Below are 112,157 nucleotides of genomic sequence, written 5' to 3'. Positions count from 1 at the left end.
GCGCTGTCGCTCGCCCTTGCCGCCGCCGTTCCCGTCGCGCTGACGCTCGCGTCGACCACCGCGCACGCGCAAACCGCGAACCCGCACTTTCCGGAGCCGGCAGGCGTGCTGTCGCTGTCGTCGCAGGCCAGCGCCGACGTGCCGCAGGACATCATCCACATCACGCTGTTCTACGAGCAGCAAGCCAAGGATCCGGGCAGCCTCACCGCGCAGTTGAACCAGCGCGCCGACGCAGCGCTGTCGCAGGCGAAGGGCGTATCGGGCGTCACCGCACACACGGGCGCATTCTCCGTGTACCCGAGCACCGATCGCGACGGCAAGATTTCCGCGTGGCGCGGCCGCACCGAAGTCGCACTCGAATCGCGCGATTTCGCTGCAGCGTCGAAGCTCGCGGGCCAGCTGTCGAACCTGATGCAGGTCGCGAACGTCGAGTTCTCGCTGTCCCCCGAAGCGCAGCGCGCGGCCGAACAGAAGCTGACGACCGAGGCGATCAAGTCGTTCCGCGCCCGCGCGGACGAAGCCGCGAAGGCATTCGGTTACAGCAGCTACACGATCCGCGACGTGAACGTCGGCGGTGGCCGCAACGTGCAGCCGTACCCGCGCATGATGGCGATGGCCGCCGCGCCGATGGACAGCGCAAAGATGAGCGCACCGATCGCGGTCGAAGGCGGCAAGGCCACCGTATCGGTCACCGTCAACGGCTCCGTGCAGATGAAGTAACGCGCAGCACACGGCAGTCCGAAATGAAAAACGCCGGCCCTCGGGCCGGCGTTTTTCATTTGCGCGCGTGTTGTCGATGCACGCGCCGATCGCACGTGCATCGGCATCGCATCATGCAGCGGCATGCGCCGCGCGACGGCGATACGCCCAGACCATCAGTGCGACGCCCCCGAGGATCATCGGCAGCGACAGCCACTGCCCCATCGACAGGCCGAGCGCAAGCAGGCCGAGGAAGTCGTCGGGCTCGCGAGCGAACTCGACCGTGAAGCGTGCGAGCCCGTAGCCGATCAGGAACAGCGCGGACACGGCGCCCATCGGCCGCGACTTGCGCGAGAAGAAGAACAGCGCGAAGAACAGCGCGATGCCTTCGAGCGCAATTTCATAGAGCTGCGAAGGATGTCGCGGCAGCATCTGGTACTGCATGAACACGTCGGCGAGATGCCATTTCTCGACGAGTTCCGGATGCTTCGGCAACCATGCCGCATCGTCGCGCATCGCACCCGGGAACAGCATCGCCCACGGTGCGGAAGGATCGGTCACGCGGCCCCACAGTTCGCCGTTGATGAAGTTGCCGAGCCGCCCGGCCGCGAGCCCGGTCGGCACCATCGGCGCGACGAAATCGGTGACCTGCAACCAGTGGCGCTTGCGCTGCCACGCGAACAGCATCATCGCGAGCGTCACGCCGAGGAAGCCGCCGTGAAACGACATGCCGCCTTCCCACACCTTGAACACGTCGAGCGGATGCGAGAAATAGAAATCGGCCTTGTAGAACAGCACATAGCCGAGCCGGCCGCCGAGCACGGTGCCGAGCACGCCGTAGAACATCATGTCGTCGATGTCCTTCGCGGTCCAGCCTTGTGCCGCGACGTGCGGCAACTTCAGCCGGATCCGGCCGACGACGATCGCCGCGATGAAGCCGACGAGATACATGAGCCCGTACCAGCGCACGGCCAGCGGCCCGAGATGGATCGCAACGGGGTCGAAATTCGGGTGAATGATCATGGGTTAGCGAAGAAGTTTTCGAATGCGGTACGGCCGTCGCAAACGCGCGGCGCCGCGCTTTGGACGGCACCGGCGCGCCATCGTTCACGTCACGTGACGAGGGCGTGCGCGCGCACGACGTCGATGAAGCCGGCCAGCACGGGGCTCACGTCGCCGGTGCGCCACACGAGGCCCGTCTCGACGACCGGCGCGTGACCGGCGAGCGGCCGGTAGACCACGCCGGTGCGCCGCAGGTTACGCAGCGATTGCGGCACCAGTGCGACGCCCATGCCGGCCGACACGAGGCTGACGATCGTCTGCATCTGGATCGCCTCCTGGCCGATGTGCGGAGTTTCCCCCGCCGCGCCGTAGCAGCCCGTAATGATGTCATAAAAGCCGGGCGCCAAACGACGCGGAAAGATCACGAGCGGCAACGCGGCGATCTCGGCGAGACGGACGGGCTCGTCTTCCGGCGCATCGCTCGCCGCGGCCGGCATCGCCACCACCAACGGCTCGCGCACGACGGGCAGGTACGACAGCCCGGCCGCGTGGCGTGGCGGCACGGGCGGAATGACGAGCCCCGCGTCGATGTGGCCCGCGACGAGTTCGTCGATCTGCACGTCGCTCGTCGCCTCCGCGAGTTGCAGCCGCACCTGCGGATAGCGCGCGCCGAATGCGCGCAGCAGCGCAGGCAGCAGCCCGTAATCGGCGGTCGACACGAACGCGAGCGACAGCGAGCCGGCCTCGCCGCGCGCGAGCCGTCGCGCAAGCGGCGGCAACGCATCGGCCGATGCAAGCAGCCGGCGCACGTCGGGCAGCAGCGCCGCCCCGACCGCGGTCAGCGCCACCGAGCGCTTGGTGCGCGCGAACAGCGCGACGCCGAGCGCATCCTCGAGCGCACGGATCGCCTGTGACAGCGGCGGCTGCGTCATCGACAGGCGTTCGGCCGCGCGGCCGAAATGACGCTCGTCGGCGACGGTCACGAAATAGCGCCACTGGCGCAGGTCGGGCGTCGGATCAGCCATGCGTTATTCATTCGGAAAACAACTTAGTAAGCGACAAATAATATATTGGACATCCCAATCCGGAAACTCCATTCTTGATTGATCCGAACCGGCGCGCCGCTCACCGGCATCGCCCAGACAACGATGGAGTCCCCCATGGCTTACAACCGTCGCTCGAAGCACATCACGCAAGGCGTGGCCCGATCGCCGAACCGCTCGATGTATTACGCACTCGGCTACCAGAAGGACGATTTCGACAAGCCGATGATCGGCATCGCGAACGGCCATTCGACGATCACGCCGTGCAATTCCGGCCTGCAGCGCCTGTCGGACGCGGCCGTCGCGGCCGTGAAGGCCGCCGACGCGAACCCGCAGATCTTCGGCACGCCGACGATTTCGGACGGCATGTCGATGGGTACCGAAGGCATGAAGTACTCGCTCGTGTCGCGCGAGGTAATCGCCGACTGCATCGAGACCTGCGTGCAGGGCCAATGGATGGACGGCGTGGTCGTCGTCGGCGGCTGCGACAAGAACATGCCGGGCGGCATGATCGCGCTCGCGCGCCTGAACGTGCCGGGCATCTACGTGTACGGCGGCACGATCCGCCCCGGCAACTGGAAAGGCCGGGACCTGACGATCGTGTCGTCGTTCGAGGCCGTCGGCGAGTTCACCGCGGGCCGGATGTCGCAGGAGGATTTCGAAGGCGTCGAGCAGAACGCATGCCCGACGTCGGGGTCGTGCGGCGGGATGTACACCGCGAACACGATGAGTTCGTCGTTCGAGGCGCTCGGGATGTCGCTGCTGTACTCGTCGACGATGGCGAACCCCGACCAGGAGAAGGTCGATTCGGCCGCCGAATCGGCACGCGTGCTCGTCGAGGCCGTGAAGCGCGACCTGAAGCCGCGCGACATCATCACGAAGGCGTCGATCGAGAACGCGGTGTCGGTGATCATGGCGACGGGCGGCTCGACCAACGCGGTGCTGCACTACCTCGCGATCGCGCACGCGGCCGAGGTCGACTGGACGATCGAGGACTTCGAGCGCATCCGCAAGCGCGTGCCCGTGATCTGCGACCTGAAGCCGTCGGGGAAGTACGTCGCGACCGACCTGCACCGGGCCGGCGGGATTCCGCAGGTGCTGAAGATCCTGCTCGACGCGGGGCTGCTGCACGGCGACTGCATGACGATCACCGGCCGCACGATCGCCGACGAACTGAAGGACGTGCCGAGCGTGCCGCGCGCGGACCAGGACGTGATCTTCCCGATCGACCGCGCGCTGTACAAGGAAGGCCACCTTGCCATCCTGAAAGGCAATCTCGCGGAAGACGGCGCGGTCGCGAAGATCACCGGCCTGAAGAACCCGGTGATCACGGGCCCGGCACGGGTGTTCGACGACGAGCAGAGCGCGATGGATGCGATTCTCGGCGACCGGATCCGTGCCGGAGACATCCTCGTGCTGCGCTACCTCGGCCCGAAGGGCGGCCCCGGCATGCCGGAAATGCTCGCGCCGACGTCGGCGATCATCGGCAAGGGGCTCGGCGAATCGGTCGGCTTCATCACGGACGGCCGCTTCTCGGGCGGAACCTGGGGCATGGTGGTCGGCCACGTCGCGCCCGAGGCGTTCGTCGGCGGCACGATCGCGCTCGTGCAGGAAGGCGACTCGATCACGATCGATGCGCACCGGCTGCTGCTGCAGTTGAACGTCGACGATGCCGAGCTCGCGCGCCGTCGCGCCGCGTGGAAACAGCCGGCGCCGCGCTATACGCGTGGCGTGCTCGCGAAATTCGCGGCCCTCGCCCGGCCCGCGAACCAGGGCGCCGTCACGGGTTGATACGGGTGCATCAAAAAATGTGACCCCAATAAACATGGCCGCCCGGGAACGCGCAAAACGCGCCTTCCCTTTGCTTTTATAATGCGCGGACCATGTAGCCGGCCGCTCCCGCCGGCGGAGAACCGCATGAAACACTCGATATTGCGCGTCCTGCTCGCCACGCTGACGATCGGCAGCGCGGCGGCGGCGCGCGCCGACCAGGTCGACGGGCTCGCGCTTGCCCAGCGCAAGAACTGCATGGCCTGCCACGCGATCGGCAAGCCGCTGATGGGGCCGTCGTTCCGCGACATCGCCGGCAAGTACACGGCGCGCGGCGACGCCGTCGATTACCTTGCCCAGTCGATCGTGAAAGGCAGCGTCGGCGTATGGGGCAGCGTGCCGATGCCCGCCAATACGCAATTGACGAACACGGAAGCCCACACGCTCGCGCAATGGGTGCTGTCGGTGCGCTGAACCGGACGGCCCGGGCGGAATAGCCGACCTGCCGGATTCCGCCACCTGCCGGGCACGCCCCGGCTACCCGTGAAGTGTCGCCAGTCGCTTCATCGGCTTTGACTGAAATCGCACCCTGTTTTCCACAGGGACGTCCGTGCGCTTAGCCGGAATGACCGGTGCGGCGGCGTGCGATCTCTTCGTCGACCGCGTCGCGGACCCAGTCCATCACCTCGGTTTCCAGCGCAAGTGCCACTTCGCGCGTGATCTGGCCGACCAGCCAGGCCGAATGCTCATGCAACGCGTCGCGACAGCGGGCTTCGATGGCATCGCGCCCTTCCCCCGTCAGATAGTTCGTCAGGCGATTGCGCAGGCGCTCGGCGATGTGCTGGGCATCTTCCGGCGTCAGCCCGGCTGCGGCCTGCGTATCCGGCTGCGCCGCAGCGGCCGGTACGACGGCTTCGGGCATGTGTGCTGCACGCGCGTGCCCCACCGCCTCGTGCGCCACCGCCTCATGCGGCACCGCGGCGAACACGGGTTGCGGCACGTCATTTCCGGCCAGCGACGATTGCAGCGGCGCACTCATTGCCGCCGAATCTTCGGCGACCACATGCTCCGCGGCGCCGGGTTCGGCCGGCGCATCGGTTTCACCCATCGCCGCGGCGGTTCTCGTCACGTCGCCCGGCAGTTCGACCGCCGGCACGTGCGGCGTCGGCACGCGTTCGACCACGACGGAATCGGGATCACGTTCACTTTGCGAGGCATCGGCCAGTGCCGCTGCGTGCGGCGCGACCGCGTCGGTGAGCACCGGAATCGCCGCGCTGGCGGGCGGCCGCGGTGCGTCGGGCGCGGGCACGCGCGCCGGCACCGGCTTGCCCGGCACCAGCACGTCGGTCAGCGTCGGGATCGAGGATGAATCGACTTCTGTCACGGGAACACTCCGTTGACGGTTGCGGCTAGCTGCCCTGCTTGTAGTTGTTCAGCGCGTATCCGCGGTCGCGATAGAACCGGTAGCGGTCGCGGCCCGCGGCCAGCTCGTCCGGCGCATTGCCGACCACCTCGAGCAGGCGCTCGAAGCGGGCGAACTGCGCGGGCACGGTCGCACCGAGGTTCAGCAGCACGTGATGATGCGGCGCGCGGTCGAGATCCGCGGCCAGCACGATCGGCGTGCCGGCTGCGTGCTCGCTGTCGACACCGCAATGCGGGATGAAATCGAGCGGCGAGAACGTCCAGAGCCGCTCGTCGAGCGCGCGCAGGCGCGCGGGCTCGGCGAGCACGACGACCGGCTGCCCGGCCAGGTAGGCCTTGCGCAGCAGCCGGCACGCGTACGCGAGCGAATCGCCGACGTTCGAGTGGAAATCGATCCGCGTCATTGCCCGCGTACCCGCAGCGTCGTCAACACCGCCATCACTGGCCGGCGCGGTCGATCAGGAACTGCGCGAGCAGCGGCACTGGACGGCCCGTCGCGCCCTTCGCCGCCCCCCCCTTCCACGCGGTGCCCGCGATGTCGAGGTGGGCCCACGGATAGCTCTCGGTGAAGCGCGACAGGAAGCACGCGGCCGTCACGGCGCCGGCCGGGCGCCCGCCGATGTTCGCGAGATCCGCGAAATTCGACTTCAGCTGATCCTGGTACTCGTCGTCGAGCGGCATGCGCCACGCCGGGTCGTTCGCTTCGCGCGACGCGTCGAGCAGTTCGCCCGCGAGCGCGTCGTCCGTCGAGAACAGGCCGCTGTTGTGGCCGCCCAGCGCGATCACGCATGCGCCCGTCAGCGTGGCAACGTCGATCACGGCGGCCGGCTTGAAGCGCTCGGCATACGTGAGCGCGTCGCACAGGATCAGACGGCCTTCGGCGTCGGTGTTCAGCACCTCGATCGTCAGGCCCTTCATGCTCGTGACGATGTCGCCCGGCTTCGTCGCGTTGCCGCCCGGCATGTTCTCGCAGGTCGGCACGATCGCGACGACGTTGATCTTCAGGCCCATCTCGGCGACCGCACGCATCGTGCCGAGCACCGAGCCGGCGCCGCACATGTCGTACTTCATCTCGTCCATGCCCTCGCCCGGCTTCAGCGAGATGCCGCCCGTGTCGAACGTGATGCCCTTGCCGACCAGCACGACCGGCGCGGCCTTCGCGGCGGCGCCCTGGTAGTGCAGCACGATGAACTGCGGCGGCTCGACCGATGCGCGCGCGACCGACAGGAACGAGCCCATCTTCAGCGCCTGGATCTGCTTGAGCCCGAGCACCTCTGCCTTCAGGCCCCAATCCTTCGCGATCTTCTTCGCGGTATTGCCGAGGTAGGTCGGCGTGCAGACGTTGCCCGGCAGGTTGCCGAGGTCGCGGGTGAGATCCATCCCGTTCGCGAGCGCGACGGCCTGCTTGACCGCGACCTTCGCGGCCTTTTCGTCGGACGGATCGACGCTGAACACGACGCGCTTGAGCGTGTGCGACGCCGGTTCCGGCTTGCTCTTCATCTGCGTGAAGCGGTAGGTCTCGTTGCGCAGCGCGAGAATCGCCGCGCGCACGCCCCAGTCGGAGCTGCGCTCGTCGACCGGCAGTTGCGCGAGCGTGAACGTGACCTGGACGACCTTGGTCGCCAGCAGCGCGCGCCATGCGGCCGTCGCGGCATCGTTATAGGCTTTCTGGTTGAAAGCATCCTGCTTGCCGAGGCCGACGAGCAGCACACGCGACGCGCCGATACCCGACACTTCGTGCAGGAACAACGTCTTGCCGCGCTTGCCGTCCATGTCGCCGGCCTTCACCACGCGCGAGATCAGCCCCTTGGTGGCCGTGTCGATGTCGAGCGCCGCGCCCGAAAGGGTCTGCGCCTCGAAGATGCCGAGCACGATGCAGTCGGACTTCCCGGTCAGGAACCCCTTCGCCTCGCCTTTGCTCCAATCACAGCCTTTTATGCTAAAGTCCATCGCGCTTGTCCTCGGATAAAATCTGGGCTAAGGATGAAAGCCGCAATTATCCGCTATTTTTCCCGTGGCGGCGCGAGCGCTCCACCACGCGTGCGCAGCCTCCCGCCCTCTTCTCATCAAGAATGATCTTCGAACGCTCCCTCCAGCGCGAGCTTGCGTATACGGCTGGCGCCGTGTTCATGGTGCTGCTCACGATCATGCTCACGACGATGATGATCCGCATCGTCGGCTACGCCGCGTCCGGTGAAATCGATCCGCGGGACGTCCTCGTGCTGATCGGCCTCACCGTGATCGGCTACCTCGCCGTGATGCTCGTCGTCACGCTGTTCGTGTCGATCCTGTTCGTGCTGACCCGGTGGTACCGGGACTCCGAAATGGTCGTGTGGCTCGCGTCGGGCGTGAGCCTCACGCGCCTCATCAAGCCGATCGGCGTATTCGCCACGCCGATCATCCTGCTGATCGCCTTCTTCGCGTTCGTCGGCTGGCCGTGGTCGAACCAGCAAAGCAAGATGATCAAGGCACGCTTCCAGCAGCGCGACGAGATCTCGCTGCTCGCGCCGGGCCAGTTCCGCGAGTCGGCCGCGAACCACCGCGTGTTCTTCATCGAGAAGATGACGCCCGACCAGAGCAAGGTGCAGAACGTATTCGTGACCTCGACCGAGAACGGCAAGGTCAACGTGGTCGTGTCGCAGACGGGGCACACGGAAACACGCGACGGCAGCCGCTTCGTCGTCCTGGAGGACGGCCGCCGCTACGACGGCACGCCCGGCCAGCCGAACTTCAAGATCATGGAGTTCGAGCGCTATGGCGTGAAGATCACGAGCACGCCGGTCACCAACGTGCCGACCACCAACAGCACACCGACGCCGGACCTGCTGCGCAACCCGACGCGCGACAATCTCGCGGAATTCGCGTGGCGCGCGGGGCTGCCGCTGATCGCGATCAACCTGATGGTGCTCGGCATCCCGCTGTCGTACCAGAACCCGCGCCGCAGCCGCACGATCAACCTCGTGATGGCCGTGCTGATCTACCTGACGTACTCGAACCTGCTGAACGTCGTGCAGGCGCAGATCGAGCAGGGCAAGCTGTCGTTCGGCGTCGGGCTCGTTGGCCTGCATCTGGTCGTCGCGGCAATCGTCGCGTTCATCTTCTGGTTGCGCGTGCGCAATCGTCCGCTGTTCACACGCGCGCTGTTCGGCCGCTCGGGAGCATGATCGATGCGGCTCTATGAAAAGTACTTCGCGCGGCAGATCTACGTCACGTTCGTCTTCATCCTGTTCGCGTTCTCGGGCCTGTTCTTCTTCTTCGACCTGATCAGCGAACTGAACTCGGTCGGGCACGGCAACTACAAGTTCGGCTACGCGGTGTTGCGTGTCGCGCTGCAGACACCGTCGCGCTTCTACGAAATCATCCCGGTCGCCGCGCTGATCAGTGCGATCTACGTGTTCGCGCAGATGGCCGCGAACTCGGAATTCACGATCTTCCGCGTGTCGGGCCTCGCGACCAACCAGGCGCTGCGCTCGCTCCTGAAGATCGGCGTGCCGCTCGTGATCGTCACCTACCTGATCGGCGAGTTCGTCGGCCCGTACGCCGACCAGCTGTCCGAGCGCGTGCGGCTGCAGGCGCTCGGCGCATCGGTGTCGTCGAATTTCCAGTCGGGCGTGTGGGTGAAGGACACGCTCGCGGCCCGTGAAAACGGCGAGCAGGTCACGCGCTTCGTCAACGTCGGCAGCCTGTCGCCCGATTCGACGATCACCAACGTGCGCATCTACGAATTCGATTCGAAATTCCAGCTGCGCAACGTGCGGATCGCGCAGACGGGCCGCTACGAGCCGCCCGGCCACTGGCTGTTGAAAGGCGTCAGCGAGACCGAGCTGACGCCGATCAAGCCGATCAGCGGCCAGCCGGCCGACGCGCTGAACCCCGTTTACCGGTCGCAGCAAGTATCGCTGCCCGAATACCGGTTGCGCTCGGACCTCACTCCGCAGATCCTGTCGGTGCTGCTCGTGTCGCCGGAGCGCATGTCGATCATCAACCTGTTCCGCTACATCCAGCACTTGCGCGAGAACCAGCAGGACACGCAGCGCTACGACATCGCGCTGTGGCGCAAGTTGCTGTATCCGTTCGCGGTGTTCGTGATGCTCGTGCTGTCGCTGCCGTTCGCGTACCTGCACACGCGTGCGGGCGTGGTCGGCGTGAAGGTGTTCGGCGGCATCATGCTCGGCATGAGCTTCCAGCTCCTCAATACGCTGTTCTCGCACATCGGCACGCTGAACACGTGGCCCGCGCCGCTCACCGCGGCGACGCCGGGCCTGATCTATCTCGCGCTCGGCCTGTTCGCACTCAAGTGGGTCGATCGGCACTGAGCGCCGCGTCACGACGGAGGCTTCGACATGAGTTCGCACGGCATCGTCCTGTTCGGCCACGGCGCCCGCGACCCGCGGTGGGCCGAGCCGTTCGAGCGGCTCGCCGCGCGGCTGCGCGGCGCCCCCTCCCCTGCTGCACACGTGTCGCTCGCGTTCCTCGAACTGATGACGCCGTCGCTCGGTGACGCGGTTGCCGCGCAGGTCGCGGCCGGCTGCTCGCACATCACCGTGGTGCCCGTGTTCTTCGGCCAGGGCGGCCATGTCCGCCGCGACCTGCCGCAGCTCGTCGACGCATGCCGCGTCGCGCATCCCGGTGTCGAGATCCGTTGCGCCACGGCCGTCGGCGAGGACGACGGCGTGCTCGACGCGATCGCGCGCTACTGCATCGACCAGATCGGCGACGGCGCGTAAGCCACGCATTCACGGCCCACAAAGAAAAAGCGCTGGCTTCCGCCAGCGCTTTTTTCGTTTGGGACTCCAGCCGGATTCCGCTCAGGCGGCATTCCGCAGTGGATCGCCGGCTTTTGCCTGCTCGGCGCGCTCGGCGAACGCATCGCCGATCATCAGCAGGCTCGGTTCCGAGGGATCGAGCCACGCCTGCGCGTCGCCCGCCGCCATCTGCGCGAGCGTCAGCGTCAGCGTGCGCTCGCGCGCGGTGCTGCACGCCTCGACGATCGCCACGGGCGTCGCCGGCGCACGGCCTGCGTCGATCAGCTCCTGCGCGATGCCGGGCGCGCTGTCGCGGCCCATGTAGTAGACGATCGAATCGGCGCGCGCGGCTTCGCGAATCTCGTCGCTGCCCGGCGCGCGGCTGTGCGTCGCGAACGCGACGCTGCGCGACACGCCGCGCAACGTCAGCGAACGCTTCAACGTCGCCGCCCCGGCCAGCGCCGCGGTGATGCCCGGCACGACCTCGTAGTCGATACCGGCCGCTTCCAGCGCGCGCATCTCCTCTTCGGCGCGACCGAACAGCATCGGGTCGCCGCCCTTCAACCGCACGACGCACGCATGCTCGCGTGCCGCATCGACGATCTGCTTGTTGATGAAGTGCTGCGCGGTCGAGCGCTGCCCGCAGCGCTTGCCGACCGCGATCTTGCGCGCATTCGGCGCGTAGTCGAGCATCGCGGGCTCGACGAGCGCGTCGTGCAGCACGACGTCCGCCTGCTCGAGCAGCCGCGCGCCGCGCACCGTGATGAGGTCGGCCGCGCCCGGCCCTGCTCCGATCAGATACACCTTGCCCATGTTTGTCGCTTCACCTTCCAGCAGGCGTCGGCTCCGGCCCGCGCCGCCGCAAAGCGGCGCGGTTGCCCGGTTACGCCGAGAACGCCCGGATCATCCCTGCGGCAACCGTGTGATGCGTCGCCTCGTCGATCAGCACGAACGCGCCGGTACCCGGATGCGCGTCGTACGTGTCGCAAACGATCGGCTTCTGCAGCGTCAGCGCGACGCGGCCGATGTCGTTCATCTTCAGCTCGTGACGGTCGGTCGCGTGCGACAGCGTATGCACGTCGAGCACCTGCTTGACCCCGCCGATCTTCGCGAACACCGTGCTGGTGGTCTGCTTCAGCAGGTACTTGCGCTGCGGCGACAACGGCGTCTCGTCGAACCAGCACAAATCGGCTTCGAGCTTCTTGGCCGGCTCGACCGGCTCGGCGGTCGTGACGAACATGTCGCCGCGCGACACGTCGACATCCTGTTCGAGACGGATCGTCACCGTCTGGCCTGCGAACGCTTGCGGGACGGACGCAGTGCCGCCCGGCACCGGCGCGACGATCTCGGCGATCGTCGCCGTGCGGTTCGACGGCAGCACGACGATCTCGTCGCCGACCTTCACTTCACCCGACTCGATACGGCCCATGTAGCCGCGGAAATCGTCGGCCGAGCTGCCGTCCTGGCGCGCGACCCATTGCACCGGGAAGCGCAGCGCGTCGTGCGCCTGCGTCTCGACCGGCAGCGATTCGAGCACGTCGAGCAGCGGCTCGCCCGCGTACCACGGCATGCGCTCGCTCGCGCCGACGATGTTGTCGCCCTTCAGCGCCGACACCGGCACGAAGCGCACGTCGGCGAGGCCGAGCTGCTTCGCGAGCGTGACGTACGCATCGCGGATCTCGTTGAAGCGCGCTTCGCTGTAGTCGACGAGATCCATCTTGTTGATCGCGACGATCACGTGCTGCAGCGCGAGCAGCTTGACGATCGCGCTGTGGCGCTTGGTCTGCGGCAGCAGGTCGGCCACGCCGTTCTCGACCGTCACGCGCGTCGCGTCGACCAGGATGATCGCCGCGTGCGCGGTCGATGCACCCGTCACCATGTTGCGCGTGTACTGCTCGTGGCCGGGCGTATCGGCGATGATGAACTTGCGCTTCGCGGTCGCGAAGTAGCGGTACGCGACGTCGATCGTGATGCCCTGCTCGCGCTCGGCTTCGAGACCGTCGGTCAGCAGCGCGAGGTCGAGCTCGTCGCCGACCGTGCGCTTGTTCTTCGCACGCGACAGCGCGGACAGCTGGTCGGACAGCACGGCCTTGCTGTCGTACAGCAGGCGGCCGATCAGCGTGCTCTTGCCGTCGTCGACGCTGCCCGCGGTAATGAAGCGCAGCACGCCGAGGTCTTCGTGATTTTCGATGATGCTCATGATGTGAATGTCCTCGTGTGCTTCAGAAATAACCTTGCTTCTTGCGCTGTTCCATCGCGGCTTCGGAGGTCTGGTCGTCCATCCGCGTTGCGCCGCGCTCGGTGATCTCGGTCACCGCCGTCTCGGCGATGATCTTCTCGACGTCGTCCGCGTCGCTCTCGACCGGGCACGTGCAGGAAATGTCGCCGACGGTGCGGAAGCGCACCTGGGCAACCTCGCTCGTCTCGCCGTCACGCATCGGCGTGAGCGGCGTGACGGGCACGAGCAGCCCGTTGCGGCGCACGATCTCGCGCTCGTGCGCGTAATAGATCGACGGCAGCTCGAGGTTCTCGCGCGCGATGTACTGCCACACGTCGAGCTCGGTCCAGTTCGAGATCGGGAACACGCGCAGGTGCTCGCCCTTGTGCAGGCGGGCGTTGTACAGGCTCCACAGTTCCGGGCGCTGTGCCTTCGGGTCCCACTGGCCGAATTCGTCGCGGAACGAGAAGATGCGCTCCTTCGCACGCGCCTTCTCTTCGTCGCGGCGCGCGCCGCCGATCAGCGCGGTGTAGCCGTGCTGCTCGATCGTCTCGAGCAGCGTGACGGCCTGCGCGGCATTGCGCGAATCGGTTTCGCGGCGCAGCACGACCGTGCCGCGCTTGATCGAATCCTCGACGTGGCCGACAACCAGCTCGGCGCCGAGTTCTTTCGCGCGGCGATCGCGGAAGTCGATCACTTCTTCGTAGTTGTGGCCCGTGTCGATGTGCACGAGCGGGAACGGCAGCGTCGTCTTGCGGTTCGCGCCGAGGCCGAATGCTTTCAGTGCCAGATGCAGCACGACGACCGAATCCTTGCCGCCCGAGAACAACAGCGCCGGCTTGCTGCATTCGGCGACCAGTTCGCGCAGGATGTGGATCGACTCGGCTTCGAGCCAGTCGAGGTGGCCCATGCGGCTGTCGGCACCGGCGGGCGGGGCAAAGGCGGATTGCTCGAGCGTCGTGCTCATGATTTCAGTCCTTCTCTTCTGGGTTCGTGCCGCCCGCTGTCGCAGGCGGCGCAATATTCAGTTTCTTGTCAGGCTTTCAGTGCGTGGCGCCGGCTTCCGCGGGAATCGGCGTGATCGTCGTGATGTGCAGCCCGCATTCCTTTGTATCGCGGGACTCCCACCACCAGCGGCCCGCGCGGCTGTCCTCGCCGGGACGGATCGCCCGCGTACACGGCTCGCAGCCGATGCTCGGGTAGCCGCGCGCATGCAGCGGGTTCACCGGCACGTCAAACGCTTTAAGGTACGCCCACACATCGCTCTCGGTCCAGTCAGCGAGCGGATTGTACTTCGCGATCCCGCGCGCTTCGTCCTGTTCTTCCTCGTGCAGCTCGGCACGCGTGACCGACTGCTCGCGGCGCTGGCCCGTGACCCATGCGCCGACGTCCGCGAGCGCGCGATTCAGCAGCTCGACCTTGCGGATGTGGCAGCACGACTTGCGCAGTTCGACGCTCTCGTAGAACGCGTTCAGGCCATGCTCCGCAACATACTGGTCAACCGCATCCTGCTGCGGATGGAACTGCTCGATCTCGTAGCCGTAGCGCTCGCGCACGCGGTCGATCATGCCGAGCGTTTCCGCGTGCAGGCGGCCCGTGTTCAGCGAGAAGATGCCGATTCGCACGCCCTTCGACAGGATCGCATGCGTGAGCAGCATGTCTTCCGCGGCAAGGCTGCTCGCGAATTTCACCTTCTCGTGACGTGCGCCGATCTGCGCGAGCAGCGCGTCGAGGCGCTCGACCTTCGCGGCGAGTTCCGGCGTCAGCGTGGTAGCGGTCGCGGCGCTCATGCGTTCACCTCGGCGTCGGCCGCGGCAGCGCGGCGGCGAAACAGCGGCGCCGGCTCGTCGAACGCGCCCTGGTAGCGCTGCGTGAATTCCGTGAACGCATTCAGCGCGTCGTGGATGTCCTTGTCGGCGCGCACCGCGAATGCGTCGAAGCCGCAGCGCGACATGTACAGCAACTGGTCGCGCAGCACGTCGCCGATCGCGCGCAGCTCGCCCGTCCAGCCGTGGCGCTCGCGCAGCAGGCGCGCGATGCTGTAGCCGCGGCCGTCCGCGAAGCGCGGGAAGTCGACGGCAACCAGCGAAATCGCGCCGAAATCGGCCGCGAGATCGGCCGGCTCGCTGTCCGGTGCGAGCCACACGCCGAGCTCGTCCTGCGTCTTCGCGGCGACGAGCTCGGCGCGCTCGGCCTGCCACAATGCGAGCGGCACCAGCACCTTGCCGGCCGGCAACGCGTCGACCGCGGGCAGTGCGCCGTCTTCCGCCGCGCGCACGACCTGCCATGCATCGTCGATCACTGCACGGTTCTTGATAATCGAAGCCATCTGCTAATTCCTTCTACCCGGTTGGTTACGCGTTCACTGCCTGACGCGCCGCATACACGCGCTCCTTGAACGGCGTGATGCCGATGCGGTCGTACGTCTCGACGAAGCGCTCGCCGTCGATGCGCGATTCGACGAACGTGTCGATCAGCTTCGCGATCACGTCGGGCACTTCTTCCGCCGAGAACGACGGCCCGATCACGCGGCCGAGGCGCGCGCCGTTCCGGCCCGTGCCCTGCTCGCCGCCGAGCGACACCTGGTACCACTCGGCGCCGTCCTTGTCGACGCCGAGGATGCCGATGTTGCCGACGTGGTGGTGACCGCACGAGTTCATGCAACCGGAAATGTTCAGCGACAGGTCGCCGAGGTCGTACACATAGTCGAGATCGTCGAATCGCTGCTGGATCGCCAGCGCGATCGGGATCGACTTCGCGTTCGCGAGCGAGCAGAAGTCGCCGCCCGGGCACGCGATGATGTCGGTCAGCAGGCCGATGTTCGGCGTCGCGAAGCCGGCTGCCTTCGCCTTTTCCCACAGCGCGAACAGGTCGCGCTTCTTCACGTTCGCGAGAATCAGGTTCTGCTCGTGCGACACGCGCAACTCGCCGAACGAGTACGCGTCGGCCCAGTCGGCCACCAGATCCATCTGCTGGTCGGTCGCATCGCCCGGCGCGACACGGTGATCCTTCAGCGACAGCGTGACGGCTGCATAGCCGGCCACCTTGTGCGGTGCGACGTTACGCTCGACCCAGCGCGCGAACGCCTTGTTCTCGAGCAGGTGCTGTTCGAACGATGCGTCGGTGTCGGCCAGCTTCTCGTAGACGGGCGGCTGGAAGTACTGCGACACGCGATCGACTTCCGCCTGCGTGAGCGTCGACGGGCCGTCCTTCAGGTGCTGCCACTCTTCCTCGACCTGCTGCGCGAACTTCGCGGGCGACAGCGCCTTCACGAGGATCTTGATGCGCGCCTTGTACAGGTTGTCGCGGCGGCCGTAGCGGTTGTACACGCGCAGCACGGCTTCGCAGTACGTGAGCAGGTGCTGCCACGGCAGGTCTTCCTTGATCACCGCGCCGATGATCGGCGTACGGCCGAGGCCGCCGCCCGCGAGGATGCTCGCGACCACCTCGCCCTGCGCGTTCTTCTTCAGGTACACGCCGAGGTCGTGGATCTGCACGGCCGCGCGATCGTGCGTCGAGCCCGACACCGCGATCTTGAACTTGCGCGGCAGCCACGCGAATTCGGGATGGAACGTCGACCACTGGCGCAGGATTTCCGACCACGGACGCGGATCGATCTCCTCGTCCTGCGCGACGCCCGCGAACTGGTCCGCCGTGATGTTGCGGATGCAGTTGCCCGAGGTCTGGATGCCGTGCATCTGCACCGACGCGAGCTTCGCGAGGATCTCGGGCGTGTCTTCGAGCTGAATCCAGTTGAACTGGATGTTCGAGCGGGTCGAGAAATGGCCGTAGCCGCGGTCGTGTTCGCGGGCGATGCGCGCCAGCATCCGGAGCTGGTCGCTGCGCAGGTTGCCGTACGGAATCGCGATGCGGTGCATGTACGCGTGGCGTTGCATGTACAGGCCGTTCTGCAGACGCAGCGGACGGAACTCGTCTTCGCTCAGCTCGCCCGACAGGCGGCGGCGCACCTGATCGCGGTACTGCGCGACACGCTCGTCGACGATCGTCTGGTCGTATTGGTCGTACTGATACATTCGGGGACCCCAGGGGTTTTCGTGGTGACCGCGCGACGTCCTAGCCACGTCGCGCCCGAATCTCCGTTCCGCCGTCACTGCCGCCATCCGCTGCCGGGTGGATTGCTAATGACGAAAACAGATATCCATATTTGAAAAACTCCGGTGAATCGTAATAAACTCGCCTTATATTTCAAACGACTAAAAAATTCTGTTGATATGCGGAAGGGTTATAAATGAACCTGCACCAATTTCGCTTCGTGCGCGAGGCCGTCCGGCAGAATTTCAACCTCACCGAGGCCGCCAAGGCGCTCTACACGTCGCAACCGGGGGTATCGAAAGCGATCATCGAGCTCGAGGACGAGCTCGGCGTGGAGATCTTCACGCGGCACGGCAAGCGCGTGCGCTCGCTCACCGAGCCGGGCAGGATCATCCTTGCGTCGGTCGAGCGGATTCTCCAGGAGGTTGAAAGCCTAAAAAGGGTCGGAAAAGATTATGCAGCGCAGGATCAGGGCAACCTGACCATCGCCGCGACCCACACGCAGGCCCGCTATTCGCTGCCGGCCGCGATCGCCGAGTTCAAGAAGCGCTTCCCGAAGGTGCACCTGTCGATCCTGCAAGGCAGCCCGACGCAGGTGGCCGAGATGGTGATCCACGACCAGGCCGATCTCGCGATCGCGACCGAGGCGATCTCCGACTACAAGGAACTCGTGTCGCTGCCCTGCTTCCAGTGGCACCACGCGGCCGTCGTGCCGGCCGACCATCCGCTGCTCGAACGCAAGCCGGTCACGCTCGACGATCTCGCGCAGTACCCGCTGATCACGTACGACGATGCGTTCGCGGGCCGCAAGAAGATCAACCATGCGTTCGCGCTGCGCGGACTGTCGCCGGACATCGTGCTGGAGGCGATCGACGCCGACGTGATCAAGACCTACGTCGAACTCGGCCTCGGCGTCGGCATCATGGCGGACATCGCGTTCAATCCCGAGCGCGACCGCAACCTGCGGCTGATCCCGGTCGGCCACCTGTTCGGCAGTAATGTGACGCGCGTCGCGCTCAAGCAGGGCGCCTACCTGCGCAGCTATGTGTATACGCTCGTCGAACTGCTGTCGCCGACGCTGAACCGCAAGCTGATCGAGCAGGCGCTCAAGGGCGAATCCGAATCGTACGAACTCTGAGCGGCGTGTATAAACACGGGGGCGCACATCGCGCCCCTTTTTGCTGTCCGACGGAGAATTCCGCATGACGCTTACCGCCCTGTTGCGCCGCGCCACGGCCGGCGCCCTCGTATTGGCCTGCGCCACCGCGCATGCCGACCTGAAGGTCGGCGTCGACCTGTCGTCGACCGGCCCGGCCGCCGCAATCGGCATCACGAGCAAGAACGCAATCCTGATGTGGCCGAAGACGATCGCCGGGCAGCCCGTCCAGGTGACGGTGCTCGACGATGCGTCCGACCCGGGCACCGCGGTGCGCAACATCCGCAAGCTGGTCGACGAGGATCATGTCGACGTCGTGGTCGGGCCGAACATCACGCCGGCCGCGCTCGCGGCGCTCGATGCGGTGGCCGCCGGGCAGACGCCGATGATTACGCTGGTCGGCTCCGGCGCGATCGTCGAGCCGCAGGAAGGCGCGCGGACCTGGGCATTCAAGATGGCGCAGAGCGACCGGGCGATGGCCGACGTGATGACGCGCTACATGGCCAACCACGGCGTGAAGACGGTCGGCTTCATCGGCTTCGCGGACAGCTATGGCGACAGTTGGCTGAACGAGTTCACGCGCTTCGCGGACCTGCGCAAGATCCGCGTCGTCGCGACCGAGCGTTTCAACCGCACCGACGCGAGCGTCACGGGCCAGGCGCTGAAGCTGATCGCGGCGAAGCCCGACGCGATCCTGGTCGCGGGCTCCGGCACGCCGGCCGTACTGCCGCAACGCACGCTGATCGAACGCGGCTACAAGGGCCCGGTCTACCAGACCCACGGGATCGCGACGCCCGAATTCATCAAGCTTGGCGGCAAGGACGTCGACGGGACGCTGTTCCCGACCCAGCCGGTGGTCGTCGCGCGCACGCTGCCGGCCGATCATCCGGCCCGCAAGGCCGCACTCGCGTTCGTCGACGCATACGAGGCGAAGTACGGCGTCGGCACGGTCACGCAGTTCGCGGGAGACGCGGCGGGGGTCTACCCGCGCCTCGCCGACGCGGTCGGCCGCGCGTTGAAGTCCGCGCAGCCCGGCACGCCCGCGTTCCGCGCGGCACTGCGGCGCGAGCTGGAACGCGCGCACGAGCTCGTCGTGCCGAACGGCGTCGTCAACACGAGCGACAAGGATCATGTGGGGCTCGACCAGCGCGCGAGCGTGATGGGAATCGTCAAACAGGGCCGGTTCGTCTACCTGAGCCAGTGACGTATGTGCCGGGCAACCGGGTTGCTTGCCCGGCGTCGGAATTTCGGACATAATCCGCGCTTCGCCGCGCACGATCACATGCGCGGTCAGGATCAAGCCCAGGTGGTGAAATTGGTAGACGCAGGGGACTCAAAATCCCCCGCCGCAAGGCGTGCCGGTTCGATTCCGGCCCTGGGCACCAGCACTCTCGCAGCGTGACGCGCTGCGCCTCCCGAAACCCGCGCAAGCTCGCCGCTTCGCGGGTTTTTTGTTTTTGCCGTGCGCGCCGCAACGCGTGCCCCCGCTCAACGGTCTCAAGCATCATGAGGATGCGCGACACGGAGGCACGCTATGTCCATGCGCACGATTTCATCTTCGCTCTGCCGCCGCGCGCTCGCCGGGGCGTTGGCGCTCATGCTGGCCGGGTGCGACGTACTGACCGCGCCGCCGGTGCCCGACTGGCCGAGCCCGCACGCGCCCTATCCGTTCCCGGACAGCATTCCGCATCGCACCGAATGAACGCGCGGGACCGCCCCGCGCCTGCCCACTCAGGCCATCAGCGCCCGCACGAAGTCGAGAAACACGCGCACTTTCGCGGAAACGAGATTGGACGGGGGGATACGCATAGAGCGGAAACGTCTCGTCCGCCCATTCCGGCAGCAGCGCCAGCCACTCGTGCGGCGAGGATGTCGCGCGCATAGAATTCCAGCAACTGCGCGATCCCCGCGCCGCAGAGCCACGCGCCAAGCAGCAAGCCCGTACCGTTGACCATCAGCCGGCAAGCGCCCGTACCGTGTGTTCGTCGATCCGGCGCAGGACGGCGCGGAGGAGGTGTTCCGCGTCGGCGCGGCATTGATCGACGCCGTGCGGGAAACCGGGCGAAGCCGGCGGTTCGCGGCGCTGGCAGACTGAAACAAGCGCGTCGGTATGCGGCGCACGCCAACCGACCCGATCAGTCGCCTTCCGCGCCCTTCCCGGCCGCTGCCCCGGTCAACGCGTCCGCCATCAGCTCCCCGAACCAATCGACGAATGCATTGAGCCGGCGCGACCGGTGCCGCCGGTGCGGATACACGGCCGACACGTCCATCGGCTCGGCGCGGTGGCCGGGCATCACGTCGACGAGCGCGCCGCTGTCGAGCAGATGCTCCACGTCGAAGCGCGGAATCTGGATCAGCCCCATCCCGGCGATACAGCTGGCGATATAGGTTTCGGCGTTGTTGACGATCACGCGGCTCGGCAGTGTCAGCGTGTGCCGCTCGCCGTCCACCCAGTATTCCCACCCGAGCTCGCGCCCGGTCGTCGGCGACGCATAGCCGATCGCCCAGTGCCCGTGCGCGAGCGCATCGGGATGCTCGGGCACGCCGCATTCGCGCAGGTAGTCGGGGCTCGCGCAGTTGATCAGCGTGAACTGCCCGAGCGGCCGCACGACGAGGCTGCTGTCCGCAAGCCGCCCCACACGGATCGCGCAGTCGACGCCTTCCTGCACGAGATCGATCGAACGATCCGTCGAACCAAGCGACAGTTGCAGCTTCGGGTACCGGTGAAACAGCGACGGCAGCGCGGGCGCGACCACGCGGCGCGCGATCCGGCTCGGCACGTCGACGTTCAGCCGGCCGATCACGTCGCGGTCGCGGCGGCGGAACAGGCGGTCGAGTTCGTCGGCCTCCGAGAGCAGGCGCCGGCCGCGTTCGAGCAACAGCGCGCCGTCGGCGGTCAATTGCACCTGGCGTGTCGTGCGATGCAAGAGACGTGTACCGAGCCCCATCTCGAGCTGCTGGACAGCCGCCGACACGGTCGCGCGCGGCACGTCGAGCGCATGCGCGGCCTTGATGAAGCTGCCCATCTCGGCAACCTGCAGGAAGATTCTGACCTGATCCAGCTTGTCCATCGGCAGGGAACGTAGATTCGGACGAACGCCGCCGCCAGCCGTCGCGGGTCGCGGCGAGGTCCGGCGGCACAGAGCAAACGGGCGCGCAGCCGCGAGGCCATGCGCCCGTCCATTGTCCACGCAAACGCGCCATTGCGGTGCGCCGCGCGGCCCGTTGCCGGGTCGGTTACTTGGTCGTATAGCCGCCGTTGATCAGGATCGTCTGGCCCGTGATCCACCAGCCGTCCGTGACGAGATGGCGGATGAACGGCACGACGTCCTCGATGTCGGTCAGGCCCGTCTTGCTGAACGGCGACAGTGCGGCCGCCGTCTTGTGATACGCGACCGCATCGGCGCCTTCGGCCGGGTAGAAGAACGGCGTGTCCATCGGGCCCGGCCCGACGGCCGTCACCGAGATTCCGCGCGCGCCGTATTCCTTCGACGCCGCGCGCGTGAAATGCTCGACCGGCGCCTTCGACCCTTCGTACGCCGCATAGAACGGCGTGAACGCGCCGAGCAGCGACGTCACGAGCGTGACGAGCTTGCCGTGATCCTCGAGGTGCCGCCCCGCTTCCTTGATGAAGAAGAACGCCGACTTGCTGTTGACCGCGAACATGTCGTCGTACTCGGCCTCGCTGATCTCGGTGAACGGCTTCTTCAGCACCTTGCCGACCGTGTTGATCGCGATGTCGATCTTGCCGAAGCGCTGCTTCGCGTCGTCGAACAGTTTCTCGACCGCGGCGGCCGTCGTCAGGTCGCCCTGGAACGTTGCCGCTTCCGCGCCGGCCGCACGCACCGCGGCGGCCGTCTCCTCGGCCTGCGCCTGCGATGCGGCACTGTTGTAGTGAATCGCCACGGCCTTCGCGCCGTGGCTCGCGAGATCCCGCGCGATCAGGCCGCCGAGATTCTTTGCACCGCCTGCGATCAGGACGACCTTACCTGCGAGCGTATGAGTTGCCACGGTTGACTCCTTTTCTCGTTGAACGAAGCTTGGAGTGTAGGCACGCGCGACGCACCGGTCAGCCGGTCGCGACTGGATGGATTATCCAGAAAAACGATCCAATCGAAGCGCGGCTGTGCGGCCTGCCGCACCGACAACCGCGCCGGAATCTGCGATCGATGGATTGCGCCAATGCCGGCCGGCTCAGCGCGCGTACAGCGTCGCGTCGATCTTGCCGAGCAGCCATTGCATGCCGGCCAGATGCTGCTGGTCGTGGCTGCACAGGTAGTGGACGAGCCCGCGCACGGTCAGCGAACCGTAGCCGTCGAACACCCCGGTACGCGCGAGCTGTTCGGGCGTGAGGCGCGACACGAGGTCCAGCGTCTCGCGCCGCGCTTCGCGGATCGCCGCGAGCACGTCGGACGCATACGCGTCGTTGTAGCGGCGCTCGATCGCGAGCGCGTCGCCATCGATCGACGCGAGCAGCGGCCGGTCTTCGTCGAGCATCCGCCGCAGCCGCACGTGATAACCGTCGATCTCGATGTCGCGCACGTGGCAGAGCTGCCCGAGCGGCGAAAAGTGCTCGCTCGGAATCCCGGCCCAGTCGTCGGGCGTCCAGCGCGCGTAGCCGTCGGGTACGGCCGCGAAATGAGCTTCGAGCTGACGGGGGAAATCGGCGAGTGCGTCGAGCGTCGTCGGATTCATGCGGAACTCCCTGTCGGATAGGAGCGGCGGCAGCCCTGGCACGGGCCTGCCGCCGCCGTTGCGTCACTTCACGCTGAAGCCGTACGCGCCCTGCGTGCGGTGCCCGTCGGTCGCGACGGCCACCCATTTCACCGTATAGGCACCCGCGCCGACCGCCTTGAGCGGCACCGTCATCTGCTTGCGGTTCGACGCGTCGATGCGCGCGCGGCCGTCCGACACCGTCTTGCCGTCGCCGTCGACGACGACGATCGAGCTGAACGCCGGCTCCAGCGGCTCGGTGAAGTCGATCGTGACGGCGGCCGGTGCGGCCGCCACCGCCGCGCCCGCCGCCGGATCGCTCTTCGCGAGGTGCGCGTGCGCGAACGCGGCCGACGATACGGTCGCGGCAACGATGACGGCGGCGGCCTTGCGGCCGAACGGGAACGAAGCAAAGGGCATGGACTTTCCGTGAAGAATGAACGGGCGCCGCGCGCCGCGCGGCGTACCGGCAGCTTACCAGCGCATGCGCGTTCATGCCGGTCGCGCGCCGTCGCTTGATAGAATGCGCGCGCTATGGATCTCGAAAGCATTCTCTACACCCAGGGCTTCGGCTCGCGCCGCCAGTGCCGCGGCCTGATCGAAGCGGGCCGCGTCACCGTGGCGGGCGCCAGCACGACCGACCCCGACGCCGGGTTCGATACCGACGGCCTCGTGTTCTCGGTCGACGATACGGCGTGGCCGTTCCACGCGCACGCGTATCTCGCGCTCAACAAGCCGGCCGGCTACGAGTGTTCGCGCGATCCGCAACACCACGCGAGCGTGTTCAGCCTGCTGCCAGCGCCGCTCGTCGCGCGCGGCGTGCAGTGCGTCGGTCGTCTCGACCAGGACACGACGGGCCTGCTGCTGTTGTCCGACGACGGCCAGTTCGTGCACGCGTACACGTCGCCGAAGCGCAAGGTGCCGAAGACCTACGTGGCAACCGTGCGCCACCCGCTCGACGACACGCAACTGAACATGCTGCGCACCGGCGTGCAGCTGCACGGCGAGCCGAAGCCGATCGCGGCGGTCGCCGCCGACGCGCGCGACACGCACGCACTCGTGCTGACCGTCCTCGAAGGCAAGTATCACCAGGTCAAGCGCATGGTCGCGGCGGCGAGCAATCGCGTCGAAGCGCTGCATCGCGAAAGCATCGGCGGCTTTGCGCTGCCGGGCGATCTCGCACCGGGTGCGTGGCGCTGGCTCGATGGCGCCGACCTTTCAGCGCTGCGCAATCCCGTCAAAACCCTGTAAGGGAAAATCCGCACGACCGTTCGACGCCCGGCCGCATCTCGGCCGTATGTTCCCCCGCTATACTCGAATCACAAGCTGTACGAGCAGCGATGCAGGGGAGACATCATGAACATCAACCATTCTTTTGAACTGTCGTCCGTGACGATCGCGTTCGCGGTCGTCGGTGTCATCGTGATCGGCGGGCTGCTGGCCGCGATGCACCTGAAGCACAAATATCATCCGAACCTGATTGGCGCGCTGATCGGCGCGCTGTTGTGCTTCCTGCTGATCGAGGCGTTACCGGCGCTGACCTGACGCGCTGCCCGGCGCGAGCGTTTGAAGGAAATCGTCTACGGTCGGATAGCGCAACGTCACGCACAATTCGGCCTTCAGCCGTGCGTTGGACAGGCGCCGCGACTCGCGCATGAACGACAGCAGTGTCGGTTCGAGTTGACGCTCGGCGTCCGCGCGGCTGACGCGTGGCGGCCTCGGCAGGCCGAGCACCTGCGCGACCCGGTCGAAATACTCCCCCATCCGCAGTTCGCTGTCGTCCGACGCATGCACGGCGCGCGCCGGCTTGCCCCGCTCGGCCGCACGGCGCAGGATCGCCGCGAGATCGTCCGCGTGGATGTGGTTCGTGTAGACGTCGTCGGCCGGTTCGAGCGCCGGCGTGCCGCGCTCGAGCCGTGCGACCGGCAGACGGTTTGCCGCGTAGATGCCCGGAATGCGCACGATGCGTGCGGACAGCACGCCGCGCACCGTCGCCGCACGCAGTTGCCGCTCGGCCGACACGCGCCGGAACGCGCGCGGATTCGCGGGGCGCAGCGGATGCGTCTCGTCGATGCGCGCGCCACCGCAGTCGCCGTAAACGCCCGTCGTACTGGCGTAGACGAGCCTCGGCGCATAAGGGCCGTCGGGTACAATACGCGCTGCCCGAACGGGCGCGCCGGCCTGTCGGGCAGCGATGCGCAGCGTTCGGAGCCGGCCGACCGCCGGAGCCGGCGGCACCGGTGGCCGTCGTGCAGGCACGGTCGTTGCGGCGATCAGCGCACGTGTGCGCCGGTCGTCGCGGCCATCGGACTGCGGCGGTGCGAGATGCAGGATCGTGCGGGCCAGCCCCGCGAGGCGGCCGAGCGTCGCCCGGCGATCGAGATCGCCGACGATCGGTGTCGCGCCCGCGGCGCGCAGTTCGTCGCGGCGGGCCGGATGGCTCGTCAGCGCGAAGACCCGCAGGTTGCGGCGCGTGTCGCGCCATTGCGCGACGCAGCGCATGCCGACGTCGCCACAGCCGACGATCAGTGCGCGCGGCCGGCGCAGGATTCGAGTCGCGATCATGTTGGTTGCGAAATCAGTAGCCACCGTTGCGCGACGCGCAACGGGTTTGCATTGTAGCTGCCGTGCTCGACATGCACGGTCCCCACATTTTGTTCTAGTTTGGTTCTATGGCATTCAACGTCACTCTCAAGCAAAGCGGCCGGCAATTCCAGGTCGAGTCGGACGAAACCGTGCTGGCCGCTGCGCTGCGCCAGAACGTCCACCTGCCGTACGGCTGCAAGAACGGCGCGTGCGGCTCCTGCAAGGGCCAGATCGTGTCGGGCCAGATCGAACAGGGCCCCCACGCCGCGTCGGCACTGTCCAACGACGAGCGCACGCGCGGCCTCGCGCTGCTGTGCTGCTCGAAGGCGCAGTGCGATCTCGAGATCGACGTGCGCGAAATCGCCGGCGTCGACGGCGTGCAGGTCAAGAAGCTGCCGTGCCGGATCGCCGCACTCGAGCGCAAGGCCGACGACGTGATGGTCGTGAAGCTCCAGTTGCCCGCCAACGAACGCCTGCAGTATCTCGCCGGCCAGTACGTCGAGTTCATCCTGAAGGACGGCTCGCGCCGCAGCTACTCGATGGCGAACGCGCCGCACGAGGAAGGCCCGATCGAGCTGCACATCCGCCACATGCCGGGCGGCAAGTTCACCGACCACGTGTTCGGCGCGATGAAGGAGCGCGACATCCTGCGCTTCGAAGGCCCGCTCGGCACGTTCTTCCTGCGCGAGGATTCCGACAAGCCGATCGTGCTGCTCGCATCGGGCACGGGCTTCGCGCCGATCAAGGCGATCATCGAGCACGTGAAGCACACGGGCATCACACGCCCGATGACCCTCTACTGGGGCGCACGCCGCAAGAAGGACATCTACCTCGGCGAGCTCGCCGAGCAGTGGGCGCGCGAGATCCCGAACTTCAAGTACGTGCCGGTGCTCTCCGAGCCGGACGCCGGCGACCAGTGGACGGGCCGCACCGGCTTCGTCCATCGCGCGGTGATCGAGGACCTGCCCGATCTGTCGGGCCACCAGGTGTATGCATGCGGCGCGCCGGTGATGGTCGAATCCGCGCAGCGCGATTTCACGCAACACCACGCGCTGCCCGCCGACGAGTTCTACGCGGACTCGTTTACGAGCGCCGCCGATCTCGCCCATCCGGTCTAAGGTCCGCCCATCCGCGTACGGCACTGCGCGCCGCGATGTCACATCCGTGGCATCGCGGCGGTTTACAGTGAGGCGCGGGATGCCTTATGCTTGCGCACATGAACTGCTTCCTGTCCGCCCTTCGACGTCGCCGCTCGCCGCTCCGCCCGGATGCCGCAGGCTCGTCACGGACTCGCGCGTAACCCCCACACTGCTTCATCGGTTACGCACAAGCTGTTCGACCCACCAGCCACGGCCTTCCGTGGCTTTTTTATTGCCCGTTTCCGTCCACCCTCCGCTGGAGTCTGCCGCCATGCCCCTGAACGATTATCCGATCGACTCGCTGATGTACATCACGAACCGCCCCGACATCGTGTTTACGCACGGAAAGGGTTCGTGGCTCTACGATCACACGGGCAAGCGCTATCTGGACTTCATCCAGGGCTGGGCCGTCAACAGCCTCGGCCACTGCAACGAAGGCATCGTCGAAGCGCTGAAGACGCAGGCGGAAAAGCTGCTGAACCCGTCGCCCGCGTTCTACAACGAACCGATGGCGAAGCTCGCGGGCCTGCTCACGCAGCACAGCGTGTTCGACAAGGTGTTCTTCACGAACAGCGGCGCGGAAGCGAACGAAGGCGCGATCAAGCTCGCACGCAAGTGGGGCCGCAAGTTCAAGAACGGCGCGTACGAGATCATCACGTTCGACCACAGCTTCCACGGCCGCACGCTCGCGACGATGTCGGCCAGCGGCAAGCCGGGCTGGGACACGATCTACGCACCCCAGGTGCCGGGCTTCCCGAAGGCCGAGCTGAACGACATCAACTCGGTCGAGAAGTTGATCACCGACAAGACCGTCGCGGTGATGCTCGAGCCGATCCAGGGTGAAGGGGGCGTGATTCCCGCCACGCGTGAATTCATGCAGGCGCTGCGCGCACTGACGAAGCAGCACAACCTGCTGCTGATCGTCGACGAAGTGCAAAGCGGCTGCGGCCGGGCGGGCACGCTGTTCGCGTACGAGCTGTCCGGCATCGAGCCGGACGTCATGACGCTCGCGAAAGGCATCGGCGGCGGCGCCCCGCTCGGCGCGCTTCTGTCGAAGGCCGAGGTCGCGGTGTTCGAGGCCGGCGACCAGGGCGGCACGTACAACGGCAACCCGCTGATGACGGCGGTCGGCTATTCGGTGATCTCGCAGCTCGTCGCACCGGGCTTCCTCGAAGGTGTGCGTGCGCGCAGCGAATACCTGAAACGCAAGCTGCTCGAGCTGTCGGAAGAGCGTGGCTTCGAAGGCGAACGCGGCGAAGGCCTGCTGCGCGCGCTGCTGCTCGGCAAGGACATCGGCCCGCAGATCGTCGAGAAGGCGCGCGACATGCAGCCCGACGGCCTGCTGCTGAACGCCGCGCGGCCGAACCTGCTGCGCTTCATGCCCGCACTGAACGTGACGACCGAGGAAATCGACCAGATGATGGCGATGCTGCGGTCGGTCCTCGACACGCTCTAAGGAGAGCCCGCCGATGCATGCCGCCGCCGATGCTGTCGCCATCCGCCCGTTCGAACGCGCCGACACCGATGCCGTGCTCGCGGTATGGCGCGACGCGTTCCCGCAGTACGAAGACGCCGACGCGCCACCGCACCGCAATCCGCTGCGATCCATCGAGCTGAAGCTCGCGACGCAGCCGGAACTGTTCTTCGTCGCGACCAGCGGCGCACGCGTGGTCGGCACGCTGATGGCGGGTTTCGACGGGCATCGCGGCTGGCTCTACTCGTTCGGCGTATCGAACGACGCGCGGCGGCTCGGCATCGGCCGCGCACTGATCGCGCATGCGGAACGCGCGCTCGCCGCGCGCGGCTGCCTGAAGATCAATCTTCAGGTGCTGCCCGGCAACGACGATGCGTGCCGCTTCTACGCGGCGCTCGGCTATCGAGTCGAGGAACGCATCTCGTTCGGCAAGGCGCTGCCGGCCGCATGAAGCGAAGGCCGGCAGCCCGCCACTTCAGCGGGTAATCGGCCCCGCGCCCGGCAGCGGATTGCCGAGCGCGTCGGTCGGCACGGCCTGCTGCTCGAACGCGGCGAAATACGCGGCCCACTGCGTGTCGCTCACGCGCACGATCAGCGCGCCATCCTGCCAGATGTCGTTGTGGTCGTTGTGGTCGTCGCCTGCGCGATGCAGGTAGTTCGAACCGGTCGAACCCTGGTTCATGTGCGTGTCGTGGATGCCGTTGCCTTCGCTATACGAGCGGCCGAACACGACGACGTCGAGCCCTTGCGACTGCGCGGCGTTCACCAGCCGCAGCAGCGACGGGATCGGCTCCTGATTCTCCGTGCCGTCCATCACGGCGCTCGGGCGCCACGCGCCCGTTTCGTTCAGGATGTCGCTGCGCAGGTAGTCGAGCGCGGGCAGCGCGGCCTGCCCCGTCAGGTCCGTATAGCCTTCGGCCGCGGCCGCGAGGGTCTGCGTGATCGGGTGGTGGAAATCGTAGACGAGCTTGTAGTTCAGCAGGTCGTCCGCGTCGTTGGTGCCGACGTTGATCGCGACGTCCCAGTCGCCGCCGGGCAGCGCCAGCGTCAGGTGGACGTGATACTGGATCTCGCTGCCGTGCGGCGAGCCCTTCAGCTTCGCCACCGATGTCACCTTCGCCTTCACGAAACCGTAGTCCAGACTCATGCGTGCTCTCCGTGTCGCGATGGGCTGTCGATGCTGCACGGCCCGTGTGTCGGTTTGCGGGCGACCGGCAACGGGCCGCCGCCCGATCGTTCCCGCGCCGCGTGCGCGGCGCGCCAGTCGAATGGAGTCGCGCTCGCGCGCACAAGTTCGACCCGAATCGCATGACACGAAAAAAAAGGCTGTCACGGCATCCCGTGACAGCCTTTCGAAAGCCCGTGTGCGGCGCGCCCGGCACCTGCCGTCGCACGCCACCGGGCCCGCTCATTCACTCACTCATTCACCCAGGTACGCGGCACGCACCTTCGGATCGTCGAGCATCTGCTTCGCATCACCTTCCATCGTGACCGTGCCCGAATCCATCACGTAGCCGCGGTCGGCCGCCTGCAGCGCGAGGCGCGCGTTCTGCTCGACCAGCAGCACCGTGATGCCCTCCTTCGAGATTTCACGCACCACTTCGAAGATCTTCTCGACCATGATCGGCGACAGGCCCATCGACGGCTCGTCGAGCAGCAGCAGCTTCGGCTTCGAGAGGATCGCGCGCGACATCGCCAGCATCTGCTGCTCGCCGCCCGACAGCGTGCCCGCGAGCTGCGTCGCACGCTCCTTCAGGCGCGGGAAGAAGCCGAACATGCGGTCGACGTCCTTCTTGATCTGCTCGGTGTCGTTGCGCAGGTACGCGCCCATCTGCATGTTCTCGATGATCGACATCCGCGCGAAGATCCCGCGACCTTCCGGCACCATCGCGAGGCCCCGCTTGAGCAGCTCGTGCGTCGGAATGCCCCTGATCGACTTGCCGTCGTACTCGATGTCGCCCGCCGAATACGCCTTGAGACCCGTGATCGCCTTCATCGTCGTGGTCTTGCCTGCGCCGTTCGCGCCGATCAGCGTCACGAGCTCGCCCTGACGAACTTCCATGTCAACGCCCTTGACGGCCTGGATGCCGCCGTAGTTGACCTGCAAGCCCTTGATTTTCAACATTGCCGCTGCCATCAGTGCACCCCTGCGCCGAGATATGCCTCAATCACCTTCGGATTCTTCTGCACGTCCTGCGGCAGACCCTCGGCGATCACCTTGCCGTAATCGAGCACCGTCATCCGGTTGCACAGCCCCATCACGAGCTTCACGTCGTGCTCGATCAGGAGAATCGTGCGGCCGTCCGAGCGGATCTTGTCGAGCAGGCGCGTGAGTTCGACTTTCTCGGTCGCGTTCATCCCGGCCGCCGGCTCGTCGAGCGCGAGCAGCTTCGGATCGGTTGCCAGCGCGCGCGCGATCTCGAGACGGCGCTGGTGGCCATACGACAGGTTGCGCGACGTGTAGTCCGCGTACTGCAGCACGCCGACGTATTCGAGCAGCTCGATCGCGCGTTCCTTGATCTCGCGCTCTTCCTGGCGTTCGGCCGGCGTCTGGAACACCGCGCCGAGCAGCCCGTGCTTGGTGCGCACGTGGCGGCCCACCATCACGTTCTCGAGGGCCGTCATCCCGCCGAACAGGCGGATGTTCTGGAACGTGCGCGCGATACCCGTCTTCGCGACCTGATGCACCGCGGTCGGCTTGTATTCCGTGCCGTCGAGCTTGAACTCGCCGGAGTCCGGCGTGTAGAGGCCCGTGATCACGTTGAAGAACGTCGTCTTGCCGGCGCCGTTCGGGCCGATCAGCCCGTAAATCTCGCCTTCCTTGATCTCGAGGCCGACGTCGGACAGCGCCTGCAGGCCACCGAAGCGCTTGTTCACGCCTTTGACGGACAGTCGGATTTGTTTGTCGCTCATGTGTGTATCCCCAGTGTCCGTAGGTTAAGCGCGCACCGGCTTCTTGCTGTTGCGCTTCGCCAGTTTCGCGATCCTGTCCTCATGCTTCGGCGCGGGCCACAGGCCTTCCGAGCGGTACAGCATGATGACCACCATCGCGAGGCCGTACAGCGCCTGACGGATCACTTCCGTATCGACGACGTCGTGGCCGAACAGCGCGTGCTGCAGCGGGCTCATCGTCGAGCGCAGGAATTCCGGGAAGATCGCGAGCAGCACCGCACCCAGGATCACGCCCGGGATGTGGCCCATGCCGCCGAGCACCACGCAGGCCAGCACGACGATCGATTCCCAGAACGTGAACGATTCCGGCGACACGAAGCCCTGGAACGAACCGAACATCGCACCCGACAGGCCGCCGAACGACGCGCCCATCGCGAATGCGAGCAGCTTCACGTTGCGGGTGTTGATGCCCATCGCCTTCGCCGCGATCTCGTCTTCGCGGATCGCCGCCCATGCGCGGCCGATACGCGAGTGCTGCAGGCGCGTACACACCCAGATCACCAGCAGCGAGCACAGCACGAACAGGTAGTAATACATGTAGACCGACGGCAACTGGATCCCGAACAGCGAGTGCGTCTGCGCGAGGCTGAAGTCGCCGATGTGCACCGGATCGATGCCCGTGATCCCCTTCGGGCCGTTGGTGATGTTCACCGGACGGTCGAGGTTGTTCATGAAGATCCGGACGATTTCACCGAAGCCGAGCGTCACGATCGCCAGGTAGTCGCCGCGCAGGCGCAGGGTCGGCGCGCCGAGCAGGATCCCGAAGGTCGCCGCCAGTGCCATCGCGATCGGCACGATGATCAGGAACGGGATGTGCAGGCCGTTCGGCGCGAGCGCCGCGATCCACTCGAATTGCGAGGTCAGGTGCGGCGAACTCAGCAGCGCCGCCGTGTAAGCGCCCACCGCGTAGAACGCGATGTAGCCGAGGTCGAGCAAGCCGGCGAAGCCGACCACCACGTTCAGGCCCAGCGCGAGCATCACGTACAGCATCGCGAAATCGAGCACGCGGACCCAGTAGTTGCCGCCGGCCGAGCCGATGATGATCGGCGCCGCGATCACGAGGACCGCGGTCAGGAGGCCGATGATGACGGTCTTGGCGGTGTTGCGCTCTTCGACGAGCGACGTCGAGGATTCGATCGGTTGAATGGATGTCATGTTGTTTGCTCCCTTCCGTTACGCGCGATCCGCGACACGTTCGCCCAGCAGGCCGGACGGACGGAACACCAGCACGATGATCAGCACGATGAAGGCGAACACGTCCTGGTAGTTACTGCCGAATACGCCACCCGTGAGGTTGCCGATGTAGCCGGCCCCAAGCTGCTCGATCAGGCCGAGCAGCACGCCGCCGACCATCGCACCGCCGAGGTTGCCGATCCCGCCCAGCACCGCGGCCGTGAATGCCTTCATGCCGGGGATGAAGCCCATGTAGAAGTGCACGTTGCCGTATTCGGACGCGATCATCACGCCGGCCAGCGCGGCGAGCGCGGAGCCGATCATGAACGTCGCGGAGATCACGAAGTTCGGGTTCACGCCCATCAGGCTCGCGGTGTTCGGGCTTTCGGCGATCGCGCGCATCGCACGGCCGAGCTTGGTCTTGTGCACGAGCAGCAGCAGGCCGGCCATCACGATGAACGCCACCGCGATGATCACGATTTCAGTCACCGAGATCACGGCGCCGGGCGTCGTGTCGGTCGCCTTGATCACGTTGATCGGATCGGTCGGCAGCAATTGCGGGAACGGCAGCGGGTTGCGCGACCAGATGATCATCGCGGCGGTCTGCAGCAGGATCGACACGCCGATGGCGGTGATCAGCGGCGCGAGGCGCGGTGCGCGACGCAGCGGCCGGTATGCGACCCGTTCGATCGTGAAGCCGACGAATGCACAGACGACTGCGGCGATGCCCAGGCCGATCGTCAGCGTCGCGACGTTGCCGAGTCCGGGGAAATGGTTCTGCAGCACGGTGATGGCAGACAGGGCGACCATCGCGCCGATCATCAGCACGTCGCCATGCGCGAAGTTGATGATGCCGAGAATGCCGTACACCATCGTATAGCCCAACGCGATGATGGCGTACACACTGCCGAGCACCAGCCCGTTGAGAACCTGCTGGACGAAAATATCCATTTAAAGCTCCTTGGCCCGTGCTGCCGGAGGACGTTGCGCCCCGCGGGTAAGCGAGGAATCGCGCCTTCTCGGCGACACTGCGGGTACTAAATCGATACCGGTAAGGGTGGATCGTCCCGGCGCGCGCCGCCCGGCCTGTACGGCCGGACCTGCCGCCGGAGCGGATACAAAAACGGCACCGCACTGTTCCGGTGCCGTCATGAGTCCCGTCGCTAAATCGTCACGACATCGAGGACGGTGTTCGTGGCCTCCTTGAAGTCGTAGGGCAGCATGCCGAGACGGCCATCGTCCGGTTGCCCGGCATCCGTGCCTTTTTCCGTCCGGTGCGAGGCAAGCCCCGCACGCGGGCAGATCGGATTCCGAGCCGCGCTACCTTGCAAGGCACCGCGAACGCCGCGCCCGACATTCGTCAGGACTACGTCGGAATCCATCGTACGAACCAGACCGCGTGCCGCGACATCATTGCTCGCGGCAACGCGCCGTTTCGTCGAATCGAAATGAAAAGGGGCCGGCGACATCGGCACGCGGCCCGCAGCGCCGGGCGCCATGGCCGGCCTGCGTCGAGCGGCGCGGGCAGTCGCTGTCAAGCGACGACCGGCGGCCTGCGGTGCTGCAACCTGCGTGCCCGTAACCTGACCGTTCGCCAGGCCAAGCGCGTTGATATCCTCGATCGCCAAACGTGCCCCGTTTTCCCTGTCCTTGCCCAATTGCGCGATGCAGCACGCGAACGGTGCCGCACGACCGGTTCCGGCGACGCGCACGCCGCAGGTCGGCGGTGCCGCGAACACCGCAGCCGCCCTCCCCGCCCCGTCGTCGCTCTTTTTGCTGCAGCCGGCACGCATTGCAACCGGCGCGGCGACGGACACGGCGTAAGCCAACTTCACATGCATTGAGTGGTCTCCCGCGCCTTGCCAAAACCCGATTTCAAGGCCATTCCGGCCTGAAAACGGGCGCATTGTAACTCCATTTATAGGACGCCAATAATCCTGATTCGATGGGGTTTTCCTGCATTGCAACCAATTTTGAGAGACGCTTGGAAACACTCAGAGCAACCCGGTTGCACCATTAATCCGAATATTGGTTGCGATCGTCATTTCGACAGGCAAAAAAAAGCGCGCCGTAAGGCGCGCTTCGGTGTTCCGCAGGTGCAATGCGTCAATCAGGCAGCGGGCGGCAGGTTCAACCCGCGCGGCAGCGGAAACGACACGTTTTCCTCGATGCCGTCGAGCGCGCGCACATTGCGCACACCGAGCTCGCGCAGCCGCGCGATCACGGCCTGGGCGAGCACTTCGGGGGCCGACGCGCCGGCCGTCACGCCGATACGACGCTTGCCTGCGACCCATGCCGGATCGATCTGGTCGGGCGCATCGACCATGTACGCGTCCACGCCGCGCTTCTCGGCCACTTCACGCAGGCGGCTCGAATTCGAGCTGTTCGGGCTGCCGACGACGATCACGACATCGCACTGCGGCGCCATGAACTTCACGGCGTCCTGGCGGTTCTGCGTCGCATAGCAGATGTCCTGCTTCTTCGGCTCGCGGATCTTCGGATACTTGGCCTTCAACGCCCCGATGATCTCGGCTGCGTCGTCGACGGACAGCGTCGTCTGCGTGACGAGCGCGATGCGCTCGGGATCGGCGAGCTCGAGCTTCTGCACGTCCTCGACGCTCTCGACGAGATGCATGCCGCGCTCGACCTGCCCCATCGTGCCCTCGACTTCCGGATGGCCCTTGTGCCCGATCATGACGATGTCGACGCCGTCCTGGCGCATCTTCGCCACTTCGACGTGCACCTTCGTGACGAGCGGGCAGGTTGCGTCGTAAATGCGCAACCCGCGCACGTCGGCCTCGTCGCGCACGGCTTTCGACACGCCGTGCGCGCTGAAGATCACGGTATTGCCGGCCGGCACTTCCTCGAGTTCCTCGACGAAGATCGCGCCTTTCTTCTTCAGATCCTCGACCACGTACTTGTTGTGGACGATCTCGTGACGAACGTAGATCGGCGCACCGTGCATCGCGATGGCGCGCTCGACGATCTCGATCGCACGATCGACGCCCGCGCAAAAACCGCGCGGCTGGGCCAGCAGGATTTCGGCATCGGCGGCGACGGTCTGCCCGGACAGCGTATCGGTGGTGCTCATGATTACAGGATTCCGATGATTTTCACTTCGAACGTGAGCGCTTGGCCCGCGAGCGGATGATTGAAGTCGAACAGTGCCGAGGTTTCGCTGACTTCCTTCAGCACCCCCGCGTATCGGCCGCCGTCCGGCGCGTTGAACTCGATCAGTTCGCCCGGCGTGAAATCGTCGCCGACCATCCCGTTCTCGCGCAGCGTCGACAGCGTGACGCGCTGGAGCATGTCGGGATTGCGGGGACCGAACCCCTGTTCGGGCGATAGCTGAAAAGTCGAATGGTCGCCGATCCTGAGGCCGATCAGAATCTGTTCCAGCGACGGCGCCAGTTGCCCCGCACCCAGCAGCAGCGTGGCCGGCTTGTCGGTGAAGGTGTTGACGATATCGGCGCCGTCGGCCAGTGCCAGCCGGTAATGCAACGTGACGTGGGAACCGGGCTTCACTTCGGATAGATCGATGAGGCTCATGAATTACTCGTTCAGTCGGCGCCCGATACGGCCGAAAGGCCCGGCGCAAAGCCAATATTGTAAGTCACCTGAGCGCGCAAGGCGGAAAGTGCGACGACGTCGCGCAGACTGCCCCCCGCCAACGGAGTTTCAAGCATGTTGTCACCCTGCCCAGCCCTGCCGCCCGTCGAATGCCGCGACAGCGCCGACCAGCCGGCCGATCCGCCCGGCCGTGTCCTCCCGATCCACCGCCGCAAGCGCCGCATGCGCGGCTGGCGGCCAGAGCTGCCGCGCGAGCGATTGCTGGAGCGCGGGCCGGCCGCGCTGACCGACGACGAACTGATCGCACTGCTGCTCGGCACGGGCAAGCCCGGGCACGATGTGTTCGTCACTGCCCGCGCACTGGTCACGCAGTTCAAGTCGTTGCACGGGCTGCTCGAGGCGACCGCCGACGATTTCGAGGCACACCCCGGCATCGGCCCCGCGCGCTCCGCTCGGCTGGTTGCGGTCACCGAGATCGCGCGGCGCATGCTGAGGGAGAAAGCGCACGAGAAGAGGCAGATCGATTCGCCAGGTGCGGTCGAGGACTACCTGCGGCTGAAGATCGGCACGCGCCCGTACGAAGTATTCGCCGCGGTATACCTTGACGCGCGCCACGGCCTGATCGACATGGAGGAAATCACGCGCGGCTCGCTGACGCGCATGGCCGTCTACCCGCGCGAGATCGTGCGCCGCGCGATGGTGCACAATGCCGCGGCGCTGATCGTCGCGCACAACCATCCGTCGGGCGCGGTGCAGCCGAGCGCGGAAGATCGCCGCCTGACCCGCGTGCTGCACGACGCGCTCGCGCTCGTCGATGTCAGGCTGCTCGACCACGTCGTGATCGGCACCAGTGATACTTTTTCGTTCGCACGGGCCGGTTGGCTGTAGACTGTGCGGTTGCGGCCCACCCAAGGGCGCCGCAACGGCGATGCGAAATTAGGTTTGATTTTTCTGAACTTTTTCTGCTAGAATCGCCGTCTGTCTTTTTTCCAACCAGTTCTAGCCATCGAAGGGCCTTGTCTGTATGGGCTTCGGCGTTCTGAGTGCAGCCATGGATCACGTGGCGGTACGATGGAACCTTCATCGGCGATCGAACCCCGAATTTAGCGTATTAGGAGTGCTCTCATGGCACGCGTATGCCAAGTAACTGGGAAAGCGCCGATGAGCGGCAACAACGTTTCCCACGCAAACAACAAGACGAAGCGCCGCTTCCTGCCGAACCTGCAAAACCGCCGGTTCTGGGTAGAGAGCGAAAACCGGTGGGTGCGCCTGCGCGTATCGAACGCCGGCCTGCGCCTGATCGACAAGAACGGCATCGATTCCGTGCTCGCTGACCTGCGCGCACGCGGCGAAGCCTAAGCCCAAGGAGCACAATCATGGCAAAAGGCGCACGCGACAAGATCAAGCTCGAGTCGACCGCTGGTACGGGTCACTTCTACACGACCACGAAGAACAAGCGCAACATGCCGGAAAAGATGGCGATCAAGAAGTTCGATCCCGTCGTCCGCAAGCATGTGGAATACAAAGAAACCAAGATCAAGTAATCTCCGGTTTCTGCCAGCCTGACGGCGACCGAAAAGCCCCGCACATGCGGGGCTTTTTGTTTTGCGCGCACGCTCGGGCCCGACGCGGTATGCTCTCCCCTTTCCGCGGCCACGGCCGCCGGAACGCACAAGATCAAAAGCGTAACGATGGAGATGCAGCATGAAATTCGACGTGGCGATCGTCGGCAGCGGCCTGGCAGGGCTGTCGGTCGCACTCAATCTGGCCAGCACGCGACGTGTCGCGCTGATCGCGAAACGTTCGATGATGGAGGGCGCAAGCGATAACGCGCAGGGCGGCATCGCGGCAGTCCTCGATTCGGCAGACAGTATCGAGAACCACGTCGACGACACGCTGGTCGCCGGTGGCGGCCTGTGCGACGAAGGCGCGACGCGCTATATCGTCGAGCACGGACGCGAAGCGATCGAATGGCTGATCTCGCAGGGCGTGCCGTTCACGAAGGACGACGCGGCCGAGCTCGGCTTCCACCTCACACGCGAAGGCGGCCACAGCCACCGCCGGATCATTCACGCGGCCGACGCGACCGGCCATGCGGTGCTCGCAACGCTGTCGGCGCGTGCGCGCCAGCATCCGAACATCACGTTCTTCGAAAACCACCACGCGATCGACCTGATCACGTCGGACCGGCTCGGCCTGCCCGGCCGCCGCTGTCACGGCCTGTACGTGCTCGACGTCGACAACGACCGCACGATCACGATCGAGGCGCCGCATACGGTGCTCGCGACGGGCGGCGCCGGCAAGGTCTACCTGTACACGACGAATCCCGACACCGCGACCGGCGATGGCATCGCGATGGCGTGGCGCGCGGGCTGCCGCGTGTCGAACATGGAGTTCATCCAGTTCCATCCGACCTGCCTGTTCCATCCGTACGCGAAATCATTCCTGATTTCGGAAGCCGTACGCGGCGAAGGCGGCCTGTTGAAGCTGCCCGACGGCACGCGCTTCATGCCCGCGCACGATCCGCGCGCCGAACTCGCGCCACGCGACATCGTCGCGCGCGCGATCGACTTCGAGATCAAGAAGCGCGGGATCGACTGTGTGTATCTCGACATCAGCCACCAGCCGGAAGCGTTCCTGCGCGAACACTTCCCGACGATCCACGCGCGCTGCCTCGAATTCGGCATCGACATCGCGAAAGAGCCGATTCCCGTCGTGCCGGCCGCGCACTACACGTGCGGCGGCGTGGTCACCGACCTCGCCGGGCGCACCGATCTCGCGGGCCTGTATGCGGTCGGAGAAACGTCGTACACGGGGCTCCACGGCGCGAACCGCCTCGCCAGCAACTCGCTGCTCGAATGCCTCGTGATCGGCCGCGCAGCGGCCGAGGCGATCGAGGCAGCCGGCTTCGATACCGAAACGCCGGCCACGCTGCCCGCTTGGGATGAAAGCCGCGTGTCGGATGCGGACGAGGAAGTCGTCGTTGCGCACAACTGGGACGAGTTGCGCCGCCTGATGTGGAACTACGTCGGCATCGTGCGCACCGACAAGCGCCTCGAGCGCGCAAAGCACCGGCTGTCGCTGCTGCGCGACGAGATCCAGGAGTACTACGCGAACTTCCGCGTGACGCGCGACTTGCTCGAACTGCGCAACCTCGTCGACGTGGCGACGCTGATCGTGAAGAGCGCGCACTCGCGCCGCGAAAGCCGCGGGCTGCACTACAGCCGCGACTGGCCCAACTCGCTGCCGAAGGCGCTGCCGAGCGTGCTCACGCCGCGCGCGCGTCGCTGAGCGGTACGCTCTCCCCGGCCGTGGCCGCACAAAAAAAGCCGTTGGCGTTTGAGCGCCAACGGCTTTTTTGTCTGATCGACGGGGCTCGGTCAGTCGACGATCCGCATCGAATAGTCGGTCGCGCGCACGTCCTTCGTCAGCGCGCCGATCGAGATACGGTCGACACCCGTCTCCGCGAACGCACGCACCGTATCCAAATTGACGCCGCCCGACACTTCGAGCACGGCCTTGCCGTTCGCCACGCGCACCGCTTCACGCATCATGTCGAGCGTGAAGTTGTCGAGCAGCACCGACTGCGCGCGATGCGCGAGCGCCGTATCGAGTTGCGCAAGCGTCTCGACTTCGACCTGCACGGGCACGCCCGAATCCAGCGCGAACGCCGCGTCGAGCGCCTCGCCGACCCCGCCTGCCGCCGCGATGTGGTTCTCCTTGATCAGGATGCCGTCATACAGCGCGAGACGCTGGTTCTCGCCGCCGCCGACGCGCACCGCGTACTTCTGCGCGAGCCGCAGGCCCGGCAGCGTCTTGCGCGTATCGAGGATCTTCGTGCGCGTGCCTTCGACACGATCGACGTAACGACGCGTGGCGGTCGCAACGCCCGACAGCAGTTGCAGGAAATTCAGCCCGTTGCGCTCGGCCGTCAGCAGCGCGCGCGCCGGCCCTTCAAGTTCGCAGACGGTCGAATCGGGCGCCATCCGGTCGCCTTCGCGATAGCGCCATTGCACGGCGATCGCCGGATCGATCCGGGCGATCACGGCCTCGAACCACGGCACGCCGCACAGCACGGCTTCCTCGCGCACGATGATGCGAGCACGGCGACGCTCGCCGGCCGGCACGAGCCGCCCGGTCTGGTCGCCGGTGCCGACGTCTTCCGCGATCGCATCGGCCACGTTGCGCGCGATCGCGTCGTCGAATGCCGCGCCGTATTGCTCGCGGACGAGGTTGAACAGCGGGGATACGGCCGAACTCGTCATGCAGCCCCCACGTTCGCAAACAGTTGCTGATCGCGTTGCAGATCGCCGCTCGCCTGTACGCGCTTCTTGTGCGCGGCTGCGAAATCGAGCATCCGGTCGATCGGCAGGCGTGCACGCTCGCCGATCGCGGGATCGACGAAAATCTCGTTGTGACCGCGTTCGAGCACGTCGGCAAGGTTCGCGAGGCCGTTCATCGCCATCCACGGGCAGTGCGCGCAGCTCTTGCAGGTGGCGCTGTTGCCGGCCGTCGGCGCGGCGATGAAGGTCTTGCCGGGCGCCGCAAGCTGCATCTTGTGCAGGATGCCGAGATCGGTCGCGACGATGAAATACGTCGCGTCGAACTTGACCGCCGCGTCGATCAGCTGCGTGGTCGAGCCGACCACATCGGCCTGCGCGACGACGTTTTCCGGCGATTCGGGGTGGACGAGCACCTTCGCGTCCGGATACTCGGCGCGCAGCAGGTCGAGCTCGATGCCCTTGAACTCGTCGTGAACGAGGCACGAGCCTTGCCACAGCAGCATGTCCGCGCCGGTTTTCTTCTGGATGTAGCTACCGAGATGGCGATCGGGTGCCCAGATGATCTTCTCGCCGCGCGCGTGCAGGTCGGCCACGATCTCGAGGCCGATCGACGACGTGACCATCCAGTCCGCGCGCGCCTTCACGGCGGCACTCGTATTCGCGTAGACGACGACGGTGCGGTCCGGATGCGCATCGCAGAACGCCGAGAATTCGTCGACCGGGCAGCCGAGGTCGAGCGAGCAGGTCGCGTCGAGATCGGGCATCAGGATTCGTTTGTTGGGGCTCAGGATCTTCGCAGTTTCGCCCATGAAGCGCACGCCGGCGACGATCAGCGTCTGCGCGTCGTGGTCACGGCCGAAGCGGGCCATTTCAAGCGAATCGGCGACACAACCGCCCGTTTCGTCGGCGAGCTCCTGCAACTCTGCGTCGACGTAGTAATGCGCGACCAGCACGGCCTTTTCACGCACGAGCAATGCCTTGATGCGCTCCTTGAGCGCAGCCCGCTCTTCGGCGGACGGTGCCTCGGGCACCTTGGCCCATGCCTGCCCCACGCCGCACACGGTCCCTGCTGCAACGGGCCGGTCATACTCGACGGGTTTGATCGTCGATTGCATCTCCATATCTCCTGTCGATCAGCGTTAGCGCTTTAGCGCTTACTCTGATCCCATGCTTCGCGGTCGATCAGAGTTCGCGCTTTAGTGCTTACTCTGATCCAATGCTTCGCGGTCGATCCGAGTCAGCGCCTTAGCGCCAACTCTGATCCCATCCCCTGATCTCGCCCCGGAACAACACTTCCACGCTGCCCCAAGCCTCATACCAATCCGGCCCTGCCGATCACCCTTCAATAACCGGCCGACCAAATAAAAAAAACCCCGCCAACGCGGGGTTTTTGACGTCCTTAGATTCTAATCGATTTCGAATCAGGCGTAGCGGCGCAGGCGCGTCGCAAATTCCTGCAGCGCCTTGATGCCGCTTTGTTCTGCGCGATGGCACCAATCCTGCAATTGTGCGAGAAGCTGTTCGCGCGATGCGGTCGAACGATCCCAGATCGCGGCGAGATCCTGGCGCAGCTGGAAGTACGTATGCAGCTTCTGGCTGTTCGCGAAGATTTCCGGCAGCAGCTTCTTCTGCGGCTCGTCGAGGCCGTCGGCGTCCTTGTGGAACCACTTGCGCGCGCCACGCATCATCTGGTACTTCTCGCCGCCGATTTCCTTCAGGTGGGCGAGCTCCTGACGGTACGCACGCTTCACGGCCTTGCCGTAGCGCGCCATCACTTCGTAGCGGTTCGACAGCACGGCCTGCAGCGTTTCCTGGTCGAGCACCGTCTTCGGCTTGTTCAGGCGCGGCGTCGGCGCGACCTTCTTCACCTTCGCAAGACCGAACGCCGACATGATGCGGATGTACATCCAGCCGATGTCGAACTCGTACCACTTGTTCGACAGCTTCGCCGACGTCGCGAACGTGTGGTGGTTGTTGTGCAGCTCTTCGCCGCCGATCACGATGCCCCACGGGAACAGGTTCGTGCTCGCGTCGGCCGAGTTGAAGTTGCGATAGCCCCAGAAGTGACCGAAGCCGTTGACGACGCCAGCCGCCCAGAACGGAATCCAGACCATCTGCACGGCCCACACGGTGAGGCCGAGCACGCCGAACAGCGCGACGTCGATCACCATCATCAGGCTCACGCCGAGGATCGGGTACTTCGAGTAGATATTGCGCTCGATCCAGTCGTTCGGCGTGCCGTGGCTGAACTTGCGCATCGTCTCTTCGTTCTTCGCTTCCGCGCGATACAGCTCCGCGCCTTCGAGGAACACCTTCCAGATGCCGCGCGTCTGCGGGCTGTGCGGATCTTCCTCGGTCTCGCACTTCGCGTGGTGCTTGCGGTGAATCGCGGCCCACTGACCGGTCAGCATGCCGGTCGTCATCCACAGCCAGAGCCGGAAGAAGTGGCTCGCGATCGGATGCAGTTCAAGCGCGCGGTGCGCCTGGCAGCGGTGCAGGTAGACCGTCACGCCGATGATCGTGACGTGCGTGACGGCAAGCGCGAACAGCGCGACCTGCCACCACGAAAAATGCAGGAGCCCGTGGGAAAGAAAATCGAGCAGGGAATTCAACAAGGCAGTTACCCGTGATGAGAGCGACGCCGGCCCGCGCCAGACGTCAGAAAAATGAAAGCATACCGCGTGTAGACCAGAATTTTACTTCAACCGTTCCAAGTCTTTGTAAAAAATGAACATTTTCTTGCCCTGACGCAACAAACCCAGTCCATGGGCGGACTTGGAAAGGCCCGCGATCCGGTTCCGGCCGCGGGGTCGATACGATTGGCGACCGGCGCGCGTCATGCAGCCGGTGCGTGCCCGTTCACGGTGCCGTTGCCGGCCGCCGCGCCCGCGGCGGACAAGCCGTCGGGCAACCCGACGACGCGCACTTCGCGCTGCGGGAACGGAATCGAAATCCCGTGCTCGCTGAACAGGCGCCAAATGTTGCGGTTCACGGTCGAACGCACGCCGGACGTGCCTTTCGCCGAATCCTCGATCCAGAAACCGAGCTCCAGGTCGATCCCGTCCGCACCGAAACCCACCAGATACGGGGTCGGAGCGGGCTCCGCCAGCACGCGCGGCACGCCCTTGGCTGCATCGGCGAGCAGCGTGAGCGCGTGCTCGACATCGCTCGTGTATGCGACCTGCACCGCGACCTTCGCGTAGCCGCGCGTCAGGTACGACGACTGGTTCTGCACGACGTCGGTGATCAGCTTTTCGTTCGGGATCAGCGTCTCGTTGCCATCGAGGCCGCGCACGACCGTGTAGCGCGTGCGGATCTGCGTGACGACGCCCTGCAGCCCGCCGACGCTGATCGCGTCGCCGAGCCGCAGCGAGCGGTCGAGCAGGATGATGAAGCCCGACACGTAGTTGCTGGCGATCTTCTGCAGCCCGAAACCGAGGCCGACACCCACCGCGCCGCCGAACACGCCGAGCACCGTCACGTCGATGCCGACCAGCGACAGCCCGATCAGGATCGCCGCGAACACGAGCAGCGCGCGGCCGACCCGCGACAGCACGACCTTCAGGTTCGCGTCGAGCGTGGTCGCGCGCGTAAGACGATCCTCGAGCACCGAGCCGAGCCACATCGCGACCATCAGCGTCACGCACACCCACAGCGCGCCGGAAATCACCGACAGCAGCGTGAGGTGCGCATTGGCGACCCGGAACTGCACGCTGTCGAGCCAGCCGAGCACGTCGCGCTGGATGCCGAGCACGGTCAGCACCATCGCGGCCCACACGACGGTCGATACGATCTTCTCGACGATCGACAGCCACGCATGCGTGTGGCCATCGCGCGCGAACACGCGCCGCGCAAAGAAGAACAGCACGTAGATCAGCCCGATGCCGAACAGCGGCACGAGCGCGAGCGACAGCAGCGACGTCGACATGAACGGGTCGAACGCAAGCTGCGCGCCGCCCACGAACACGCTGCCGAACAACGGGAACAACGCGCGCTTCAGGCTTTGCGCGCCCGCGCCGGGCGCACGTCCGGCCGCCCGGCGGCGCGCGTCGATCCGGCCGTGCACGAAGCGCGCGGCCACCCATGCGAAGCACAGCGCGCCGATGAGGATCGCCGCCTGCCAGATCATCACCGGCTGGTGGAAATCGCGGATGACCGATGCCAGCCGGTGCGACAGCAGGCGGCTCTGCAGATTCTCCATCGTCCGTCCGGCCCGCCGTTATTGCGCCGCGCGCCGTTCGAGCACCGCGGCGAAGAAGCCGTCGGTCGCGTGACGGTGCGGCCACAGCGACAGGTAGTCGCCCGTCTCCAGCTCGATGCGCTGGTCTTCCAGCACCTTCTGCGCCGGCACCAGCACGAACTCGGGATGATCGGCCAGGAACTGTTCGACGATGCGCTCGTTCTCCGCGTCGAGCACGCTGCAGGTCGCGTAGACGAGCCGGCCGCCCTTCTTCACCAAGCGCGCGGCGCTCGCGAGGATCGACGCCTGCTTCGGCGTCAGCTCGTCGATTGCCGTGCGCGTCTGGCGCCACTTCAGATCCGGGTTGCGGCGCAGCGTGCCAAGGCCGCTGCACGGCGCATCGACCAGCACGCGGTCGATCTTGCCGGCGAGCCGCTTGATCTTCGCGTCATGCTCGCTGTCGATCAGCACGGGGTTCACGTTCGACAAGCCGCTGCGCGCGAGGCGCGGCTTCAGCTTTGCCAAGCGCTTTTCCGACACGTCGAACGCATAGAGGCGCCCGGTCGAGCGCATCATCGCGCCCAGCGCGAGCGTCTTGCCGCCCGCACCGGCGCAGAAATCGACGATCATCTCCCCGCGGCGCGGCGCGACCAGCGAGCACAGCAGCTGGCTGCCTTCGTCCTGCACCTCGATCGCGCCTTCCTCGAACAGCTTCAGGCGCGTCAGCGCCGGCTTGCCGACCACGCGCACGCCGAACGGCGCGAACGGCGTCGCGCCCGCATCGATGCCGCTCACGCGCAGCGCTTCGATCACCTGGTCGCGCGTCGCCTTCTGCGCGTTTGCGCGCAGGTCGAGCGGCGCCGGGTAGTTCAGCGCGGCGGCAAGCTGCGCGAGCTCCTCGCCGTCGAAACGGGCCGACAGCGCCTGGTAAATCCAGTCGGGCAGGTTCGTGCGAATGCGCACGGGCAGGCTCGCCGGGTCGATTTTCGACACGTGTTCGAGCCACGCGGACTCGGTGTCCGACAGGAACGGCCTCAGCGCATTGCGGCCGACCGTCTGCATCAGGCCGAGCAGCGTGAGGCGCCGCGCGGGCGTGCCGGTACCGCTCTCGGCGAGGTGCGAAAACTCCATCTTCCGGCGCAGCACCGCGAACACGGCCTCGGCGATCACGCCGCGCTCGGCATGCCCGAGCTTCGGATGCGCGCGGAAGAACCGGCTCGTCGTCGCATCGGCGGGGCCGGCAAACTTCAGCACCTCGGCCAGCAAAGTCTCGGTCTGGCCGATCAGGAATCCGTGCAGTTTCATACGCCCTCACTCGTTTCGGTATGCGGTTGATCCGCGAAAATCCAGCGCGCCTCCTCCGGCGCGACCACTGCACGGCCGTTCTCGAGGCGCAGACGGCCTTCGATGAACCAGCGCACCGCGCGCGGATACAGCACATGCTCGACCGTCAGCACACGCTGCGCGAGCGCGGCCGCGTCGTCGCCCGCGCGCACGGGCACCGCGCCCTGCGCGACGATCGCGCCGCTGTCGAGCTCGGGAATCACGAAATGCACGCTCGCGCCATGCAGCGCGACACCCGCGTCGAGCGCCTGCTGGTGCGTGTGGATGCCCTTGAAGCTCGGCAACAGTGACGGGTGGATGTTCAGCAGCCGGCCTTCGTATCGTCTGACGAATGCGGGCGTGAGGATGCGCATGAAGCCGGCGAGGACAACGAGATCGGGTGCGAATCGGTCGATCTCCGCGGCGAGCGCCGCGTCGAAGCTGTCGCGGCCGTCGAACGACCGGTGGTCGACCACCGCCGTCGCCACCCCGTGCGACGCGGCAAAAGCCAGGCCGGCCGCATCGGGCCGGTTGGCGATCACGGCCGCAACCTCGGCCGGCCAGCGTTCCTGCGCGCACGCGCGGACGATGGCCTCCATGTTGCTGCCGCGACCGGAAATCAGGATCACGAGTTTTTTCATCCGCGAATTTTACCATTCGCCCCCGCGTTTCCCGCCTTCTCGGCCCCGGGCCCGCCCGAACGTTTATAATCTTCTGCTTTGCGGCACCCCACCGCCCATTCCCCGACGCTGCATCCGCTATCGTGAAAGTCTTCCGCGGCCTGCCCAACGCCGAGAGCCGCGCCCCGTGCGCGCTGACGATCGGCAACTTCGACGGTGTCCATCGCGGCCACCAGGCCCTGCTCGCGCGTGTGCGCGCGGCAGCGGACGCGCGCGGCCTGCCGGTGTGCGTGATGACGTTCGAGCCGCACCCGCGCGAATTCTTCAACCCGGCCGGTGCGCCGCCGCGCATCGCGATGCTGCGCGACAAGCTCGAGGCGCTGCGCGATCACGGTGTCGACCGCGTGGTCGTCGAGCACTTCAACCATACGTTCGCGAGCCAGTCGCCGCAGGCGTTCGTCGAACGCACGCTGGTGAACGGGTTGCACACGCGCTGGATGATGGTCGGCGACGATTTCTGCTACGGCGCGAAGCGCGCGGGCACCTTCGACACGCTGAAGGCGGCCGGCGAGCAATACGGCTTCGAGGTCGAGCAGATGGGCACGGTGGCCGGCAGCGACGGCACGCGCATCTCGAGCTCGGGCGTGCGCGCCGCGCTCGCGGCCGGCGATCTCGATGCGGCCGCGCAGGCGCTCGGCCACGGCTATGCGATCAGCGGCCACGTCGCGCACGGGCTGAAGCTCGGCCGCGACCTCGGCTTCCCGACGCTGAACCTGCCGATCGCACACAAGCGGCCGGCGCTCGCGGGCATCTTCGTCGTGCAGGTGCACGGCCTCGGCCCCGCCCCGCTGCCGGGCGTCGCAAGCCTCGGCCTGCGCCCGACCGTCGACGATTCGGGCCGCGTGCTGCTCGAAGTCCACCTGCTCGACTGGCACGGCGACGCGTACGGCAAGCTCATCCGCGTCGAATTCCTGAAGAAGCTGCGCGACGAAGCCAAATTCGACGATCTCGAGGCGCTGTCGCGCGCGATCGCGCTGGACGTCGCGAATGCGCGCGCGTATTTCATCGAGCGCGACCGTGCGCCGGGCAGCCGCGCCACGGGCTTCTCGACGTCGGCCACCGACCGAATTAGCTGATCCGGATGGCGGCGCCTTCGCGCCGCACCCTCGCGCCGCTCACTCGCGCGCATACCCGATTCACGACGCTCGCGCGTCCCCCGAGATTTAGATAGCGATCCCATCATGAGCAACAAGAAAGCCGATTCGAAACCGCAGGCCAAGTATCCGGTCAACCTGCTCGACACGCCGTTCCCGATGCGCGGCGACCTGCCCAAGCGCGAGCCGCAGTGGGTCAAGGAATGGGAAGAGCGCGGCATCTACGAGAAGATCCGCGCGGCCAGTGCCGGCCGTCCGAAGTTCATCCTGCATGACGGCCCGCCGTATGCGAACGGTGACATCCACCTCGGCCACGCCGTCAACAAGATCCTGAAGGACATCGTCGTCAAGTCGCGCAACATGGCCGGCTTCGACGCACCGTACGTGCCTGGCTGGGATTGCCACGGGATGCCGATCGAGATCCAGATCGAGAAGCAGTTCGGCAAGTCGCTGCCGGCGGCCGAAGTGATGAGCAAGGCGCGCGCGTACGCGACCGAGCAGATCGAGAAGCAGAAGGTCGGCTTCAAGCGTCTGGGCGTACTCGGCGACTGGGCCAACCCGTACAAGACGATGAACTTCGTCAACGAGGCGGAAGAGATTCGCGCGCTCGGCAAGATCATCGAGAAGGGCTACGTGTATCGCGGGCTGAAGCCGGTGAACTGGTGCTTCGACTGCGGCTCGGCGCTCGCAGAGGCGGAAGTCGAGTACAAGGACCGCACCGACCCGACGATCGACGTGATGTTCGCGTTCGCGGAACCGGAAAAGACCGCGCAGGCGTTCGGCCTGCCGGCCCTGCCGCGCGCCGAGGGCGGCATCGTGATCTGGACCACCACGCCGTGGACGATTCCCGCCAACCAGGCGCTGAACCTCCATCCGGAAATCGTCTACGCGCTGGTCGACACCGAGCGCGGGCTGCTGATCATCGCGCAAGAGCGCGTCGAAGCATGCATGGCCGACTTCAAGCTGACCGGCCGCGTCGTTGCGACCACGCCGGGCGTGAAGCTCGCGAACCTGCGCTTCCACCACCCGCTCGCATCGGCCCACCCCGGCTACAAGCGCACCGCGCCCGTCTACCTCGGCGACTACGTGACGACCGACACCGGCACCGGCGTCGTGCACTCGTCGCCCGCATACGGCATCGAGGACTTCATGTCCTGCAAGGCGCACGGGATGACCGACTCGGACTTCATCAACCCGGTGATGGGCGACGGCCGCTATATCGAATCGCTGCCGTTGTTCGGCGGCCTGTCGATCTGGGACGCGAACCCGAAGATCGTCGACGCGCTGAACGCGGCCGGCTCGCTGCTGCGCAGCGAGAAGTACACGCACAGCTACATGCACTGCTGGCGCCACAAGACGCCGATCATCTACCGTGCGACGTCGCAGTGGTTCGCCGGCATGGACGTCACGCCGCGCGACGGCGGCAAGACGCTGCGCGAAACGGCGCTCGAAGGCGTCGACGCGACCGCGTTCTACCCGTCGTGGGGCAAGCAGCGCCTGTTCAGCATGATCGCGAACCGTCCCGACTGGACGCTGTCGCGCCAACGCCAATGGGGCGTGCCGATGGCGTTCTTCGTGCACAAGGAAACCGGCGAGCTGCATCCGCGCACGCTCGAGCTGCTCGAGGAAGTCGCGAAGCGCGTCGAGCAGTCGGGCATCGAGGCGTGGCAGACGCTCGACCCGCGCGAGCTGATCGGCGACGACGCGAACCTGTACGAAAAGAATCGCGACACGCTCGACGTGTGGTTCGACTCGGGCACGACGCACTGGCACGTGCTGCGCGGCTCGCACAAGGATCAGCTGCAGTTCCCGGCCGACTTGTACCTCGAAGGCTCGGACCAGCACCGCGGCTGGTTCCACTCGTCGCTGCTCACGGCATCGATGATCGACGGCCGCGCGCCGTACAAGGGCCTGCTCACGCACGGCTTCACGGTCGACGGCGAAGGCCGCAAGATGAGCAAGTCGCTCGGCAACGGCATCGACCCGCATGAAGTCGCGAACCGCCTCGGTGCGGAAATCATCCGCCTGTGGATCGCGTCGACCGACTATTCGGGCGAGCTCGCGATCTCCGAGGAAATCCTGAAGCGCGTGACCGAAGGCTATCGCCGCATCCGCAACACGCTGCGCTTCCTGCTCGCGAACCTGTCGGACTTCGACTTCGCGCAGCACGCGGTGCCGGTTGAGGAATGGCTCGAGATCGACCGCTATGCGGTCGCGTTCTCGCAGCAACTGCAGACGGAACTGCTCGGCCACTACGAGAAGTACGAATTCCACCCGGTCGTCGCGAAACTGCAGACGTACTGCTCGGAAGATCTCGGCGGCTTCTACCTCGACGTGCTGAAAGACCGCCTGTACACGAGCGCGGCCGATTCGCGCGCACGCCGCTCCGCACAGACGGCGCTGTACCACCTGACGCACGGCCTGCTGCGCGTGCTCGCGCCGTTCCTGTCGTTCACGGCAGAAGAAGCGTGGAAGGTGTTCCAGCCCGCCAGCGACACGATCTTCACGGAAACCTACTACGCGTATCCGGAAGTCGACGGCTCGGCCGCGCTGATCGAGAAGTGGGCGCTGCTGCGTGATGTGCGCGGCAACGTGACGAAGGCGCTCGAGGAAGCGCGCACCGCGAACCGCATCGGTTCGTCGCTGCAGGCCGAAGTCACCGTGCATGCGAGCGGCGCACGCTACGACGCGCTCACGAGCCTCGGCGAGGATCTCAAGTTCGTGCTGATCACGTCGGCGGCGACGGTCATCAAGGTCGACGACGAAGCGCAGGAAAGCGTCGACGTGGCCGCGTCGAAGTACCAGAAATGTGAACGCTGCTGGCACTACCGTGAAGATGTCGGCGCGCACGCCGATCATCCGACGCTGTGCGGCCGCTGCTTCTCCAACCTGTTCGAAAACGGCGAAATCCGGAGCGCTGCTTAAATATGGCGAAAACCCTGTCGAAACCGGCCAGCGGCGCACTTGCGCCCTGGCTCGGCATTTCGCTGATCGTGATCCTGTTCGATCAACTGTCGAAGATCGCGATCCTGAAAACGTTCGTGTACGGCGCGCAGCACGAGCTGACGTCGTTCTTCAACCTCGTGCTGGTGTACAACCGCGGCGCTGCGTTCGGCTTCCTGTCGACCGCAGGCGGCTGGCAACGCTGGGCGTTCACCGCGCTCGGCATCGGCGCGACGCTCGTGATCTGCTTCCTGCTGAAGCGTCATGGCCAGCAGCGGCTGTTCAGCCTGTCGCTCGCCATGATCCTCGGCGGCGCCCTCGGCAACGTGATCGACCGGCTCGTCTACGGCCACGTGATCGACTTCCTCGATTTCCATCTCGGCGCCTGGCATTTCCCGGCGTTCAACCTCGCCGATTCCGCGATCACGGTCGGCGCTGTGCTGCTGATCTACGACGAACTGCGTCGCGTGCGCGGCTCGCGCTAAGCGCGCATACTCGGCGTCGACGGCCGGCTTCGCGCCGGCCGTTCCGTTCGACCCTTGGAGGCCTGAGTTGGCACACGCAGAACTCGCAGGAAAACACCTCGTTCTCGGCCTGACGGGCGGCATCGCCTGCTACAAGATCGCCGAGCTCACCCGGCTGCTCACGAAGGCCGGCGCGACCGTACAGGTCGCGATGACCGAAGCCGCCACCCAGTTCATCACGCCCGTCACGATGCAGGCGCTGTCGGGCCGGCCCGTCTACACGAGCCAGTGGGACGCGCGCATCGACAACAACATGGCGCACATCGACCTGTCGCGCGAAGCCGATGCGATCGTCATCGCGCCCGCTTCGACGGACTTCCTCGCCAAGCTCGCGCACGGATTCGCGGACGACCTGCTGTCGACGCTGTGCGTCGCGCGCGATTGCCCGCTGCTCGTCGTTCCCGCGATGAACCGCCAGATGTGGCAGAACCCGGCCACGCAGCGCAACGCCGCGCAACTGCGCGCGGACGGTGTGTCGGTGCTCGGCCCGGATTCGGGCGCGCAGGCGTGCGGTGAGGTCGGCGACGGCCGCATGCTCGAACCCGAGGCGATCTATGAAGCGATAGTCGCGCACTTCGCGCCGAAGGTGCTCGCGCACCGGCGCGTGCTGATCACGGCCGGCCCGACATTCGAACCGCTCGACCCGGTGCGCGGCCTCACGAACCGCTCGAGCGGCAAGATGGGCTTCGCGCTCGCGCGGGCCGCGCAGCAGGCCGGCGCCGACGTGCATCTCGTCGCGGGGCCGGTGGCGCTCGACACGCCGTGGGGCGTCTACCGCCAGGACGTGCAGACGGCCCAGCAGATGTATGACGCGGTCATGCACGCTGTCGCCGACGCCGACATCTTCATCGCGGTGGCCGCCGTCGCCGACTGGCGCGTCGCCCAGCCGGCCGAGCACAAGATGAAGAAGACGGCCGACCACAAGGTGCCCGCACTCGCGTTCGTCGAGAATCCCGACATCCTCGCGTCGGTCGCGGCACTGCCCGATCCGCCGTTCTGCGTCGGGTTCGCGGCCGAAAGCGGCGATCTTGACGTGCACGGCGACGAGAAGCGCAAACGCAAGAACGTGCCGCTACTCGTCGGCAACCTCGGCCCGCTGACGTTCGGTCGCGACGACAACGAAGTCGTGCTGTTCGAGGCCGCCGGCCTCACGCGCCTGCCGCGTGCACCGAAGGACGAACTCGCGCACACGCTCGTCGCGGAAATCGCGAAGCGCGTGCCCGACAACCGCCTGATCTGATCTCCCGCGCGGCGGCGTTGCTGCCGCGCCCTTCCCGCCCCATCCGACGACCGCATGAAACTCGACCTGAAGATTCTCGACGCGCGCATGCGCGACTACCTGCCCGCCTACGCGACTACCGGCAGCGCGGGCCTCGACCTGCGTGCGTGCCTCGATGCGCCGCTGACGCTCAAGCCGGGTGAAACGACGCTCGTGCCGACCGGCCTCGCGATCCACCTCGCCGATCCCGGCTACGCGGCGCTGATCCTGCCGCGCTCGGGCCTCGGCCACAAGCACGGCATCGTGCTCGGCAACCTCGTCGGCCTGATCGATTCCGACTACCAGGGCCAGCTGATGATCTCGACGTGGAACCGCGGCCAGACCGAGTTCGTGCTGAATCCGTTCGAGCGGCTCGCCCAGCTCGTGATCGTGCCGGTCGTGCAGGCGCAGTTCAACATCGTCGACGATTTCGCGCAAAGCGATCGTGGCGAGGGTGGGTTCGGCAGCACTGGCCGCCACTGAGGTACACAACGAAAAAAGGGCCTCACGGCCCTTTTTTCTTCGCCCATCATTCCTCGACGGGTTGCGCGATCCGTGCGGGAGTCAGGTCGCGCTGCCTCGATTGAGTCGCGATCGCGTAGATCACCATCGCGACCAGCACGCCCAGTAGCACGGCCGACGAACCGATCGTGCCGAGCGCGAGGCCGCCCTTCGCAACCGGCTTCGTCAGCAGGTCGCCGACCGTCGCGCCGAACGGGCGCGTGAGCACGAACGCGGCCCAGAACAGCAGCACGCCCGAGATCTGCGTGAAATAGTGCGCCAGCACGATCACCGCGAGCAGCCCGCCGATCAGCAGCGCGCCGCCGCCAAAGCCGAACCCGGAGCTGTCCGCCAGGAAGTCGCCAAGCGCGGTGCCGAGCGTGTTCGAGAACAGGATCGCGATCCAGTACAACAATTCGACCTTGCGCGTGCGGATCAGGTCGACCGACAGCGATTCGCCGCTGAGGCGCCACACCGCGAAGATGGCCAGCAGGATCGCGACCAGGATCGACGAGCCGGCCGCATAGCCGAGGCCCAACGTGCGGTCCATGAAGTCGGACATCGTCGTGCCGGCGGTGCTCGTCGCGACGATCACCGCCCAGTAGATTGCCGGACGATAGCGTGTCGTCCTGAGCTGCGCGCCCAGCGTCACGAGAAAGAAACCAAACAGCAGGATGGAGCTCACCGCGTAGCCGACGTTCAGCGTCATCGACAGCAGGTCGCCGCCGGTTTCGCCGAGCGTCGTCGCGCAGATCTTCATGATCCAGAACGCGAGCGTGATTTCGGGAAGTTTGTTCATTCGAACCCCTTTTTGCAGGAAAGCGGCAGGCCGGCGCGGGCCGGTCTGCCTTGCAGACAGGATCGAATGTAGTCGCCGCGGGCTTAACGGAACCTTAGCGAGCGGAAAAACGCCGTGGGCGGCCGCGCCGCAACCATCAACGCGCGTGTTGGTGCCGGTAATGCAGCGCGTACGCGAGCGTCAGCAGCACGACGAACACGACGCCAACCACCATCGTCATCCGGAATTCGCGCGTGAACGCAGTCGTGAACAGGATCGCCGCGACGAGCCCCGCACCGAGCAGGCTGCCGAACGGGTGCCCCCACATCCGGAACGCGAGCGCGGGGCCGCGATACTGCGCGCGAAAGCGCAGGTGCGTGACGAAGATCATCAGCCACGTGAACAGCGCGCCGAACATCGCGATCGCCATCATCACGGTGAACGCCGTGTCGGGCGCCAGCGCGACCAGCACGGCCGCGACGGCGACGCCGCTCGTCGAGATCCACAGCGCCGCGCGCGGCACGCCGTTCGACCCGAGCCGGCCGAACACCGCGGGCGCGAGCCGTGCGCGCGACAGGCTGAACATCATCCGCGTCGTCACGTAAAGCTGGCTGTTCATCGCGGATAGCGCCGCGATCAGCAGCACGAAGTTGATCACGCCCGCCGCGTACGGCACGTGGGTCGCGGCCATCACCTTCACGAACGGGCTTTCGTCGGTGCCGGCCTGCGTCCACGGCACGATCGCGAGCATCAGCGACAGCGTCAACAGATAGAACAGCACGAGCCGGAACACGGTCGAGCGGAACGCGCGCGTGACCGCGTGCTGCGGATCGCGCGCCTCGCCCGCCGCGATCGCGACGGCTTCGATGCTCATGTAACTGAAGATCGCGACGATCACCGCGACCCACGTGCCCCACGGCCCCTTGGGCATGAAGCCGCCGTGCGCGGTGTAGTTCGCGAAACCGATGCCCGATGCGGCCGGCGCCGACCACACGAGATATGCGCCAAGCACGATGAACACCACGATCGCCGCGATCTTCAGCAGCGAGAACGCGTATTCGACCGTGCCGTACAGCGTGACGCTCGCGAGGTTCACGGCGATCAGCAGCGTGGAGAAACCGATCACCCAATACCAGCCGGGCACGGCCGGGAACCAGTACTTCATGAACACGGCGATCGCGCTGATCTCGGTGCCGATCGCGAACACGACCGCGAACCAGTACGCATAGCGCACCAGGAAGCCCGCGAGCGGGCCGACATAGTGCTCGGCATACGCGCCGAACGAGCCGGCCGTCGGATGCGCGACCGTCATTTCCGCGAGCGCGCCCATCAGCAGCAGCGCGATCAGCGCGCCGATCGCGTACGACACCAGCACGCTCGGGCCGGCCAGCCCGATCGCGAACCCGCTGCCGAGGAACAGCCCCGTGCCGATCGCGCCGCCGATCGCGATCATCGCCATCTGCCCTGACGTCAGCGCATGGCGCAAACCCTGTTCGCGCGCGACGATGTCGTCGAACGTCCGTTGTTGTTGTGTCACTGCGTTGCCACTCCCCTGCACCACCATCGCGCCGCCGGCGCCAGATAAAACGAAACGGCGCGGAAAACATCCCGCGCCGTTCGCATGAACTACCCGATTATCGCTTACTCGACTTCGACAGCCTCTTCGTTCGGCTTGTGCGGCGGATTCGCCAGCTTGTCGAACGACAACTGCACCTTGTCGCTTTCGTCGACATCGACCGTCACGTGGCCGCCGTTGACGAGCTTGCCGAACAGCAGCTCGTCGGCCAGCGCGCGCCGGATCGTGTCCTGGATCAGCCGCTGCATCGGCCGCGCGCCCATCAGCGGGTCGAAGCCGTGCTTCGCGAGATGCTTGCGCAACGCGTCGGTGAAGAGCGCGTCGACCTTCTTCTCGTGCAGCTGTTCCTCGAGCTGGATCAGGAACTTGTCGACCACGCGCATGATGATTTCCTCATCGAGCGAGCGGAAGCTGATGATCGAATCCAGGCGGTTGCGGAACTCCGGCGTGAACAGGCGCTTGATGTCGGTCATCTCGTCGCCCGTCTCGCGGCGCGTCGTGAAGCCGATCGTCGCCTTCTGCATCGACTCGGCGCCCGCGTTCGTCGTCATGATGATGATGACGTTGCGGAAATCCGCCTTGCGGCCGTTGTTGTCCGTCAGCGTGCCGTGGTCCATCACCTGCAGCAGCACGTTGAAGATGTCCGGATGCGCCTTCTCGATTTCGTCGAGCAGCAGCACGCAGTGCGGCTTCTTCGTGACGGCTTCGGTCAGCAAGCCACCCTGGTCGAATCCGACGTAGCCCGGCGGCGCACCGATCAGGCGGCTCACCGCGTGACGCTCCATGTATTCCGACATGTCGAAGCGGATCAGCTCGATGCCGAGCGTGAACGCGAGCTGGCGCGCCACTTCGGTCTTGCCGACGCCCGTCGGGCCGGAGAACAGGAACGCGCCGATCGGCTTGTCCATCTTGCCGAGGCCCGCACGCGCCATCTTGATCGAGGCAGCCAGCGCGTCGATCGCCGGATCCTGGCCGAACACGACGCTCTTCAGGTCGCGGTCGAGCGTCTGCAGCTTGCTGCGATCGTCCTGCGACACGCTCTGGGCCGGCACACGCGCGATCTTCGAGATGATTTCCTCGATCTCGCTCTTGCCGATCGTCTTCTTCTGCTTCGACTTCGGCAGGATGCGCTGGGCGGCGCCCGCTTCGTCGATCACGTCGATCGCCTTGTCCGGCAGGTGACGGTCGGTGATGAAGCGCGCCGACAGCTCGGCCGCGGCCGACAGCGCACCCGACGAATACTTGACGCCGTGATGCTCCTCGAAGCGCGACTTCAGCCCGCGCAGGATCGCGACCGTCTGCTCGACGGTCGGCTCCGTCACGTCGACCTTCTGGAAGCGCCGCGACAGCGCCGCGTCCTTCTCGAAGATGCCGCGATACTCGGTGAACGTGGTCGCGCCGATGCACTTGAGCGTGCCCGACGACAACGCCGGCTTCAGCAGGTTCGATGCATCGAGCGTGCCGCCCGACGCGGCGCCCGCGCCGATCAGCGTGTGAATTTCGTCGATGAACAGGATCGCGTGCGGACGCTCCTTCAGCTCCTTCAGCACCGTCTTCAGACGTTGCTCGAAATCGCCGCGGTACTTGGTGCCCGCCAGCAGCGCGCCCATGTCGAGCGAGTAGACCTGCGCGTTCGCGAGGATGTCCGGCACTTCGCCGCGCGTGATGCGATAAGCGAGCCCCTCCGCGATCGCGGTCTTGCCGACGCCGGCCTCGCCGACGAGCAGCGGATTGTTCTTGCGGCGACGGCACAGCACCTGGACCACGCGCTCGACCTCGGGCTCGCGACCGATCAGCGGATCGATACGGCCGTCCTTCGCCATCTGGTTCAGGTTCTGCGTGAATTGCGCGAGCGGCGTTTCCTTCTGCGCATTCGCGTCTTCGCTTTCCGCGTTCGCATCGGACGACTTCGCGGCTTCGCCGTTGTTCGTCTTCGCGATGCCGTGCGAAATGAAGTTCACGACGTCGAGGCGCGTGACGCCCTGCTGCTGCAGGTAGTACACGGCATGCGAATCCTTCTCGCCGAAGATCGCGACCAGCACGTTCGCGCCGGTGACTTCCTTCTTGCCGTTCGACGTCGACTGGACGTGCATGATCGCGCGCTGGATCACGCGCTGGAAACCGAGCGTCGGCTGGGTATCGACATCGTCGGTGCCCGGGACGGTAGGTGTGTTGTCGTGGATGAAATTGCGCAGGTTCTGACGCAAGTCCTCGATGTTTGCCGCGCACGCGCGCAACACCTCGGCTGCCGTCGGATTATCCAGCAGGGCCAGCAGCAAATGCTCGACCGTAATGAACTCATGGCGCGCCTGGCGTGCTTCCATGAACGCCATGTGCAGGCTGACTTCCAATTCCTGGGCAATCATGCTTCCTCCATCACGCACTGCAGCGGATGCCCGGCCTGCCGCGCATGGGTAACGACTTGCTCAACCTTGGTCGACGCGATGTCCCGCGTATAGACCCCACAAACTCCTCGCCCTTCGCGATGAACCTTCAGCATGATCTGCGTGGCCGTCTCGCGATCCTTCTTGAAATACTCCTGGACCACCATCACGACGAATTCCATCGGCGTGAAGTCGTCGTTCAGCAGCACCACCTTGTACATCGAAGGCGGCTTGAGCTTCTGCTGCTTGCGTTCCAGGACGGTGCTGTCCTGCTTGTCCGGGATAATCGCCATACACCCATTCTAAACAACTCGGACAGGCCCGCAATCCTGCCATTACCCGACCGACCGGCCGGCGCCCTCCCCGGTATCCCGGAACACGCGATCTTCTTCGCGCCATACGAAAGCCGGCTGCGGTGCCGGCTTTCACGCGTGGCGCGGAACACGAACCGTCTGGGGGAACAGCACCGGACGTCGTATCCGCATCCAGTATCCCACAAGCCGGGACGGCTCGAACGCGCGTCACTCGAGCCTGGTATATGAGCCGATTATGCGGCTTTTCAAGTTCTCGCGCTTGGCCGCCTGCTGCTAAGCAAAGCCGGAAAAACCCTGAAACTGGGTTCTTTACAACGTCCCTCTAAACGTCTAAAAATTCCACTTGACACTCCAATAAAGAGCGCCAACAATCAAGCTGGCACTTTTTTCAATTTGCCGGTTGGCAAAATGAAAGAGGCCGAGGTGAGCTTGTGAGGGGGGAACGGCTGCATTTTCCGGTCGTTTAGCTTTTCGAGCGTGCTCGTGGTAAGTAGCAGCGACTGTGTGACAGGGGAAGTAGGAAATGGCAACTGGTATCGTTAAGTGGTTCAACGACGCGAAGGGCTTCGGTTTCATCACTCCCGATGAGGGCGGTGAGGATCTGTTTGCGCACTTCTCGGCTATCACCATGAATGGCTTCAAGACGCTGAAGGAAGGCCAGAAGGTGAGCTTTGACGTCGTCCAAGGGCCGAAGGGCAAGCAAGCGTCGAACATCCAGGCCGTATAAGGCACCGGATATCAGACGAAGAAACCCGGCGCATTGCGCCGGGTTTCTTTTTTTTCAAGGCTGGCCAATCGATTATTGATTGGCCGGCCTTTTCGTTCAATCCCGATAATTGAACACACATTGTCTTGTCTCGCGCGCAAATCGGATACTCGTCCGGTGCGTGAAACATAATCGCCACTTCGTTACACGACCTTCAGCGTGCCCATCATGCCGAGATCCTCGTGTTCGAGAATGTGGCAATGAAACATGCGCTCGCCGGACATGTCTTGCGCGACGAGAATCGTCACGGTTTCGCCGCTGCGCACGTTCACGGTATCGCGCCATGCGCGGAACGGTTCGCTCGTGCGCGAGCCGCCCGACGCGCGCTCGGTCACCTGGAACTGCGTGCCGTGCAGGTGGAACGGGTGATCCATGTCGGTGCCGTTGCGGATCGTCCAGCGCTCGACGTCGCCACGGCGGCTCGTCAGCGTCGCGCGATGCGGCGCGTAGGTCTCGCCGTTGATCGTGAAGCGCATGCCCGCCGGGCGGCCGTGCGCCGCGCCCTTCATCATCGCGTCCATGTCCATCTCTTCGCCGAACGCGACCTCCTTGTGCGCGACCGGCTCGCCCAGCGGCGGCACCGCGCGCAGGGTCTCCGGCAGCGCACGTGCGGCGGCCGGCGCGAATACGACGTCAGCCAGGGCCAGCGCCGGATCGGGCGGCAGGCTGCCGTGTCCGTCATCGTGCGACATCGACATCTTGCGGCGGTCGTATTCGGCCGCCTGCAGCACCGCGCGCGACGCACGATCGCCGGCGCGCACCAGCAGCTCCGCACGTTCGCCCGGCGCGATCAGCAGCGACGTGACGCGGCGCGGCGCGGCGAACAGCCCGCCGTCGGTGCCCACGTGCTCGAACGCGCGGCCGTCGTCGAACGCGACGCGCAGGTAGCGCGCACTGCACGCGTTCCACACGCGCCAGCGCTCGTCGCCCGCGACGTCGATCCGCGGCCGGCGTGCGCCGTTGACCAGCACGAACTGGCCCTCGCGGCCGTTCATCCAGTCCATCATGTCGTTCGGTGCAATCGTGCCGTCACGCGCAAGCTTCAGGTCCGACACGAACAGGTTGCGCTCGGGCCAGCCCGCCAGCGGATCGTCCGCGGCGCGCACGACGAACGGACCGGCCAGCCCACGAAAGACCTGCTCGGCCGTCATCATGTGCGGATGCGGGTGGTACCAGTAGGTGCCGGCACTCCCCTTCGGCAACGTGAAGCGGTACACGCGCGACGCGCCGGGCGCGACGGGATCGGAAGGGTTGCCGTCCTGGTCAGGCGGCACGGGCAGGCCGTGCCAGTGGATCGTCGACGGCTGCGGCAGCTTGTTCACGAACCTGATCTCGACCGTGTCGCCCTCGCGCACGTCGATCAGCGGACCGACGACGGGGCCCTGCGTGCCCGCACCGAACTGCCAGAAGGTGGTCGGCCGAGCACCGCGCAGCATCGTGCGCGCCACCGGCTGCGCCACCAGCGTGGCCCGGAACGTGCCGGGCTCGCGGCTTTCGTTCACGAGCGTGCGCAGCGCCGCCAATGGCGCACCGGCCGGCAGCGCATCGGCAGCCGCGAGCGCGGCCGGCGCGGATTTACCGTGCTGCCCGTGACCCGCCATCCCCGACATGTCCGACATGCCAGGCATGCCGCCCATCGAATCCATGCCGGCGTGACCTGCATGCTGCGCCCATGCGGTGCGCGCGAACAGCGAAGCGGCCACGACACCGATGGCGCGCGACAGGAAGGTTCTCCGTATCATCAATCGTTCCTCGTTATTCATGCTATGGGTCGCGCGGCCGCCACGACGCCCGTGCCAACCCGCTGAAGCGCCGATGCGCGACGCCAATCCCGATGCCCGCGTCATCATAACCGCAGGCCCAAATCGAGAAACGCCGCGGCCGGCCAGGCGGCGATACGCCGCAGGGCACGGCGACGACGCACCGGATTCGGTGCGCCTCGACCCGCATCGTCGATCGACGACGTACGGCCTTTCACTCGCGGCCGAAGCGCCACTCAACCCTGCCCCGGGCAGTGCGCAAGCGGTCGCCTCGCGCCTGCCGTCCGGCCCCGCCACGACGCCTAGCGCTTCACCGATCCGCAAACCCGCCAATATTTCACGATGCGGAACAAGTCTCTGCGTTGTAAAAATTCGTGGTGCAGGGCACAAAATCCCCGTTTCGCGATGCCAAAAAACGTTCCGCAATATAAAACGAACGAAATAATTATCTGTTTTTAAAAGGAAATTTTTGTTTAGTGAAGCCGTTCTACATGCACCATCCGGGCGGGTCGCGGACGTAGACTTTGTCCCATGCACTGACGCTTCGCCACGACGTTCGAGACGGAAGCCGGCGCAAGCAGCCAGTCGGGCCACAAGCCGGCCGAACCGGCAGAGGCACAACAGAATCGCGTGTGATCAGAAAGGGAGAACGGAAATGAAGGGATTTCGCTTTGGTTCAGCGCTCGGGTCGTTCTACATCCTGCCGGGTAACGGCGGCTGGGAAGCGACGTTCGGCAACGCCCTGCTCGGCGCATTCTCGTGCCCCGAAGTGGCTGCCGACCACATCTCCCGCGGCGACTGCGAGCAACTGTCCGAACTGGACACGGCAACGCTCGAAGTGCCACACGAAATCGCCGAATGGGAAATCGTTCACGTCTGAATGGCAAGCCCGCAACGAACAACGCCCCGGGCGTCCGGGGCGTTGTTCGTTTGTGGCCAGCGGCAGGCAGCGTTGCCCGCCACGCCGGTACACGCATCGACCCGCGCGATCGCGCGGCCTGCGTCAGGCGACCGCGTCGACGATGGCGTTCAGCGTCGCGCTCGGGCGCATCGCTTGGCTCGTCAGGTCGACGTTCGGACGGTAGTAGCCGCCGATGGCTTGCGCCTTGCCCTGCGCAGCCGCCAGCTCTTCCAGAATGCGCGCTTCGCTGTCGGACAGCGCCTTCGCCACGCCTTCGAACTGCGCCTTCAGCGCCGCGTCGTCGGTCTGCTCGGCCAGCGCCTGCGCCCAGTAGAGGCACAGGTAGAAGTGGCTGCCGCGGTTGTCGAGGCCGCCGACCTTGCGCGCCGGCGACTTGTTCTCGTCCAGGAACTTGCCGGTCGCCTGGTCGAGCGTCTTCGCGAGCACGACCGCCTTCGGGTTCTGGTATGCGTTGCCGAGGTGTTCGAGCGAAGCAGCCAGCGCGAGGAATTCGCCGAGCGAATCCCAGCGCAGGAAACCTTCCTCGACGAACTGCTGCACGTGCTTCGGCGCGGAACCGCCCGCCCCCGTTTCGAACATCCCGCCGCCGGCCATCAGCGGCACGATCGACAGCATCTTCGCGCTGGTGCCGAGTTCCATGATCGGGAACAGGTCGGTCAGGTAGTCGCGCAGCACGTTGCCGGTGACCGAAATCGTGTCCTTGCCCGCGCGGATGCGCTCGAGCGAGAAACGCGTCGCGTCGACCGGCGTCATGATGCGGATGTCGAGGCCGTTCGTGTCGTGATCCTTCATGTAGCGTTCGACCTTCGCGATGATCTGCGCGTCGTGCGCGCGCGCCGGGTCGAGCCAGAACACGGCCGGCGCGCCGGTCGCGCGGGCGCGATTCACCGCGAGCTTGACCCAATCCTGCACCGGCGCGTCCTTGGTCTGGCACATGCGCCAGATGTCGCCCGACTCGACCGCGTGCTCGAGCAGCACGTTGCCCGCTTCGTCGATCACGCGCACGACGCCGTCCGCCGGGATCTGGAACGTCTTGTCGTGCGAACCGTATTCTTCAGCCGCCTGCGCCATCAGGCCGACGTTCGGCACGCTGCCCATCGTGACCGGGTCGAACGCACCGTGCTGCTTGCAATCCTCGATCACGGCCTGGTAGACGCCCGCGTAGCAGCGGTCCGGAATCACGGCCTTCGCGTCGTACAGCTCACCGTCCGGGCCCCACATGCAGCCCGATTCGCGGATCATCGCCGGCATCGACGCGTCGACGATCACGTCGCTCGGCACGTGCAGGTTCGTGATGCCCTTGTCCGAGTTGACCATCGCGAGACGCGGGCGCACCGCGTATTCGGCCTTGACGTCGGCTTCGATCGCTTCGCGCGTGTCGGCCGGCAGGTCCTTCAGGCGCGCGTACAGATCGCCGATCCCGTTGTTCGGGTTGAAACCGACCTGCGCCAGCACGTCCGCGTGCTTCGCGAGTGCGTCGCGGTAGAACACCGACACGAAATGGCCGAACAGGATCGGATCGGAGACCTTCATCATGGTCGCCTTCAGGTGCACAGAGAACAGCACGTCCTGCGCCTTCGCATCGGCGATCTGCGCTTCGATGAAGCTGCGCAGCGCGTTGCGGCTCATCACCGATGCGTCGATCACTTCACCGGCCTTCACGGCCGTCTTTTCCTTCAGCACCTTCTTCGCGCCGTCGGCCGTCGTGAGCTCGATCTTCACGCTGCCGGCCTCGGCGATCAGCGCCGATTTCTCGCTGCCGTAGAAGTCGCCTTCGCTCATGTGCGCGACGTGCGCCTTCGACGCGGCCTGCCATGCGCCCATCTTGTGCGGATGCTTGCGAGCGTAATTCTTGACCGACAGCGGCGCGCGGCGGTCGGAGTTGCCTTCGCGCAGCACCGGGTTCACCGCGCTGCCCTTGATCTTGTCGTAGCGGGCCTTGACCGCCTTCTCTTCGTCCGTCGACGGATCTTCCGGGTAGGCCGGCAGCTTGTAGCCCTGCGCCTGCAGTTCGGCGATCGCGGCCTTGAGCTGCGGCACCGATGCGCTGATGTTCGGCAGCTTGATGATGTTCGCTTCCGGCTTCAGCGTGAGCTGGCCCAGTTCGGCCAGATCGTCGGAACCCTTCTGCTCGGGCGGCAGGGCGTCTGCGAAGGCCGCGATGATGCGGCCGGCGAGCGAGATGTCGCGCGTCTCGACGGCGACGCCGGACGAGCGCGTGAAGGCCTTGACGATCGGCAGCAGCGAATAGGTCGCGAGCGCGGGCGCTTCGTCAGTGAGGGTGTAGATGATCTTGGGCGAAGTGGACATGGTGGTCAAAGCATTGCTACGTGATTGTTGGACTGAGACGCCGGCGGTAACCGGCGGGGAGCGACCGGGTCGGTCGCGAAAGGGGCGCGCCGGCTCAGCCGGGCGGTGGTGTTGCGAGGGCCGTCATGTTCTACCTTGCAGGGGCTCCGGGCCGCATCGCGGCGCCGCGGCCCGCATGCCGGACCGCCCTGCCAACAAACCTGCCATCCACGAAACGCTCCGGCGCCGGCAGTAGGCGCCGGGGCGGCCGGACACGCGCCGGCCCACCCCGGAAGGGGACTTACATGTTCTCGATCAGCACTTCACCGAAGCCCGAGCACGACACCTGCGTCGCACCTTCCATCAGGCGCGCGAAGTCGTACGTGACGCGCTTCTGCAGGATCGACTTCTCCATCGCGGCGATGATCGTGTCGGCGGCTTCGGTCCAGCCGAGGTGGCGCAGCATCATTTCCGCCGACAGGATCTCGGAACCGGGGTTCACGTAATCCTTGCCCGCGTACTTCGGCGCGGTGCCGTGCGTCGCTTCGAACATCGCGACCGAATCCGACAGGTTCGCACCCGGCGCGATCCCGATGCCGCCGACCTGCGCGGCCAGCGCGTCGGAGATGTAGTCGCCGTTCAGGTTCAGCGTGGCGATCACGTCGTATTCGGCCGGGCGCAGCAGGATCTGCTGCAGGAACGCATCGGCGATCGAATCCTTGATCACGATCTCGTTGCCCGTCTTCGGGTTTTTCACGCGCATCCACGGGCCGCCGTCGATCAGCTCGCCGCCGAATTCCTTCTGTGCAAGCGCGTAGCCGGCGTCACGGAACAGGCCTTCCGTGAACTTCATGATGTTGCCCTTGTGCACCAGCGTGACCGACTTGCGATCGTTGTCGATCGCGTACTGGATCGCCTTGCGCACGAGACGCTCGGTGCCTTCGGTCGACACCGGCTTGACGCCGATCCCCGAGGTTTCCGGGAAGCGGATCTTCTTCACGCCCATCTCGTCCTGCAGGAACTTGATCACCTTCTTCGCCTGCTCGGAGCCCGCGGCCCATTCGATGCCCGCGTAGATGTCTTCCGAGTTCTCGCGGAAGATCACCATGTCGATCTTTTGCGGCTCGCGCACCGGCGACGGCACGCCCTTGAAGTACTGCACCGGGCGCAGGCACACGTACAGGTCGAGTTCCTGGCGCAGCGCGACGTTCAGCGAACGGATCCCGCCGCCGACCGGGGTCGTGAGCGGCCCCTTGATCGATACCACGTATTCCTTGAGCACCTGCAGCGTTTCGTCCGGGAGCCACACGTCCGGACCGTACACCTTCGTCGCCTTCTCGCCCGCGAAAATCTCCATCCAGTGGATCTTGCGCTTGCCCTTGTAGGCATGCGCGACCGCCGCGTCGACGACCTTGATCATGACCGGGGTGATATCGAAGCCCGTACCGTCGCCTTCGATATAGGGAATGATCGGCTGATCGGAAACGTTGAGCGAGTAGTCCTTGTTGACGGTGATCTTGTCACCGCCTTCCGGAACCTTGATGTGCTGATACGGCATGATCGACTCCAGTGACGTGGCTGAGCAGGTGATGCTGGTCGAAACTGCGCGCGCGGCGGGGGCGCGGCATGGCCACCCCGTGACGGCAACAGCGAGCCGCTATTCTAGCGCCCCAACCGGGCACTTCGGCACGAAGCGCGGCACCGCGTATCAAGACCCCACTTATGTCTTATATAAGACAGAGGACTTGCCGTTCCGTATTATGCATTAAGATTCCGCCATTTGCCATAGACCGCCCGCCGCCGCCTCCCGCTGCGCGCCGGACGGACGCCCCGCCATGAACCTGATCGCCCTCAACAAGCCGTTCGGCACGATTTGCCAGTTTTCCGCGCACGAGACGCGCCCATCGCTCGGCGACTGGGTAAAAACGCCCGGCGTCTACGCGGCCGGCCGGCTGGACGCGGACAGCGAGGGGCTGCTGCTGCTCACCGACGACGGCGCGCTGCAGGCGCGCATCGCCGAGCCGCGCCACAAGCTCGTCAAGCGCTACTGGGCGCAGGTCGAGGGCGCGCCCGGGCCCGCGGACCTGAAGGCGCTCGCGCGCGGCGTCGACCTCGGCGACTATGTGACGCGCCCGTGCCGCGTCGAATTCATCGAACCGCCCGACACGCTGTGGCCGCGCAATCCGCCGATCCGCTACCGCGCCGCGATCCCGACGACGTGGATCGAGCTTGCGATCACCGAGGGCAAGAACCGGCAGGTGCGCAGAATGACGGCGGCCGTCGGCTTCCCGACGTTGCGCCTGGTGCGCGTCGGCGTCGGCGCGCTGGATATATTCGCACTCGGCATTGCACCGGGAGAAACAATCGCGCTGCCGCCGCGCGCGCCGTGGGACAGTTTCGCGCGCGCCGGATGACGAATTCGGGACGGGCAAATTTTCGTCATCTTTTTCGTCAACCGCCCGCGAAGATCGCGCGTTAAACCACGCAGATGCCAACCTTAGCTATCCGGCATTGGCAGCCGAAGCCGTGTTTGCGTCACGAAAGCGACGTTTTTATCGAATACGATTCGGCGCCCGCAGCGCAATGAGAAATTTCTCGAAGCGTCTGTCAACCGAAAGGTGGATGGCACCGTTAGACGACATGACTCCTATTGCCGGGTCATTTGGTTAATTAACTAAAGCTGAGGAACAAAACATGAACAAACTGATCGCCGCTCTGGTCGCTGGTCTCTTCGCAACGGCTGCTTTCGCACAAGCATCGGCTCCGGAAGCTGCTCCGGCTGCTGCTGAAGCTGCTTCGGCACCGGCTAAGCACGCTGCTAAGAAGCACCACGCAGCCAAGAAGCACCACAAGGCATCGAAGAAGGCTGCAGCAAGCGACGCAGCAGCACCGGCAGCTGCTTCGAACTAAGTAAGCTTGCTGTAATAACGCAGTCAAGAACACGCAGTCTTGCCGTTCTTACGGCGTTGAAAGGCAGATCACCGCAAGGCGATCTGCCTTTTTCTTTTTTGTGCCCGCCGGCGCGCATCGCGTACCATGCGGGTCTCGTTTTCCAGATAGGAGCCTTGCTGTGCAATTCTCCCTGCGCTCGTCGCTCGGCCGCCTTGCGCGCGCCGCCGTGTTTCCCGCCGCGCTCGCCGTCATGGCGCTCGGCATGCAGGCCGCCAGCGCGCAAGTGCCGCCCGGCGCCAAGCAGCCGAGCGAATTCCCGCGCGTGAAGCTGCGCGCCGGCATGTACGTGATCGACGCGGCCGTCGCCGCAAACGACCCCGACCGCGAACAAGGGCTGATGTACCGTTCGCAACTCGCCCCGAACGAAGGCATGCTGTTCGTGTTCAACGAGAACGCGGTGCACTGCTTCTGGATGAAGAACACGCTGATCCCGCTGTCGATCGCGTTCATCCGCGCGGACGGCACGATCACCGATATCGACGAGATGAAGGCCGAGACGACCGACAACCACTGCCCGCGCAACAACGGCGTCTATGCGCTCGAAATGAGCAAGGGCTGGTTCGCGGCAAAGGGCATCAAGCCCGGCATGAAACTCGAAGGCCTGCCGCAGGCCCAGTAACGGCCATCGCCGCGGCGTCGCGCCGCGCACCGACCGAAGCCGGCCGCCCGTTGCGCGCCGGCTTTTTTTTCGACCGCCGGCGGTGGCACCCGGCTTGATTCCGCCGTTGCCGGCCGCATCTGCAAAAGCCACGCGCAAGCGCTATGCTTTAAGTCTCGCTTGTCCACCCGGGCCGGCACCGCCGGCCCGCTTACGATCCGAACCCAAGGAGGTTCACGTGCCCCGCAAAACCCCCATCGAGCGCTATCGCAATATCGGGATCAGCGCTCACATCGATGCCGGCAAAACCACGACGACCGAGCGCATCCTGTTTTACACCGGCGTGAGCCACAAGATCGGTGAAGTGCACGACGGCGCGGCCACGATGGACTGGATGGAGCAAGAGCAGGAACGCGGCATCACGATCACGTCGGCCGCGACCACGGCCTTCTGGAAGGGCATGGCCGGCAACTATCCGGAGCACCGGATCAACATCATCGACACGCCCGGGCACGTCGACTTCACGATTGAAGTCGAGCGCTCGATGCGCGTGCTCGACGGCGCGTGCATGGTGTACGACTCGGTCGGCGGCGTGCAGCCGCAGTCCGAAACCGTCTGGCGCCAGGCCAACAAGTACAAGGTGCCGCGTATCGCGTTCGTCAACAAGATGGACCGCGTCGGCGCCGATTTCTTCCGCGTGCAGCGGCAGATCGGCGAGCGCCTGAAAGGCGTCGCCGTGCCGATCCAGATTCCGATCGGCGCGGAAGATCATTTCCAGGGCGTCGTCGATCTCGTGAAGATGAAGGCGATCGTGTGGGACGACGAAAGCCAGGGCGTGAAGTTCTCGTACGAGGAGATTCCCGCGAATCTCGCCGAGCTCGCGCACGAATGGCGCGAGAAGATGGTCGAGGCCGCCGCGGAAGCGAGCGAGGAACTGCTCGAGAAGTACCTGCACGACCATGAATCGCTGACCGAGGACGAGATCAAGGCCGCGCTGCGCAAGCGCACGATCGCGAACGAGATCGTGCCGATGCTGTGCGGCAGCGCGTTCAAGAACAAGGGCGTGCAGGCGATGCTCGACGCGGTGATCGACTACCTGCCGTCGCCCGTCGACGTGCCGGCCATCCTCGGCCACGACTTCGCCGATCCGGAAAAGCCGGCGGAACGCCATCCGAGCGATGACGAGCCGTTCTCGTCGCTCGCGTTCAAGATCATGACCGACCCGTTCGTCGGCCAGCTGATCTTCTTCCGCGTGTATTCGGGCGTCGTCGAATCGGGCGACACGGTGCTCAACGCGACCAAGGACAAGAAGGAACGGCTCGGCCGGATCCTGCAGATGCACGCGAACGAGCGCAAGGAAATCAAGGAAGTGCGCGCGGGCGACATCGCGGCGGCCGTCGGCCTGAAGGAAGCGACCACCGGCGACACGCTGTGCGATCCGGCGAAGCCGATCATCCTCGAGAAGATGGAATTCCCGGAGCCGGTGATCTCGCAGGCCGTCGAGCCGAAGACGAAGGCCGACCAGGAAAAGATGGGCCTCGCGCTGAACCGCCTCGCGCAGGAAGATCCGTCGTTCCGCGTGCAGACCGACGAAGAATCCGGCCAGACGATCATTTCGGGGATGGGCGAGCTCCACCTCGAAATCCTGGTCGACCGGATGAAGCGCGAATTCGGCGTCGAAGCGACGGTCGGCAAGCCGCAGGTCGCGTATCGCGAGACGGTGCGCACGACGGCGTCCGACGTCGAGGGCAAATTCGTCAAGCAGTCGGGTGGTCGCGGTCAGTACGGCCACGCGGTGATCACGCTCGAGCCGAACCCCGGCAAGGGCTACGAGTTCCTCGACGAGATCAAGGGCGGCGTGATTCCGCGCGAATTCATTCCGGCCGTCGACAAGGGCATCACCGAAACGCTGAAGAGCGGCGTGCTCGCGGGCTACCCGGTCGTCGATGTGAAGGTGCACCTGACGTTCGGCTCGTACCACGACGTCGACTCGAACGAAAACGCGTTCCGGATGGCCGGCTCGATGGCGTTCAAGGAAGCGATGCGCCGCGCGAAGCCGGTGCTGCTCGAGCCGATGATGGCCGTCGAGGTCGAGACGCCCGAGGACTTCATGGGCAACGTGATGGGCGACCTGTCGAGCCGGCGCGGCATCGTGCAGGGGATGGAGGATATCGCGGGCGGCGGCGGCAAGCTCGTGCGCGCCGAAGTGCCGCTCGCGGAAATGTTCGGCTATTCGACGTCGCTGCGTTCGGCCACGCAGGGCCGCGCGACCTACACGATGGAGTTCAAGCACTACGCGGAAACGCCGGCCAACGTATCGGAAGGCGTGATCAACGCGAAAGTGAAGTAAGCGCGGCGCGCTCGCGCTGCCGCATGCAGGCAAGGCCCGTCCGATCCCGGACGGGCTTTTTTTCATCCGCGCGCGCCGTGCACGCGGCTTTTTTGATCGGCACACCCTGCAACTTTTTTCGCGTGCCACAATGCATTGCGATTCGTCAGATGGAACCATCCCGATGCCGCCCACCCCTGCCCTGCGCCGCCTGCTGACCCTCTATGCCGGCCTGATCGCCGCGAATGCCGCCGTCTGGCTGTGGGCGCTCGCCGTGTTGCGCGATCATCCGCTGCTGCTCGGCACCGCGGCGATCGCTTACGGTCTCGGGCTGCGTCATGCGGTCGACGCCGATCACATCGCCGCGATCGACGTGGCGACGCGCAAGCTGATGCAGGAAGGCCAGCGTCCGGTGAGCGTCGGCCTGTTCTTCTCGCTCGGCCATTCGACGATCGTGATCGCCGCGACGCTCGGCATCGCACTGACCGCATTCGCGCTGCGCGACCGGTTCGATGCATTCCGCGAGATCGGCGGCACGATCGGCACGGCGGTGTCGGCCACCTTCCTGCTCGTGCTCGCGTGCGTGAACCTGGTGATCCTGCGCGACGTGTGGCGGCGCTATCGCGGCACGCACGGGCACGGGCACGATGCCGCGCATGCGCACCGTCCTGCCGGGCTCGTGTCCCGGCTGCTGCGTCCGCTGTTCCGGTTCGTGTCGAAGAGCTGGCACATGTATCCGGTCGGCGTGCTGTTCGGGCTGGGTTTCGATACCGCAACCGAAATCGGCCTGCTCGCGATCGCCGCCGCGCAGGCGAGCCAGGGGCTGCCGGTCTATACGGTCATGCTGTTTCCCGCGCTGTTCACCGCCGGCATGACGCTGATCGACTCGACCGACAACGTGCTGATGATTCACGCGTACGGCTGGGCGATGGACGATCCGCAGCGCAAGCTGCTCTACAACGCGAGCATCACGTTCGTGTCGGCGGCCGTCGCGCTGGCAATCGGCGGGATCGAGGCAGCCGGCCTGCTGGCCGACAAGCTGTCGCTGACGGGCCCCGTGCGCGACGCGCTCGATGCGCTCGGCGAACGCTTCGGCTCGATCGGCTACGGCATCGTCGCCCTGTTCCTCGTCTGCTGGATCGCGTCGATCCTGTTCCACCGCTGGCAGCGCGCGGCCGATGCGCCAGCGCGCTGACCTTAGCCCAGACGTTTCATTCCGGAAACAAAACGCCCCCAAGACGCGGCATGCGGCGACGCGGGCTTGCGTGCGCGTTGCGCGGCGGACGCAAGCGGCTGGCTGCACGGATCTCGCGGATAGGGATTCGCACGCCGGGCCCGCCAGCCGTTTCGCCCCCGCGGCTGGCGGCCGGCGGCCGCCCGAAGGTGATCGGCTGCCGACCGGACTACGAATCTTTACCACCCCTCCTGCATCACACGTCAATGGCCGCGCGGCGACGAGGCATCGCGCGCATGGGGAGGCCATGATGCTCAAGACGAAACAACCGTTCCGCACGACGGGAAGGCGTGCTCGCGCAGCCTTGCTCGCCGCAGCCGCGTTCGGGTGCTGCTGCTCGCATGCCTTCGCACGAGATGCGACACCGGACGCCGCGGCAGATGCAAATGCGAGCGCGGCCGCGATCATGACGGTGGTCGACGACGCTTCGCCGTGCGCCGCCAATCCGGCTGCGGGCGCGGCGCACGTCTTCGCCGGCGGGCGCGTTGGTGGCCATGGCGCCGGTGCGAGCGGCAGTGGCAGCAGCCCCGGTCGCAGAAATGGCAACGGCGGCGGTCAAGGCAACGGCGGACCGTCCGGAGCCAGCCACTGAACTGCTGCGTTGCCCGGCCGTTTGTCGTCAGAGCATCTCGAGCGCACGCTTGCTGCGTGGCGGACGGAAGTACGCATCAAGCTGCGCGCGCTCGTCATCGCTGAACACGAAGTCGAGCGCGGCCCGGTTGTCGCGCACGTGTTCGAGCCGCGACGCCTTCGGGATCGCGAAAACCCCCGGCTGCGCGAGCACCCACGCGAGCGCGACGCGCATCACCGACACCCCGCGCTGTCGCGCGATCTCGTCGAGCGGCGAGCGCTTCGGCAGCCGCCCGTGATCGACCGGGCTGTACGCCATCGCCGGCATCCGGTGCTCGGCGAGCCACGGCAGCAGGTCGAATTCCGGGCCGCGCCGTGCGATGTTGTAGAGGATCTGGTTGGTCGCGCACGCGCCGCCGCCGGCTTCATCGACGAGTTCGGCCATGTCGGCCGTATCGAAGTTGCTGACGCCCCAGTGACGAATCTTGCCCGCGCGCCGCAGCGCTTCGAAGCCTTCGACCGTCTCCTCGAGCGGCACCGAGCCACGCCAATGCAGCAGATACAGGTCGAGGCGATCGGTACGCAGGCGCTTGAGGCTCGCCTCGCACGCGGCGACGACGTCGCGCCGGCTCGCATGGTGAGGATAGACCTTGCTGACGAGGAACACGTCGCCACGCAGGCCCGCGAGCGCCTCGCCGACCAGTTCCTCGGTCGCGCCGTCGCCGTACATCTCGGCCGTATCGACCAGCGTCATCCCGAGCGCGACGCCTTCGCGCAGCGCGGCGATCTCGTCTGCGCGCCGGGTCGGCCGCTCGCCCATTTCCCACGTGCCCAGGCCAAGCTTGGGAATCGTCTCGCCGTCGGGCAGGACAACCGTGGCGATCGTGTCTGTCATGCGTTCCTCGTTGCGGATGCGTGGCCGCGCACCGCGGCCCAGGCATGGAATACGACGCATCAGTGTAGTCAATCCGCGCGCAGTTCACCTGCTGCACGGCAAAAACCGGCTATAACGGCGCCACGTGATGACTTAGAATGGCCGCAATCAGATCGATACCCACTCCATGAAGGCATCCACGGACGACCGCTGGCAGGACCTGCGCCCCGACCCCGACAACGACACGCCGCTCTACCTGCAGCTCGCCCGCAAGCTCGGCGACGCGATCCACGACAATCGCTGGACAGCCGGCGAGGCGTTGCCCTCCGAGCGCGTGCTGTCCGATGCGCTCGGCGTATCGCGCATCACCGCGCGCAAGGCGATCGCGTTGCTCGTCGAGCAAGGCCTGATTCGCCGCACGCAGGGCGCAGGCAACTTCATTCAGCCGCGCTACGAAGATCCGCTGTCGCGGCTGTCGAGCTTCAGCGAAATGCTCGAACGGCGCGGCTTCAAGCCGAGCTCGCAATGGCTCGCGCGCGAGATCCAGCCGGCGAACCGCGACGAAGTGATCCAGCTCGGGCTGTCGCCGGCCGCATCGGTCACGCGCCTGAAGCGCCTGCGCCTCGCCGACGGCATCGTGATGGCCGTCGAGAATTCGACGTTTCCCGCCACGCTGATCCCCGATCCGCAGGCGATCGGCGGTTCGCTGTACAGCTATCTCGAAGCACGCGGCACGCCGATCGTGCGCGCGCTGCAGCATTTCCGCGCGGTCAATGCGACCGACGAGATCGCCGAGCAGATGGGCATCGCACCGCACGACGCGCTGCTGCTGATCACACGAATCGGCTATACGTCTGACCAGCGCGCGATCGAACTGACCGATACCTACTGCCGCAACGACTACTACGACTTCGTCGTCGAGCTGCGCAAGTAACGCCGGCCGCACCGCCGCCGCTCACAGCCAGCACGCATCGTCGGTGCCGAGCGGCACGGGCGGGCGCGCCAGCGACGGCGGTGTCGCCGACAACCGCTCGGCCGGCCGTACCGCGTCGAGCGTGCCGAACGGCGACGCGATGCGCTCGATCCGGTCGCGCACGTCGGTGCGCGCGAAATCGGGTGCCTGCAGGCCGTCCGGCACGATGCCGAACGACTGCAGCCAGCGTCCCGTCTGCCCGAGCGACAGCCGCACGTGCCAGCTTCCTCCTTCTCGCGCCCGGCGCGCGAGCGCGATCATCGCACCGAACGCCGCGAGATAACCCGTTGCGTGATCGAGCGCCTGGCACGGCAGGTGGCGCGGCCCGTCCGCATGCGCAGCCTGCTGCTCCTGCCACGCGATCCCGCTCGCCGACTGCACGAGGCTGTCGAAGCCGCGCCGCTGCGCCCACGGCCCCGCGTGCCCGTACGCGGATATCGACACGTAGACGATGCCGGGCCGCCGCGCCGCCAGCGCTCGCGGCCCGAAGCCGCGCGCCGCGAGCGCGCCGGGCCGGTACGACTGCAGGAACACGTCCGCGTCGCGTGCGAGCGCGTGCAGCGCATCGATGCCCGCCGCATCGCGCAGGTCGATCCACGTCGAACGCTTGCCGCGCCCGTTGTCGATCACGAGCGGCGCGATGTTCGGCAGGTGCGGGCCGTTGACGAGCAGCGTCTGCGCGCCGTGCGACGCCAGCGTGCGGCCCGCGACCGGCCCCGCGATGATCCGCGTGAGATCCAGCACACGCACCCCCGCGAGCGGCTGGCCGGCTTCGCCGCGGCCGATCGGCTCGACCGGTGCGTCGCCGATCCGCTCGATCTCGAACAGCGGCAGCGATGCAATCGCGCGCGCCTGCTCGAGTGACGCCCACTCGTCAGGCGTTCTGATCAATGCGGCACACAGCCCCGCCTCGGCCAGCACGGTATCGAGTGCGGCGCCTTCCCGCGCGCGGATCGCCGTGGCGACATCGTCCCGCTGCGCGCCGCAGCCGAGTACGTCGAGAATGCCGTTCAGGTGATGCGGAAAGTTCGCGTGCAGCTGGATCCAGCGTCCGTCGCCCGTCTCGAAGAAGCCCGTCACCGGATGACGCAACTCCGGCGGCGGGCCATCGTCCACGCGCAGGTAGCGTTCGCTGCGGAACGCGATGAGCGCGTCGCGAACCGACACGCCGACGGTTTGCGCGACGCCGGTGCGAAGCCGGTGGCATTCGGCCGCCGCGAGCCCGGCTGCCGCGATCGTCGCCACAGCCAGCGTGCCGACCCGGAAAGTCGACGGCAACGTCGGGTCCTGTCCGGTCACGGTCGCACGGGCCAGCGCGTCGGGGTCGCCGTGTGCCAGCTGCCACAGATGCGCCAACGCGAGTTCGGGTGTCATGGCGGAATGGGCGGTGAGAAAGACAAGATCGAGTCTAGGATTCGCGACAGTCGCGAGCAATCCTGATCGCGCGAATCGGCGCATCACGCACGCGCCCGAACAATGCATGGACGGAGCGCTGATCCAGCCCCGGGCGTGCTACGTCGGCAACGACGCGGGCACATGACGCCGGCCGTCGCGCCACGCGGCGAGCGGCCTCCACCAGGCCTGCGCGGCGCGCCTTGCCGACACCTCGAGCGGACCGAACGCGAACGTCGCACGTGGCGACCCCGCGCTGACCCATACACGCATGCCGGGCGCAAGCATCAGCGAATCCCCGGCGCCGAGCCAGTGATCGTCGGGCCGGCCCTCGATCGTCACCCAGACCTCGCCGTCGGCCACCTCCAGTGCGGTGCGATCGACGATCCGCCACCGACCGGCGGGCTCGTCGCCATCGATCACATAAAGTCGCAGTTCGCGCATGGCGGCCTCCTGGTCGCACGAGTTCGATGGCACCAGTATTTCGGACAGCGGCAGCACACGGACAGATACGGCTGCAGACACTTTTGGCTGAACTGTATTGGTCAATCGACGGGGACGGGCACCCGCCGGGCGGACTTCGCGCCGAACCTGCACGGCGCGATGGCTTTCCCTACAATGTCGGCTGTCCCGCGCCACCACCCCGCCCCGCCCCCATGTTCCAGCGTCCGCCTGCCGCCGCTCCCGGCGAAAAGAACCTCACCCTGATGCTCTGGCTCGTCGCAACGGGCTTCTTCATGCAGACGCTCGACTCGACGATCGTCAACACGGCGCTGCCGTCGATGGCCGCGAGCCTCGGCGAATCGCCGCTGCGCATGCAGTCGGTCGTGATCGCATACTCGCTGACGATGGCGGTGATGATCCCCGTGTCGGGCTGGCTCGCCGATACCTTCGGCACGCGGCGGGTGTTCTTCAGCGCGATCCTGGTGTTCTCGCTCGGCTCGCTGCTGTGCGCGAACGCGCATACGCTGACGCAGCTGGTCGCGTTCCGCGTCGTGCAGGGGGTCGGCGGCGCGATGCTGCTGCCGGTCGGGCGGCTCGCGGTGCTGCGCACCTTTCCGGCCGAACGCTACCTGTCCGCGCTGTCGTTCGTCGCAATTCCCGGCCTGATCGGCCCGCTGATCGGGCCGACGCTCGGCGGCTGGCTCGTGAAGATCGCGTCGTGGCACTGGATCTTCCTGATCAACGTGCCGGTCGGCGTCGCGGGCTGCATTGCGACCTTCTATTCGATGCCCGATTCGCGCAACCCGGCCGTCGGCCGCTTCGACCTGAAGGGCTATCTGCTGCTGACGATCGGCATGGTCGCGATCTCGCTGTCGCTCGACGGGCTCGCCGATCTCGGGATGCAGCACGCGGCCGTGCTCGTGCTGCTGATCCTGAGCCTCGCGTGCTTCGTCGCGTACGGGCTGTATGCGGTGCGCGCGCCGCAACCGATCTTCTCGCTCGAACTGTTCCGGATCCACACGTTCAGCGTCGGGCTGCTCGGCAACCTGTTCGCGCGGATCGGCAGCGGCGCGATGCCATACCTGATCCCGCTGCTGCTGCAGGTGAGCCTCGGCTACTCGGCGTTCGAGGCCGGGCTGATGATGCTGCCGGTGGCGGCGGCCGGGATGTTCTCGAAGCGGATCATCACGCGCCTGATCACGCGGCACGGCTACCGCAAGGTGCTGCTCGCGAACACGATCATGGTCGGCGTGATGATGGCGAGCTTCGCGCTGATGCGCGACACGGTGCCCGTCTGGGTGAAGGTCGTGCATCTCGCGCTGTTCGGCGGCTTCAACTCGATGCAGTTCACCGCGATGAACACGCTGACGCTGAAGGATCTCGGCACGGGCGGCGCGAGCAGCGGCAACAGCCTGTTCTCGCTCGTGCAGATGCTGTCGATGAGCCTCGGCGTCACGGTGGCGGGCGCGCTGCTCGCAACGTTCACGGGCATGCTGCGCACCGTCACGCCGAGCAACACGCTGCCGGCGTTCCATGCGACCTTCATCTGCGTCGGGATCATCACGGCTGCGTCCGCGTGGATCTTCGCGCAGCTCGCGCCCGAAATCCGCGGCGCCGCGCGCAAGACCGATCCGTCCGAGCGCGCGTGACGCGTGGCGCGCGCCGAACCGGGTCGGCGCGCACCATCACGGTGCAGTGCGGCCCCGCGGTGCGCATTTGAAACGCCTGCAATGCCCGGCGGCTCGTCCGCGACGCGCCACCGCACGGGGTACGATGCCGTGCACGCTTCTTGCTCGCCTATTCTCTAGGTAAACTGGCAGTCTTCCTTCGGCCGACATCATGAGCATGATCGAAATCGATCCCCCCGGCTTTCAGCCGCCCCGCCCCGTCGCAGGCGACGACGGGAACCGGCGCACCGTGCTGTACGGCGGCTACACCGTATTCAGCGTGTTCCAGCCCGTTTTCTCGGTGTCGCACCGCCGCGCGATCGGCTATCACGCGTCGCTGCGTGCGCACGACGAGGAAAGCCGCCAGGTGGCGTCGCACGAGGTGTTCACGCAGGCGGCGCGGCGCGGCGACCTGCTCGAGCTCGGCCGGCTCGCCGAATCGCTGCATCTAGGCAACTTCCACGCCTTCGACAGCCATGACGAATGGCTCTTCCTGAGCCTGCACCCGGCCGCCCTGATGGACACCGTCTACAGCGACGCGATGCTCGCGAACCTGAAGGCGCTCGGGCTGCCGCCGCATCGCGTGGTGCTCGAGGTGCCCGAGCAGGCGGGCGGCGAGACGCCGCGCTATGCGGCGATCGTCGACGGGCTGCGCAAGGCCGGCTTCCTGATCGCACTCGTCGGGTTTGGCGCGAAGCATTCGAACATCGATCGCGTGTGGCACCTGCACCCCGACATCGTCACGCTCGACCGCGGCATTCTCGCGCAGGCGAGCGAGCACTCACATCTCGAACGCGTGCTGCCGGGGCTCGTATCGCTGCTGCACGAATCCGGGCAGCTCGTGCTGATGGGCGGGCTCGCGACCGAGCGCGACGCGCTGATCGCGCTGGAGTGCGACGTCGATTTCGTGCAGGGCCAGTACTTCGCGGGGCCGAGCGTCGAACCGGTGCAGCCGCAGGCTGCCGCGGGCTGCATGGATACGCTGTCGGCCGCATTGCGGCTGCGCGTCGCGGAACGCGAGCGCACCCAGGCAGAACGGCTCGCGCCGTACGTCACGGCGCTCGAGGAAGCGAGCCGCAAGCTCGTCGCCGGAGAATCGCTGACCGACGCGGCTGCGGCCGTACTCGGGCTGCCCGAGACCGCGCGCTGCTTCCTGCTCGACGCATCGGGGCGCCAGATCGGCGACAACGTGCTCGCGCGCGGCAGCGTATCGCAGCGCGCCAAGCGCTTCCGGCCGCTGCTGCATTCCGAAGGGGCAAGCTGGGAACGCCGTCCGTACTTCATCGACGCGATGCGCGCACCGGGCCGCGTGCACCTGACGGCACCCTACCTGTCGATCAACGAGGCACACCTGTGCGTGACCGCTTCGATCGCCGCGCCGGCCGCGACCGGCATGCAGGTGCTCTGCGTCGACATCAATTGGGAAGCGGCACTCAACCGCGAATGAGCGGGGAGCCGCCGCGTCGCGCTCACGCGGCGACGGTCTTGCGCGCGATCAGCCGGTGCACGCGCTTGCCGGACGATGCGCTGACGACCTCGTGTTCGTCGATCACCTGCGTGCCGGCGCCGAGCGCCGCCCGCATCCGCGCCGAATCGAGCGCCGTGTAGAGGCGGCCGCGCTCGTCGCGCAACGTGCCGTTTCCGGCCACTCGCCAGCTCATGTACAACGTGCCGCCCGGCATCAGGAGTTCGGCCAGCCGCGCGGCGGCCGCCGCCGCGTCCGCCTGTTCGAGATGCATAACGACCGTTTCGCACAGCACGTTGCGAAACGCGCCGGACGGCACGCCGGCCAGCGCCGGCAACGTGGCCAGCTCGAAGGTGAGATCCGGATGGTGCCGCCGCGCCTCGTCGAGCAGCGCGGCGCTTGCGTCGTAGCCGCGCACGTCGAAGCCGCGTGACGCGAGCCAGGCCGTATCGCGCCCGGCTCCGCAACCGATGTCCGCGGTCAGCCCCGGCGAGAAATGCTGCTCCAGCAGCGCGTACATGTCGTCGGGCGCGGCCTGGTCGAGCCAGTCCTGCGCGTACTGCGCGGCATGGGCGTCGTAAGCATCGAGAGTCGGGCGATCCACCATGGTGACGGCTCCGCATAGGCGTCGAATGACGCACCCCGCATCTTAGCCGTTGCGCCCCGCGTGCGGCACCTCGCGCGACGGGTTGCGCAGCCCGCTACGCGGCCCGCACATCGCCCGCGCGCGGCGCCTGCGCGGTCAGATCGGCCCACAGCTCGGCGGCGCGCCAGGCCGGGCGCGCCGCTGCGCGTTCCGCGTCGTGCACGAGCGCGCACAGTCGAGCATTGACGGGCGCCTGCCCGCCAAACCGCGCGGCCAGCCGCACGACCTCGCCGTTGATCCACTCGACTTCCGTCGCCCGCCCCGCCGCGAGATCGTCGGACATCGACGAACGCGCGAGTGGATCGATCGCGAGCATCCGGCCACCGAGCACGCGAAACGCCGGATCGGGCAAGTCGAGCACGTCCGGGATCCACCCGGCCGGCAACGGCGTCAGCCGCGCGGGCCGGATCGCGGCCCGCGCCAGCCAGTGCAGGGCTTCGCGCTGCGCGAGCGCAACACTGCGCCGGTACGCGCGTTGCGCGAGTTCGTCGCGCAGCGGCAGGTTCGCGAGCGCGTTGACCGCGTTGTTCAGGTTGAGCAGCAGCTTCGCCCATTGGACGGCCGGCATGTCGCGATGCAGCACGAGCGGCAGTCCGGCGCGCGAGAACGCTCCAGCGAACGGCGTCAGCGCGGGGGACGCGTCGGCCGCCAGCGCACCGGCCGAGCCCTGGTGAAACGCACCCGGCTCGCGCTCGATCACGTTAAACGGCACCATGCCGGCGAGCACGGTGGCTTGCGGCAGCGATGCGCGCAGCACGTCGGCGTTGTGCAGGCCGTTCTGGAAGCTGATCACGACCGTGCCGGGCCGCAGCACGCCGGCAAGCTGCGCGGCGGCCTCACGCGTCGCCGCCGATTTCACCGCCACGAGCACGAGCCGCGCGGCCGCCGCGGCAGCCGGATCGGTCGCGAACGCGACATCGGCCGGCGCGAGCGTCGCGCGATAGCCGCGCTGGTCGGTCAGCGTCAGCCCGTGCCGATGAATCGCGTCGCCGATCCGTGCGCGGCCGACGAGCGTAACATTCGCGCCGGCCGCCGCGAGCCGTCCGCCGAGATAGCAGCCGACAGCGCCCGCGCCGAACACGCAGACCGGTGCGTCAGACATGCGAATGCGCACCGCAGTGCACGGGGCCGGCCCGCCGCTCGACTTCGCGGCGCACGTCGCCGCGCAACCCCGCGAAGAACGCGACCTCGGCGACCACGAACAGCGGCCCGACCATCAGGCCGACCAGATCGTCGACGAACGCGGGCTTGCGCCCTTCGAACCAGTGCCCGACGAACTGCACGATCCAGCCGACGACGAACGCGCCGATGCCGATCGCGAGCCATTGCGCGGTCGGCAGCACCGCAAGCGCCTGCGCGGCCCACAGGCCCAGCGCGAACAGCGCGGTCATCACGATCCCGAATCGCAGATCGAGGCGCAGGTAGAACACCGAGAACGCGACGGCCAGCAGCAGCGCCGGCGACAGCGCGATGCCGGCCAGCATCCCGAGCGCCGGCCGCGACAGCAGCACCTCGACCGCGAACACGATCATCGGGATCCCGACCAGGTGCGTCGCGATATTGCGCGCGTCGCGATGGTAGGCCGCATACTGGGCAAGATGGTCTTCGAGCGTCTTCATCGCGTCTCCTGGTCGGTTGTCGAGCGCTATGATGCGCGTCACGCCCGAGAACCTCTGTCAGCTACCCGACATCGCGTGTCCATGCCCTCTTCGCTCGCTCCATACCTGCCGCAGATCGAAGCGAACCCGTGGTTCGCCGCGCTGCCGCCCGCGTTGCGTGCGGACCTGCTCGCCCGCGCGGCGCTGCGCCGGCTGCCGGCCGGTCATGCGCTGTTCCGGCGCGGCGACCCGCCGTGCGGGCTGTACGCGGTACTGGCCGGTTCACTCACGATAGGTGCGGTCGACCCGCAGGGCAAGGAAGCGCTGCTGACTGTCGCCGAGCCCGTCACCTGGTTCGGCGAAATCGCGCTGTTCGACGGCCAGCCGCGCACGCACGACGCGATCGCACTCGACGATGCGCTGCTTCTGCACGTCCCGCAGGCCGCGCTGCTCGCGATCCTCGACGCGACGCCGCAATACTGGCGACAGTTCGCGCTGCTGATGGCGCAGAAGCTGCGCCTGAGCTTCCTGACCGTCGAATCGATGAGCGTGATGCCGGCCGCGCAGCGGCTCGCGGCCCGCCTGTTGATGATCGCCGACGGCTACGGCGGGATCAGCGCCGGCCGCACCCGTATCCGGCTGTCGCAGGAAAAGCTCGCGGCGATGCTGTCGCTGACGCGGCAGACCATCAACCAGTTGCTGAAGGCGCTGCAGGCCGACGGCGTCGTGCGGCTGCACGTCGGCGAGATCGAGCTCGTCGACGTCGATGCGCTGCGGCGGGCGAGCGGGTTGCCCGACGGCATGCTCTGAGCCCCGGCACAGCTGTCGCGCAGCCTCCCCGCCGTCACCGCGTTGCGCTATCGTGGCGGCTCGTCCGTTCACCCGCTAGCACCGCCTTGAGCACGTCGACCGCCTCCGCTCCCTCCCGCCATCCCTGGCCGGTGTTCGTCGCATTTCTGCGGCTTGGCCTCACATCGTTCGGCGGCCCGGTCGCGCATCTCGGCTACTTTCGCGCCGAATTCGTCACGCGGCGCGGCTGGCTCACCGAGCGCACGTACGCGGATCTCGTCGGGTTGTGCCAGTTCCTGCCGGGGCCGGCGAGCAGCCAGGTCGGGATGGCGATCGGCCTCGCGCGCGCCGGCTACGCGGGCATGTTCGCCGCGTGGCTCGGCTTCACGCTGCCGTCGGCGCTGTTGATGATGCTGTTCGCGCTCGGCGTTCACGCGACCGGCGCGCCAATCGAAGCCGGCGCGCTGCACGGGTTGCGCATCGTGTCGGTCGCGGTGATCGCACAAGCCGTCTGGGGCATGGCGCGCACGCTGTGCCCGGATGGGCGGCGCGTCACGCTGATGGCCGCGGCCGCATGCGTCGCACTGCTCGCACCGGCCGCATGGACGCAGGTCGCGGTGATCGTCGCGGCCGGTGCCGCCGGTCTCGTGCTGCTGCCGCAACCGGCACGTGACGCCCACGAGCCGTTGCCGCTGCACGTATCGCACCTCGCGGGCGTGCTGTGGCTCGCGCTGTTCGCGGTGCTGCTCGTCGTGCTGCCGTTCGCGGCCCGCGTGCTACGTTCCGATACGCTTGCCGTCGTCGATGCGTTCTTCCGCACGGGCGCGCTCGTGTTCGGCGGCGGGCACGTGGTGCTGCCGCTGCTGCAGGCGGCCGTGGTCGCGCCCGGCTGGGTCGGCGATTCGACGTTCCTCGCCGGCTACGGGCTCGCGCAGGCCGTGCCGGGCCCGCTGTTCACGTTCTCGGCATTCCTCGGCGCTTCGCTGCGCGATGCACCGAACGGCTGGCTCGGCGGCACCATCGCGCTCGCCTCGATCTTCGCGCCGTCGTTCCTGCTCGTTGCCGGCACCGCGCCGTTCTGGGAACGACTGCGCCGCAGCACGCGGATGCAGGCCGCGCTCGCAGGCGTGAATGCGGCCGTCGTCGGACTGCTGCTCGCCGCGCTCTATCACCCGGTCTGGACCGACACGATCGTGGCGCCGCGCGATCTGGCCGCCGCGCTCGTCGCGTTCGTCGCGCTGGTGTTCTGGCGCGTGCCGCCGTGGGCCGTCGTGATCGCGAGCGCAGCGCTCGGCTGGGCGCTCGGCGTGGTCGCCTGATCCGGCGCGCTACGCACGACCCTGCCGGACAAAAACAAAAAGCCCTCGTTTCGAGGGCTTTTGCGCGGATGCCGCGCGCCGTAGCGGCGCGCAGGCGCCGGACCTTACGCGAAGTTCTTCGCTGCGAAGTCCCAGTTCACGATGTTCCAGAACGCTTCGACGAACTTCGGACGTGCGTTGCGGTAGTCGATGTAGTACGCGTGTTCCCACACGTCGATCGTCAGCAGTGCCTTGTCGGCGGTCGTCAGCGGCGTTGCCGCGTTGCTCGTCGACACGATGTCGAGCGAACCGTCAGCCTTCTTCACGAGCCATGCCCAGCCCGAACCGAACGTGCCGACTGCGGCCTTCGTGAACGCTTCCTTGAATGCGTCGTACGAACCCCACTTCGCGTTGATCGCGTCGCCCAGCGCGCCCGTCGGTGCGCCGCCGCCGTTCGGCGACAGGCTGTTCCAGAAGAACGTGTGGTTCCAGATTTGCGCGGCGTTGTTGAAGATGCCGCCCGACGACTTCTTCACGATCTCTTCCAGCGACAGGTTTTCGAATTCCGTGCCCGGGATCAGATTGTTCAGGTTCGTCACATAAGCCTGATGGTGCTTGCCGTAGTGGTACTGGATCGTCTCGAGCGAGATGGTCGGCGCGAGTGCGTCTTCAGCGTACGGGAGCGGCGGGAGCGTATGAGCCATGGCGATTCCTTCGTTGAGTATGTAGGGAGGCTGTGTTGAATGCTGCCGAGCGTCCGATTGTAGGCGAGGACGAATAACCCCGCAAACTCACGGGCCATTTATCCGCGGTATGCGGAAAAGCGATGTTGGCGCAACGTCCGGCAGCACGACATGGCGTTGCGCAACCACCGTTCCCGCGCGATTTGCCCCGTCGCGCGCGCTGCGCTCGCGCAGGTTACGTCAGATCGTGTCGGTCAGACGCGGCTGCACGTCGGCGAGCGACACGTCGGCCGACCCTTCCGCGAGATGCACGGTCAGGCGGCGCTGCGGCTTCAGCGCGTTCGGCGCGCGCACCGCGCGGCCCGTCTGTGCATCGATCAGCGCCGCATAGCCGCGTTCGAGCGTGCGCTGCGGGCTCAGCACTTCGAGCCTTGCCGCACAGGCTGACACGCGAGCCGTGTCGCGTTCGTGACGGCGCTGCAAGGCCAGCGCAAGACGCTGCGACAGCCCCGCGAGCACCTGGCGCGCCTGCGACGGATCGGGTCGTGCACGCTGCCAGCGCAGCTGTGCGAGCGCGAACCGCGCGCGCGCGTCGCGCACCGGCCGCGACGCCGCCGACGCCAGCCGCACCGCGAGCTGCTCGACGTGCGTGCGCTGCCGCTGCAGCCGCTCGGCCGGGCTCACCAGCCGACGCGCGAGCCAGTCGAGCTGCTGCGCGCGCTGTTCGAGCCGGCGCTCCATGCCGCGCGCGAGCGCACGCTGGCGCTCGCCGACCTCGCGCAGCAGCAGCGCGCGCTGCGGGCTGGCGAGCTCGGCCGCGCCGGTCGGTGTCGGCGCACGCACGTCGGCCGCGAAGTCCGCGATCGTGAAATCGGTTTCGTGCCCGACGCCGCTGACGACCGGTAGTTCGCTCGCCGCGATCGCGCGCGCCAGCGCCTCGTCGTTGAACGACCACAGATCCTCGATCGAGCCGCCGCCGCGACAGACCAGCAGCACGTCGACCTCGCGGCGCGCATTCGCGGTCTCGACGGCCGCGACGAGCTTTTCGGCGGAACCGGCGCCCTGCACGGGCGCCGGATAGACGATCACCGGAATGTGCGGCGCGCGGCGGGCGAGCGTGGTCAGCACGTCGCGCAGCGCGGCCGCCTGCAGCGACGTGACGATGCCGATCGCGCGCGGATGGGCCGGCAGCGGCCGCTTGCGCTCGGGCGCGAACAGGCCCTCGCTCTCGAGCTGCGCCTTCAGCCGCAGGAACGCCTCGTACAGTCGCCCCTGCCCGGTGCGCCGCACGGCCTCGACGTTGAGCTGCACTTCGCCGCGCGGCTCGTACATCGTGACGACCGCGCGCACCTCGATCCGGTCGCCTTCGCGCGGCGTGAACTCCGCATATTGCGCGCGTCCGCGGAACATCACGCAGCGCATCTGTGCCTGCTGGTCCTTGATCGAGAAATACCAGTGCCCGCTCGCGGCACGCGTGAAGTTCGACACTTCGCCCGAAATCCACAGCAGCGGAAACGAGCGCTCGAGCATCGTCGAAATCGCACGATTGAGCGCAGAAACGGGAATCACTTCGTCGCCGCCGCGGGTCGCGCCCGGTGCGGCAAATGGAGAGTCGGAAGGCATGGACGGTCGGATGAGTGCTGGCGGCGACACGATAGTCCGACACGCGCGCGACGTCCAGCGCCGGACGCTTGCGCCGTGACGTTCGGAAGGTGTCCACACTTTGACAATCATCGGCCTAAAACGCGCGAAAACCGTTGAAAAATCCAGACGATTCGTCGCAACACATTGATTTTTATACATTTTTAAATCTTTCGGAATGATTCTCATCCGATTCGAGGCCCGCCCGGCGGGCGTTTGACGCCATCAAGCGGGGAGTTCTTCACAGAGTTATCCACAAGCCGCCGCGATCCGGCCCCGCAGGCTGCGGCGGGCGGTCGCGCTTGCCGCGCCCGCCTGCCGCGCGCTAGAGTGCCGCCTTCCGCAGACCCCGCGGCATGCGCCGCCCAACGGAGAATCCGCCTTGACGAATCCGTCCCACGCCGCGGCGCACCCCATGCCGCGCCCGGCCCGATGAGCGCGCCCGACGGCCCGCTCGCCCGGCTCGAAGCCCGCCTGACGCGCGAATGGCAGCGCCGCGGCGCGCTCGCATGGGCGCTCACGCCGTTCGCGTGCGTGTTCGGCCTGTGCGCGGCGCTGCGGCGCACCGTCTACGCACAGGGCTGGAAGCAGCCGGTCGATGTCGGCGTGCCTGTCGTCGTGGTCGGCAACGTGACCGTCGGCGGCACCGGCAAGACGCCGACCGTGATCGCACTCGTCGACGCGTTGCGGGCGGCCGGCTTCACGCCCGGCATCGTGTCGCGCGGCTACGGCGCGAACGTGAAGGCGCCGACCGCCGTCACGCCCGCGTCGCGCGCCAGCGCGGGCGGCGACGAACCGCTCCTGATCGCACGCCGCACGGGCGCGCCCGTCTGGGTCTGCCCCGATCGCGTCGCGGCCGCGCAGGCGCTGCGCGCCGCGCATCCCGACGTCGACGTGATCGTCAGCGACGACGGCCTGCAGCACTACCGCCTCGCGCGCACGGTCGAGCTCGTCGTGTTCGACCACCGGCTCGGCGGCAACGGCTTCCTGCTGCCGGCCGGGCCGTTGCGCGAGCCGCTGTCGCGGCACCGCGACGCCACGCTCGTCAACGATCCGTACAGCGGCGCGCTGCCGCCGTGGCCCGACACCTATTCGCTCGCGCTCACGCCGGGCGCCGCGTGGCACCTCGACCAGCCCGCGCTGCGCCGCCCGCTGTCGCAATTCGCGCACGAGCGCGTGCTCGCCGCGGCCGGCATCGGCGCGCCGGAACGCTTCTTCGCGACGCTGCGCGCGGCCGGCCTCGCGCCCGCGACGCGCGCGCTGCCCGACCACTACGCGTTCGTCGACAATCCATTCGTCGACGATGCCGTCGATGCGATCCTGATCACCGAGAAGGATGCAGTAAAATTGGGTGCTTCCTGGCGCGACGCCCGACTGTGGGTTGTCCCTGTCGAAGCCGCGCTCGACCCTCGCCTCATTGCCCTCGTTGTGGAGAAACTCCGTGGACGCTCGCCTGCTTGAAATTCTTGTGTGCCCTATCTGCAAAGGCCCGCTCCACTATGACCGTGCCGCGCAGGAGCTGATCTGCAACGCGGACAAGCTCGCGTACCCGATCCGCGACGGCATCCCCGTGATGCTGGTTGACGAGGCGCGCCAGACCGTCGAAGGCACGCCGGTCGACCCGGCCGGCCGCTAAGCCGCCCGACCCGGCCCTCGCCGCGGCCCGCCCGCAGCGAGGGCGCCGAACCCAGCCGGGTGACGCGCAGCAGACGCGCCGCCCGCTCCGCTCTTCTCACCGCCCTCCCCGATGACTCAACCCTTCATCGCCGTCATTCCCGCCCGGCTCGCGTCGACGCGACTCCCGAACAAGCCGCTCGCCGATCTCGGCGGCAAGCCGATGGTCGTGCGCGTCGCCGAGCGAGCGCGCGAAGCAGGCGCGCAGCAGGTGCTGGTCGCGTCCGACGCACGGAGCGTGCTCGATGCGGCACGCGATCACGGCTTCGAAGCGGTGCTGACGCGTGCCGACCATCCGTCCGGCACCGACCGGCTCGCGGAAGTCGCGGCAACCTTCGGGTGGAGCGACGACACCGTCGTCGTCAACGTGCAGGGCGACGAGCCGCTGATCGACCCCGTACTCGTGCGCGACGTAGCGTCGCACCTTGCCGCCCATCCGGCCTGCGCGATTGCGACGGCCGCCCACCCGATCCACGACACGGCCGAAGTATTCAACCCGAACGTCGTGAAGGTCGCGCTCGATGCGCAGAGCGTCGCGCTGTACTTCTCGCGCGCGCCGATTCCGTGGAGCCGGGACGCGTACCAGCCGCACTGGCCCGACGTCGCGGCCATGCCTGCGCCTGCTTTCCCGGTCTTCCGGCACATCGGCCTCTATGCGTATCGTGCGCGTTTCCTGCGCACGTATCCGACGCTCGCGCAGGCGCCGATCGAACAGGCCGAGCAGCTCGAACAGCTGCGCGCGCTCTGGCACGGCGAGCGCATCGCCGTGCTGATCACCGAGTCCGCGCCCGAAGCCGGGATCGACACGCCGGCCGATCTCGCACGCGTGCAGGCCCTTTTTCAGCCGTCATCAAAATAACCCGTGGCATAATCAGGCGATTGTGCGAGCCGTCCGCGACCAGCGCGTCCTCGCTTGACCCCGCCCGCGGCCTTGCCGGCAGCCGCGCGTCGCCGAAGCCGACGCGCCGCATCAGACCGGTCCGTCGCGCGCCAGGCAAGCCCCGCGCTCGCAGTCGCCGACGCCTTTGCGTCTCGCCACACGAATCTACATACTTGGAGATATCACCATGCGTTTGATCCTGTTGGGCGCGCCCGGCGCGGGAAAGGGCACCCAGGCAAACTTCATCAAGGAAAAGTTCGGCATCCCGCAAATCTCGACGGGCGACATGCTGCGTGCGGCCGTGAAGGCCGGCACGCCGCTCGGCGTCGAGGCGAAGGGCTACATGGACGCCGGCAAGCTCGTGCCGGACGCGCTGATCATCGGCCTCGTCAAGGAGCGCCTGAAGGAATCCGACTGCGCGAACGGCTATCTGTTCGACGGCTTCCCGCGCACGATCGCGCAGGCCGATGCAATGAAGGACGCCGGCGTCGCGATCGACTACGTGCTCGAGATCGACGTTCCGTTCTCGGAAATCATCGAGCGCATGAGCGGGCGCCGCACGCACCCGGCATCGGGCCGCACGTACCACGTCAAGTTCAACCCGCCGAAGGTCGAAGGCCACGACGACGTGACGGGCGAGCCGCTGATCCAGCGCGACGACGACAAGGAAGAAACCGTCAAGAAGCGTCTCGAAGTGTACGAAGCGCAAACCAAGCCGCTGATCACGTACTACGGCGACTGGGCGCAGCGCGGCGAGGAAAACGGCCTGAAGGCTCCGCAGTATCGCAAGATCTCGGGCCTCGGCAGTGTCGAGGAAATCCGCGAGCGCGCGTTTGACGCATTGAAGTAAGCAGCGCGTCGCGCACCCGCAAAGCCGCCCTTTCCGGGCGGTTTTTTTTGCCCGGGCGGGATTCGCACGGCCGTTCCGGTCTCGCCGCCGCGCGAGGGCGCCCCGTACAATCGGTCGGGTGCGAGTGCCCCTGTTACCGGGGCGCAGGCATTTCAACCGATCGCGCGACATCGAACCCGGCATCCGCTTGACGCGGCACCGCCACAGGCGCCGGAGCATCAACGGCGGCCGACCACCTTGCATGGGTCCGCCCCGGGCGCGAATGCGCCAAGGGCGCTCAACAAAGGAGACAGTCATGGACATTCGCGGCAACGTGTTTCTGATCACGGGCGGTGCATCGGGCCTCGGCGCCGGCACGGCGCGGATGCTCGCGCAGGCAGGCGGCACCGTCGTGCTCGCCGACCTGAACGACGCGGCGGGCACGGCGCTCGCGACCGAGCTGGGCGGCATCTTCGTGCACTGCGACGTATCGAGCGAGGCCGACGCGCAGGCGGCCGTCGGCGCCGCGCAGCGCGCCGGCACGCTGCGCGGCCTCGTGAACTGCGCGGGCATCGCGCCCGCCGCGAAGACCGTCGGCAAGGACGGCGCGCATCCGCTCGACGTGTTCGCGAAGACGATCAACGTGAACCTCGTCGGCACGTTCAACATGATCCGGCTCGCGGCCGCCGCGATGGCCGCCACCGCGCCGACCGCGGACGGCGAGCGCGGCGTGATCGTCAGCACCGCGTCGGTTGCCGCATTCGACGGACAGATCGGCCAGGCCGCTTACGCGGCGTCGAAAGCCGGCGTCGCGGGCATGACGCTGCCGATCGCACGCGACCTGGCGCGCCACGGCATCCGCGTGATGACGATCGCGCCCGGCCTGTTCGAGACGCCGATGCTGCTTGGCATGCCGCAGGAGGTCCAGGACGCGCTCGGCGCGATGGTGCCGTTCCCGCCCCGGCTCGGCAAACCGGCCGAGTACGCGCTGCTGGTGCGCCAGATCGTCGAGAATCCGATGCTCAACGGCGAGGTGATCCGCCTCGACGGCGCGATCCGGATGCAGCCGAAATAAGCACGAAAAACGCCCGCGCCGCGGGCGTTCTTTCATTCATTCAGGATTCCCGCAGCGCGGTACTGGCTCAATCGTCGCCGTCGCGCTGCATCCGCTGCCGCAATTCGGTTACCTGCGACTCGACGACGGTGGCGTCGTCCGCGTCCGGCCGCTCGCCGAGATACTGTTCGAGATCCTCGAGCGCGGGGCGCAGGTAATCGAGCCGTGCATACGCGAAGCCGCGGTCGCGGACCTCGTCGAGGTGCTCGGGCAGCAGGATCACGAGCCGCTGCTGCACCGCGAGCAGCCGCTGCCAGCGTTCCGTCTGAAGATAGATCGTCTTCAGGTTGCGCAGCATCCGCGCGATGACCTCGCGGCTCGTCGCCGGCTGCAGCAGCGCGCGCAACGCGCTGTCGACCGCACCGGCCGCACGCGCGACGTACGGCTCGAGCATCTCGACCATCTCGGCTTCGGACAGCGAATGGCCGTTGGCCGGATCGATGATCAGGTCACCGTCCGGCAGCGTGACGCGCAGCAGGAAATGGCCGGGGAACGACACGCCGCGCGCCGGCACGCCGATCTGCTCGGCGAGTTCCAGGTACAGCACCGACAGCGAGATCGGGATCCCGCGCCGCCGCTTCAGCACCGCGTTCAGGTGGCTGTTGTCGGGGTCGTAGTAGTCGTTGTGATTGCACGCGAAGCCGAGTTCGCGGAAGAAGAAATCGTTCAGTGCGGCGACGCGGCCCTTCAGGTCCGCATCGTCCGTGAGCCGCCGGCGCAGCCGCGCGGCCAGCATGTCGAGTTCGGCCAGCGTGCCCTGCAGGTCGAGGTCGGGATACGCGTCCTGCGCCAGCGACAGCGCCGCTTCCGTGACAGGCAGGCTGTCGTCGTCTGCCACGAGCGTGCTGAAGTAGTCGAGGACGCGGGTCATTGCGGTCGTCACTTGGCGCGCCTTCTGAAATAAGCGTATTTGAAGCCCATCACCCACAACATACCGAAATATAGTGCAGCGAACAGCACGAGGCACGCGGCCATCAATGCAATGCGATCGAGCGGCTGCGCACGCATCCCGGTCCAGTCGAAGCTGACCGACAGCCAGTGCATCAGGCCCGCGAGCACCAGCGCCGCGCCGATCAGCTGCACGAAGAAGCGCAGCCAGCCCGGCGACGGCTGGTAGATGCCGCGCTTGCGCAGACCGAGGAACAGCAGCAGCGAGTTCAGGCACGCGCCGACGCCGATGCTCAGCGTCAGGCCCGCGTGGCCGATCAGCGGCACGAACACGTAGTTCGAGATCTGCGTGACGATCAGCACGCCGATCGCGATCTTCACGGGCGTCTTGATGTCCTGCTTCGCATAGAAGCCCGGCGCGAGGATCTTGATCAGGATGATGCCGACCAGGCCGATCCCGTAGGTCGCGAGCGCGCGCGCGACCATCGTGACGGTATGCGCGTCGAACTTGCCGTAGTTGAAGAGCGTCGCGGTGAGCGGCGTCGCGAAGAAGAACAGCGCGAGCGCACTCGGTGCCGCGAGCAGGAACGTGACGCGCAGGCCCCAGTCGAGCAGCGCCGAATACTCGTGCGAATCGGCATCGACGTGCGCCTTCGACAGGCTCGGCAGCAGGATCGTGCCGAGCGCGACGCCGAGCAGCGCCGTCGGGAACTCCATCAGGCGGTCGGCGTAGTTGATCCAGGACACGGCGCCCTGCCCGAGCCGCGACGCGATGTTGGTGTTGATGATCAGCGACAGTTGCGCGACCGACACGGCGAACGTCGCGGGCACCATCTTCGCGAGCACGCGCTTCACGCCCGGGTGGCGCAGCGCACGCAGCGGGTTGACGCCGATCAGCGGCACCATGTCGATCTTCTTCAGGCCCGGCAACTGCACAAGGAACTGCAGCACGCCGCCGACGATGACCGCCCACGCGAGCGCGAACACCGGCACTTTCAGGTGCGGCGCGACGAACACGGCCGCGGCGATGAACGCGACGTTGAGCAGCACCGGCGCGAACGCGGGCAGCGAGAAGCTCTTGTACGTGTTCAGCACGCCTGAGGCGAGCGTCGTCAGCGAGATGAACACGATGTACGGGAACATGATCCGCGTCATCGTGACCGCGAGCGGGAACGCCTGCCCGTCGGTGTGCAGGCCCGACGCGACCGCGAACACGACCCACGACGCGCCGGCGATCCCCGCGACCGACAGCACGGCAAGCGCCCACGCCAGCACGGTCGACATCGCGTCGACGAGCGCTTTCGTCGCGTCGTGCCCCTGCTGGTTCTTGAACTCGGCGAGGATCGGCACGAACGCCTGCGAGAACGCGCCTTCGGCAGACAGGCGGCGCAGCAGGTTCGGGATACGGAAGGCGACGTAGAACGCGTCGGTGTATTGACTGGCGCCGAACGCACGGGCGATCAGCGTCTCGCGGGCCAGTCCGGTCACGCGCGACAGCAGCGTGAAGCCGCTGACCGTCAGCAGGGCTCGGAATAGATTCATGGGGCGCTTATTATACGGACGTTGCGTGGCCCGGCCAGCGGCCGATGCCGAAAAGCGCGCATGCCCCCAGCGCCCCGCTCGGCGGATGTCACGTTGAACTTGCCACTCGCTTAATTTTGTTGCTATAATCGCCGGTTTCTGGGCTCGTACATGCACGGCAACTGCCGTTTTCATGTCCCGGCCTCGGTTAAAATCACCGTTTTTTTATGCGCCCCTGGGCAATCGTTCTCAGGGGACGGATCGAAAAGCAGCGCTTGGCCGTCAGGCTCCAAGCTCTGGAAACAGGACAGGATAAGGAACCGTCATGGCTAACTCCGCACAAGCACGCAAGCGCGCCCGCCAGGCCGCGAAGGCAAACTCGCACAACTCGGCGCTGCGCTCGAAATTCCGTACCGCGATCAAGTCGGTTCGCAAGGCTGTTGAAGCCGGCGACCAGGCAAAGGCTGCCGAGCTGTTCAAGGCTGCCGTGAAGACGATCGACACGATCGCCGACAAGAAGATCGTTCACAAGAACAAGGCCGCTCGCAGCAAGAGCCGCCTCGCCGCAGCCGTCAAGGGTCTGCAGGCAGCAGCGTAAATCCGGTGCGCCCGCTCACGCGGGCGTTCCTGTTTCCTGCGATCGCAAAAAAGCCCGCCTAGGCGGGCTTTTTTGTTGCCTGTCGCCGGCGCGCATCCTGCGAGCCAGCGACATTTGCCAGGCCGGGCGCGGCAAGCGCCGTCGCCCTGGCCGGCATCACTTCTTGGCGTTGTAGTCCGGCAGTTCGCACGCCTCGGTGACAACAAGGTTGTTGTCCTTCGCGAAATTCAGCACGAAATCGAAAGCCATCGGCTCGACATCGCGCAGCCGGGAATCGAGAATCACGCATTTCAGGTCGCCGAGCATCGTCGGACGCACGTAGAGCGAATACTTGAGGCGCGCGTTCGGTCCGCTCGCCCCCGGCCCGAAGCAGGCCATCACACCGGCCAGACGTTCCGACCAGTCGCTCGGGCGAAACTTTTTCCCGTCTTTCGTGATGCCCTGGATGAAGAATTCGGTCGGAGGGGTTTCAGCCATGTGGTTACCCAAGTGACGGCCCGGCGATGTCCAGGCAACGGCGCCTGGATACGCGAACACAAAGCTGAAACGGACGGCGGCACAAGCATTCCGATATCCCGAAAAACGGGACGTCGGTGTGCGCCGCCGGTGGACTGCACCGGATTTGTGCAGCGCACGGCTTGTGTCCGGCAGAGCGCGAAGAGGCTTGCCTGCCGGGCTGGAGAAAACTTTCTGATTATACCGCAGCGCGCCATCGCGCGTCGCCCCGACACCCCTCCTCACGCGCTGCTTGCCGCACCTGGCGATCATGCCCCGCTTTTCTCCGCGGCTCGTCAAAGCACAGAAAATCCTTTATGCTGCTTTGAGTTATCCACACCCGACGGCGGCGCCGTCCGGCCTTGCTGCCGGGTGCAACCCGCCGTATTTCGCTTCATGACCGCCAAAACCATTCGTCACTACCTGCAGTTCAAGGATTTCTCGCTGGAAGACTACGAGTACGTGCTCGAACGCACGGGTATCCTGAAGCGCAAGTTCAAGAACTACGAGACCTATCACCCGCTGCACGACCGCACGCTCGCGATGATCTTCGAGAAGAGCTCGACGCGCACGCGCCTGTCGTTCGAAGCCGGGATCTTCCAGCTCGGCGGCCACGCCGTCTTCATGAGCACCCGCGACACGCAGCTCGGCCGCGGCGAACCGGTCGAGGATTCCGCGCAGGTCATCTCGCGGATGGTCGACATCATCATGATTCGTACGTTCGAGCAGGAAGTCATCAAGCGTTTCGCGGACAATTCCCGCGTGCCGGTGATCAACGGCCTGACGAACGAGTACCACCCGTGCCAGGTGCTCGCCGACATCTTCACGTACTACGAACACCGCGGCCCGATCGCCGGCAAGACCGTTGCATGGGTCGGCGATGCGAACAACATGCTCTACACGTGGATCGAAGCCGCGCAGATCCTCGGCTTCAAGCTGCGCCTGTCCACGCCGCCCGGCTACGCACTCGACATGAAGCTCGTGTCGCCCGACAGCGCGCCGTTCTACGAGGTGTTCGACGATCCGAACGAAGCGTGCAAGGGCGCCGACCTCGTTACCACCGACGTGTGGACGAGCATGGGCTTCGAGGCCGAGAACGAGGCCCGCAAGCAGGCGTTCGCCGACTGGTGCGTCGACGAGGAAATGATGGGTCACGCCAACCCCGACGCCCTCTTCATGCACTGCCTGCCCGCGCACCGCGGCGAGGAAGTGACGGCCGGCGTGATCGACGGCCCGCAGAGCGTCGTGTGGGACGAAGCGGAAAACCGCCTGCACGTGCAGAAGGCGCTGATGGAGTTCCTGCTGCTCGGCCGGCTGAAACACTGACGCACTGACGCGCGCGGCCTCGTCGCAAGCGAAATGCGCCGGCACAGCCGGCGCTTTTTATTTTCCCGCCGTCCGCGCGCCATGCGCGCTCATGCCGATGCCCCTTCAACCCGGCGCCGGCTGCGTCGCGGCGAAGCTTGGCCGCTCGCGCATCACCGCCTGCGCACGCGTGACGTTCGGGTATTTCCGCAGCAATTCCGCCCCTTCGGGGAACATGCCCACGTAAGCCAGGATCGGCGCCAGGAACAGATCCGCCATCGACAACCCGCTGCCGACCAGGTAGTCGCGCCCGCCATACGCCGCGTCGAACACCTGCAGATGCCGGTCGATTTCAGGCAGCGCCGCGTCGATCACCGCGCGATCGGGCTGGCCATCCGCGCCTTTCGGGAAGACGTATTGCAGCACGTAGCGGCACACCACCGCGTCGTACGCGTGGCAATTGATCAGGCTGATCCTTTGCTCGCCGCGCGCATGCGCTGTGGCGCCCCACTGGGCCAGCAGGCTCGGGCCGTCGAACGCTTCGTCGATATAGCCGAGGATCGCACGCGTTTCATAGAACTCGATCGGACCGTCGCAGAATACCGGGACGCGTCCGAACGGGTTGTGCGCGAGTACTTCCGGCGATTGCGGCAGCAACGGCCGCAACGTACACGCGACGCCCCTTTTCAGCGAGCGCCATGCGCACGGTCCCGCAATAGCTGCTGCGCGGGCGTCGTGGCCCGGCTCACAGGCAAACCGGCTCCGGCTCCAGCTCGACACCGAATTTCGCGAACACGTCGGCCTGGATCGCCCGCGCCAGCGCGAGCACGTCGGCGCCCGTCGCGCCGCCGCGATTGACGAGCACGAGCGCCTGACGGTCGTGTACGGCCGCCGCGCCGAGCGCACGCCCCTTCCAGCCGCAGCGGTCGATCAACCAGCCGGCCGCGAGCTTCACCTGCCCGCCCGGCTGCGGATACGACACGACATCGGGTGCGTGCGCACGCAGCGCATCGAACTGCGCGGCGTCGATCACCGGATTCTTGAAGAAACTGCCCGCGTTGCCGAGCACGAGCGGATCGGGCAGCTTCGCGCGGCGGATCGCGACCACCGCGTCGAACACGTCGCGCGGCGTCGCCGCATCGGGCACGATGCCGCGCGCGTCGAGCTCGCGCGTGACGTCCGCATAGCCGAGCCGCGGCGTCCATTGCCTGGGCAGCCGGAACGTCACCGACACGATCGCGTACCGGCCGCGCCCTTCCCGCTTGAAAAAGCTGTCGCGATAGCCGAATGCGCAGCGCGCGGCGTCGAAACGCTCGCTGCGCCCCGTCGCCAGCTCGACCGCGACCAGCGAGTCGAAATATGCCTTCATCTCGAGGCCATATGCGCCGATGTTCTGGATCGGCGCGGCGCCGACCGTGCCCGGGATCAGCGCGAGGTTCTCGAGGCTCGCCATCCCGTGCTCGAGCGTCCATGCGACGAATGCGTGCCAGTTCTCGCCGCCGCCGGCCTCGACGTACCAGGCGTCGTCGTCTTCGCGCACGACGCGGCGGCCCGCGATCTCGTCGAGCAGCACGACGCCGTCGAAATCGCGCGTGAACACGACGTTGCTGCCGCCGCCGAGCACGAGCTGCGGCAGGTTCGCGATACGCGGGTCGCGATGGAGCGCCTCGAACTGCGACGCGTGCGTGATGCGCGCGGCGAAGCGCGCGGTCGCGGCGATGCCGAACGTGTTGTGCGCGGCGAGCGGATGGTCGGGAAGCAGCGACAGGGTGGAATCGTCAGGAGGCATCGGCATTCGCGGTCACGTCCGCCCGGGCGGCGCATGGCCGGCCTTGGGCAAACGGAGGGGCATCGGTAAAATGGCAGACAGTCCGCAATTATAGCGAGTGCCCGTGCGCGAGCCGGGTGCCCGCATCTCAAGGGAGGAATGCCATGCCATCGTTCGACGTCGTTTCCGAAGCGAACATGATCGAAGTGAAGAACGCCATCGAGCAGTCGAACAAGGAAATTTCGACGCGCTTCGACTTCAAGGGCTCCGACGCGCGCGTCGAGCAGAAGGAACGCGAGTTGACGCTGTTCGCCGATGACGATTTCAAGCTCGGCCAGGTCAAGGATGTGCTGATCGGCAAGCTGGCCAAGCGCAACGTCGACGTGCGCTTTCTCGACTACGGCAAGGTCGAGAAGATCGGCGGCGACAAGGTCAAGCAGATCGTCACCGTGAAGAAGGGCGTGACCGGCGATCTCGCGAAGAAGATCGTGCGCCTCGTGAAGGACAGCAAGATCAAGGTGCAGGCAAGCATCCAGGGCGATGCGGTGCGCGTGGCCGGTACGAAGCGCGACGACCTGCAGAGCGTGATCGCGATGCTGCGCAAGGACGTGACCGACACGCCGCTCGACTTCAACAACTTCCGCGACTGATCGCCGGACGATCCGCCACGCCATCCCGCCGGGCCCCGCACACGCGGCGCGCCCGGCATGCGGCAAGCGCCGTACTTCCTCAGGCTTTCCCGCCGTCCTGCGCGCCGCCGTCCGCGGCCGCCTTCTTCTTGTCGCCGATCCGGCTCTCCTGCCCCGCCAGCAGCTTCGAAATGTTGCCGCGGTGACGCCACACGAGCAGTACGCTCATTGCCAGCACGGCCCACGCGACCGGGTTGTGGCCCGTGCCGAACAGGAACACGTCGAACACCGGCGCGAACACCGCCGCCACCAGCGCCGCGAGCGACGAATAGCGGAAGAAGAACGCGACGATCAGCCAGGTCAGCGCGGTCGCGAGCCCGAGCACCGGGTGCACGGCGAGCAGCACGCCGGCCGCAGTCGCGACGCCCTTGCCGCCCTGGAAGCGGAAGAACACCGGATACAGGTGGCCGAGGAACACGGCGATCGCGACCCATGCGACCGCGACGTCGGGCAGCCCGAAGTGCCGGGCGAGCCAGACGGCGATCCAGCCCTTGAACGCGTCGCCGACGAGCGTGAGGATCGCGGCCTTCTTGTTGCCGCTGCGCAGCACGTTGGTCGCGCCGGGATTCTTCGACCCGTACGAACGCGGGTCGGCCAGGCCCATCGCGCCACTGACGACGACGGCGAACGACACCGATCCGATCAGGTAGGCAACGAGGGCGGCGAGCAGGATCTGCATGCGGAGGACTCTTCTTTCAACGTATCGGTAAAGGGACGGCTGCGCGCGGCACGCCGAAACGGCGCCCATTCTACCGAACGCGCGCGGCCTGCCACGAAGGTGAAACCCTCAGTCGACACTTGCGCACTGCACGGGCTGCGCGCCGAGCAGCGACGTAAGCACGGCCGGCGCGAGGCTGACGAGGTAGCCGCGACGGCCGCCGTTCAGGTAGATCGTCGGCAGTTCGAGGATCGTCGCCTCGACGTAGACGGGCATCGCCTTGCGCGTGCCGAACGGCGACGTGCCGCCGACGAGATAGCCCGAATGGCGGTTCGCGACCTCGGGCTTGCACGGCTCGATGCGCTTCGCGCCGATCTGCCGCGCGAGGTTCTTCGTCGACACGGTGCGGTCGCCGTGCATCAGCACGATCAGCGGCTTCGCGTGTTCATCTTCCATCACGAGCGTCTTCACGACGCTGTGCTCGTCGACGCCGAGCTGGCGCGCCGATTCGCCGGTGCCGCCGTGCTCGACGTAGTCGTACGGGTGCTCGCCGAACGCGACGCCGTGGCGGCGCAACAACTGGGTCGCGGGGGTTTCGGACACATGCCTGGATTTGCTCATGACGGCATTTTAATGGTGAACGACCGGCGGGCGCGCATGGGTGCGCCCGCGCCGGCGTTATACTCGCGGCCCGTTTTCCGCGGGGCGGCCCTCCGCCGGGCGGCCTGCCGCGCCGCCGCAACGATTCCGTTCATCATCATTGCGAACAGCGCGAAGCGCTATTGCCCGAATGGCCGATTGTGGCGCGTGCGCCATCATGGCACGATCGTTCGCCTAACTCGTCAGCCGCCCGCCCCTTTTCTGGAGACGCCATGACCTCGTCCCTCCGTTCCTCCGAGCCGCTCGACGTCGAGGCCCTGCTCGCCGCGCTGCCTCGCCGTATCGCCGACGTGCCCGCGCGCTGGGCCGCGCGGGCTCCCGCACACCCGGCGCTGATCGAGGACGCGCGCCGCCTGTCGTACGGCGACCTGTCGCAGGCCGTCGATGCGGCGGCTACGCTGCTCGCCAACCTCGGTGTGCAAGGCGGCGACCGCGTGATGATCGTCGCCGAAAACTGCGTCGCGCAGATCGTGCTGCTGTTCGCGGTCGCGCACCTCGACGCGTGGGCGCTCGTGTCGAACGCGCGATTGTCCGCCAGCGAGCTCGACGCCATCGCCGCGCACGCGCGTCCGAAGCTGATCGCGTTCACCACCGACGCATCGCCCGACGCGCGCACGCATGCCGAACGGCACGGCGCAACACCTGCCGGCACGCTGCCGGTCGACATCGGTGCGTGGTCGTATCGCATCGACGCGAGCGCGCCGGGCGAACCGGTCGCCACCGACGGCGCGGCGCAATGCGCGGCGCTGATCTACACGACCGGCACGACCGGCACGCCGAAAGGCGTGATGCTGTCGCATCGCAACCTGCTGTTCATCGCGGCGACGTCGAGCACGCTGCGCCGCGTGTCGCCCGACGACGTCGTCTACACCGTGCTGCCCGTGTCGCACGTGTACGGCCTCGCGTCGGTCTGCCTCGGCAGCCTGTACGCGGGCGCGACGCTGCGGCTCGCGCCGCGCTTCTCGCCGGAAGCCGTGCGCATCGCGCTCGCCGACGAAGGCGTCACGATCTTCCAGGGCGTACCCGCGATGCACGCGAAGCTGCTCGAACACCTGCACACGCACGGTCACGCATGGCGCGCGCCACGCCTGCGCTTCGCGTATTCGGGCGGCTCGCCGCTCGACGCGAACTTGAAGGCGCGTGTCGAGCGCCTGTACGGCGTGCCGCTGCACAACGGCTACGGCATGACCGAAAGCAGCCCGACGATCACGCAGACGCCGCTCGACGCGCCGCGCTCGGACAGCTCGGTCGGCGTGCCGATTCCCGGCGTGGAGATGCGGATCGTCGCGCCGGACGGCACCGACGTGCCACCGGGTGAAGTCGGCGAGATCCGCGTGCGCGGGCCGAACGTGATGCTCGGCTACTACCGCAACGCGGATGCGACACACGCGGCCGTGTCGCCGGACGGCTGGCTGAGCACCGGCGATCTCGCGCGGCAGGAGGCGGACGGCGCGGTGACGATCGCGGGCCGCAGCAAGGAGCTGATCATCCGGTCGGGCTTCAACGTCTATCCGGTCGAAGTCGAACAGGTGCTGAACGCGCATCCGGACGTCGTGCAGGCAGCCGTCATCGGCCGCGCGGTCGAAGGCAACGAGGAAGTGCTCGCGTTCGTCGAGCTGGTGCCCGCCGCGACGGCGGACGAAGCGGCGCTGCACGCATGGTGTGCGGAGCGGCTCGCGCCCTACAAACGCCCCGCGCACATCCGTGTGCTCGACGCGCTGCCTGCCGCGTCCACGGGCAAGGTGCTGAAGCACAAACTGCGCGAGCTGGCCTGACCCGAACGGGCCGTTGCGCGTGCCCCAGCCCGCGCCGCACCGGTTGCGCTAGCCGCGCGGATGGTGTTGCGCGTGCAGCGTCTTCAAACGCTCGCGCGCGACGTGCGTATAGATCTGCGTGGTCGAGATGTCGCTGTGACCGAGCAGCAGCTGCACCACGCGCAGGTCGGCGCCATGGTTCAGCAGGTGCGTCGCGAACGCGTGCCGCAGCGTGTGCGGCGACAGGTGCGCGCGCACGTCCGCGTGCTGCGCGTGGCGCTTGATGATGTTCCAGAACTGCTGGCGCGTCATCCCGTCGCCGCGCGCGGTCACGAACAGCGCGTCGGCCGCGCGCGCACCGAGCAGCGCCGGCCGCGCGTCGCGCAGGTAGCGCTCGATCCAGCCATGCGCGACTTCGCCGAACGGCACGAGCCGCTCCTTCGAGCCCTTGCCCATCACGCGCACGACGCCCTCGTTGAGCCCGACCTCGACGGTCTTCAGCATCACGAGCTCGCTCACGCGCAACCCGCTCGCATACATCAGCTCGAGCATCGTGCGATCGCGCAGGCCGAGCGGCGTGCCGATATCGGGCGCGCCGAGCAGCGCCTCGACCTGCGCCTCCGACAACGTCGACGGAAACCGGGCGGCTTGTTTCGCGGACATGATCCGCAGCGTCGGGTCGGCGCTCGCGCGATGCTCGCGCACGGCCCAGCCGTAATAGCGCCGAAACACGGACAGCCGCCGGTTCGACGACGTCGCCTTGCCGTCGCTGCGCGCGGCGATGTAGCCGGTCAGCATCGCTTCGTCAACCGAATCGAGCGACGCGTCGTGCGTCTCTGCCAGCCATTGGGAAAACAGCACGAGATCGCGCCGGTACGCGTCGAGCGTATTGCGTGCGAGCCCGTGCTCGAGCCACAGCGCATCGCAAAACACGTCGACCGACGCGCGGCTCGCCAGCAGCGCGGGGGACGCTTCGGCGGCATCGCCGTCGGCGCCGGGGGAAATCAGCGGTTCATTCATCAGTACGGCACGCCTTCGTGCGCCAGCAGCCAGCGCTTCACTTTCTGGTAGTAGCCATTGTCGTCGTGGTTCGCGAAGCCGCCGAGGCCGCCCGCCGCGACGACGCGATGGCACGGAATCACGAGCGGGAAGTAGTTCGCGCCGCACGCCTGGCCGACCGCGCGCGGCGCGCTGCCGATCCGCTTCGCGACCTGGCCGTAGGTCAGCACCGTGCCGGGCGGGATATCGCTGATCACGTCCCACACGCGGTGCTGGAACGCACTGCCGACTTCGGCGAGCGGCAGGTCGAAGCGCGCCGACGCGCGCTCGAAATAACGTTCGATCTGCTTGACCGCGCGCTTCGCGAGCGGCGAATCCGGATCGACCGACTTCACCGACTCGGGCAGATAGATGATCTCGCGCACCACCGCGGCGTCCGTGCGGATGCCGACCTTGCCGAACGGCGCGTCGATGACTGCATTGAACATGGCCCTCTCCTGACCGATGGATACGCACGGCACGGCCGCGCGCCGACGACACTTTACGCCGCCTTCACGCGGCACGCAGCGCCCATTCGACATGCTCGCGCACGACCGGCGACGGATCGTCGGCCCGTGCGCGCAACGCGGCGACGATCGCATCGCGCGCCTGCGGCGCGAGCCGTCCCGCGTCCGCGCGCAGCGCATTGCCGAGCCCGACCGCGAGATTGCGCAGCCAGCTTTCGTAGCCGATGCGCCGGATCGCACTGCCCTGCATCCGCGTATCGAACGTATCCGCGTCCCACGCAAACAGCTCGACGAGCGTCGCGCGGTCGAGGCCGTGCCGCACGTCGAAATCGGCGACGGGCGCGGCCTGCGCGAACTTGTTCCACGGGCACACGAGCTGGCAGTCGTCGCAGCCGTACACGCGATTGCCGATCATCGGCCGCAGCGGCTCGGGGATGCTGCCTTTCAGTTCGATCGTCAGGTACGAGATGCAGCGGCGCGCGTCGACGCGGTACGGCTCGACGATCGCGCCGGTCGGGCAGGCGTCGATGCAGCGCGTGCAGCTGCCACAGTGCGCGCCGGGCGTCTCGGGTGCGGTGTCGGGGGACGTGTGCGCGTCGGTCGGCAGCGGAACGTCGACGTAGATCTCGCCGAGGAAGAACAGCGAGCCCGCATCGCGCTGCAGCAGCAGCGTATGCTTGCCGCGCCAGCCGACGCCTGCCTTCTGCGCGAGCTCGACCTCGAGCACGGGCGCCGAATCGGTGAACACGCGGTAGCCGAACGCGCCGATCTCCTGCTCGATGCGCTCGGCGAGCGTCTGCAACCGGTTGCGCAGCACCTTGTGATAGTCGCGGCCGCGTGCGTAGATCGACACGACGGCCGCCTGCGGATCGTCGAGCCGGGCGCGTTCGCGCGCGCGCCAGTCGTGCGGCACGAGCGCGCCCGGCTCGTCGCCGGGTGCGCCGGCGGCGAGCGTTTCGGCCGGCAGATAGGCGAGCCGGGCGGAAATCACGCGTCGCGTACCGGCCACAAGTTCGGCCGGACGCGCGCGTTTCATCCCATGTTTCGCCATATAATCCATTTCGCCGTGGTATCCGGCTTCCAGCCAGGCCGCGAGGCCTGCTTCGGCATCCGAGAGATCGGTATCGCTGATGCCGATCGCCCCGAAACCCAATTCGCGCCCCCACGCCCTGATGCGCGCGGCGAGCGCAGTCAACGCCGCATCGTCGAGCGCGCACGGTGCCGCGCCTTCGGCACGAGTCGAAGGCCTGTCGGATGCGGCGAGTTCCGGTAATCGGTTCATCGCACTATTTTACGAGAATGCCAGCCACGCCCAGCCAACCGCCTCACGCCGCCATGCTGCCCGCCCTGCTCGCGGAGCGCGTGATCGCGCTCGCCGACGAAGCGGCGACCGAGGCCTTCGGCACCCGCTTCGCGCACGCGCTCGATGCGGCGCGCACCGAGCTCGCCCGCGCGCATGCGTTCGACGGGCTGCAGATCCAGCTGGTCGGCGATCTCGGCGCGGGCAAGACGTCCCTCGTGCGCGCGATCCTGCGCGGCCTCGGCCACACGGGGCGCGTGCGCAGCCCGACCTACACGCTCGTCGAGCCGTATGCGCTCGAACGCGACGATGGGGAACTCGAGGTCTATCACTTCGATCTGTATCGTTTCAACGATCCGGCCGAATGGTCCGACGCAGGCTTTCGCGAATATTTCAATTCCAGCGCGATTTGCCTCGTCGAATGGCCACAACAGGCGGGCACGCTGCTCGGCGTACCCGATCTGGTTTTCTCGCTCGATGTGGATGGCGACGGCCGCGCCCTCACCGCCCGGGCGTACAGCGCTTCAGGAAAGGCATGTCTCGAAAGATGTTGATCAAACCGTTCCGCTCGATCGAATCGGCGGCCACCGCGACGCACAACTGGCGGCGCCGCCAAATCCTGTGCGCGGGCGCGTCGACGCTGGTGCTCGGTCTCGTCGCACCGCGGCTCGCGCACGCGTCGTCGGTGCTCGGCGTGCGCGTGTGGCCCGCACGCGATTACACGCGCGTCACGATCGAATCCGACCAGCCGCTGCAGAATAGCCAACAGCTGCTGCAGGGGCCCGACCGTCTCGTGGTCGACCTGACCGGCCTCGACCTCGACCAGGCGCTGCGCGACCTCGTGTCGAAGATCGCGCCGAACGATCCGCAGATCCAGTCGGTGCGCGTCGGCCAGTATCAGCCGCACGTCGTGCGGATGGTGTTCGACCTGAAAGGCTCGGTGAAGCCGCAGGTGTTCACGCTGCCGCCGGTCGGCACCTACAAGTACCGGCTCGTGTTCGACCTGTATCCGGCCGTCGCGCCCGATCCGCTGTCCGACCTGATCGCGCAGACGGAACGCAAGGAGCAGGCGCTCAACGACACCGCGCGCGCGCAGCAGATGCAGCCGCCGACCACGCTGGCCGGTCCGGGTACCCCGCCGCCCGCCGCGGGCGACAACAGCGACGCGTTCTTCCAGCGCTTCGCGCAGAACACGCCGGCCACGCCGCACACGCCGCCCGCCGCGGCCACGCCTTCGACGCCCGCGAAGCCGGCCGTCAAGCCGCCGCCCGTCATCGCGCGCCGCGACGACAGCGACGACGACGGCGACACCTACAAGTTCACCGCGCCGAAATCCGGCAAGGGCGGCACCGTTCGCCTGCTGACGGTCGCGATCGATCCGGGCCACGGCGGCGAGGATCCGGGCGCGATCGGCGGCGGCGGCACGTACGAGAAGCACATCGCGCTCGACATCGCGAAGAAGCTGCGCGCGAAGATCGACGGCGCGCCGAACATGCGCGCGATGATGACGCGCGACGCCGACTTCTTCGTGCCGCTGAACGTGCGCGTGCAGAAGGCGCGCCGCGTCGGCGCCGATCTCTTCGTGTCGATCCACGCGGACGCGTTCACGACGCCGTCCGCGCGCGGCTCGTCGGTGTTCGCGCTGTCCGATCACGGCGCGACGAGCGCCGCGGCGCGCTGGATGGCGAACAAGGAAAACTCGTCCGACCTGATCGGCGGCATCAACATCAAGACGACGGACGCGGCCGTGAGCCGCGCGCTGTTCGACATGTCGACGACCGCGCAGATCCGCGATTCGCTGCGCTACGGCAACTACGTGCTGAAGGAAGTCGGCGGCATCAACAAGCTGCACAAGGGCTCGGTCGAACAGGCCGGATTCGCGGTGCTGAAGGCGCCCGACATTCCGTCGATCCTCGTCGAGACGGCCTTCATCAGCAACCCGGAAGAGGAGAGCCGGCTGAACGACGACGGCTATCGCGACCAGATGGCCGACGCGATCTTCCGCGGCATCAAGCGTTATTTCGCCGCGAATCCCCCGCTCGCGAAGAACCGGATGGCCTGAGCGCCGCCCCTTCCCCGCCGCCGGCACGCAGTGCGTGCCGGCGCGTCACGATGCCGCGAAGCGGCGCATCAGTTTCCCGCCGAACACGTTCACCGCGAGCCCGCCCATCACGAGCGCCGCGCCGATCAGCTGCGCGCGCGTCAGATGCTCGTCGAGCAGCAGCGCCGACGACGCTAGGCCGACGATCGGCACCAGCAGCGAGAACTGCGCGACCTGCGCGGCCGGATAGCGCGACAGCAGGCGGCTCCACAGCCCGTAGCCGAGCAGCGTCGCGACGAACGCGAGATAGACGACCGCGAAGATCGACGCGCCGTTGAGCCCGGCGAGTGCGGTCGCGATCCGCTGCGGCCCTTCGAACCACAGCGACAGCAGGAAGAACGGCACGGGCGGCACGAGGCTGGCCCACACGACGAGCGACACGAGGTTCGCACGGCCGACCTTCTTCGTGACGATATTGCCGAACGCCCACATCGCCGCCGAGCAGATCGTCAGCAGGAAGCCCGCGAGCGTCATCGCGCGGCCACCCTGCGCCGCGATCACGACGAGCCCGCCCGCGGCGATCGCGAGGCCAAGCAGGTTCTGCATGCGCAGCCGCTCGCCGAGGAACAGCATCGCGAACACGAGCGTGAAGAACGCCTGAGACTGCAGCACGAGCGACGCGAGGCCGGCCGGCATGCCGACGTACATGCCGGTGAACAGGAACACGAACTGGCCGAGCTGGATCGTCGCGCCGTACAGCACCAGCAGGCGCCACGGAATCTGCGGCCGCCGCACGAAGAACACCGCGGGCACGGCCGCGAGCGTGAAGCGCAGCGCGCCGAGCAGCATCGGCGGCATCCCGTGCAGGCCAACCTTGATCACGACGAAGTTCACGCCCCACGCCAGAATCACGACCAGCGCAAGCAGCAAGTCCTTCGGGGCCATCATCGGCGTCTCCTCGATTGTCGAATGGTTGTGCAAGGTGCTCCCAGGCCCCGTCGCTTTGCGCCGCGCGCCCCGAGGCGGCCGGCGCCGAACGGGACTTCCGTTGGGGCGAAAATGCGGAGCGGCCCGGCGTTTTGCCGAGAAGCAGGCCAGTCTACCGGCTTTCAGCCGCCGGTCCGATACCCGCGCGGCGCGCATGGAATCGGCGGACGGCCAGTACAATGACCGACATCCCCCGCCGCCCCCACAGGATCCGCCATGACCGCTCCGATCAAAGCCCTGCTGAAGCCGCACGTGCGCGACATCGGCAACCTGCAGGTGCGCCGCACGCTGCCCGCACTCGCCGCCCGCCTCGTCGGCCCGTTCATCTTCTTCGATCACATGGGGCCCGCCACGCTGCCGCCCGGCACGGGGCTCGACGTGCGCCCGCATCCGCATATCGGCCTCGCCACCGTCACTTATCTGTTCGACGGCGCGATCCTGCACCGCGACAGCCTCGGCTCGCTGCAGGAGATCGTGCCGGGCGACGTGAACTGGATGACGGCCGGCCGCGGGATCGTCCATTCGGAACGCACGCCCGACGCGCAGCGCGAAAACGGCCACACCGTCCACGGGATCCAGACCTGGGTCGCGCTGCCGCGCGCGCACGAGACGACCGAGCCGTCGTTCGAGCATCATGCGGCCGACACGCTGCCGAAGCGCATCGAGGACGGCGTGTCGCTGACGGTGATCGCCGGCGACGCGTTCGGGCTGCGCTCACCGGTCACGACGTTCTCGCGCACGCTGTACGTCGCGGCCGAATTCGCGGCCGGCGGCCGTCTCGAACTCGACGCGTCGCACGAGGAGCGCGCGGTCTACGTGGTCGACGGCGAACTCGCGATCGACGGCACGCCGGTGCCGGCCGAACAGATGGCCGTGCTCGCGCCCGGCGCCGCAGTCACGCTGACGAGCGGCAGCGGCGCGCGTGCAATGCTGCTCGGCGGCGACAGGATCGACGGCGAGCGCTTCATCGAATGGAATTTCGTCGCCAGCAGCCGCGAGGCGATCGAGCGCGCGAAAGCGGCCTGGACGCGCCAGGAAATGGGCAAGGTGCCGGGCGAGACCGAATGGATTCCGCTGCCCGAGTCGAAGCCGCGTTGAAAAAAGGGCGCGCCGCCCCCATCCTGACGACATTCGAACGGAAGAGAACGACATGGACACCACGCTTGCCACATTCGAGAAGGACGTCATCGAGGCGTCGCTGGACGCCCCCGTGCTGGTCGACTTCTGGGCGCCCTGGTGCGGCCCCTGCAAGACGCTCGGCCCGCTGCTGGAAAAGCTCGAAGGCGACTACGAAGGCCGCTGGAAGCTCGTGAAGGTCAACGTCGACGAGAACCAGGAACTCGCCGCGCACTTCCAGACGCGCAGCATCCCGCACGTGATCGCGTTCGCCGACGGGCGCCCCGTCGACCAGTTCGTCGGCGTGCTGCCCGAAGGCCAGCTGCGCGCATTCCTCGACCGGCTGCTGCCGGCGCCCGAGGAAGCCGAACGGCGTGCCGCGCAGAACGCGATGGCCGAGGCGCGCCACGACGACGCGCTCGCGCACCTCGAGGCGGCGCTCGCGCTGAACCCCGGCTTCGACGACGCGCGCCTCGATTTGATCGAACTGCTGCTCGCAAGCAACCAGGTCGACGCCGCGCGCGCCGAGACCGAGCGCCTGTCGCCCCAGACCGTGCAGAACGGCGACCCGCGCTACCAGGCGATCAAGACCCGTTTCGACGCACTCGACGCCACGGCCGACCTGCCGCCGACCGATGCGCTCGAAGCGCGCATCGCGGCGAACCCGGCCGATCTCGACGCGCGTTTCGATCTCGCGCAGAGCCTGATCGCGCGGCGCGCGTATGAAGGCGCGCTGGAGCAGTTGCTGGAAATCGTGACGCGCGACCGCACGTACGGCGACGATCTCGGCCGCCGCACGATGATCTCGGTGTTCGAGCTGGCCGGCGATCGCCCGGACCTCGTCGCCGGGTGGCGGCGCAGGCTGAGCATGGCGCTCAACTGAACGGATGCGTGACCGGCCGGGCCGCAACGGCCCGGCTGCGAAATCGCCCCGCAGGCGTACGACGGCGCGCGTCACGCGCCGCAGCATGCGTCAACGACCGCGATTCACAGCGGCTCAGCCGGCGGCCTGCGCCGCGATCGCACGCAGCGCATGCGCGGCGGCCGCGAAGCCGAAGCTCGCGGTCACGCACACGCTCGAACCGAATCCCGCACAGTTGAGCCCCGCGACGTGCGCGGCCGCGGACGGCTCGGCGCCGTCCTCGAGGTCGCAGGCGGCCGCTTCCGGATAGATCAGCGGCTCGTCCGAATACACGGCGCTGACCTTGAAACGCGCCTTCGGCCCGCGCGGAAAGCCGTGCTGCTTGCGCAACTGCGCGCGCACCTTCGACAGCAGCGGATCCTGGATCGTCAGCGCGAGATCATCGATCCGGATGCGCGTCGGGTCGAGCTGACCGCCCGCGCCGCCGACCACGACGAGCGGCTGGCGCTTCGCGACGCACCAGGCGATCAGCGCGACCTTCGTGCGCACGCTGTCGATCGCGTCGATCACGTAGTCGAAACCACCGCCGAGCAGCGCATCGAAGTTGTCGGGCTCGACGAAATCCTCGATCCGGTTCACGCGGCACGCGGGATCGATCAGCGCGATCCGCTCGGCCATCGCGTCGACCTTCGGCTTGCCGTAATTGCCGTCGAGCGCGTGGATCTGCCGGTTCGTATTGCTTTCGGCGACGTTGTCGAGATCGATCAGCGTCAGCGTGCCGACCGCGTTGCGCGCGAGCGCCTCGGCCACCCACGACCCGACGCCGCCGATCCCGATCACCGCGACGTGCGCGCGCTCGAACGCGGCCGCGGCCGGCGCGCCGTACAACCGCGCAACGCCGCCGAAGCGCCGCGCGCGATCCACGTCAAGCTGGATTTGCGGGGTCGGGGTAAGATCAGAGGAACTGGGCGGGGCAGCGTCGGCGGCGGACATGGCAGCAAGGAAAACGTAAGTCGTGCAGCCCTCTATTTTGCCTGAACTCCCTGCTCGCACGCGCCACTGTGCACGCACGTTTCTCGCGCGTTGGCTACAATGGTTCCAGATTGAAGCGTTTGCATAACATGACGACTCTCGCCGATCTCCGCATCAATTACTCACGTGCTTCGCTCGACGAAGCCGATGTCGCCCACGACCCGTTCGCCCAGTTCGACCGCTGGTTCAAGGAGGCGCTCGCCGCCAAGCTGCCCGAGCCGAACACGATGACGCTCGCGACCGTCGGCGACGATGGCCGGCCGTCGGCACGCATCGTGCTCATCAAGGGCGTCGACGAACGCGGGTTCGTCTTCTTTACCAATTACGAAAGCCGCAAGGGGCGCGATCTTGCCGCGCATCCGCAGGCCGCGCTGCTGTTCTACTGGATCGAGCTCGAGCGCCAGGTTCGCATCGAAGGCCGGGTCGAGAAAACCAGCGCCGAGGAAAGCGACCGCTATTTCGCGTCGCGCCCGCTGGGCTCGCGCATCGGCGCCTGGGCATCCGAACAGAGCGCGGTGATCGACAGCCGCGCCACGCTCGAAGCGCAGGAAAAGGCCGCCAGCGAACGCTTCGGCGAGAACCCGCCACGCCCGCCGCACTGGGGCGGCTACCGTCTCGTGCCCGACTCGATCGAGTTCTGGCAGGGCCGCCCGTCGCGGCTGCACGACCGCCTGCTCTACACGCGCGACGCCGACACGTCGCCGGGCTGGTCGATCTCGCGCCTGTCGCCGTAAGCGCGGCGCCGGCGCACGCCGGTCGTGTCTCGTGTTGCATCCGGGCGCCCGCCTCGCAAGCGGCGGGCGCCGGTCAAGATACTTGGCTGTATTCGATTCAACGAACAAACGGAGAATCCAAATGTTCTGGGAAAAGAAGCTGGCACAGTGGGCGGACGAAGTACGGGCGAAAGCGAACATACCGGCGCGCCTCGTGCTGTGGAACGGCGATCAACTCGATTTCGGCACCTTCAGCGCGCCGCAGGTCACGTTGAAGGTGAACAGCGCGTCGGCCTTGCCGCTCCTGCTCGAACCGAGCCTCGACAATCTCGGCGAGGCGTACGTGAAGGGCAAGATCGACATCGAGGGCAAGGTGTCGGACATCATCAACATCGGCTACTCGCTCGCGCGCAGCACGGTGACGAGCGCGAGCAAGCTGGCGCGCGTGAAGCGCTACTTCAGCCACACGAAGAACACCGACAAGAAGGCGATCCAGTATCACTACGACGTCTCGAACGAGTTCTACCAGCTGTGGCTCGACGAGAACATGGTGTACTCGTGCGCGTACTTCGAGAACGGCGACGAGGATCTCGCCACCGCGCAGATCAAGAAGATCGACCACATCCTGACGAAGATCCGGCTCCAGCCCGGCCAGCGCCTGCTCGACATCGGCTGCGGCTGGGGTGCGCTCGTGCTGCGCGCCGCGCAGAAGTTCGGCGCGCAGTGCCTCGGCGTCACGCTGTCGCAGAACCAGTTCGACCTCGCGACCGCGCGCGTGAAGGCTGCCGGGCTGGAGGACAGGATCGAGATCCGGCTGCAGGACTACCGCGAGATCGACGGCCAGTTCGACCGCATCACGAGCGTCGGGATGTTCGAGCACGTCGGGCGCAAGAACCTGCCGCTCTATTTCTCGCGGGTTCATGACCTGCTCGCCGACGACGGCATCGCAATGAACCACGGGATCACGTCGACCGACGCGGAAAGCGGCGAGACGGCGCTCGGCGGCGGCGAGTTCATCGACCGCTACGTGTTCCCGGACGGCGAGCTGCCGCACATCAGCCTCGCGCTGGAAGCCGCGCAGCGCGGCGGGCTCGAAGCGATTGACGTCGAAAGCCTGCGGCGGCACTATGCGCGCACGCTCGACATCTGGACGGAAAACTTCGAGGCGAAGGCAGAAGCCGCGCGACAACTCGTCGACGACGAAAAATTCCGCATCTGGCGCGTGTATCTCGCCGGCTGCGCGTATGCGTTCGAGCACGACGACGTGTCGATCTTCCAGATCGTGTGCCGCAAGGCCGGGCAGAGCGCAAAAACGCTGCCGTGGTCGCGGCGCTATATGTACGAACACACGCTGCCGCGCTAGGCAGCGCTTCACGCTGGGCATGCATGGGTGACGGCAGGACGCGGCGCAAGGCACCGCCGCAACGACAGCAGCACGACGACGACGCCAACGCGCCGCACGCCGACGGGCAATTCGACCTGTTCGGCGTGCCGGCCGATGCTGCACGCGCGTCGCCCGACGACGATGGCCCGCGTGCCGACACCAGCGAACCCGTGAACCCGGACGCGTCTGACAGCGCGCACCCGGCTCCGCGCATCCGCACCCGCCCCATTCCTTCAGACGAACCACTGCCTGCCGCTTCCGGCCTGCTGTGGGACGAGCCGTCCCCGCCCGCTGCGCCGCCGAAGAAGGGCCGGCCCCGGCGCGGCGTGCTGCCCGCGCCGATCGCGCCGGAGGTGGCCGACGTAGCGGCCGGCCTGCCGCCGAACGTCCGGCTCGGCACGTCGTCGTGGTATTTCCCCGGCTGGGACGGCATCGTCTACGACGGGGATTTCGCGCAGACCAAGCTGTCGCGCGAAGGGCTCGAAGCGTACGGCGCACATCCGCTGCTGAAAAGCGTGAGCCTCGACCGGTCGTTCTACGGCCCGCTGTCGGTGGCCGACTACCTGCGCTATGCGCAGCAGGTGCCCGACGATTTCCGCTTCGTCGTGAAGGCGCCGGCCTCCGTGACCGACGCGGTCATCCGTGGCCGGCGCGGCGAACCGTCGGGGCCGAACCCGACCTTCCTGGACGCGGATCTCGCCACCCGCGAATTCGTGCAGCCGTGCCTCGAAGGGCTCGGCCGGAAAGCCGGCGTGCTCGTGTTCCAGTTCTCGCCGCTGCCCGACCCGCTGCTCGCCCAGCCGGCCGCACTGATCGACCGGCTGGCCGCATTCTTCGCGGCGCTGCCGCCGCTGCCGCCCGAAGCCGACGGCACCCGCTATGCGATCGAGATTCGCGACGCGAGCCTGCTCACGCCGCGCTTCATCCGCGCACTCGCCGCGCTCGGCGTGCGCTACTGCGTCGGCCTGCACGCCCGGATGCCCGACCCGCTGCGCCAGGCCGCCGCGCTCGCACTGCTCGACGGCGACGCGCCGGGCCCGCTGATCGTGCGCTGGAGCCTGCACGGCGGTTTCAAGTACGAACAGGCGAAAGCGAAGTACGAGCCGTTCGACAAGCTCGTCGACGAGGATCCGGCCACGCGCTCGGCGCTCGCCGAACTGGCCGCGCGCTATGCGCTGGCCGGACAACCGGTGATCATCACGATCAACAACAAGGCGGAAGGCTCCGCGCCGCTGTCGTGCATCGCGCTTGCGCGCGAGATCGCCGCCGCATGCGCGCAGTGGCGCAACGAGGCGGCTTGATACCGGCGTGATACCCGGCTTGCGCCGGCCGCGCTTACGCGCCGCGCAGCGACTTCAGGCGGTGCGAGAACTTCTGCCGGAATTTCGCGAGCTTCGGCCCGATCACGACCGAGCAGTAGCCCTGCCCCGGGTTACGCGCGTAATAGTTCTGGTGATAGTCCTCGGCCGGCCAGTAGTTGCCGTCGAGCGGCACGACCTGCGTGACGATCGGCTGCCCGAATACCTGCTCGCGCTCCAGTTCGCGGATGACGTCGAGCGCCGTCTCGCGCTGCGCGTCCGAATGGGTGAACACGACCGAACGGTACTGCGTGCCGACGTCGTTGCCCTGCCGGTTCAACTGGGTCGGATCGTGCGTCGCGAAGAAGATCTCGAGGATCTCGCGATAGCCGATGCGCGCCGGATCGAACGTCACGTTGACGACTTCCGCGTGGCCCGTATCACCCTCGCAGATGTCGCGATAGCCGGGATTGCGCGTATGACCGCCGGCGTAACCCGACTGGACGGCCGTCACGCCATCGACGTCGAGAAACACCGCCTCCGTGCACCAAAAACTTTTTGGGGTGATCTACAGCCACCGCCGAGAACAATATTCTCAAGCCGTGGCTGTAAATCACCTCCTTTCTCTTTAAAAATCATGGAC

109 protein-coding genes, 1 tRNA gene and 2 pseudogenes (1 of these 112 running past the window's edge) are annotated in these 112,157 nt (G+C 66.9%); 53 read left to right on the top strand and 59 right to left on the bottom strand.

Annotation, left to right across the window (positions count from 1 at the left end):
• Positions 1–720 carry the 3' portion of an SIMPL domain-containing protein gene (locus HWX39_RS29635; RefSeq protein ID WP_174941592.1) on the top strand. The gene continues 21 nt to the left of window position 1, outside the view, so only the last 720 of its 741 coding nucleotides appear in the window; its start codon lies off the left edge, out of view; its stop codon occupies positions 718–720.
• Between the two features lie 111 nt (positions 721–831).
• Here the strand turns inward: HWX39_RS29635 and lgt are convergent, their stop codons facing one another.
• Together lgt and HWX39_RS29625 are read right to left on the bottom strand one after the other, a co-directional pair.
• Positions 832–1,722 (bottom strand): prolipoprotein diacylglyceryl transferase, encoded by an 891-nt coding sequence (lgt, locus tag HWX39_RS29630; protein ID WP_175971251.1) that lies wholly within the window; start codon positions 1,720–1,722, stop codon positions 832–834.
• Positions 1,723–1,811: 89 nt separating this feature from the next.
• Positions 1,812–2,726 carry a LysR substrate-binding domain-containing protein gene (locus HWX39_RS29625; protein WP_175971250.1) on the bottom strand — a complete coding sequence of 305 codons (915 nt, stop codon included), beginning with the start codon at positions 2,724–2,726 and terminating at the stop codon, positions 1,812–1,814.
• 135 nt (positions 2,727–2,861) lie between these two features.
• On the opposite strand from HWX39_RS29625, the gene ilvD reads away from it, so the two are divergent.
• Together ilvD and HWX39_RS29615 are read left to right on the top strand one after the other, a co-directional pair.
• Positions 2,862–4,535 (top strand): dihydroxy-acid dehydratase, encoded by a 1,674-nt coding sequence (gene ilvD / locus HWX39_RS29620; protein ID WP_175971249.1) that lies wholly within the window; start codon positions 2,862–2,864, stop codon positions 4,533–4,535.
• A gap of 126 nt (positions 4,536–4,661) precedes the next feature.
• Positions 4,662–4,988, top strand: coding sequence for a c-type cytochrome (locus tag HWX39_RS29615; RefSeq protein ID WP_175971248.1), 327 nt, complete (start codon positions 4,662–4,664; stop codon positions 4,986–4,988).
• A gap of 142 nt (positions 4,989–5,130) precedes the next feature.
• On the opposite strand, the gene HWX39_RS29610 is transcribed toward HWX39_RS29615, so the two are convergent.
• Genes HWX39_RS29610 through HWX39_RS29600 form a run of 3 tightly spaced genes read right to left on the bottom strand, consistent with a single transcriptional unit; the run spans position 5,131 to position 7,886 of the window.
• The gene (locus tag HWX39_RS29610) at positions 5,131–5,898 is read right to left on the bottom strand and encodes a DUF2486 family protein (protein WP_175971247.1); all 768 of its coding nucleotides are present in this window, start codon (positions 5,896–5,898) and stop codon (positions 5,131–5,133) included.
• A 25-nt stretch (positions 5,899–5,923) separates the two neighbouring features.
• Positions 5,924–6,340: a DNA polymerase III subunit chi gene (locus HWX39_RS29605; protein ID WP_175971246.1), complete on the bottom strand. Its 417-nt coding sequence runs from the start codon at positions 6,338–6,340 to the stop codon at positions 5,924–5,926.
• Between the two features lie 34 nt (positions 6,341–6,374).
• Positions 6,375–7,886: a leucyl aminopeptidase gene (locus HWX39_RS29600; RefSeq protein WP_175971245.1), complete on the bottom strand. Its 1,512-nt coding sequence runs from the start codon at positions 7,884–7,886 to the stop codon at positions 6,375–6,377.
• Between the two features lie 122 nt (positions 7,887–8,008).
• Between HWX39_RS29600 and lptF the strand changes: the two genes are divergently transcribed.
• The 3 genes from lptF to HWX39_RS29585 are packed head-to-tail and all read left to right on the top strand — an operon-like array spanning position 8,009 to position 10,663.
• A complete protein-coding gene (gene lptF / locus HWX39_RS29595) occupies positions 8,009–9,100 on the top strand; it encodes an LPS export ABC transporter permease LptF (RefSeq protein WP_175971244.1) in 1,092 nt (363 codons plus the stop codon).
• 3 nt (positions 9,101–9,103) lie between these two features.
• Positions 9,104–10,252 carry an LPS export ABC transporter permease LptG gene (gene lptG, locus HWX39_RS29590; protein WP_175971243.1) on the top strand — a complete coding sequence of 383 codons (1,149 nt, stop codon included), beginning with the start codon at positions 9,104–9,106 and terminating at the stop codon, positions 10,250–10,252.
• 27 nt (positions 10,253–10,279) lie between these two features.
• Positions 10,280–10,663 carry a CbiX/SirB N-terminal domain-containing protein gene (locus tag HWX39_RS29585; protein ID WP_175971242.1) on the top strand — a complete coding sequence of 128 codons (384 nt, stop codon included), beginning with the start codon at positions 10,280–10,282 and terminating at the stop codon, positions 10,661–10,663.
• Positions 10,664–10,744: 81 nt separating this feature from the next.
• On the opposite strand, the gene cobA is transcribed toward HWX39_RS29585, so the two are convergent.
• From cobA to HWX39_RS29555, 6 genes are all read right to left on the bottom strand, one after another.
• Entirely contained in the window at positions 10,745–11,494 is a 750-nt protein-coding gene (cobA, locus tag HWX39_RS29580; protein ID WP_175971241.1) for a uroporphyrinogen-III C-methyltransferase, read from the bottom strand.
• A 70-nt stretch (positions 11,495–11,564) separates the two neighbouring features.
• Positions 11,565–12,881: a sulfate adenylyltransferase subunit 1 gene (locus tag HWX39_RS29575; protein WP_175971240.1), complete on the bottom strand. Its 1,317-nt coding sequence runs from the start codon at positions 12,879–12,881 to the stop codon at positions 11,565–11,567.
• Between the two features lie 22 nt (positions 12,882–12,903).
• A complete protein-coding gene (gene cysD / locus HWX39_RS29570) occupies positions 12,904–13,866 on the bottom strand; it encodes a sulfate adenylyltransferase subunit CysD (protein ID WP_175971239.1) in 963 nt (320 codons plus the stop codon).
• 76 nt (positions 13,867–13,942) lie between these two features.
• Positions 13,943–14,689 (bottom strand): phosphoadenylyl-sulfate reductase, encoded by a 747-nt coding sequence (locus HWX39_RS29565; protein WP_175971238.1) that lies wholly within the window; start codon positions 14,687–14,689, stop codon positions 13,943–13,945.
• Positions 14,686–15,228 (bottom strand): DUF934 domain-containing protein, encoded by a 543-nt coding sequence (locus HWX39_RS29560; RefSeq protein WP_175971237.1) that lies wholly within the window; start codon positions 15,226–15,228, stop codon positions 14,686–14,688. Before HWX39_RS29560 ends, HWX39_RS29565 begins: the two co-directional genes overlap by 4 nt.
• Positions 15,229–15,253: 25 nt before the next feature.
• A complete protein-coding gene (locus HWX39_RS29555; RefSeq protein WP_175971236.1) occupies positions 15,254–16,933 on the bottom strand; it encodes a nitrite/sulfite reductase in 1,680 nt (559 codons plus the stop codon).
• 215 nt (positions 16,934–17,148) lie between these two features.
• Between HWX39_RS29555 and HWX39_RS29550 the strand changes: the two genes are divergently transcribed.
• The 4 genes from HWX39_RS29550 to HWX39_RS29535 all read left to right on the top strand — a co-directional run bounded on the left by HWX39_RS29550 (position 17,149) and on the right by HWX39_RS29535 (position 19,810).
• Positions 17,149–18,090, top strand: a complete 942-nt coding sequence (locus HWX39_RS29550; protein ID WP_014896306.1) for a CysB family HTH-type transcriptional regulator — start codon at positions 17,149–17,151, stop codon at positions 18,088–18,090.
• 64 nt (positions 18,091–18,154) lie between these two features.
• Entirely contained in the window at positions 18,155–19,312 is a 1,158-nt protein-coding gene (locus tag HWX39_RS29545) for an ABC transporter substrate-binding protein (protein WP_175971235.1), read from the top strand.
• A 96-nt stretch (positions 19,313–19,408) separates the two neighbouring features.
• Positions 19,409–19,493, top strand: a tRNA-Leu gene (locus HWX39_RS29540).
• Positions 19,494–19,642: 149 nt separating this feature from the next.
• Entirely contained in the window at positions 19,643–19,810 is a 168-nt protein-coding gene (locus tag HWX39_RS29535) for a hypothetical protein (RefSeq protein ID WP_175971234.1), read from the top strand.
• A 29-nt stretch (positions 19,811–19,839) separates the two neighbouring features.
• Here HWX39_RS29535 and HWX39_RS36455 read toward each other — a convergent pair.
• The 5 genes and pseudogenes from HWX39_RS36455 to copC form a co-directional block, all read right to left on the bottom strand.
• Positions 19,840–20,075 (bottom strand): annotated as a pseudogene (locus HWX39_RS36455) (LysR substrate-binding domain-containing protein); the annotation flags it as partial.
• Positions 20,076–20,243: 168 nt separating this feature from the next.
• The gene (locus HWX39_RS29530) at positions 20,244–21,179 is read right to left on the bottom strand and encodes a LysR family transcriptional regulator (RefSeq protein ID WP_175971233.1); all 936 of its coding nucleotides are present in this window, start codon (positions 21,177–21,179) and stop codon (positions 20,244–20,246) included.
• Positions 21,180–21,345: 166 nt separating this feature from the next.
• Positions 21,346–22,119 (bottom strand): SDR family oxidoreductase, encoded by a 774-nt coding sequence (locus HWX39_RS29525; protein ID WP_175971232.1) that lies wholly within the window; start codon positions 22,117–22,119, stop codon positions 21,346–21,348.
• A 183-nt stretch (positions 22,120–22,302) separates the two neighbouring features.
• Positions 22,303–22,803: a DinB family protein gene (locus HWX39_RS29520; RefSeq protein ID WP_175971231.1), complete on the bottom strand. Its 501-nt coding sequence runs from the start codon at positions 22,801–22,803 to the stop codon at positions 22,303–22,305.
• Positions 22,804–22,866: 63 nt separating this feature from the next.
• The gene (gene copC, locus HWX39_RS29515; RefSeq protein WP_175971230.1) at positions 22,867–23,241 is read right to left on the bottom strand and encodes a copper homeostasis periplasmic binding protein CopC; all 375 of its coding nucleotides are present in this window, start codon (positions 23,239–23,241) and stop codon (positions 22,867–22,869) included.
• 114 nt (positions 23,242–23,355) lie between these two features.
• Here copC and HWX39_RS29510 point away from each other — a divergent pair, with 114 nt between their 5' ends.
• On the top strand, positions 23,356–24,072 hold the full coding sequence (locus HWX39_RS29510; RefSeq protein WP_175971229.1) for a 16S rRNA pseudouridine(516) synthase: 717 nt from the start codon (positions 23,356–23,358) through the stop codon (positions 24,070–24,072).
• Positions 24,073–24,177: 105 nt separating this feature from the next.
• Positions 24,178–24,366 carry a hypothetical protein gene (locus HWX39_RS29505; RefSeq protein ID WP_128842020.1) on the top strand — a complete coding sequence of 63 codons (189 nt, stop codon included), beginning with the start codon at positions 24,178–24,180 and terminating at the stop codon, positions 24,364–24,366.
• On the opposite strand, the gene HWX39_RS29500 is transcribed toward HWX39_RS29505, so the two are convergent.
• Positions 24,349–25,386: an NAD-dependent epimerase/dehydratase family protein gene (locus HWX39_RS29500; protein WP_175971228.1), complete on the bottom strand. Its 1,038-nt coding sequence runs from the start codon at positions 25,384–25,386 to the stop codon at positions 24,349–24,351. The two genes, HWX39_RS29505 and HWX39_RS29500, sit on opposite strands and share 18 nt — an antisense overlap.
• A gap of 107 nt (positions 25,387–25,493) precedes the next feature.
• On the opposite strand from HWX39_RS29500, the gene HWX39_RS29495 reads away from it, so the two are divergent.
• The 3 genes from HWX39_RS29495 (at position 25,494) to HWX39_RS29485 (ending at position 28,471) form a co-directional block, all read left to right on the top strand.
• Positions 25,494–26,525: a CDP-6-deoxy-delta-3,4-glucoseen reductase gene (locus tag HWX39_RS29495; RefSeq protein WP_039368138.1), complete on the top strand. Its 1,032-nt coding sequence runs from the start codon at positions 25,494–25,496 to the stop codon at positions 26,523–26,525.
• Positions 26,526–26,817: 292 nt separating this feature from the next.
• Positions 26,818–28,002, top strand: coding sequence for an acetylornithine transaminase (locus tag HWX39_RS29490; protein WP_096502305.1), 1,185 nt, complete (start codon positions 26,818–26,820; stop codon positions 28,000–28,002).
• 13 nt (positions 28,003–28,015) lie between these two features.
• Positions 28,016–28,471 (top strand): GNAT family acetyltransferase, encoded by a 456-nt coding sequence (locus HWX39_RS29485; protein ID WP_175971227.1) that lies wholly within the window; start codon positions 28,016–28,018, stop codon positions 28,469–28,471.
• A 24-nt stretch (positions 28,472–28,495) separates the two neighbouring features.
• Here HWX39_RS29485 and HWX39_RS29480 read toward each other — a convergent pair whose 3' ends face one another.
• From HWX39_RS29480 to HWX39_RS29445, 8 genes are all read right to left on the bottom strand, one after another.
• Positions 28,496–29,167 carry a DUF2278 family protein gene (locus tag HWX39_RS29480; RefSeq protein WP_175971226.1) on the bottom strand — a complete coding sequence of 224 codons (672 nt, stop codon included), beginning with the start codon at positions 29,165–29,167 and terminating at the stop codon, positions 28,496–28,498.
• Positions 29,168–29,440: 273 nt separating this feature from the next.
• Complete coding sequence (locus tag HWX39_RS29475) at positions 29,441–30,157, bottom strand: ABC transporter ATP-binding protein (RefSeq protein WP_175971225.1); 717 nt, start codon at positions 30,155–30,157, stop codon at positions 29,441–29,443.
• Complete coding sequence (locus tag HWX39_RS29470) at positions 30,157–30,933, bottom strand: ABC transporter ATP-binding protein (RefSeq protein ID WP_011352945.1); 777 nt, start codon at positions 30,931–30,933, stop codon at positions 30,157–30,159. Before HWX39_RS29470 ends, HWX39_RS29475 begins: the two co-directional genes overlap by 1 nt.
• 24 nt (positions 30,934–30,957) lie before the next feature.
• Positions 30,958–32,127, bottom strand: coding sequence for an ABC transporter ATP-binding protein (locus HWX39_RS29465; RefSeq protein ID WP_175971224.1), 1,170 nt, complete (start codon positions 32,125–32,127; stop codon positions 30,958–30,960).
• Between the two features lie 18 nt (positions 32,128–32,145).
• A complete protein-coding gene (locus HWX39_RS29460; RefSeq protein WP_011352947.1) occupies positions 32,146–33,096 on the bottom strand; it encodes a branched-chain amino acid ABC transporter permease in 951 nt (316 codons plus the stop codon).
• A 212-nt stretch (positions 33,097–33,308) separates the two neighbouring features.
• Positions 33,309–33,986: an amino acid-binding protein gene (locus tag HWX39_RS29455; protein WP_244135123.1), complete on the bottom strand. Its 678-nt coding sequence runs from the start codon at positions 33,984–33,986 to the stop codon at positions 33,309–33,311.
• 269 nt (positions 33,987–34,255) lie between these two features.
• The gene (gene ispH / locus HWX39_RS29450; protein ID WP_011352949.1) at positions 34,256–35,236 is read right to left on the bottom strand and encodes a 4-hydroxy-3-methylbut-2-enyl diphosphate reductase; all 981 of its coding nucleotides are present in this window, start codon (positions 35,234–35,236) and stop codon (positions 34,256–34,258) included.
• A 2-nt stretch (positions 35,237–35,238) separates the two neighbouring features.
• Complete coding sequence (locus HWX39_RS29445) at positions 35,239–35,694, bottom strand: peptidylprolyl isomerase (RefSeq protein WP_175971222.1); 456 nt, start codon at positions 35,692–35,694, stop codon at positions 35,239–35,241.
• A gap of 135 nt (positions 35,695–35,829) precedes the next feature.
• Here HWX39_RS29445 and radC point away from each other — a divergent pair, with 135 nt between their 5' ends.
• The 4 genes from radC (at position 35,830) to nadB (ending at position 39,006) form a co-directional block, all read left to right on the top strand.
• Positions 35,830–36,603, top strand: a complete 774-nt coding sequence (radC, locus tag HWX39_RS29440; RefSeq protein ID WP_175971221.1) for a DNA repair protein RadC — start codon at positions 35,830–35,832, stop codon at positions 36,601–36,603.
• A gap of 237 nt (positions 36,604–36,840) precedes the next feature.
• Positions 36,841–37,074, top strand: a complete 234-nt coding sequence (rpmB, locus tag HWX39_RS29435) for a 50S ribosomal protein L28 (RefSeq protein WP_004186391.1) — start codon at positions 36,841–36,843, stop codon at positions 37,072–37,074.
• Positions 37,075–37,091: 17 nt separating this feature from the next.
• The gene (gene rpmG / locus HWX39_RS29430) at positions 37,092–37,259 is read left to right on the top strand and encodes a 50S ribosomal protein L33 (protein ID WP_006478046.1); all 168 of its coding nucleotides are present in this window, start codon (positions 37,092–37,094) and stop codon (positions 37,257–37,259) included.
• Between the two features lie 160 nt (positions 37,260–37,419).
• Positions 37,420–39,006 (top strand): L-aspartate oxidase, encoded by a 1,587-nt coding sequence (nadB, locus tag HWX39_RS29425; RefSeq protein ID WP_175971220.1) that lies wholly within the window; start codon positions 37,420–37,422, stop codon positions 39,004–39,006.
• Positions 39,007–39,095: 89 nt separating this feature from the next.
• Here the strand turns inward: nadB and nadC are convergent, their stop codons facing one another.
• From nadC to purN, 6 genes are all read right to left on the bottom strand, one after another.
• Positions 39,096–39,980 (bottom strand): carboxylating nicotinate-nucleotide diphosphorylase, encoded by an 885-nt coding sequence (nadC, locus tag HWX39_RS29420; protein ID WP_175971219.1) that lies wholly within the window; start codon positions 39,978–39,980, stop codon positions 39,096–39,098.
• Positions 39,977–41,113: a quinolinate synthase NadA gene (gene nadA / locus HWX39_RS29415; protein WP_175971218.1), complete on the bottom strand. Its 1,137-nt coding sequence runs from the start codon at positions 41,111–41,113 to the stop codon at positions 39,977–39,979. Before nadA ends, nadC begins: the two co-directional genes overlap by 4 nt.
• Before the next feature lie 306 nt (positions 41,114–41,419).
• Positions 41,420–42,613, bottom strand: a complete 1,194-nt coding sequence (locus HWX39_RS29410; protein ID WP_175950961.1) for an acyl-CoA desaturase — start codon at positions 42,611–42,613, stop codon at positions 41,420–41,422.
• 221 nt (positions 42,614–42,834) lie between these two features.
• Positions 42,835–44,199, bottom strand: a complete 1,365-nt coding sequence (locus HWX39_RS29405; RefSeq protein ID WP_175971217.1) for a mechanosensitive ion channel domain-containing protein — start codon at positions 44,197–44,199, stop codon at positions 42,835–42,837.
• Between the two features lie 18 nt (positions 44,200–44,217).
• Positions 44,218–45,483 (bottom strand): RsmB/NOP family class I SAM-dependent RNA methyltransferase, encoded by a 1,266-nt coding sequence (locus HWX39_RS29400; RefSeq protein ID WP_175971216.1) that lies wholly within the window; start codon positions 45,481–45,483, stop codon positions 44,218–44,220.
• Positions 45,480–46,142 (bottom strand): phosphoribosylglycinamide formyltransferase, encoded by a 663-nt coding sequence (purN, locus tag HWX39_RS29395; protein ID WP_039368183.1) that lies wholly within the window; start codon positions 46,140–46,142, stop codon positions 45,480–45,482. Before purN ends, HWX39_RS29400 begins: the two co-directional genes overlap by 4 nt.
• Positions 46,143–46,264: 122 nt before the next feature.
• Here purN and HWX39_RS29390 point away from each other — a divergent pair, with 122 nt between their 5' ends.
• The 5 genes from HWX39_RS29390 (at position 46,265) to dut (ending at position 52,483) form a co-directional block, all read left to right on the top strand.
• Positions 46,265–47,257, top strand: coding sequence for a bifunctional riboflavin kinase/FAD synthetase (locus HWX39_RS29390; RefSeq protein ID WP_175950958.1), 993 nt, complete (start codon positions 46,265–46,267; stop codon positions 47,255–47,257).
• Positions 47,258–47,362: 105 nt separating this feature from the next.
• Complete coding sequence (gene ileS, locus HWX39_RS29385) at positions 47,363–50,200, top strand: isoleucine--tRNA ligase (RefSeq protein ID WP_175971215.1); 2,838 nt, start codon at positions 47,363–47,365, stop codon at positions 50,198–50,200.
• Between the two features lie 2 nt (positions 50,201–50,202).
• Positions 50,203–50,703, top strand: coding sequence for a signal peptidase II (gene lspA / locus HWX39_RS29380; protein ID WP_175950956.1), 501 nt, complete (start codon positions 50,203–50,205; stop codon positions 50,701–50,703).
• Between the two features lie 67 nt (positions 50,704–50,770).
• Positions 50,771–51,982: a bifunctional phosphopantothenoylcysteine decarboxylase/phosphopantothenate--cysteine ligase CoaBC gene (gene coaBC, locus HWX39_RS29375; protein WP_175971214.1), complete on the top strand. Its 1,212-nt coding sequence runs from the start codon at positions 50,771–50,773 to the stop codon at positions 51,980–51,982.
• Between the two features lie 54 nt (positions 51,983–52,036).
• Positions 52,037–52,483 carry a dUTP diphosphatase gene (gene dut, locus HWX39_RS29370; RefSeq protein ID WP_175971213.1) on the top strand — a complete coding sequence of 149 codons (447 nt, stop codon included), beginning with the start codon at positions 52,037–52,039 and terminating at the stop codon, positions 52,481–52,483.
• A gap of 46 nt (positions 52,484–52,529) precedes the next feature.
• On the opposite strand, the gene HWX39_RS29365 is transcribed toward dut, so the two are convergent.
• From HWX39_RS29365 to clpS, 4 genes are all read right to left on the bottom strand, one after another.
• On the bottom strand, positions 52,530–53,300 hold the full coding sequence (locus tag HWX39_RS29365) for a hypothetical protein (RefSeq protein ID WP_175971212.1): 771 nt from the start codon (positions 53,298–53,300) through the stop codon (positions 52,530–52,532).
• Positions 53,301–53,436: 136 nt separating this feature from the next.
• Complete coding sequence (locus HWX39_RS29360) at positions 53,437–54,816, bottom strand: amino acid permease (protein ID WP_175971211.1); 1,380 nt, start codon at positions 54,814–54,816, stop codon at positions 53,437–53,439.
• A gap of 104 nt (positions 54,817–54,920) precedes the next feature.
• On the bottom strand, positions 54,921–57,221 hold the full coding sequence (clpA, locus tag HWX39_RS29355) for an ATP-dependent Clp protease ATP-binding subunit ClpA (protein ID WP_175971210.1): 2,301 nt from the start codon (positions 57,219–57,221) through the stop codon (positions 54,921–54,923).
• Positions 57,218–57,532, bottom strand: coding sequence for an ATP-dependent Clp protease adapter ClpS (gene clpS / locus HWX39_RS29350; RefSeq protein ID WP_006398529.1), 315 nt, complete (start codon positions 57,530–57,532; stop codon positions 57,218–57,220). Before clpS ends, clpA begins: the two co-directional genes overlap by 4 nt.
• Positions 57,533–58,076: 544 nt before the next feature.
• Between clpS and HWX39_RS29345 the strand changes: the two genes are divergently transcribed.
• On the top strand, positions 58,077–58,280 hold the full coding sequence (locus HWX39_RS29345) for a cold-shock protein (protein ID WP_006488945.1): 204 nt from the start codon (positions 58,077–58,079) through the stop codon (positions 58,278–58,280).
• 182 nt (positions 58,281–58,462) lie between these two features.
• Here the strand turns inward: HWX39_RS29345 and HWX39_RS29340 are convergent, their stop codons facing one another.
• On the bottom strand, positions 58,463–60,061 hold the full coding sequence (locus HWX39_RS29340; protein ID WP_175971209.1) for a multicopper oxidase family protein: 1,599 nt from the start codon (positions 60,059–60,061) through the stop codon (positions 58,463–58,465).
• 673 nt (positions 60,062–60,734) lie between these two features.
• Between HWX39_RS29340 and HWX39_RS29335 the strand changes: the two genes are divergently transcribed.
• The gene (locus HWX39_RS29335) at positions 60,735–60,959 is read left to right on the top strand and encodes a hypothetical protein (protein WP_006490888.1); all 225 of its coding nucleotides are present in this window, start codon (positions 60,735–60,737) and stop codon (positions 60,957–60,959) included.
• Between the two features lie 123 nt (positions 60,960–61,082).
• On the opposite strand, the gene HWX39_RS29330 is transcribed toward HWX39_RS29335, so the two are convergent.
• Both HWX39_RS29330 and icd read right to left on the bottom strand, forming a co-directional pair.
• Positions 61,083–63,311, bottom strand: a complete 2,229-nt coding sequence (locus HWX39_RS29330; protein WP_175971208.1) for an NADP-dependent isocitrate dehydrogenase — start codon at positions 63,309–63,311, stop codon at positions 61,083–61,085.
• 280 nt (positions 63,312–63,591) lie between these two features.
• Entirely contained in the window at positions 63,592–64,848 is a 1,257-nt protein-coding gene (gene icd / locus HWX39_RS29325) for an NADP-dependent isocitrate dehydrogenase (RefSeq protein WP_006754594.1), read from the bottom strand.
• A gap of 277 nt (positions 64,849–65,125) precedes the next feature.
• On the opposite strand from icd, the gene HWX39_RS29320 reads away from it, so the two are divergent.
• From HWX39_RS29320 to HWX39_RS29295, 6 genes are all read left to right on the top strand, one after another.
• On the top strand, positions 65,126–65,704 hold the full coding sequence (locus HWX39_RS29320; RefSeq protein ID WP_175971207.1) for a pseudouridine synthase: 579 nt from the start codon (positions 65,126–65,128) through the stop codon (positions 65,702–65,704).
• A gap of 280 nt (positions 65,705–65,984) precedes the next feature.
• Positions 65,985–66,200, top strand: a complete 216-nt coding sequence (locus HWX39_RS29315; RefSeq protein ID WP_011352970.1) for a hypothetical protein — start codon at positions 65,985–65,987, stop codon at positions 66,198–66,200.
• 160 nt (positions 66,201–66,360) lie between these two features.
• Complete coding sequence (locus HWX39_RS29310; RefSeq protein WP_175971206.1) at positions 66,361–66,861, top strand: DUF192 domain-containing protein; 501 nt, start codon at positions 66,361–66,363, stop codon at positions 66,859–66,861.
• 217 nt (positions 66,862–67,078) lie between these two features.
• The gene (gene fusA, locus HWX39_RS29305; RefSeq protein WP_175971205.1) at positions 67,079–69,190 is read left to right on the top strand and encodes an elongation factor G; all 2,112 of its coding nucleotides are present in this window, start codon (positions 67,079–67,081) and stop codon (positions 69,188–69,190) included.
• A 163-nt stretch (positions 69,191–69,353) separates the two neighbouring features.
• Complete coding sequence (locus HWX39_RS29300) at positions 69,354–70,364, top strand: HoxN/HupN/NixA family nickel/cobalt transporter (RefSeq protein ID WP_175971204.1); 1,011 nt, start codon at positions 69,354–69,356, stop codon at positions 70,362–70,364.
• Positions 70,365–70,650: 286 nt separating this feature from the next.
• Positions 70,651–70,995: a hypothetical protein gene (locus HWX39_RS29295; RefSeq protein ID WP_175971203.1), complete on the top strand. Its 345-nt coding sequence runs from the start codon at positions 70,651–70,653 to the stop codon at positions 70,993–70,995.
• Between the two features lie 27 nt (positions 70,996–71,022).
• Here the strand turns inward: HWX39_RS29295 and HWX39_RS29290 are convergent, their stop codons facing one another.
• The gene (locus HWX39_RS29290) at positions 71,023–71,868 is read right to left on the bottom strand and encodes an aldo/keto reductase (RefSeq protein WP_175971202.1); all 846 of its coding nucleotides are present in this window, start codon (positions 71,866–71,868) and stop codon (positions 71,023–71,025) included.
• A 166-nt stretch (positions 71,869–72,034) separates the two neighbouring features.
• On the opposite strand from HWX39_RS29290, the gene HWX39_RS29285 reads away from it, so the two are divergent.
• Positions 72,035–72,781: a GntR family transcriptional regulator gene (locus HWX39_RS29285; RefSeq protein WP_011352976.1), complete on the top strand. Its 747-nt coding sequence runs from the start codon at positions 72,035–72,037 to the stop codon at positions 72,779–72,781.
• Positions 72,782–72,802: 21 nt separating this feature from the next.
• Here the strand turns inward: HWX39_RS29285 and HWX39_RS29280 are convergent, their stop codons facing one another.
• A complete protein-coding gene (locus HWX39_RS29280) occupies positions 72,803–74,194 on the bottom strand; it encodes a CoA transferase (protein WP_175971201.1) in 1,392 nt (463 codons plus the stop codon).
• 138 nt (positions 74,195–74,332) lie between these two features.
• On the bottom strand, positions 74,333–74,656 hold the full coding sequence (locus HWX39_RS29275) for a DUF2917 domain-containing protein (RefSeq protein WP_175971200.1): 324 nt from the start codon (positions 74,654–74,656) through the stop codon (positions 74,333–74,335).
• Between the two features lie 212 nt (positions 74,657–74,868).
• Here HWX39_RS29275 and mdtD point away from each other — a divergent pair, with 212 nt between their 5' ends.
• Together mdtD and HWX39_RS29265 are read left to right on the top strand one after the other, a co-directional pair.
• Positions 74,869–76,305: a multidrug transporter subunit MdtD gene (mdtD, locus tag HWX39_RS29270; RefSeq protein WP_175971199.1), complete on the top strand. Its 1,437-nt coding sequence runs from the start codon at positions 74,869–74,871 to the stop codon at positions 76,303–76,305.
• 190 nt (positions 76,306–76,495) lie between these two features.
• On the top strand, positions 76,496–77,770 hold the full coding sequence (locus HWX39_RS29265) for an EAL domain-containing protein (RefSeq protein ID WP_175971198.1): 1,275 nt from the start codon (positions 76,496–76,498) through the stop codon (positions 77,768–77,770).
• A 22-nt stretch (positions 77,771–77,792) separates the two neighbouring features.
• Here the strand turns inward: HWX39_RS29265 and HWX39_RS29260 are convergent, their stop codons facing one another.
• The 3 genes from HWX39_RS29260 to HWX39_RS29250 form a co-directional block, all read right to left on the bottom strand.
• Complete coding sequence (locus tag HWX39_RS29260) at positions 77,793–78,395, bottom strand: methyltransferase domain-containing protein (RefSeq protein WP_175971197.1); 603 nt, start codon at positions 78,393–78,395, stop codon at positions 77,793–77,795.
• A 94-nt stretch (positions 78,396–78,489) separates the two neighbouring features.
• A complete protein-coding gene (locus tag HWX39_RS29255) occupies positions 78,490–79,536 on the bottom strand; it encodes a 2-dehydropantoate 2-reductase (RefSeq protein WP_175971196.1) in 1,047 nt (348 codons plus the stop codon).
• Positions 79,529–80,053, bottom strand: a complete 525-nt coding sequence (locus tag HWX39_RS29250) for an Mpo1-like protein (protein ID WP_175971195.1) — start codon at positions 80,051–80,053, stop codon at positions 79,529–79,531. Before HWX39_RS29250 ends, HWX39_RS29255 begins: the two co-directional genes overlap by 8 nt.
• Positions 80,054–80,134: 81 nt before the next feature.
• Between HWX39_RS29250 and HWX39_RS29245 the strand changes: the two genes are divergently transcribed.
• Positions 80,135–80,842 carry a Crp/Fnr family transcriptional regulator gene (locus HWX39_RS29245; protein WP_175971312.1) on the top strand — a complete coding sequence of 236 codons (708 nt, stop codon included), beginning with the start codon at positions 80,135–80,137 and terminating at the stop codon, positions 80,840–80,842.
• A gap of 86 nt (positions 80,843–80,928) precedes the next feature.
• The gene (gene chrA / locus HWX39_RS29240; RefSeq protein ID WP_175971194.1) at positions 80,929–82,140 is read left to right on the top strand and encodes a chromate efflux transporter; all 1,212 of its coding nucleotides are present in this window, start codon (positions 80,929–80,931) and stop codon (positions 82,138–82,140) included.
• 104 nt (positions 82,141–82,244) lie between these two features.
• Here chrA and sodB read toward each other — a convergent pair whose 3' ends face one another.
• Positions 82,245–82,823 (bottom strand): superoxide dismutase [Fe], encoded by a 579-nt coding sequence (sodB, locus tag HWX39_RS29235; protein ID WP_011352986.1) that lies wholly within the window; start codon positions 82,821–82,823, stop codon positions 82,245–82,247.
• 219 nt (positions 82,824–83,042) lie between these two features.
• Positions 83,043–84,425, bottom strand: coding sequence for an exodeoxyribonuclease VII large subunit (xseA, locus tag HWX39_RS29230; RefSeq protein ID WP_175971193.1), 1,383 nt, complete (start codon positions 84,423–84,425; stop codon positions 83,043–83,045).
• 450 nt (positions 84,426–84,875) lie between these two features.
• On the opposite strand from xseA, the gene lpxK reads away from it, so the two are divergent.
• From lpxK to HWX39_RS29205, 5 genes are all read left to right on the top strand, one after another.
• Positions 84,876–85,904: a tetraacyldisaccharide 4'-kinase gene (lpxK, locus tag HWX39_RS29225; protein ID WP_175971192.1), complete on the top strand. Its 1,029-nt coding sequence runs from the start codon at positions 84,876–84,878 to the stop codon at positions 85,902–85,904.
• Positions 85,885–86,079 (top strand): Trm112 family protein, encoded by a 195-nt coding sequence (locus HWX39_RS29220; RefSeq protein ID WP_010090898.1) that lies wholly within the window; start codon positions 85,885–85,887, stop codon positions 86,077–86,079. Before lpxK ends, HWX39_RS29220 begins: the two co-directional genes overlap by 20 nt.
• Before the next feature lie 111 nt (positions 86,080–86,190).
• On the top strand, positions 86,191–86,976 hold the full coding sequence (gene kdsB / locus HWX39_RS29215; RefSeq protein ID WP_175971191.1) for a 3-deoxy-manno-octulosonate cytidylyltransferase: 786 nt from the start codon (positions 86,191–86,193) through the stop codon (positions 86,974–86,976).
• Positions 86,977–87,184: 208 nt separating this feature from the next.
• Entirely contained in the window at positions 87,185–87,847 is a 663-nt protein-coding gene (adk, locus tag HWX39_RS29210) for an adenylate kinase (RefSeq protein WP_175971190.1), read from the top strand.
• 295 nt (positions 87,848–88,142) lie between these two features.
• Positions 88,143–88,901, top strand: coding sequence for an SDR family NAD(P)-dependent oxidoreductase (locus HWX39_RS29205; RefSeq protein WP_175971189.1), 759 nt, complete (start codon positions 88,143–88,145; stop codon positions 88,899–88,901).
• 67 nt (positions 88,902–88,968) lie between these two features.
• Here HWX39_RS29205 and HWX39_RS29200 read toward each other — a convergent pair whose 3' ends face one another.
• Both HWX39_RS29200 and murJ read right to left on the bottom strand, forming a co-directional pair.
• Entirely contained in the window at positions 88,969–89,811 is an 843-nt protein-coding gene (locus HWX39_RS29200; protein ID WP_175971188.1) for a SirB1 family protein, read from the bottom strand.
• An 8-nt stretch (positions 89,812–89,819) separates the two neighbouring features.
• Complete coding sequence (gene murJ, locus HWX39_RS29195) at positions 89,820–91,370, bottom strand: murein biosynthesis integral membrane protein MurJ (protein ID WP_244135122.1); 1,551 nt, start codon at positions 91,368–91,370, stop codon at positions 89,820–89,822.
• A gap of 304 nt (positions 91,371–91,674) precedes the next feature.
• On the opposite strand from murJ, the gene rpsT reads away from it, so the two are divergent.
• Entirely contained in the window at positions 91,675–91,947 is a 273-nt protein-coding gene (gene rpsT, locus HWX39_RS29190) for a 30S ribosomal protein S20 (protein ID WP_006482211.1), read from the top strand.
• Between the two features lie 156 nt (positions 91,948–92,103).
• Here the strand turns inward: rpsT and HWX39_RS29185 are convergent, their stop codons facing one another.
• Positions 92,104–92,424 carry a DUF3579 domain-containing protein gene (locus HWX39_RS29185; RefSeq protein ID WP_175971311.1) on the bottom strand — a complete coding sequence of 107 codons (321 nt, stop codon included), beginning with the start codon at positions 92,422–92,424 and terminating at the stop codon, positions 92,104–92,106.
• 414 nt (positions 92,425–92,838) lie between these two features.
• Between HWX39_RS29185 and argF the strand changes: the two genes are divergently transcribed.
• Positions 92,839–93,768 carry an ornithine carbamoyltransferase gene (argF, locus tag HWX39_RS29180; protein WP_034190558.1) on the top strand — a complete coding sequence of 310 codons (930 nt, stop codon included), beginning with the start codon at positions 92,839–92,841 and terminating at the stop codon, positions 93,766–93,768.
• Between the two features lie 105 nt (positions 93,769–93,873).
• Here the strand turns inward: argF and HWX39_RS29175 are convergent.
• Positions 93,874–94,477: pseudogene (locus tag HWX39_RS29175) on the bottom strand (glutathione S-transferase family protein); the annotation flags it as partial.
• Positions 94,478–94,492: 15 nt separating this feature from the next.
• Positions 94,493–95,542 (bottom strand): UDP-N-acetylmuramate dehydrogenase, encoded by a 1,050-nt coding sequence (gene murB, locus HWX39_RS29170; RefSeq protein ID WP_175971186.1) that lies wholly within the window; start codon positions 95,540–95,542, stop codon positions 94,493–94,495.
• A 137-nt stretch (positions 95,543–95,679) separates the two neighbouring features.
• Between murB and HWX39_RS29165 the strand changes: the two genes are divergently transcribed.
• The gene (locus HWX39_RS29165; RefSeq protein WP_011885818.1) at positions 95,680–96,165 is read left to right on the top strand and encodes a YajQ family cyclic di-GMP-binding protein; all 486 of its coding nucleotides are present in this window, start codon (positions 95,680–95,682) and stop codon (positions 96,163–96,165) included.
• Positions 96,166–96,244: 79 nt separating this feature from the next.
• Here HWX39_RS29165 and plsY read toward each other — a convergent pair whose 3' ends face one another.
• Together plsY and ybaK are read right to left on the bottom strand one after the other, a co-directional pair.
• Entirely contained in the window at positions 96,245–96,883 is a 639-nt protein-coding gene (gene plsY, locus HWX39_RS29160) for a glycerol-3-phosphate 1-O-acyltransferase PlsY (protein WP_059484351.1), read from the bottom strand.
• A gap of 108 nt (positions 96,884–96,991) precedes the next feature.
• The gene (gene ybaK / locus HWX39_RS29155) at positions 96,992–97,483 is read right to left on the bottom strand and encodes a Cys-tRNA(Pro) deacylase (protein ID WP_175950923.1); all 492 of its coding nucleotides are present in this window, start codon (positions 97,481–97,483) and stop codon (positions 96,992–96,994) included.
• Positions 97,484–97,734: 251 nt separating this feature from the next.
• Here ybaK and HWX39_RS29150 point away from each other — a divergent pair, with 251 nt between their 5' ends.
• Positions 97,735–99,297, top strand: a complete 1,563-nt coding sequence (locus tag HWX39_RS29150; RefSeq protein ID WP_175971185.1) for an AMP-binding protein — start codon at positions 97,735–97,737, stop codon at positions 99,295–99,297.
• Between the two features lie 48 nt (positions 99,298–99,345).
• On the opposite strand, the gene xerD is transcribed toward HWX39_RS29150, so the two are convergent.
• The 3 genes from xerD to queG form a co-directional block, all read right to left on the bottom strand.
• On the bottom strand, positions 99,346–100,296 hold the full coding sequence (gene xerD, locus HWX39_RS29145) for a site-specific tyrosine recombinase XerD (protein WP_175971184.1): 951 nt from the start codon (positions 100,294–100,296) through the stop codon (positions 99,346–99,348).
• Positions 100,296–100,763 carry a methylated-DNA--[protein]-cysteine S-methyltransferase gene (locus HWX39_RS29140; protein WP_175971183.1) on the bottom strand — a complete coding sequence of 156 codons (468 nt, stop codon included), beginning with the start codon at positions 100,761–100,763 and terminating at the stop codon, positions 100,296–100,298. The genes xerD and HWX39_RS29140 overlap by 1 nt, the downstream gene beginning before the upstream one ends.
• Before the next feature lie 64 nt (positions 100,764–100,827).
• On the bottom strand, positions 100,828–102,063 hold the full coding sequence (gene queG, locus HWX39_RS29135) for a tRNA epoxyqueuosine(34) reductase QueG (RefSeq protein ID WP_175971182.1): 1,236 nt from the start codon (positions 102,061–102,063) through the stop codon (positions 100,828–100,830).
• Positions 102,064–102,080: 17 nt separating this feature from the next.
• Between queG and tsaE the strand changes: the two genes are divergently transcribed.
• Together tsaE and HWX39_RS29125 are read left to right on the top strand one after the other, a co-directional pair.
• Entirely contained in the window at positions 102,081–102,635 is a 555-nt protein-coding gene (gene tsaE / locus HWX39_RS29130) for a tRNA (adenosine(37)-N6)-threonylcarbamoyltransferase complex ATPase subunit type 1 TsaE (protein ID WP_175971181.1), read from the top strand.
• A complete protein-coding gene (locus HWX39_RS29125; RefSeq protein WP_175971180.1) occupies positions 102,617–104,143 on the top strand; it encodes an N-acetylmuramoyl-L-alanine amidase in 1,527 nt (508 codons plus the stop codon). Before tsaE ends, HWX39_RS29125 begins: the two co-directional genes overlap by 19 nt.
• A gap of 45 nt (positions 104,144–104,188) precedes the next feature.
• Here HWX39_RS29125 and HWX39_RS29120 read toward each other — a convergent pair whose 3' ends face one another.
• A complete protein-coding gene (locus HWX39_RS29120) occupies positions 104,189–105,067 on the bottom strand; it encodes an EamA family transporter (protein ID WP_175971310.1) in 879 nt (292 codons plus the stop codon).
• A 258-nt stretch (positions 105,068–105,325) separates the two neighbouring features.
• Between HWX39_RS29120 and HWX39_RS29115 the strand changes: the two genes are divergently transcribed.
• Together HWX39_RS29115 and trxA are read left to right on the top strand one after the other, a co-directional pair.
• Entirely contained in the window at positions 105,326–106,207 is an 882-nt protein-coding gene (locus HWX39_RS29115) for a pirin family protein (protein ID WP_175971179.1), read from the top strand.
• Between the two features lie 52 nt (positions 106,208–106,259).
• A complete protein-coding gene (trxA, locus tag HWX39_RS29110; RefSeq protein WP_175971178.1) occupies positions 106,260–107,108 on the top strand; it encodes a thioredoxin in 849 nt (282 codons plus the stop codon).
• 114 nt (positions 107,109–107,222) lie between these two features.
• On the opposite strand, the gene HWX39_RS29105 is transcribed toward trxA, so the two are convergent.
• A complete protein-coding gene (locus tag HWX39_RS29105; RefSeq protein ID WP_175971177.1) occupies positions 107,223–108,080 on the bottom strand; it encodes a tRNA threonylcarbamoyladenosine dehydratase in 858 nt (285 codons plus the stop codon).
• Positions 108,081–108,208: 128 nt separating this feature from the next.
• Between HWX39_RS29105 and pdxH the strand changes: the two genes are divergently transcribed.
• From pdxH to HWX39_RS29090, 3 genes are all read left to right on the top strand, one after another.
• Positions 108,209–108,853: a pyridoxamine 5'-phosphate oxidase gene (pdxH, locus tag HWX39_RS29100; RefSeq protein WP_175971176.1), complete on the top strand. Its 645-nt coding sequence runs from the start codon at positions 108,209–108,211 to the stop codon at positions 108,851–108,853.
• A 121-nt stretch (positions 108,854–108,974) separates the two neighbouring features.
• Positions 108,975–110,195: a cyclopropane-fatty-acyl-phospholipid synthase family protein gene (locus tag HWX39_RS29095; RefSeq protein ID WP_175971174.1), complete on the top strand. Its 1,221-nt coding sequence runs from the start codon at positions 108,975–108,977 to the stop codon at positions 110,193–110,195.
• Between the two features lie 23 nt (positions 110,196–110,218).
• On the top strand, positions 110,219–111,517 hold the full coding sequence (locus HWX39_RS29090) for a DUF72 domain-containing protein (protein ID WP_175971172.1): 1,299 nt from the start codon (positions 110,219–110,221) through the stop codon (positions 111,515–111,517).
• Positions 111,518–111,551: 34 nt separating this feature from the next.
• Here the strand turns inward: HWX39_RS29090 and msrA are convergent, their stop codons facing one another.
• Entirely contained in the window at positions 111,552–112,082 is a 531-nt protein-coding gene (msrA, locus tag HWX39_RS29085; protein WP_175971309.1) for a peptide-methionine (S)-S-oxide reductase MsrA, read from the bottom strand.
• Positions 112,083–112,157 lie beyond the last annotated feature (75 nt).

Origin of the sequence: Burkholderia sp. BCC0322 (assembly GCF_902833045.1) — a bacterium.
GTDB lineage: Bacteria > Pseudomonadota > Gammaproteobacteria > Burkholderiales > Burkholderiaceae > Burkholderia.
This window is presented reverse-complemented; position numbering and strand designations above follow the sequence as displayed.

Bases quoted from the DNA above. Each gene is read 5' to 3' on its own strand.
- HWX39_RS29165 (WP_011885818.1), top strand. From the start codon at position 95,680: ATGCCATCGTTCGACGTCGTTTCCGAAGCGAACATGATCGAAGTGAAG.
- dut (WP_175971213.1), top strand. From the start codon at position 52,037: ATGAAACTCGACCTGAAGATTCTCGACGCGCGCATGCGCGACTACCTG.
- HWX39_RS29535 (WP_175971234.1), top strand. From the start codon at position 19,643: ATGTCCATGCGCACGATTTCATCTTCGCTCTGCCGCCGCGCGCTCGCC.
- HWX39_RS29550 (WP_014896306.1), top strand. From the start codon at position 17,149: ATGAACCTGCACCAATTTCGCTTCGTGCGCGAGGCCGTCCGGCAGAAT.
- HWX39_RS29185 (WP_175971311.1), bottom strand. From the start codon at position 92,424: ATGGCTGAAACCCCTCCGACCGAATTCTTCATCCAGGGCATCACGAAA.
- argF (WP_034190558.1), top strand. From the start codon at position 92,839: ATGACCGCCAAAACCATTCGTCACTACCTGCAGTTCAAGGATTTCTCG.
- rpsT (WP_006482211.1), top strand. From the start codon at position 91,675: ATGGCTAACTCCGCACAAGCACGCAAGCGCGCCCGCCAGGCCGCGAAG.
- xseA (WP_175971193.1), bottom strand. From the start codon at position 84,425: ATGCCTTCCGACTCTCCATTTGCCGCACCGGGCGCGACCCGCGGCGGC.
- lptG (WP_175971243.1), top strand. From the start codon at position 9,104: ATGCGGCTCTATGAAAAGTACTTCGCGCGGCAGATCTACGTCACGTTC.
- queG (WP_175971182.1), bottom strand. From the start codon at position 102,063: ATGAACCGATTACCGGAACTCGCCGCATCCGACAGGCCTTCGACTCGT.
- HWX39_RS29465 (WP_175971224.1), bottom strand. From the start codon at position 32,127: ATGACATCCATTCAACCGATCGAATCCTCGACGTCGCTCGTCGAAGAG.
- HWX39_RS29295 (WP_175971203.1), top strand. From the start codon at position 70,651: ATGATGCTCAAGACGAAACAACCGTTCCGCACGACGGGAAGGCGTGCT.
- murJ (WP_244135122.1), bottom strand. From the start codon at position 91,370: ATGAATCTATTCCGAGCCCTGCTGACGGTCAGCGGCTTCACGCTGCTG.
- rpmG (WP_006478046.1), top strand. From the start codon at position 37,092: ATGGCAAAAGGCGCACGCGACAAGATCAAGCTCGAGTCGACCGCTGGT.
- HWX39_RS29530 (WP_175971233.1), bottom strand. From the start codon at position 21,179: ATGGACAAGCTGGATCAGGTCAGAATCTTCCTGCAGGTTGCCGAGATG.
- clpS (WP_006398529.1), bottom strand. From the start codon at position 57,532: ATGGCGATTATCCCGGACAAGCAGGACAGCACCGTCCTGGAACGCAAG.
- HWX39_RS29090 (WP_175971172.1), top strand. From the start codon at position 110,219: ATGGGTGACGGCAGGACGCGGCGCAAGGCACCGCCGCAACGACAGCAG.
- HWX39_RS29105 (WP_175971177.1), bottom strand. From the start codon at position 108,080: ATGTCCGCCGCCGACGCTGCCCCGCCCAGTTCCTCTGATCTTACCCCG.
- HWX39_RS29315 (WP_011352970.1), top strand. From the start codon at position 65,985: ATGAACAAACTGATCGCCGCTCTGGTCGCTGGTCTCTTCGCAACGGCT.
- HWX39_RS29280 (WP_175971201.1), bottom strand. From the start codon at position 74,194: ATGACACCCGAACTCGCGTTGGCGCATCTGTGGCAGCTGGCACACGGC.
- nadB (WP_175971220.1), top strand. From the start codon at position 37,420: ATGAAATTCGACGTGGCGATCGTCGGCAGCGGCCTGGCAGGGCTGTCG.
- clpA (WP_175971210.1), bottom strand. From the start codon at position 57,221: ATGATTGCCCAGGAATTGGAAGTCAGCCTGCACATGGCGTTCATGGAA.
- HWX39_RS29205 (WP_175971189.1), top strand. From the start codon at position 88,143: ATGGACATTCGCGGCAACGTGTTTCTGATCACGGGCGGTGCATCGGGC.
- copC (WP_175971230.1), bottom strand. From the start codon at position 23,241: ATGCCCTTTGCTTCGTTCCCGTTCGGCCGCAAGGCCGCCGCCGTCATC.
- plsY (WP_059484351.1), bottom strand. From the start codon at position 96,883: ATGCAGATCCTGCTCGCCGCCCTCGTTGCCTACCTGATCGGATCGGTG.
- HWX39_RS29245 (WP_175971312.1), top strand. From the start codon at position 80,135: ATGCCCTCTTCGCTCGCTCCATACCTGCCGCAGATCGAAGCGAACCCG.
- HWX39_RS29250 (WP_175971195.1), bottom strand. From the start codon at position 80,053: ATGAAGACGCTCGAAGACCATCTTGCCCAGTATGCGGCCTACCATCGC.
- HWX39_RS29255 (WP_175971196.1), bottom strand. From the start codon at position 79,536: ATGTCTGACGCACCGGTCTGCGTGTTCGGCGCGGGCGCTGTCGGCTGC.
- HWX39_RS29290 (WP_175971202.1), bottom strand. From the start codon at position 71,868: ATGACAGACACGATCGCCACGGTTGTCCTGCCCGACGGCGAGACGATT.
- xerD (WP_175971184.1), bottom strand. From the start codon at position 100,296: ATGAATGAACCGCTGATTTCCCCCGGCGCCGACGGCGATGCCGCCGAA.
- trxA (WP_175971178.1), top strand. From the start codon at position 106,260: ATGGACACCACGCTTGCCACATTCGAGAAGGACGTCATCGAGGCGTCG.
- HWX39_RS29400 (WP_175971216.1), bottom strand. From the start codon at position 45,483: ATGAAACTGCACGGATTCCTGATCGGCCAGACCGAGACTTTGCTGGCC.
- HWX39_RS29125 (WP_175971180.1), top strand. From the start codon at position 102,617: ATGTCTCGAAAGATGTTGATCAAACCGTTCCGCTCGATCGAATCGGCG.
- ileS (WP_175971215.1), top strand. From the start codon at position 47,363: ATGAGCAACAAGAAAGCCGATTCGAAACCGCAGGCCAAGTATCCGGTC.
- HWX39_RS29600 (WP_175971245.1), bottom strand. From the start codon at position 7,886: ATGGACTTTAGCATAAAAGGCTGTGATTGGAGCAAAGGCGAGGCGAAG.
- cysD (WP_175971239.1), bottom strand. From the start codon at position 13,866: ATGAGCACGACGCTCGAGCAATCCGCCTTTGCCCCGCCCGCCGGTGCC.
- sodB (WP_011352986.1), bottom strand. From the start codon at position 82,823: ATGGCTCATACGCTCCCGCCGCTCCCGTACGCTGAAGACGCACTCGCG.
- HWX39_RS29625 (WP_175971250.1), bottom strand. From the start codon at position 2,726: ATGGCTGATCCGACGCCCGACCTGCGCCAGTGGCGCTATTTCGTGACC.
- HWX39_RS29265 (WP_175971198.1), top strand. From the start codon at position 76,496: ATGAGCATGATCGAAATCGATCCCCCCGGCTTTCAGCCGCCCCGCCCC.
- ilvD (WP_175971249.1), top strand. From the start codon at position 2,862: ATGGCTTACAACCGTCGCTCGAAGCACATCACGCAAGGCGTGGCCCGA.
- cobA (WP_175971241.1), bottom strand. From the start codon at position 11,494: ATGGGCAAGGTGTATCTGATCGGAGCAGGGCCGGGCGCGGCCGACCTC.
- HWX39_RS29565 (WP_175971238.1), bottom strand. From the start codon at position 14,689: ATGAGCGCCGCGACCGCTACCACGCTGACGCCGGAACTCGCCGCGAAG.
- HWX39_RS29445 (WP_175971222.1), bottom strand. From the start codon at position 35,694: ATGAGCCTCATCGATCTATCCGAAGTGAAGCCCGGTTCCCACGTCACG.
- purN (WP_039368183.1), bottom strand. From the start codon at position 46,142: ATGAAAAAACTCGTGATCCTGATTTCCGGTCGCGGCAGCAACATGGAG.
- rpmB (WP_004186391.1), top strand. From the start codon at position 36,841: ATGGCACGCGTATGCCAAGTAACTGGGAAAGCGCCGATGAGCGGCAAC.
- radC (WP_175971221.1), top strand. From the start codon at position 35,830: ATGTTGTCACCCTGCCCAGCCCTGCCGCCCGTCGAATGCCGCGACAGC.
- ispH (WP_011352949.1), bottom strand. From the start codon at position 35,236: ATGAGCACCACCGATACGCTGTCCGGGCAGACCGTCGCCGCCGATGCC.
- pdxH (WP_175971176.1), top strand. From the start codon at position 108,209: ATGACGACTCTCGCCGATCTCCGCATCAATTACTCACGTGCTTCGCTC.
- HWX39_RS29545 (WP_175971235.1), top strand. From the start codon at position 18,155: ATGACGCTTACCGCCCTGTTGCGCCGCGCCACGGCCGGCGCCCTCGTA.
- lspA (WP_175950956.1), top strand. From the start codon at position 50,203: ATGGCGAAAACCCTGTCGAAACCGGCCAGCGGCGCACTTGCGCCCTGG.
- HWX39_RS29150 (WP_175971185.1), top strand. From the start codon at position 97,735: ATGACCTCGTCCCTCCGTTCCTCCGAGCCGCTCGACGTCGAGGCCCTG.
- HWX39_RS29200 (WP_175971188.1), bottom strand. From the start codon at position 89,811: ATGACCCGCGTCCTCGACTACTTCAGCACGCTCGTGGCAGACGACGAC.
- HWX39_RS29480 (WP_175971226.1), bottom strand. From the start codon at position 29,167: ATGAGTCTGGACTACGGTTTCGTGAAGGCGAAGGTGACATCGGTGGCG.
- HWX39_RS29115 (WP_175971179.1), top strand. From the start codon at position 105,326: ATGACCGCTCCGATCAAAGCCCTGCTGAAGCCGCACGTGCGCGACATC.
- HWX39_RS29575 (WP_175971240.1), bottom strand. From the start codon at position 12,881: ATGAGCATCATCGAAAATCACGAAGACCTCGGCGTGCTGCGCTTCATT.
- HWX39_RS29520 (WP_175971231.1), bottom strand. From the start codon at position 22,803: ATGAATCCGACGACGCTCGACGCACTCGCCGATTTCCCCCGTCAGCTC.
- kdsB (WP_175971191.1), top strand. From the start codon at position 86,191: ATGACTCAACCCTTCATCGCCGTCATTCCCGCCCGGCTCGCGTCGACG.
- nadC (WP_175971219.1), bottom strand. From the start codon at position 39,980: ATGACGAGTTCGGCCGTATCCCCGCTGTTCAACCTCGTCCGCGAGCAA.
- lptF (WP_175971244.1), top strand. From the start codon at position 8,009: ATGATCTTCGAACGCTCCCTCCAGCGCGAGCTTGCGTATACGGCTGGC.
- nadA (WP_175971218.1), bottom strand. From the start codon at position 41,113: ATGCAATCGACGATCAAACCCGTCGAGTATGACCGGCCCGTTGCAGCA.
- HWX39_RS29120 (WP_175971310.1), bottom strand. From the start codon at position 105,067: ATGGCCCCGAAGGACTTGCTGCTTGCGCTGGTCGTGATTCTGGCGTGG.
- HWX39_RS29300 (WP_175971204.1), top strand. From the start codon at position 69,354: ATGCCGCCCACCCCTGCCCTGCGCCGCCTGCTGACCCTCTATGCCGGC.
- HWX39_RS29495 (WP_039368138.1), top strand. From the start codon at position 25,494: ATGGCATTCAACGTCACTCTCAAGCAAAGCGGCCGGCAATTCCAGGTC.
- HWX39_RS29405 (WP_175971217.1), bottom strand. From the start codon at position 44,199: ATGGAGAATCTGCAGAGCCGCCTGCTGTCGCACCGGCTGGCATCGGTC.
- HWX39_RS29555 (WP_175971236.1), bottom strand. From the start codon at position 16,933: ATGTATCAGTACGACCAATACGACCAGACGATCGTCGACGAGCGTGTC.
- HWX39_RS29605 (WP_175971246.1), bottom strand. From the start codon at position 6,340: ATGACGCGGATCGATTTCCACTCGAACGTCGGCGATTCGCTCGCGTAC.
- HWX39_RS29455 (WP_244135123.1), bottom strand. From the start codon at position 33,986: ATGCATGTGAAGTTGGCTTACGCCGTGTCCGTCGCCGCGCCGGTTGCA.
- HWX39_RS29340 (WP_175971209.1), bottom strand. From the start codon at position 60,061: ATGATACGGAGAACCTTCCTGTCGCGCGCCATCGGTGTCGTGGCCGCT.
- mdtD (WP_175971199.1), top strand. From the start codon at position 74,869: ATGTTCCAGCGTCCGCCTGCCGCCGCTCCCGGCGAAAAGAACCTCACC.
- HWX39_RS29615 (WP_175971248.1), top strand. From the start codon at position 4,662: ATGAAACACTCGATATTGCGCGTCCTGCTCGCCACGCTGACGATCGGC.
- ybaK (WP_175950923.1), bottom strand. From the start codon at position 97,483: ATGAGCAAATCCAGGCATGTGTCCGAAACCCCCGCGACCCAGTTGTTG.
- HWX39_RS29485 (WP_175971227.1), top strand. From the start codon at position 28,016: ATGCATGCCGCCGCCGATGCTGTCGCCATCCGCCCGTTCGAACGCGCC.
- HWX39_RS29470 (WP_011352945.1), bottom strand. From the start codon at position 30,933: ATGAGCGACAAACAAATCCGACTGTCCGTCAAAGGCGTGAACAAGCGC.
- HWX39_RS29505 (WP_128842020.1), top strand. From the start codon at position 24,178: ATGAACATCAACCATTCTTTTGAACTGTCGTCCGTGACGATCGCGTTC.
- lgt (WP_175971251.1), bottom strand. From the start codon at position 1,722: ATGATCATTCACCCGAATTTCGACCCCGTTGCGATCCATCTCGGGCCG.
- HWX39_RS29500 (WP_175971228.1), bottom strand. From the start codon at position 25,386: ATGATCGCGACTCGAATCCTGCGCCGGCCGCGCGCACTGATCGTCGGC.
- HWX39_RS29260 (WP_175971197.1), bottom strand. From the start codon at position 78,395: ATGGTGGATCGCCCGACTCTCGATGCTTACGACGCCCATGCCGCGCAG.
- adk (WP_175971190.1), top strand. From the start codon at position 87,185: ATGCGTTTGATCCTGTTGGGCGCGCCCGGCGCGGGAAAGGGCACCCAG.
- HWX39_RS29335 (WP_006490888.1), top strand. From the start codon at position 60,735: ATGAAGGGATTTCGCTTTGGTTCAGCGCTCGGGTCGTTCTACATCCTG.
- HWX39_RS29285 (WP_011352976.1), top strand. From the start codon at position 72,035: ATGAAGGCATCCACGGACGACCGCTGGCAGGACCTGCGCCCCGACCCC.
- HWX39_RS29095 (WP_175971174.1), top strand. From the start codon at position 108,975: ATGTTCTGGGAAAAGAAGCTGGCACAGTGGGCGGACGAAGTACGGGCG.
- HWX39_RS29475 (WP_175971225.1), bottom strand. From the start codon at position 30,157: ATGGCAGCGGCAATGTTGAAAATCAAGGGCTTGCAGGTCAACTACGGC.
- HWX39_RS29320 (WP_175971207.1), top strand. From the start codon at position 65,126: ATGAACCTGATCGCCCTCAACAAGCCGTTCGGCACGATTTGCCAGTTT.
- HWX39_RS29365 (WP_175971212.1), bottom strand. From the start codon at position 53,300: ATGAACAAACTTCCCGAAATCACGCTCGCGTTCTGGATCATGAAGATC.
- HWX39_RS29275 (WP_175971200.1), bottom strand. From the start codon at position 74,656: ATGCGCGAACTGCGACTTTATGTGATCGATGGCGACGAGCCCGCCGGT.
- HWX39_RS29560 (WP_175971237.1), bottom strand. From the start codon at position 15,228: ATGGCTTCGATTATCAAGAACCGTGCAGTGATCGACGATGCATGGCAG.
- HWX39_RS29345 (WP_006488945.1), top strand. From the start codon at position 58,077: ATGGCAACTGGTATCGTTAAGTGGTTCAACGACGCGAAGGGCTTCGGT.
- HWX39_RS29330 (WP_175971208.1), bottom strand. From the start codon at position 63,311: ATGTCCACTTCGCCCAAGATCATCTACACCCTCACTGACGAAGCGCCC.
- tsaE (WP_175971181.1), top strand. From the start codon at position 102,081: ATGCCAGCCACGCCCAGCCAACCGCCTCACGCCGCCATGCTGCCCGCC.
- HWX39_RS29510 (WP_175971229.1), top strand. From the start codon at position 23,356: ATGGATCTCGAAAGCATTCTCTACACCCAGGGCTTCGGCTCGCGCCGC.
- HWX39_RS29585 (WP_175971242.1), top strand. From the start codon at position 10,280: ATGAGTTCGCACGGCATCGTCCTGTTCGGCCACGGCGCCCGCGACCCG.
- icd (WP_006754594.1), bottom strand. From the start codon at position 64,848: ATGCCGTATCAGCACATCAAGGTTCCGGAAGGCGGTGACAAGATCACC.
- murB (WP_175971186.1), bottom strand. From the start codon at position 95,542: ATGCCGATGCCTCCTGACGATTCCACCCTGTCGCTGCTTCCCGACCAT.
- HWX39_RS29460 (WP_011352947.1), bottom strand. From the start codon at position 33,096: ATGGATATTTTCGTCCAGCAGGTTCTCAACGGGCTGGTGCTCGGCAGT.
- lpxK (WP_175971192.1), top strand. From the start codon at position 84,876: ATGAGCGCGCCCGACGGCCCGCTCGCCCGGCTCGAAGCCCGCCTGACG.
- HWX39_RS29140 (WP_175971183.1), bottom strand. From the start codon at position 100,763: ATGTTCAATGCAGTCATCGACGCGCCGTTCGGCAAGGTCGGCATCCGC.
- HWX39_RS29490 (WP_096502305.1), top strand. From the start codon at position 26,818: ATGCCCCTGAACGATTATCCGATCGACTCGCTGATGTACATCACGAAC.